This is a genomic window from Streptomyces sp. NPDC005402 (assembly GCF_040606575.1).
Classification (GTDB): Bacteria; Actinomycetota; Actinomycetes; order Streptomycetales; family Streptomycetaceae; genus Streptomyces.
Window position 1 is genome coordinate 171,869 of the sequence record NZ_JBEXFB010000002.1, and the last position, 114,727, is coordinate 286,595.

The following is a 114,727-nucleotide window of genomic DNA, read 5'->3' on the forward strand; positions in this document are numbered from 1 at the left end:
CTCGCCGGTCGCCGGCATCGCCGAGGACGAGATCATCGACGGCTCCTGGGCCATCGACGAGATCCACGAGCGGTACATCGGCAGCCACGAGTTCTCCAACCTGCCCCGCAAGTTCAAGACGGCGATCTCCGGCTCCCCGCTGCTCGACGTGGTGCACGAGATCAACGACATCGCGTTCGTCGGTGTCGAGCACCCCGAGCACGGCCCCGGCTTCGACCTGTGGGTCGGCGGCGGCCTGTCCACCAACCCGAAGCTCGGTGTCCGGCTCGGCGCCTGGGTGCCGCTGGACGAGGTGCCCGAGGTGTGGGCCGGTGTGGTGGGCATCTTCCGCGACTGGGGCTACCGCCGCCTGCGCACCCGCGCCCGTCTGAAGTTCCTCGTCGCCGACTGGGGCCCGGAGAAGTTCCGCCAGGTCCTGGAGGACGACTACCTCAAGCGCAAGCTGGTCGACGGCCCCGCGCCCGCCGAGCCCTCGGGCCGCTGGCGCGACCACGTCGGCGTGCACCGGCAGAAGGACGGCCTCTTCTACGTCGGCTTCGCCCCGCGCGTCGGCCGCGTCGACGGAGCCACGCTCACGAAGATCGCCGAGGTCGCGGAGGCGCACGGCTCGGGCCGGGTCAGGACCACCGTCGAACAGAAGATGATCATCCTCGATGTCGAGGAGGCTCAGGTCCAACCGCTCGTCGAGGCCCTGGAGGCGCTCGACCTCACCGCCAAGCCCTCCCCGTTCCGGCGCGGCACCATGGCCTGCACCGGCATCGAGTACTGCAAGCTCGCCATCGTCGAGACCAAGCAGCGCGGCTCCCAGCTGATCGACGAACTCGAGCGCCGCATCCCGGACTTCGACGAGCCGCTCACCATCAACCTCAACGGCTGCCCGAACGCCTGCGCCCGTATCCAGGTGGCGGACATCGGTCTCAAGGGCCAGCTGGTCCTCAACGACCGGGGCGAGCAGGTCGAGGGCTACCAGGTGCACCTGGGTGGCGCGCTCGGCCTGGAGGCCGGGTTCGGCCGCAAGGTGCGTGGCCTGAAGGTCACCTCCGAGGAGCTGCCCGACTACGTCGAGCGGGTCCTGAAGCGGTTCCAGGCCGAGCGCGAGGACGGCGAGCGCTTCGCCGCCTGGGCCTCGCGTGCCGCCGAGGAGGCCCTCTCATGAGCGAGCGGGCCGCCCCCTTCTACTGCCCCTACTGCGGCGACGAGGACCTCCGTCCCAGCGAAGCCCTGGAAGGCGCCCACGGCGCCTGGGAATGCGCGGCGTGCAACCGCGCATTCCAGTTGAAGTTCCTCGGGCTCCTCGCCCGGGGTCTTCAGCCCACCGACGCAGGGGGAGATCAGATATGACCGCGATTCAGGAAGAGCGCACAACCGACGATCTCAAGGCGCTCGCCGAGCAGGCGGGCCGTGATCTGGAGGACGCCTCCGCGCTGGAGATCCTCCAGTGGGCGGTCGACACCTTCGGCAAGCGCTTCTGCGTGACCTCGTCGATGGAGGACGCGGTGGTCTCCCACCTCGCCTCCCGGGTCCTCAAGGGCGTTGACGTCGTCTTCCTCGACACGGGCTACCACTTCGAGGAGACCATCGGCACCCGCGACGCGGTCGAGGCCGTGATGGACGTCAACGTCATCACGCTGTCGCCGACGCGGACGGTCGCCGAGCAGGACGCGGAGTTCGGCCCGAAGCTGCACGACCGCGACCCCGACCTGTGCTGCAGGATGCGCAAGGTCGAGCCGCTGGAGCGGGGCCTTGCGAACTACGTGGCCTGGGCGACCGGGCTGCGCCGCGACGAGTCCCCGACCCGGGCGAACACCCCGGTCGTCGGCTGGGACGAGAAGCGGCAGAAGGTCAAGATCTCCCCGATCGCCCGCTGGACCCAGGACGACGTGGACGCGTACGTCGCGGAGCACGGCGTGCTGACCAACCCGCTGCTGATGGACGGCTACGCGTCCGTCGGCTGCGCCCCCTGCACCCGCCGTGTCCTGGAGGGCGAGGACGCACGCGCCGGCCGCTGGGCCGGGCGCGGCAAGACCGAGTGCGGGCTGCACGGATGACGACATCTACCAAGGAGTTGCACGTGACGACCGGAGCCACCGTCTGGCTCACGGGTCTGCCGAGTGCCGGCAAGACCACCATCGCGTACGAGCTGGCCGGCCGGCTGCGCGAGGAGGGCCACCTCGTCGAGGTGCTCGACGGCGACGAGATCCGCGAGTTCATCTCCGCGGGCCTCGGCTTCAGCCGCGAGGACCGGCACACCAACGTGCAGCGCATCGGCTTCCTCGCCGAACTGCTCGCCCGCAACGGCGTCAAGGCGCTGGTCCCGGTCATCGCGCCCTACGCCGACAGCCGCGAGGCCGTCCGCAAGCGGCACCAGGAGAGCGGTGCCGCGTACCTGGAGATCCATGTGGCGACCCCGGTCGAGGTGTGCTCCGTACGCGATGTGAAGGGCCTGTACGCCAAGCAGGCCGCGGGTGAACTGTCCGGGCTGACCGGGGTCGACGACCCGTACGAGGAGCCCGAGACGCCCGATCTGCGGATCGAGTCGCAGAACCAGACCGTCCAGGAGTCCGCGGCCGCGGTCCACGCGCTGCTCACCGAGAGGGGACTGGCATGACGACGACTGTTGCCAAGGTGGAGGGGGACACGGAGGCTCCGTACGCCCTGTCCCACCTGGACGCCCTCGAGTCCGAGGCCGTGCACATCTTCCGTGAGGTGGCGGGTGAGTTCGAGCGGCCGGTGATCCTGTTCTCCGGCGGCAAGGATTCCATCGTCATGCTGCATCTGGCGCTGAAGGCGTTCGCTCCGGCGGCGGTTCCCTTCTCGCTGCTGCACGTGGACACGGGACACAACTTCCCCGAGGTGCTTGAGTACCGCGACCGTGTGGTCGCCGCACATGGGCTGCGCCTCCATGTGGCATCCGTACAGGACTACATCGACCGCGGTGTACTCAAGGAGCGTACGGACGGGACGCGTAACCCCCTTCAGACCCTGCCGCTGACGGAGAAGATCCAGGCGGAGAAGTTCGACGCGGTCTTCGGCGGTGGCCGCCGGGACGAGGAGAAGGCCCGCGCCAAGGAGCGGGTGTTCTCGCTGCGTGACGAGTTCTCGCAGTGGGACCCGCGCCGCCAGCGCCCCGAGCTGTGGAACCTGTACAACGGCCGCCACGCGCCCGGTGAGCACGTCCGGGTCTTCCCGCTGTCCAACTGGACCGAGCTGGACGTCTGGCAGTACATCGCCCGTGAGGGCATCGAGCTGCCCGAGATCTACTTCGCGCACGAGCGTGAGGTGTTCTCGCGCAGTGGCATGTGGCTGACGGCCGGTGAGTGGGGCGGGCCCAAGGACGGCGAGACCATCGAGAAGCGCCTGGTGCGCTACCGCACGGTCGGTGACATGTCCTGCACGGGTGCCGTGGACTCCGACGCGGTGACGCTGGAGCAGGTCATCACGGAGATCGCGGCTTCCCGGCTGACCGAGCGGGGTGCCACCCGCGCCGACGACAAGATGTCCGAGGCCGCGATGGAAGACCGCAAGCGCGAGGGGTACTTCTAAGCATGAGCACGACCACGGAACTCACCGAGACGACCCTTCTGCGGTTCGCGACCGCCGGTTCGGTCGACGACGGCAAGTCGACGCTCGTCGGCCGGCTGCTGCACGACTCCAAGTCGATCCTGACGGATCAGCTGGAGGCCGTGGAGCGCGCGTCGGCGAGCCGGGGCGCCGAGGGCCCCGACCTCGCACTGCTCACCGACGGTCTGCGGGCCGAGCGCGAGCAGGGCATCACCATCGACGTCGCCTACCGCTACTTCGCCACCCCGCGCCGCCGGTTCATCCTCGCCGACACCCCCGGCCACGTGCAGTACACCCGCAACATGGTGACGGGTGCCTCCACGGCCGAGCTGACGGTGATCCTCATCGACGCCCGCAACGGGGTCGTCGAACAGACCCGCCGGCACGCGGCCCTCGCGGCGCTGCTGCGGGTGCCGCACGTGGTGCTCGCCGTGAACAAGATGGACCTGGTCGAGTACAAGGAGAGCGTCTTCGCCGCGATCGCCGAGGAGTTCACGGCGTACGCGCTCGAACTGGGCGTCCCGGAGGTCACCGCGATCCCGATCTCGGCACTCGCCGGTGACAACGTGGTGGAGCCGTCCGCGAACATGGACTGGTACGGCGGCCCGACCGTCCTGGAGCACCTGGAGACGGTCCCGGTCACCCACGACCTGTCCCACTGCCACGCGCGGCTTCCCGTGCAGTACGTGATCCGGCCGCAGACCGCCGAGCACCCCGACTACCGAGGCTACGCCGGTCAGATCGCCGCCGGTTCCTTCCACGTCGGCGAGCAGATCACCGTGCTGCCCTCGGGCCGTTCCACGAAGATCGCCGGCATCGACCTGCTCGGTGAGCCGGTCGACGTGGCCTGGACGACCCAGTCGGTGACGATCCTCCTGGAGGACGACATCGACATCTCGCGCGGCGACCTGCTGGTCCCCAGCAAGGACGCCCCGCCGACCACCCAGGACATCGAGGCGACCGTCTGCCACGTGGCGGACGCCCCGCTGACCGTGGGCCACCGGGTGCTGCTCAAGCACGGCACCCGTACGGTCAAGGCGATCGTCAAGGACATCCCGTCCCGTCTCACGCTCGCCGACCTGTCCCTGCACCCGCACCCGGGACAGCTCGTCGCCAACGACATCGGCCGCGTGAAGATCCGTACCGCCGAGCCGCTGCCCGTCGACTCCTACTCGGACTCGCGGCGCACCGGTTCGTTCATTCTCATCGACCCGAACGACGGCACCACGCTCACCGCGGGCATGGTCGGCGAGTCGTTCGCGTCCCCGGAGCCCGTCAAGGACGAGTCCGAGGACGACGGGTGGGACTTCTGACATGAACTCCACCGACTACTTCTCCACGTTCGCGAAGGAGGGCGGCCGCGTAGGCAGCGGCGCGCTCGGCAGCGGGCAGGGCGGAGTCGCGCGATGTGTGCGCTGACGTACGCGCACCGCTCGCGCGCCCTCACCCCCCACCGCCGTAGACGCAGACCTGCCGACCTCCCGGCCACGACCTGAAAGACCGTGACCGCCGGGCCTCCGAGAGGAACACCTCCCGTGCCTGCTACACCAGTTCTTCGCCGCACCTTCGCGGTCATCGCCGCGCTCCCGCTGCTCACCCTCGCCGCCTGCGGTTACGGCTCCCAGGCGAAGGACACCGACACCGTCAAGGTCGCCGCCGGGGCCAAGAAGATCGACGGGCTCGACTCCGTCAAGATCGGTTACTTCGGCAACCTGACCCACGGCACCGCGCTCGTCGGGGTCAACAAGGGCTTCTTCCAGAAGGAGCTCGGGGCCACGAAGGCCTCGTACGCCACCTTCAACGCCGGCCCGTCCGAGATCGAGGCCCTCAACTCCAAGTCGATCGACATCGGCTGGATCGGCCCGTCCCCGGCGATCAACGGCTACACCAAGTCGGGCGGCAAGAGCCTGAAGATCATCGGCGGTTCGGCGTCCGGCGGTGTGAAGCTGGTCGTCAACCCGGACAAGATCAAGTCCCTGAAGGACGTCAAGGGCAAGAAGATCGCCACCCCGCAGCTCGGCAACACCCAGGACGTGGCGTTCCTCAACTGGATCGCCGACCAGGGCTGGAAGGTCGACGCGCAGAGCGGCAAGGGTGACGTCACCGTCGTCCGCACCGACAACAAGATCACGCCGGACGCCTACAAGTCCGGTTCCATCGACGGCGCCTGGGTGCCGGAGCCGACCGCGTCCAAGCTGGTCGCCGAGGGCGCCAAGGTGCTGCTCGACGAGTCGTCGCTGTGGCCGGACAAGAAGTTCGTGATCACGAACATCATCGTGCGCCAGGACTTCCTCAAGGAGCACCCGAAGGCGGTCGAGGCCGTCCTGAAGGCGTCGGTGGAAGCCAACAAGTGGATCAACGCCAATCCGGACGCGGCGAAGGCGGCGGCGAACAAGCAGCTGGAGGCGGACTCCGGCAAGGCGCTCAAGCCCGAGGTCCTGGACCCGGCCTGGACGTCGATCCAGTTCACCAGCGACCCGCTGGCCGCCACCCTCAACACCGAGGCGGAGCACGCGGTCAAGGCCGGTCTGCTGAAGAAGCCCGACCTGAACGGGATCTACGACCTCACGATCCTCAACAAGGTCCTCAAGGCCGACGGCGAGTCCCCGGTCGACGCCGCCGGTCTCGGCACCAGCTGACCCCGGTCCCCGAAGAGTTCCCAGGAGGTGACGACCATGGCCACGACCACGACACTCGCCAAGGCCGACGAGTCCGTCGAGTACGCCGCACGCCTTGAGCACGTCTCGAAGTCGTTCGCGGGACCGGGCGGACAGCAGCTCGTCCTGGACGACGTCAGCATCGATGTCGCGCCGGGCGAGTTCGTCACCCTCCTGGGGGCCTCGGGCTGCGGCAAGTCCACGCTGCTCAACCTGGTCGCTGGGCTGGACCAGCCCAGCACGGGCGGCATCACGACGGACGGCCGCCCCGCCCTGATGTTCCAGGAACACGCCCTCTTCCCGTGGCTGACCGCGGGCAAGAACATCGAACTCGCCCTGAAACTCCGGGGAGTTCCCAAGCCCGAGCGGCGCGCCAAGGCCGAGGAGCTGCTCGAACTGGTCCGGCTGAAGGGCGCGTACGGCAAGCGCGTGCACGAGCTGTCGGGCGGTATGCGCCAGCGTGTGGCCCTGGCCCGCGCGCTGGCTCAGGAGAGCAACCTGCTGCTGATGGACGAGCCGTTCGCGGCCCTCGACGCCATCACGCGGGACGTGCTGCACGACGAGATCACCCGGATCTGGGAGGAGACCGGACTCTCGGTCCTGTTCGTCACACACAACGTGCGCGAGGCGGTACGGCTCGCGCAGCGCGTGATCCTGCTGTCCTCCCGCCCCGGCCGGATCGCGCGCGAGTGGACGGTCGACATCCCGCAGCCGCGCCGCATCGAGGACGCACCCGTGGCCGAACTGGCCCGTGAGATCACCGAAGAACTGCGTGGGGAGATCCGCCGTCATGGCCAGCACTGACACGACACCGGCCCAGGACGCCGGGAGCGTAGAGGCGGGCCTCGACGCACTGGAGACCCAGGCCACCGGCCGCCCGACCTTCCGACAGACCCTGGTCAACAAGATCCTGCCGCCGGTCATCGCGCTCGCAGTGGTCCTGGTGGTCTGGGCACTGCTCTACCCGATCGTGGACGACCCGTCCAAGCTGCCCTCGCCGTCGGCCGTCGGCGCCACGTTCAAGGAGGCCTGGCTCCAGGGCGACCTGCTCGGCTACATCTGGACCAGCGTCTCGCGCGGTCTGCTGGGCTTCTTCTTCGCCCTGCTGATCGGCACCCCGCTGGGCCTGATCGTGGCCCGGGTGAAGTTCATCCGCGCGGCCATCGGCCCGATCCTGTCCGGCCTCCAGTCGCTGCCGTCGGTGGCGTGGGTGCCGCCGGCCGTGATCTGGCTGGGCCTGAACAACTCCATGATGTACGCGGTGATCCTGCTCGGCGCGGTCCCCTCCATCGCCAACGGCCTGGTGTCCGGCGTCGACCAGGTGCCGCCGCTGTTCCTGCGGGCCGGCCGCACGATGGGGGCGACCGGCGTCAAGGGCATCTGGCACGTCACCCTGCCGGCTGCGCTGCCCGGCTATGTGGCCGGTCTCAAGCAGGGCTGGGCGTTCTCCTGGCGCTCGCTGATGGCCGCGGAGATCATCGCCCAGTTCCCCGACCTGGGCGTGGGCCTCGGCCAGTTGCTGGAGAACGGCCGCACCAACAGCGACATGGCCATGGTGTTCGAGGCGATCCTGCTCATCCTGTTCGTCGGCATCGCGATCGACCTGCTGATCTTCAGCCCGCTGGAGCGGTGGGTGCTGCGCAGCCGCGGTCTGCTGGTGAGGGGCTGAGTCCCATGAAGCCCGTCCTCCTCGTCATCGCCCACGGCAGCCGCGATCCGCGGCACGCCGCGACGGTGCACGCTCTGGTACGCCGGGTGCGCTCGCTGCGCCCGGACGTACGGGTGGAGACGGGCTTCCTGGACTTCAACATCCCTTCCGCGCAAGGGGTGTTGGAGTCCCTGGCGGCGGAGGGCGTCCGTGATGTCGTGGCGCTGCCGCTGCTGTTGACGCGGGCGTTCCACGCCAAGGCGGACATCCCCGCGGTGCTGCGGGACGCGCCGCCGCAGCTGCGGATCCGGCAGGCCGAGGTGCTCGGCCCGTCGCCCCTGCTGCTGTCGGCGCTCGAACGACGGCTGTACGAGGCGGGGTTGACGCCCGCCGACAAGTCCTCGACCGGGGTCGTGCTGGCCTCGGCGGGGTCCACCGACCCGGAGGCGATCGCAGTGATCGCAGCAATCGCGCGGGAGTGGCGGCACACCGGTTGGTGCGCCGTGCGGCCTGCGTTCGCCTCCGCGGCCCTGCCCCGCACCGAGGACGCGGTGCGCGAACTCCGCGCGATGGGCTGCGCCAAGGTGGCCGTGGCGCCGTACGTCCTCGCCCCGGGGTTCCTGCCCGACCGCATCGCGCGAGGCGCGGCGCAGGCGGACGTCCTGGCCGAGGTGCTGGGTTCCGCGCCGGAGGTGGCGCGGGTGCTGCTGCGGCGGTACGACAGCGCGTCGGCGCGGGTGCTGCTGCCGGTCAGCGCGTGAGGCGGCGCTACTCGCCCGGTCGCTCCTTCCCTGCGGCCGCGACCGCCTCGTCGGCCAGCCGTACCAGCTCTGCCACCGGCATCGACCCGGCCTGTCTGCGTTCGCGGGCGTAGGTGTTGGCGAGCCGCTGGAGGAGGTCGTTCAGCGGGGCCGGTACGCCGTTCAGGCGGCCGAGGAGGGTGATCTCGCCGTTGAGGTAGTCGGCCTCGATGGTGCCGGTGCCGCGGGTGAGGGACTGCCAGGAGGAACCGCCGCCGCGCGGGGCGCCCGCCAGCGGCTGCAGAGTGACCTTGTCGCCGCGCAGCGCGCGCTGTTCCTCGCCGCTCGCGTACGCGATTCCGGCGGCGTCGAGGACGGCCATGCCCTCGGCCCGTACCCGGTCGACGAGGGCCAGGGCTTCCTCGCTCTCGACGGGACCGGTGACCGCCTCGACGGCGTTGGCGAGGTTGGCCAGCAGCTTGGCGTACTGCCAGCGGGCCAGGTCCGGCACGACCGGTGCCTCGAACCTCGACTTCTCCAGGTCGGCGGCGATCCGCCGGGCCGTCTCGTCCGTGCCGTGCGGGTACCCGCCCAGGTGCAGGATGCCGGTGAGCGGACTGCCCGCGGCGGAGACGACCCCGGGTTCGACGAAGGTCGCCGGCAGCCAGACGCAGACGCCGTACACGTGCCGGAAGCGGCGCAGGGCCACGCGCTGCCCCTCCACGCCGTTCTGCGCGCACAGCAGCGGCAGCCGCTCGGCCGCCGTGCCGCCGCCCTCGACCGGGGCCGGTCCCCAGGCGTCGAGGGCGCCTTCGGTGTCCTGGGTCTTCACAGCGAGGACGAGCACGTCGTCGGCGCGCAGGGGGCCGAGTCCGGCCGGCCCGTCCACGACCGGGAGCCGGTACGTGAACTCGCCGTCCGGCACTCTCAGCCGCAGTCCGCCGTCCCTGAGGGCCGCGTGGTGGGCGCCCCGCGCGGCCAGGACGACCTCGTGCCCGGCCCCCGCGAGCCGCCCGCCGACGGCCCCGCCGACCGCCCCTGCCCCGATGATGACGTAGCGCATGGGACGAGCCTCGCACACCGTCAGGCTGCGAACGGTGTCGCCTGGTGGAAGTAGAGCAGCCACCCGCTCGGTGTGAGCCGCCACAGCGAACTGCGGTGCGCGCGGCGGCCGTCGGACTCGGTGTCGAAGACGAGATGCACCAGGCCGGGCGCGAGCTCGACGCCCTTCATCCCCGACGCCACGATCGGGCCGGCCGCCTCCTCACCGGCCCCGGCGAGGGCGGCGATGATCGACGCCCGGTCCCAGTGCCGCCCGGACGCGCCGAACTCGTGGAACTCGGGGTGCAGCAGCGCGCCCACCAGCTCGGGCGAGGCGCGCACCTCGGGGTCGAGAAGCCGCAACTCCCGCTCCACGGCCGCCTCCACGGCGGGCCCCCGGTCACTCACTCGTCATCTCCACCAGCTTGACGACGGTGTTCCAGTTGCGGCTGGTGGCGATCACGCCCTTGTTCAGCCTCGGCCTGGACAGCTGCTCGGCGAGCTTGGAGCGGCCGAGGCCGTTCGGGGCGTACAGGTACAGGGCACGGTCACCGAGGCGGAACTCCTCCGGGAGGTGGGCCGACCGGTCGATCTCCGCGAAGCGGTCCGCGTCGACGGGGACGGAGAAGTAGGTGACGTGGAGCTGCTTGCCCTCCAACTCGGCGGCCGGGAAGGGACAGTTGTCGGCGATCGCCTTGAGGTAGGCGTGGTCGCGGACGATCACGTCCACCGTGAAGCCGAACCGCTTCTCGATCGCCTCCGTGAGCTCGGCGGCCAGGGAGTCCTCGTCGCCGTGGTCGGCGGTGAAGACGGCCTGGCCGCTCTGGAGATAGCTGCGGACACCGTCGTGGCCGAGGCCTTCCATCAGCGTGCGCAGGTCGGCCATGGGGACCTTCCTGCTGCCGCCGACGTTGATTCCGCGCAGCAGCGCCGCGTACGTGGTCGTCATTGGCTCACCCTAGAACGGGTCGACCCTGATCACCGCCCCGCACAGCCGCCCGCTAGATGTAAGGGTCACCCTCCTCCCCAGTGGGGAGGTTCCGGCATCCGAGGGGAGGAGTCGAAGGCGCCGCACTTCACCGAGCAGCACGACGAGACGTTCTTATCCACCCCATACCTTCGAAGCGAAAGGTGACGGCAGGGGGCTGTCACCGCTCACAAGGGGGCAATCCCGGCATGGGGAACGGAGACACAAGGGTGCGTGGCCTGGCCGCCCGGGCCGGCGGCTGGAGCGCACGGCACCGATGGGCTGCCGTCGGTATCTGGGTGCTGTTCGTCGTCCTGGCGATGGGACTCGGCTCGGCAGCGGGCCGGGTCGACGTCAAGGACAGCGACCAGCTCAAGGGGGAGACCCACACCGCCGCGAAGATCATCGAGGATGCCGGGATCGACGAGCCGGCCAGTGAAACGGTGCTGATCCAGGCCAGGGACGCCGGTGGCAAGGCGACCGACGCCGACTTCAGGGCGGCCGTCGCCGCGGTCGTGAAGGCGGTCGAGGGCACCGGCAAGGTCACCGACGTGACCTCGCCGTACGACACGAACACCATCTCGAAGGACGGCCGCAGCGCGCTCGTGCAGTTCGACATGCGCGGCGAGGCGGACACCGCCGGGGACCGGGTCGAGCCGGTGCTGAAGGCCGTCGAGGGGGTGCAGAAGGAGCACGGGTCGCTGCGGATCGAGGAGATCGGCGGCGCCAGCATGATGAAGACGTTCGACGACGCGTTCGGCGACGACTTCGAGAAGGCCGAGCTCTCCGCGGTGCCGGTGGCCCTCGGCATCCTGCTCATCGCGTTCGGTGCCGTGGTCGCGGCCCTGCTGCCGGTGCTGCTGGCCGTCACCGCGATCATGGCGACCATGGGCCTGATGGGCCTCGTCAGCCATGTCATGCCGATGAGCGACACCGCCAACTCGGTGATGCTGCTGGTCGGTCTGGCCGTGGGCGTCGACTACTGCCTGTTCTATCTGCGCCGTGAGCGCGAGGAGCGGCAGGCCGGTCGGGACGCCCAGACCGCTCTGCGGATCGCCGCCGCCACCAGTGGCCGCGCGATCATCGTCTCGGGTGTCACGGTGTGTGTGGCCATGGCGGGCATGCTGTTCACCGGGCTCGCCGAGTTCGAGGCGATGGGCCTGGCCTCGCTGATGGTCGTGGCGGTCGCCATGGTCGGTTCCGTGACCGTGCTGCCCGCGCTGCTGTCGCTGCTGGGCGGGCGGGTCGAGAAGGGCAAGATCCCCTTCCTGCACCCGGAGAGCCGGCTGCGCCGCAAGCGGGGCGGCAACCGGGAGAGCCGGTTCTGGACCGCCGTGCTGAAGGGCGTGCTCGCCAAGCCCGTCATCTCGGTCGTCGTCGCGGCCGGCGCGCTGCTCGCCATCGCGGCGCCCGCGCTCGGCATGAAGACCCAGAACCTCACCCTGGACCAGGAGTTCGGCGACTCGCTGCCGATCGTGCAGACGTACAACCGGGTCAACGACGCCTTCCCCGGCGGTTCCGAGCCGGCCGAGGTGGTCGTCAAGGCGGCCGACATCAACGCCCCCGAAGTCACCGGCGCGCTGGCCGACTTCAAGGCGAAGGCGATCTCCTCGGGCGCCTCGCGCGGCCCGGTCGAGATCAAGCTGCACGACGCGCAGAACCTCGCCTTCGTGTACGTCCCGCTGGTCGGCGGCTCGGACCTCGACAAGGCCGGCCGGAGCCTGGACAGGCTGCGCGACGAGGTACGTCCGGCCACACTCGGCAAGGTCGACGGTGTCGAGGCACCGATCACCGGACAGGTGGCCGGTTCCAAGGACTTCAACGACCAACTGGCCGGAGCGGTCGTCCCGGTGTTCGCGTTCGTCGTGGTCTTCGCCTTCGTGCTGATGCTGCTGTCGTTCCGCTCGCTGACGGTCGCGATCACCTCGATCGTGCTCAACCTGCTGTCGGTGGGCGCCGCCTACGGCATCCTCGTCGCGGTCTTCCAGCACGGCTGGGGCGCGTCGCTGGTGGGCGCGGAGGGCGTCGGCGCCATCATCACGTGGCTGCCGCTGTTCCTCTTCGTGATCCTGTTCGGCCTGTCGATGGACTACCACGTGTTCGTGGTCTCGCGGATCCGCGAGGCACGGCTGCGGGGTCGCAGCACGAAGGACGCGATCCAGCACGGGGTGGTCACCACGGCCGGTGTCGTCACCAGCGCCGCCGTCATCATGGTCGCCGTGTTCGCGATCTTCGGGACGCTGTCCATGCAGTCCATGAAGCAGATGGGCGTGGGCCTCGCGGCCGCGGTGCTCATCGACGCGACCATCATCCGGGGCGTGCTGCTGCCGGCGGTCATGGCGCTGCTCGGCGAGCGCAACTGGTACCTGCCGCAGTGGCTGAACGGGCTGCCCGACCTCACCCACGACGAAGCCGCGGACGCCGTGGCCGCACCCGCGGCGCGGGACGACGAAGGTGAGCCGCTGAGGGTCTGACCCCCTCTGCGTGAGGGCTGAACCCCCTTGTACTGAGGGCCCGTTGGTCACCGGGGAGCCAACGGGCCCTCACTCATGCGCGCAGTTCCGCCTCGATGAGATCGGCGGCCCTGCGCGTGCCGCCCTCCTGGGCCATCCCCGCCTGGACCTCCTTGAGCCTGCGGGCGACCTCGGGGTCGCCGAGGAGCGCGAGAGCCGCTTCTCGCAGGACCATCGCGGTCGCGTCCTCCGTGTCGATCCGGCGGGCGACCCCGAGGCCCTGGAGCATGTCGGCGTTGCCGAACTGGTCCACGGCCTGCGGTACGGCGATCATCGGCGTGGCGGTCGCCAGTCCCTCCTGGCTGCCGCCCGCGCCGGCGTGCGTGACGAACAGGTCGGCCTGCCTGAGCACCGCCAACTGCGGTACCCAGGAGCACACTTCGACGTTCTCCGGTACGGCGCCCAGCTCGGCCGGATCGACGTGCTTGCCGACCTGGAGCACGAGGTGCCAGCCGGGGAGGTCGCCGAAGGCCTTGAGGCATTCCTTGTAGAAGTCGGGCCGCTTGGTGAAGGAGGAGCCGAGGGAGACGAGCGCCACCTTCTCGGCCGCGGCCGGGCGCTGCCACTCCCCCTGGGAACTTCGGTCCCCCTGACAGGCGCCGACGAAGGTGTACACGCTCTCGTCGACGCGGTCGGCGTTCGGTTGAAGCGCCCTGGGGATCAGGACGAGGGAGCGGTCGGGACGGCCGACGAAGGGATCGGGGTGCAGGTCGATCCCGTTCTCCCGCAGCCAGTTCTGGAAACGGGCGTAGTAGGCCTGGCCCCGTTCGGTGCTCTTCGGCTCGGACCACAGGGGCTCGGCGACCTCCTCCTCGTAGCCCTGCCAGGCGACGAGATTCGGCGAGAGGGAGATCGCGGGGACGCCCCAGCGGTGGGCGAGGACGCGGGCCGGGTAGGCCGTGATGTCGTGCAGGACGAGGTCCGGTTCGTCACCGTCGTACGCCTCGGTCAGCTGCGGCAGTGCCTGGATCGCGTCGGCGAGGAAGAGCTCCACGTGGTCGAGCAGTTCGGTGCCCCAGGCCGCCGGGTCGTCGTCGGGTCCGGGCAGGGTCGAGTTCCACGGCTTCACCTCGGCACCGGTCTCGGCGACCTTATCGGCGAACAGGGGCGGCACGGCGTACGTGACCCGGTGCCCGCGCGCCACAAGCTCGCGCACCACCTCGAGGCTGGGGTTCACGTGGCCGTGCGCGGCGATGGAGAACATGGCGATGTGTGAGGGAGGGGTCATGACGCCGACCCTAAGCGAGACGATACGTCTCGTGCAATGTCTTTAGGATCGCGCGAAGCGCGAATGGGGGCGCGGGGAACTGCGCGACCAGCCCCCACGCCGCCGCAGACGACGGACAACACATCACGTCATGGCGCCAGCACCTCACTCAGGCGCAGCCACTGCTCGGGCGTCACCTCGCCGACGAGTACATGGCGGTCGAGCCGTGCGCGGTGAAAGCCCGCGTCCACCCGCCGCCGAGGGTGGGCCCGGCGCAGGGAGGCATACAGGCAGCCTCCGACACCGGAGAAACCGAGCTCCACCAGGTCCCGCCACCCCTGCAGAGCGACGGAGTCGAGCAGTGGGGTACGGCGCCGCTCCATCCGGAGGATCCCCGCGTCCACGCGCGGAACGGGCCGGAAACTGCGCCGCCCGACCCGCCCCAGCAGACGCCACTCGTACCGGGGCCAGTTCAGAACCGTCAGCAAGGTCCAACTGCCGTAGTCCCCCGTGCGTTTGCGGGCGTACTCCAGCTGCGTGAGAAGCGTCGCGTCGGTGAGCGCGGGAGCCCTCAGACACCAGTCGACGATCGCGGCCGTACGGGAGAACGGGACGTTCCCGACGACCGAGAAGGCCGTACGGGGCGGGCGGGCCGCGAGGAAGTCGGCGCCGATCACGTCGACTTGAGGCGTGCCGGAGAAGCGGGCGTCGAGGGCCGAAGCGAGCCGTTCGTCGATCTCGTAGGCGAGCAGCCTGCGGCAGCGCGGTGCGAGCAGTTCCGTCAAGGCGCCTTTGCCGGCGCCGACTTCGAGGACGAGCGGGGCTTCCGGGTGCGGTACGGCGACCTTCGCGAAGCGTGCGGCGGCCGCACGGTCGGCGAGGAAGTTCTGCGAGAGGGCGCGGGAAACACGCGAGGGGCGGGCCATGGCCTGCGGTCCTTGTCTTCCGGGTGCGGGAAAAGGGCAGACGAAGGCCCTGACCGGAAGACAGGAGAGTGGGTGCGGGACGAACCTGGCCGCGTGTGATCAGCGGCGGGCGTGGCTCCCCGGGCCGGTCAGGGCTCCGGGGCCACGCCGCATCCGTACGGAGTGCGTGAAGCCCCGGCCGAGACCGGAGAAACGGATCGCGTTGTTCGCTGCCACGGACGGAACGCTAGGGCGGCCCGGCCGGCAGGGACAACCGGTTTTTCAACGCTGGTAGCGGGCCAGCACCAGGTTCCCGTCCTCCTCCAGCCGTTCGCGCAGCTCACCGAGGCCGATCGCCCCGCTGTAGTACTCCTGGAAGGCGGGGGTGGCCACCTTGTCCTTCCACTCCGGGTAGCCCCGGACGGACTGCGCGGGGGCCGACCGAAGGTGTGAGGCGAGGGCGGTTCCCGTCGCCCAGCCGTCCTTCGCGGTGTGCAGGGCGGGGTCCTTCAGGGCCGCGGTTACGGTGGGCAGCATCCAGTCCCCCAGCGCCAGCCGGACCATGTTCTTCGGCCGGAGCAGGAAGTCGATGAACGCGGCGGCCTCCTTCTTGTGCGGGCTGTCCTCGGCGACGGACAGGGTCTGCGGGCTGACGCCCTGGGTGAGCCCGTCGGTACCGGCCGGGGCGGGCAGCACCTGCCACCGGAAGCCCTTCGGCGCCTGCTGCGCGATCTGCTGACGGTAGGAGAACCCGAGCGGGACCATCGCGTACTTGCCGCCGAAGAAGCCGGGCAGGGTGTCGGAGCCGCCGCTGCCGAGCGTGGTGGGCGAGGCGCTGTGATCGGTGTTCGCCTGGTCGCGGATGGTGCGGGGCACGGTCTCGTCGGCCTTCTCGAAACGAATAGTGACCTTTCCGTCGGCACCCCGGTGGAAGAGCTGTCCGGCCGCCGACAGCGACAGGTTGAGGGTCGCGGAGACGGGCTCCTTGAGCGGCCACGCCACGCCGTACGTGCCGTCGCCGCTGAGCTGTTCGGTGATCCGCCGGAACTCCGGCCAGCTCCAGGGGTGTTCGGGGGTCGGGATGCGCACGCCGGACTCCTTCATCCAGTCGGCGTTGGCGATGAGCACGCGGGGTTCCTGGAGGAAGGGCACGCCGTAGACACCGTCGCCGAAGGTGGCGGTCTCCCAACTCCGCTGCGGAATGTCCGTCTTGAGCCGCTGGGGCAGCAGGTCCTTGAGGTCCGCGAGATAGCCGCCGTAGGCGAAGTCCGCGAGGTCGTCGGAGGCGTCATGGATGATGTCGGGCGCCTCCCCGCCCTCGAAGGAGGTGAGCAGCTGGTCGTGGACGCTGTCCCAACTTCCCTGCACGTAATCGACCTTGACGTCCGGGTGGGTGGCGTTCCACTCCTTCACGAGTTCCTGGTTCGCCTCGACGGACTCCTCCTGCCACGCGAGGGACTGGAAGCGCAGGGTGATGCGACCGTCCTCGGACGTGCTCGTGCCGGTGCACCCGGCCAGGAGCAGGAGCAGGACTCCCACGAACCATCGTGCGCGCATCAGCTCTTCACCGCCCCGGCCAACATGCCTCCCGTGATCCACCGTTGGATGATCGCGAAGATGATCAGCGAAGGCAGGGTGGCGAGGAAGGCGGCCGCCGCCAGCGGGCCGAGGTCGGCGACGCCCTCCGCTCCGATGAAGTGCGTGAGGACGACCGGCAGGGTCTGTTTGTCCGCGGTCTTCAGCAGCACCAGGGCGAAGAAGAACTCGTTCCACGCGGTGATGAACGCGAACAGAGCCGTGGCCACGATCCCCGGCGCGAGCAGCGGCGCCGTCACCGACACCAGGGTCCTGAGGCGTCCGGCCCCGTCGACGGCCGCCGCCTCCTCCAGCTCGGTCGGCACGGCACGGACGTATCCGACGAGCATCCACAGCGCGAACGGCAGCGCCCACACGACGTACACCAGCACCAGTCCCGCAAGGGAGTTGATCAGCCGGAGGTTCTTCAGCACCAGGAACAGCGGGATGATCACCAGCACGAGCGGGAACGCCTGGCTGACCACCACCCAGCCCGTGGCGGCCTTCGCGAGCCGGGTGCGCCGGCGGGCCATGACGTAGGCGAGCGGGGTCGCGATCAGTACGGCGATCACGGCGGCGGCGGACGCGGCGAGCAGGGAGTTTCCGGCGGCGCGCAGCAGGGGCTGTTCGTCGAAGGCCTGACGGAAGTTGTCGAGGGTCGGGTCCCGGGGGATCCAGGTGGGGTGCAGACTGCCCAGTTCGCGCGGGGACTTGAAGGCGGTGGAGACCAGCCAGAGGAAGGGGAAGGCGAGGAAGACGAGATAGGCGAGGAGGGCGGCGTACTGGCCGACCCGGCCGGTGGTGCTGGTCCTCATGCCTCGTCACCTCCCTTCAGCCGGCCCACCAGGAAGAGGGCGAGGAGGACGGAGACGACGGCGACCATCACACAGCCCATGGCTGCCGCGTAGCCGAACTGGCCGTAACGGAAGGCCTCTTCGTAGGCGAAGAGCATCGGCAGGCGGGTGCGGCCGCCGGGTCCGCCGCTGGTCAGGACGTACACCAGGGCGAACGAGTTGAAGTTCCAGATGAGGTTGAGCGCGGTGATCGCGAGGGCGACCGGTCTGAGGGCGGGCCAGGTGACCGTGCGGAATCTTCGCCAGGCGCCCGCGCCGTCCATCGCGGCAGCCTCGTGGAGTTCCCGCGGGGTGTTCTGGAGGCCGGCGAGCAGGGTGACCGTCGTCTGGGGCATTCCGGCCCAGACGCCGACGACGATCACGGCGGGCAGGGCGGTGGACAGGCCACTGAGCCAGTCGCGGCCGTCGCCGAGGCCGAGGGAGCGGAGCGTCTCGTTGAGGACACCGGCGTCCGGGTTGTAGACGAGCCGCCACATGACGCCGACGACGACCTCGGGCATGGCCCAGGGGATGATCGCGAGGGCGCGGGCGAGCCAGCGCAGTCTGAGGTCCTGGTCGAGCAGGAGGGCGAGGCCGAGGGCCAGCAGGAACTGCGGGACGGTCACACCGACCGCCCACACCAGGCCGATCCGGAACGACTCCCAGAACAGCGTGTCGTGCAGCAGATCCTGGAAGTTGAGTCCGCCGATCCACTGGGTGGCCCGGGTCCGGCCCGACTGGGCGTCGGTGAAGGCCAGCGAGATCCCGTACAGCAGGGGCCCCACGCTCAGCACCAGGATGGGGATCAGCGCGGGCAGCACCAGGAACCAGGCCCCGCGGTCGGAAGGGCGACGGCCCCCCTCGGCGCGCGGTGCGCCCTGCGCCGACCGCTCCGTCGCGGTCACCAAGGTCACGTCATCGGCTCCTTCGCACGGCTCGTGACGATCCGGCCCTCCTGGCCTGGGCCTCCGTCATGGTCGTGAAGGGGGTATGCGCCGTCAAGGCAGCGTGCACACCGGCCCACCTGTGGGAATGCGAGACTGGCCGGGCGATGGCGTGAACTCGACGCCGTTCGCGGTGGCAATACACGGGCATGCACGACATGCCGGGACCGGGAGGCCGGACGATGGACGAGGCACGGGCGCGGGACGTACTGGCCGCGGCGGGAGTGTCGGCGGGCTCGGCACACCTGCTCGCCCTGGGCGAGAACGCCGTCTTCGCCGCCGGTGACCTGGTCGTCAAAGTGGGGCGCGACGCCGAGCTCCTGGACCGGGCGCGCCGCGAACTGGACATCGCGGTCTGGCTGGCGGAGGCGGGGGTGCCGGCGGTACGGGCGGCCGAGCCGAAGGCACGGTTGGTCGAGGGACATCCGGTGACGCTGTGGCACCGGCTCCCCGATGCCGTACGGCCCGCCGACCCGCGGGATTTGGCCGAACTGTTGCGGGTGGTGCACGCGCTGCCCTCGCCGTCCTTCGTCCTGCCTCCCCGGGAGCTGCTGGGGGGTGTCGAGCGGTGGCTACGGCTTGCGGGGGACGCGATCGACCCCGCCGACGCGGCGTATCTGCGGGAGCGGCGGGACGGCTTCGCGGCGGCCGCGGCTGCGGTGACCCCTCATCTGGAGCCGGGGCCGATCCATGGGGACGCGCTGCCCCGCAATGTTCATGTGGGGCCGGACGGGCCGGTTCTCGTCGATCTGGAGACGTTCTCCGCCGATCTGCGGGAGCACGATCTGGTGGTCATGGCTCTTTCCCGGGACCGGTACGGGGTGCCTGCCGAGGCCTATGACGCGTTCGTCTCCGCCTATGGGTGGGATGTGCGGGAGTGGGAGGGATGTTCGGTGCTTCGGGGGGCCCGGGAGACGGCCAGCTGTGCGTGGGTCGCGCAGCATGCGCCGTCGAATCCCAAGGCGTTGGCCGAGTTCGAACGGCGGGTGGCTTCGTTGCGGGACGGCGACGAGACGGTGCGGTGGTATGCGTTCTGACCGGTGAGCTGGAGCGGGCCTCTCCCCTGAGTCAGCCACCTGGTCCTTGGATGGTTCGTGCCGCCCGTCTCAGTTCCGCGAGAACGGTGCGGACCGCGCTCCGGGCCGTGCGCTCCGGGCGGTAGAGCGCGTCGATGTGGCGCCTTGCCCGGACGCCGCTCAGGGGTCTCAGTACCAGCGCCGGATGCCGGGGCATCGTCCAGCGGGGCATCAACGCCAGGCCGCCGCCCGCCGCCACCGCCTCCGCCGCCACCGCGAACTCATTGATGCGGTGGGCCAGATGCAGGCGGTGGCCCGCTGCCGCCGCGATCGCCTCGATGGTGGCCATGACCGGGAACCCGTCGTGGACGGTGATCCAGGGTTCGCCGGCCACGTCAGCCGGAGTCACCCGGCGCCTGGCCGCCAAGGGGTGATCCGTGGGCATGGCCACGTCCAGTGGTTCACGCAGGAGCGTGGTGGCCGTCACCGTGGGCGGCCAGGCGGGGGCATGGTCGAGGCGGTGGGCCAGGACGATGTCGTACTCGCGGGTGAGGCGGGGGAAGTCCTCCTGCGGGACGTCCTCGTCGGCCAGCCTCGGCACGGGGGCGCCGGGATCGGCGAGGGCGCGCAGCAGCAGCGGGAAGAAGGCGGCGCCCGCGCTGTGGAAGGCCGCCACCGAGACCTCGCCCCCGGGGCGGTCCACGAACTCCTCGACCGTGTGCCGCGCGCGGGCCAGCGCCGTCTCCACCTCGATGGCCGCGCCCGCCAGCGCCTGCCCGGCGTCCGTGAGCACCAGCCGCCTGCCGTCCCGCTCGGTCAGCGGCACCTTCACCGAACGCTGCAACAGCCTCAGCTGCTGCGAGATCGCCGACGGGGTCACAAGAAGCGCCTCCGCGACCGCGGTGACGCTGCCCAGTTCGCCGAGTTCCCGCAGGATCCGCAGCTGTCGTTCGTCCATCACGACAGTGTAGGAGTACTAAAAGATCGTTTAAGGAACTGGCTCTGGGCTTCAGAGACAGCTGGGTGCAGGGTGGGCGGGTGTCCGACGCCCGCCGTACCGACGTGGTACTCCTGCTGGTCGCGATCGTCTGGGGTTCGAGTTATCTCTCGGCCCAGACCGCGACGTCCGCTCTGCCTGTCCTGCTGGTGCTCTTCGCCCGCTACGCCCTGTCCGCCCTCGCTTGCCTGGGAGTCGTCGTCTCCCCCGGCCGAGGGCCGCGCCGATGGACCCGGGAGGAGCTGCGGGCGGGGATTCCTCTGGGCCTCACCCAGGCCGCCGTCCTGGTCGTCGAGACCTACGGTGTCGCCCACACCAGCGCCGCCAACGCCGGGCTCATCATCAGCCTGACCATCGTCCTCACCCCCCTCCTCGACCGCACCGGTCACCGGGGCGGTCTGCCGCCCGTGTTCTACGCCGCGGCCGGTGTCTGCGTCCTGGCCGTCGGCCTCCTCATGGCGGGCAACGGCTTCCACGCACCCCGCCTCGGCGACCTGCTGATGCTCGGCGCCGCGGTCGTCCGGGCCGGCCATGTCGCACTCGTCGGCCGGCTCACCGCCCGCCGGGCGATTCGGCCACTGCACCTCACCACCGTGCAGACCCTCGTCGGCACCGCCCTGTTCCTCCCCTTGGCCTCGCGCGACCTCCCGCTGCTGGCCCACGCGGACTCGGCAACCTGGACGCAGCTGCTCTACCTCGCCCTGTTCTGCAGTGTGTTCGCCTTTCTCGCCCAGACCTGGGCGGTGCAGCGCACCTCGGCCAGCCGGGCCAGTCTGCTGCTGGGCACCGAGCCGATCTGGGCCGCGGCGGCCGGAGTCGCCCTGGGCGGCGAGCACTTCACCGCACTGACCGGACTCGGAGCGGTCATGATGATCACCGGCACCTACTGGGGGCAGTCGGTGGAACGCGCCCACCGCGCGACTTCCCTCCCCCGCACCGAAGTTCACCCCATCGAAGAGGACACCCGATGCCCGGCGACGGCGCCCACGACACCTACCACCGTCTGATCTCCCTGCTCGACACCTCCTCCGTCGAGTACCGGCTCATCGACCACGAACCCGAGGGCACCACCGAGGCCGTGTGCGCGCTGCGCGGACACCCCTCCTCCGAGGCCGCGAAGTGCATCGTGCTGCGGGTCAAGGTGGACCGCCGGACCACCCGGCATGTCCTCGCGGTCGTCCCCGGCGACCGGCGCGTGGACCTGGACGCGATCCGGACGCTGTTCGCGGCGCGCTACGTCGGGTTCAGCGATGCGGAGACCGCCGAGCGGCTGGCCCGCGCGATCCCCGGCACGGTCCTGCCGTTCAGCTTCGATCCCGAGCTGGAGGTCGTCGCCGATCCGGATGTCGTGAAGCAGCCCCGGATGTACTTCAACGCCGCCCGGCTGGACCGGTCGCTGTGCATGTCGGGGGCCGACTACGGGCGGTTGGCCGGGCCCCGGGTGGAGCCGATCGCGAGCCCGCCGCTCTCGGATGCGCTGCCGGGGTGACGCCCGCTCACACCGTCTCGTCGGCAGGCTCGCGCAGCGGCCAGGTGCCGTCGATCACCGCCGCCGCGTCGCCCTTGCGGCGCAGGAAGTCCTGGAAGTCCGCCGCCCATTCCGCGTACCACTCGATCTGACGACGGTGCAGGTCCGCCGGGCCGAGGGCCGCGACCTTGGGGTGACGGTCGGCTATCGCGCAGGCCAGCCGGGCCGCGGCGAGGGCATCGGCACAGGCGTCGTGGGCGGCGTCGAGCGCGACACCGTACTCCGTGCAGACCGCTTCGAGGTTGCGCTTGCCGCGGCGGTAGCGGTCCACCGAGCGGTCGATGGTGTACGGATCGATGACCGGGGCCGGGTCGAGGCCACCCAGGCGCTCACGCAGGGACGGCAGGCCGTACCGGCGCAGTTCGGCGGAGAGGAGGCTCAGGTCGAAGGCGGCGTTGTAGGCGACGACCGGGACGCCCGTCTTCCAGTAGGTCGCGAGGACGTCCGCGATGGCGTCGGCGACCTGGTCGGCGGGGCGGCCCTCGGCGGCCGCCCGTTCGTTGCTGATGCCGTGCACCGCCACCGCGTCCGCCGGGATCTCCATGCCCGGGTCCGCCAGCCACTCCCGGCGCCCTATGGGCTGCCCGTCCCTGACCTCGATCACGGCCGCCGTGACGATGCGCGCCTCGCGCGGATCGGTGCCGGTGGTCTCCAGGTCGAAGCCGATCAGCAGCTCTCGGTGCCAGCCCATGGGCGGTCCCCCTTCTTGGTGGTGCTTTCCCCCAGTGGTCTCCACCTTCCCATGCGCCACTGACAATCAGAGGGCCGCGTTCCGCTTGGCGCCCTGCCCTGTGGGACGTTCAGGACACCGGTCGCGAATCCGCCCAGTTCGTCTCGAACTCCTCGCGGTAGGTCGGGAAGAGGCCGCTGTCGTCCACGTCTCCCGCCTTGACCACCCGGTTGCCGTTGCGCAGCACGAGGACCGGTGCCTCCATGCCCCGCGACCGGCGCAGATAGGACTGCACGACCGCAATGCCGTCCGAACCGTCGCCGTCCACGAGGTAGGCCGTGAAGCGCGGGGTGTCGTCGTAGACCTGGATCTCGAAGGCGCCCGGGTCGCGCAGTTTCGACCGCACCCGGCGCATGTGCAGGATGTTCATCTCGACGGCCCGGCTCAACTCGCCGCGCTTCATGCCCAGTTCCCGCTCGCGCCGCTTGACCGCGCTGGAGGCCGGGTTCAGGAAGAGCAGCCGCACCCGGCAACCGGCCTCGGCGAGGCGCACCAGACGGCGGCCGGAGAAGTTCTGCACGAGGAGGTTGAGGCCGATGCCGACGGCGTCGAGGCGACGGGCGCCGCCGAAGATGTCCTCGGCGGGAAACTGGCGCAGCAGCCGCACCCGGTCGGGGTGCACGGCGACCACGTCGGCGTACCGGTCGCCGACCAGGTCCTCCACCGCGTCGACGGGCAGCCGGCGTGCGGACGGCACGTCGCCGCCGGCGCCGAGTATCTCGAGGAGCTTGGCGGAGGCGCGCTCGGCCTGGCCGAGGACCGCCTCGGACAGGGCCCGGTTGCGGGAGACGACGTTGCGTGTCACCTCCAGCTCGTCCAGGGCCAGTTCGACATCCCGGCGGTCATCGAAGTAGGGCTCGAAGCACGGCCAGTGCTGCACCATCAGCTCGCGCAGCTGGGGCAGGGTGAGGAAGCTGAGGACGTTGTCGTCGGCGGGGTCGAGCAGATAGCCCTTGCGGCGGCTGACCTCGCGGACGGCGACCGCGCGCTGGACCCACTCCTGTCCGGCGGGTCCGGCGGCGGCGACCACCCAGTCGTCATGGCCGTGGACGGGTTCGTAGATGGGACGCAGAACAGCGGCCACGACGGCCCGCAGCCGCTGTTCGACGAGGTTCAGCCAGATGTAGGCCCGGCCCGCCCGCTGCGCACGCGTGCGTACCTCGCGCCAGGCGTCGGCGTCCCAGTCCAGCTCCGGCCCGATCGTCGCTCCCGCGTCCATCGGCCGTGCCAGGGACACCGTGCCGGGCGGGGCGTCTGCGGAGTTCCCCTCGTGACCCTCGTCACCAGGGGGCAACTCCAGCCCTCCCGAGCCCACCCGCGCACCGCCTTCCGCTCCCCCGAGCACTCCCCTTGCCAACGATCAAGGAAGGGTACTCCGGGAGCGGTCGGCGGTGCAGCCGGATGGACAGGGTCAATCTCAACTACCGAATTCCCAGTGCCCGTTCTGCCCGGCGAGCTCGGCCGGAGTGAGCGGGTTCATAGCCGTGACATCCCTGGGGGCGATGGAGAATCCCTGCCAGTGGACCGGCATGGGCTGCTGGTCCTCGTCCCGGGCGATGTGGTGGAAGCCGACGTTCATCCAGACCACCGGGTGGGTGAGGCTCTGGCCGTTGACCCACTTGTCGACGGACTTGCCCGCTCCGGCCCCGCAGTCACCGGTGTTGTTGCTGGCGAACTGCTCGCACGGGTTGTACTCGGTGAAGTACACGTCGTGCTTGGTGAAGGAGCGGCCCGGGTACTTGGTGCTCGGACCGGGGACGATCTCGTACGACCGCTGGTGCCAGTCCTTGTTCTTGCCGACCGCGCTGACCATGCGCCACCAGCGGTAGCTCTTGGAGTCGCCCGCGAGTTCCTTGGTGACCGGGGTGCGGGTGGTCTTGACGGTCGCGGTCTGCTGGCCCTGGGCGGCCGCGGTGACCGTGGAGTCGTACTGCTCGACCCGGTTCTTGGAAGAGCCGTCGAGGGCGAAGTCCAGGCGCCAGAAGGCGTTGTGGCTGTGGCTGGTGGCCTGGGCGCGGGGGCCCTTGCCGATGGGCCAGCCGCGGCCGTCGCCGGCGTCGTAGTCCTCGTAGGAGAGGCTGCCGGTCGCGCCGAGGTTCATGGAGATGGTGCCGTCGTCCTGGAAGCGCCACTCGGTCATGTACTCGTACCAGCCGACCTGGTTGACCGAGTAGACGAGCAGGTCCTTGCCCTGGGCCTGGTAGACCTTGTTCGCGCTGTCGCCCTGCATGCGGTAGGCGTGGCCGCGGGAACGGGTCGTGGTGCACAGGCCGTTGACGTTTTCGCGGTCCGGATCCCAGGAGTCCGGGACCTTGACGCTCTTGATGGTGCCGCCGGGGCACTCGCCCGGGTCCAGGTTCATCAGGCCCTGTGCGAAGCCGAAGCCCGTCAGGTCGTCGTACTCGACGCTGCCGTCGTCGTAGGGGACGTGGATCTGGCCGAGCCGGGCGCTGTTGAGGACCTTGATGGGCGCGGCCTCGCCCTTGGGCTGGTAGGAGATGTTCTCCAGGACCATCCCGGCCTTGCTGTCGTAGCGCCAGCACATCCGCCAGGTCGTGCCGCTGGAGAGCTTCTGCTCGATCTTGTAGGCGGCGCTGCACTCCGCCGCGGCCGCGGCGGCGGCCCCCGGCTGGGCGGCGGCCGGTCCCGCACCGGTCGTGACACCGGCGGCCAGCGCGGCCACGGACACGCCGAGGGCCGCGTGCCTGCGCGCGCGGCTGATTCTGTTGACACGCATGAAGAAATGACTCCCTTGCGGAAGGAGCAGGTGGGAAAACTGGACGGAGGGAGGGCGGATCAGCTCTCGAGCTTGGCGACCTTGCGGGCGCTCAGATCGATCACGAAGGCCCTGGCGTCGATCCATGGGCCGTTCTTCACCTTCGGGAACAGCCGCACGCAGCGGTGCTCGCCGCACTTGTCGAGCACGGCCGGCTGCCCGCCCGGGACGGCCCGGTACACGGCGCCGGTGAGCAGCAGCTGGTTCGGGTCGGTGAGTTCCTTGTCGGTGGCGTCCTTGTAGTCGGCCTTCAGGTCGGCGCCGAGCGGGTCGGCGATCAGAAGGCTCGCGGCCTCCGCGTACTCGGCGCTGCTCAGCGGCGGCTGGACGCCGTGCTGGGTGCCGGTCGCGACGACCTTGCCGCTGTCGAGGTCGACGGTCCTGGTGACGAGGGTGTCGTCCCGGTAGTCGTAGAACGTCACGTTCGCGCGCCGGGGCGCGTTCGGGTCGTCCAGTTCGCCGACCTTGGGGTCGGCGAGGTCCACGGTGAGGCGCTCGGGGCCGCGGTCGCCCTCGACGTCCTCACTCGCGTTCATCAGCTGCGGGTTCACAGCGAGCTGCTCGACCCGCTGGATCTCGTCGTCGGTGAGCGGGTCGCGGCCCTTGCCCTTCTCGCCCTCGGCGGCCGGCGCCTTTTCGACGACCCCGGGCGCGACGGCCCCGTCCGCGCCCGCGGCCTGTCCGGCCTGCGCCGCGGACTGTCCCGAGGCCGTTTTGCCGCCTCCCGTGTCGTCCGCCCCCGCGGTGCCCGGCAGGGTGATCCCGACCATCACGGCGGTCCCGGCCACCGCGATGGCCGCACCTGCCACCACCTTCCCGAGGTGGCGGTGCACTATCTTGCGCACATCTTCCCCCTACTCCCCGGGTACTCCGGGAGTACGTGTCTGCCCCAAATGGTTCGGCTCAGGACGATCCTGTGATCGCACTGTGCACCGGTCGATCGGTAAGAGGGACGTAAGTCATAGGTGGTTCCATCACTTTCGGGGACACTCGGGGCCAAGGCGCCACACGCGGCGCGGGAGAGCTGAAAGAGTCGTTTCATGCAGGTCTGGCCTGGAGAGGCGTATCCACTCGGTGCCACGTACGACGGCGCCGGTACCAATTTCGCGGTCTTCACGGAGGCCGCGGACCGAGTAGAGCTGTGTCTGCTGCACGACGACGGCTCGGAAACGGCGGTGGAACTGCGCGAGAGCGACGCGTTCGTGCGGCACGCGTATCTGCCCGGCGTGATGCCCGGACAGCGCTACGGCTTCCGCGCGCACGGCCCGTACGCACCTGAGCGCGGCCTGCGCTGCAATTCGTCGAAGCTGCTGCTCGACCCGTACGCGCGCGCGATCAGCGGTTCGATCCGCTGGGGCGAGGAGGTGTACGGCTACCACTTCGACTCGCCCGACAAGCGCAACGACCTCGACTCGGCGCCGCACACCATGACGTCGGTCGTGGTCAACCCCTACTTCGACTGGGGCGACGACCGGCGGCCGCGGATCGGGTACCACGAGACGGTGATCTACGAGGCGCATGTCAAGGGCCTCACCATGCGGCACCCGGGGCTGCCCGAGGAGCTGCGCGGCACCTACGCCGCGCTCGCGCACCCCGCGATCATCGAGCACCTGGTGGAGCTCGGGGTCACCACCCTGGAGCTGATGCCGGTCCACCAGTTCGTGAACGACCACCGCCTGGTCGACATGGGCCTGAACAATTACTGGGGCTACAACACGATCGGGTTCTTCGCCCCGCACAACGCGTACGCCTCCTGGGGCGACCGCGGCCAGCAGGTCCTGGAGTTCAAGTCGGCGGTCAGGGCGCTGCACGAGGCCGGGATCGAGGTCATCCTGGACGTCGTCTACAACCACACCGCCGAGGGCAACCACCTGGGCCCGACGCTGTCCTTCAAGGGGCTCGACAACCCGCAGTACTACCGCCTGACCGACGACCAGCGGTACTACATGGACACCACGGGCACCGGGAACTCCCTGCTCATGCGGTCCCCGCACGTACTACAGCTGATCATGGACTCACTGCGGTACTGGGTCACCGAGATGCACGTCGACGGCTTCCGCTTCGACCTCGCGGCGACCCTGGCGAGGCAGTTCCACGAGGTGGACCGGCTGTCGTCGTTCTTCGACCTGGTGCAGCAGGACCCGGTGGTCTCCCAGGTGAAGCTGATCGCCGAACCGTGGGACGTCGGCGAGGGCGGCTACCAGGTGGGAAACTTCCCGCCGCTGTGGACCGAGTGGAACGGCAAGTACCGCGACACCGTACGGGACCTGTGGCGGGGCGAGCCGCGCGCGCTGGCGGAGTTCGCGTCCCGGCTGACCGGTTCCTCGGACCTCTACCAGGACGACGGCCGGCGCCCGCTGGCCTCCATCAACTTCGTCACCTGCCACGACGGGTTCACCTTGCACGACCTCGTCTCGTACAACGACAAGCACAACGAGGCCAACGGCGAGGACAACCGGGACGGCGAGAGCCACAACCGGTCCTGGAACTGCGGGGCGGAGGGCGAGACCAACGATCCCGAGGTGCGGGAGCTGCGCGCCCGGCAGATGCGCAACTTCATCGCCACGCTGATGCTGTCCCAGGGCGTGCCGATGATCAGCCACGGCGACGAGGTCGCGCGCACCCAGCGCGGCAACAACAACGCCTACTGCCAGGACAGCGAGCTGGCCTGGGTGCGCTGGCCGGAGGAGGCCGGGGACGGGGCCGCGGGGATGGGCGCCGAGTTGCTGGCCTTCACGCGCGCGATGGTGTGGCTGCGCAAGGACCATCCGGTCTTCCGGCGCCGCCGCTTCTTCCACGGGCGGCCCGTGGAGGGCACCCACGACGAGCTGTCGGACATCGCCTGGTTCACCCCGCAGGGCAAGGAGATGACCCAGCGGGACTGGGACCGGGCGCAGGCCTCGGCGCTGACGGTGTTCCTCAACGGCAACGCGATCTCCGAGCCCGGCGCCCGCGGGGAGCGGATCACCGACGACTCGTTCCTGCTGATGTTCAACGCCTCGCCCAAGACGCTGGACTTCGTGGTGCCGGTCAACCACGGCCGGCAGTGGGAGGTCGTGGTCGACACCGGCCGCCCCGACGGGGTGCCGCCGGGCACGGGGGCGAAGGTGCAGGCCGGGGACCGGCTGACGCTGGTGGACCGCAGCATGGCGGTGTTGCAACGGCCTGTCTAGCGGGTTTGTTCGGCGGGGTCGGCGGTGCGTCCGGGGTACGAGGCCGGGGCGCCGTCGGCGTCGGGACGGGACCGTGCCGTCGTATCGCCGACGTCGGGACGGGACGGTAGCGTCGCGTCGTCTGCGGCCGGCGGCGGCGTCGGGCGTCGGCGTCGGGACGGCACCGTTCCGTCGTGCCCATGGGCACGTCGGAACGACGGGACGGTCGTCCCGACGTCCGCGTCCCACGCGCATGGCGCACGCGATGACACGAAAGGCCGCAGGGCGGGTACTTAGCTCTGCATGACACCTGAGCGACCCGACCCGTACGCGGTGCCGACGGCCACCTACCGGCTGCAGCTGCAGCCCGAGTTCCCGTTCGCGGCAGCGGCGGCGGCCGTGCCGTATCTGGCCTCGCTGGGCGTCTCGCACCTGCACCTGTCCCCCGTCCTGGAGTCCGTCCCCGGTTCGACGCACGGCTACGACGTCGTGGACCACGGGCGCGTGCGCGGGGAACTGGGCGGCGAGGACGGGCTGCGGGCACTGTCGCGCACCGCGCGGGAGCACGGGCTCGGCCTGGTGACGGACATCGTGCCGAACCACATGGCGATGGACCCGCGCCACAACCGCGCCCTGTGGGAGGTGCTGCGGGAGGGGCCTAAGTCCCCGTACGCGCGATGGTTCGACATCGACTGGGAGGCACAGGGCGGCCAGGTGCTGCTGCCGGTGCTGGGGCACCCGGTCGGCGCCGAGCTCGACAACCTCAGGGTGGACGGCGAGGTGCTGCGCTACTACGACCACGTGTTCCCGCTCCGCGAGGGCACCGGCGAACTCCCCCTGCCGCAGCTCCTGGACGCGCAGTGGTACCGGCCGGTGTGGTGGCGGCTGGCCCGTACGGAGCTCAACTACCGGCGTTTCTTCAGCATCTCGGAGCTGATCGGGGTGCGGGTGGAGGACCCGGAGGTGTTCGAGGCCACCCACTCCAAGATCCTCCAGCTGCTGCACGAGGGAGTGGTCGACGGGCTGCGCGTCGACCACCCCGACGGCCTCGCCGACCCCGACACCTATCTGCGACGGCTCCACGAGGCGACCGGCGGGCGCTGGACGGTCGTGGAGAAGATCCTGGCGGACGGGGAGCAGCTCCCCGCGGCCTGGCCCGTGGCGGGGACGACGGGCTACGACGCCCTCAGGCACATCGACGGGCTGTTCACGGACCCGGCGGGGTTCGGGGAACTCCTCGGCCAGTACCGGCGTTTCGCCGCCCCCCAGACCGACCGCGGCGGCGACTGGGCGGCGACGGCACGGCGGGCGGCGTACAAGGTGATCACGCACGAGCTGGCCGCCGAGACCGACCGGCTGACCCGGGTGGCGGCACGCGTGTGTGCCACGTCCCCGGAGCCCGCGCTGCGCGACCGCGCGCCCTGGGCGCTGCGCACCGCGCTCCAGGAACTGCTGGTGCGGATGGAGGTCTACCGGCCCTACGGCTCCTCGGACGCCGCCTCTGTCGTCACCGAGGAGGCCGCGGCCGAGGCCCGGCTCGCCTTCGTGATCCCCGAGGAGGCGGGCGCGGTCGACGTCGTACGGGATCTGGTGCTGGGGCGGGCCGGTGACGGGCCGGACCAGGTGGAGTTCCGGACCCGGTTCGCGCAGACGGCGTCGGCGCTGCGGGCCAAGTCCGTGGAGGACACGGCGTTCTACCGGTATGTGCCGCTGCTGTCGGCGACCGAGGTGGGCGGCAACCCCGGGAGCCCGGCCGTCTCGCCCGAGGAGTTCCACAGCTACTGCACGCGCGTGCAGCGCGACTGGCCGCTGACGGGAACCGTGGTGTCCACGCACGACACCAAGCGCAGTGCCGACGTGCGCGCGGCGCTGGCCGTGCTCACCGAGTGCCCGCGCTGGTGGGCGGACACGCTGGCCGAGGTGACCCGCACCGGCGACGGTGTACCGGACGCGCAGCTGGCGTGGGCGGCCTGGCAGGCGGTGTTCGGGCTCGGCCCCGCGGCCCCGGAGCGGGTGCGTGAGGCACTGCTGAAGCATGTGCGCGAGGCGGGGCTGTACACGAGCTGGACGGAGCAGGAACCGGCGTACGAGGAGGCGGTGGCGGAGTTCGTCACGGCCGGGCCGTGCGGGCCGCACGGCGAGCAGGTGGCCGCGTTGCGGAGCCGTCTGGCGCCGCACATCCGCGCGAACGAGCTGGGCACGGCCCTGGTGCAGCTGACGATGCCCGGGGTGCCCGACGTGTACCAGGGCACGGAGGACGAGTACCTGGCGCTGGTCGACCCGGACAACCGGCGGCCCGTGCCGTTCCCGCCGCAGGACTCCGGCGACAAGGGCGCGCTCACGGCCGGCGCGCTGCGGCTGCGCCGACGCCGGCCGGACGTCTTCGGCGACGCGGCGACGTACACGCCGCTGGCGGCGGAGGGGCCCTCGGCGGCGCACTGCCTGGCGTTCGCACGCTCCGGGGAGGTGGTCACCGCGGTGACCCGGCTGTCGCTGCGGCTGGCGGAGGCGGGCGGCTGGGGGGAGACGGTGCTGCCGTTGCCACCGGGCGTCTGGCGCGACGTACTGGTACCGGAGCGGGAGTTCTCCGGGCACGCGCGCGTGGCGGAGCTTCTGGGCGAGTCGCCGGTGGCGCTGCTGGAGCGGGTCGCCGCGGACTGACTAGGCGCGGGTGAGCGGGGCCGGTGCGGCCGCCTGCGGCCGGGTCCTGCGCAGGAGGTCCGCGAAGGCCTCGGCCGCGCCGGTGAGCGGCACGCGTGCGAAGACGGTCATGGAGCGCTTCCCGACCGGGTCGTGCGAGAGGACCATGCAGTCCTCGCCGACCGCCGAGCGGACGATGTGCGAGGGCGCCGCTAGGGGTGCGTCTGGTGGGACCGCGCGTGTCCGAGATGGTCGCCGAGAGTCAGCTCATCGTCGGCTGGTACGCCGAGCCCGCCGACGTGGCCCGGCATGTGCACCCGCATCCGACGCTGTCGGAGGCGGTCGGCGAGGCGTTCCTGACGCTGGCCGGGCGCGGACTGCACCAGCAGTGATGCCGGGCCGCTACCGCGGGCGCGGGGGCGCGGGCGACCTCGTTGGCACCCACGGCTCTGCCGGCTGACGGTAAATGCATCCGGGCGCCCCCTGGAGGCTCCCCCACGGCGTGCTTGACAGCTCAACCAGACCGTGGGGTACTGCGGATTGCGAGGCCGGTCGGACATATCGGGGGTGAGTCTGCTGCCGGAGCTGCGCTATCCCACGGTGACCGAACTGGTTTGGTCCGCGCGGACGTTGGCCGCACAGCGGCCCGGCGTCTGCCGACTGAGGCAGGTGGGTGTCTCGCGCGCGGGCAGGCCCCTGCATCTGCTGTCGATCGGCCACGCCCGGCGAGCCGTCCTGGTGGTCGCGGGCGCCCACTCCAACGAACCGACCGGCGGCCCCGCGGCCCTGGCGGTGGCCCGACGGGTGCTGGCCGAGCGGGCGTTGAGGAGGGGCACGTCCTGGCACTTCCTGCTGTGCGCGGATCCCGACGGGGCGAGCCTGCATGTCACCCCGGCGCCGCTCAGTCTCTTCGACTACCACCTCGGCTTCTTCCGGCCTGCCGGGGCGGAGCAGCCGGAGTGGGCACCCGCGATGCTGCCGCCCGACCGGCTGCCGCCCGAGACCCGCGCCCTGACCGGGGTGATCGACGAACTGCGGCCCTATGTCCAGGTGACCCTGCACGGCACCGATCTGGGCGGCAGCTGGGTGCAGTTGACGAAGGACGTGCCGGGCATCGCCGAGCCGTTCGCCAAGTCCGCGGCGGAGCTGCACATCCCGGTGGAGACCGGTGCCTCGGACGCGGCGGGCTGGCCGGCGTCCGGACCCGGGGTGCATGTGATGCCGGCGCCGGGCGCCGGGGCGGCGTACCCGAGCATGCCGGACGACGCGCGGCACAGCACCTGGTACCACGCGCACCGCTACGGCGGCCTGACCGCGGTGGTCGAGGTACCGATGTGGGCGAGCGACCTGGTGGACGATCCGGCGCCGCATCCGGCGCCGGCGGCGGCGATGCGGCGGCTGGCGGGTCGGCTGCTGCGCCAGTCGCGTGCGGTGGACCAGGTGCTGGCGGACGCGCTGCCGCGGCTGGAGGGCGCGGGCGGGCCGCTGCTGCGGGCCGCCACCTGGGGCCTGGAGCTGGTGCCGGGTCTGGCCGCGGACTGGATCCACACCCGGCCCGCCGACGACACGAGGGCGTACATCGGCAGTGTGGACGCGTTCTCCCGCCGGCTGCCGCTGCGGGCCGCTGCCATGCTGCTACGGGTCCTGCGGGAGGCCGACGACCGCGCGGCGCCGCGTCTCGAGCGGCTCGTCAAGGCGTGGAGCGATTCCTTCGCGGAACGTTTCGGTGCCCGCTGGGTGCCGTTGGAGCACCAGATCGAGCACCAGGCCCGCACGGTCGTGGCGGTGGCGTCGCACGCGCGCGAAGGGGCGGACTGAGCCGATGTCGCACCACGCGGGTGTGCGTCACCGCGCGCCCCGAGCCGCGTCCTCAGCTCTCCAGTGCGAAGACCGCCCCTGTCCGCGCCCGCATCACGCAGCCGTTCGAGAAGGTCTGCCGGTACTCGACCGGTCGGCCGTTCCACTCTCCGCGGGCCTGGGCGGTGACCGGCGCGTAGAGCATCGGGCAGTAGCCGTCCGCGGGCTCAAGGGCGTCGAGGTCGCCGCCGACGGAGTCCAGTTCGGCGCAGGCCTCGGCGGCACGGCCGTGGCCCTGGGGCGGGTCGCACAGCAGGAGGGTGCCGCGGGTGTCACTGGAGCGGCCGTCGCCCGTGGTCACCATGAGGTAGAGGTGGTCGGTCCCGGCGGAGGACCCGGCCGTCGCGGGGGCCGCGGCGGCCAGGAGCAGGACGGACGCAGCCGCCAGACCCACGTGTGCCGCTCGCCGTACCGTTGTCGTTGTCGCTGTGATCGTGGACGTCATTCCCGATGCATCGGCACGGCGGCCTCGGATCCCCACCCCGGCTCACCCGAACGGGAGCACGCGGGCGCGTGCCGCGCGGCGAGCTCGAAGGCGGCGAGCACGACCCGCGACTGGTACTCGATCTGGCGCGGGACCGGGATCCAGCGCGCCCCGCAGCCGTCGCGGTAGTCGGCGCACCAGACGTCGATGAGCCGGTCCAGTTCCGGCAGCGCGCCGGCCGGGTCGGCGCCCGCGCGGGTCACGAGCTGGTGCAGGAGCCCGGCCGTGCGCAGGGCGAGGCGCCGTCCGGCGATGCGCAGCGCGGCCAGGTGACCGGTGCTGAGCGGGGGCATGGGGCGGCCGCCGTCGGTGACGTCGGGGTCCCAGGCGTCGGCGAGTCCGGGGCAGACCAGTAAATAGTCCTCGACGGGGGCGAGCAGCCGTGCCGCGTCCGGGGCGGCCGAGACGTGCGGGCGGATCCGCGCCAGGACGTCCTCCAGGAGCCGCGCGTCCCGGCGCAGCGTGTGGCTGACGGTGCGCAGCACGGCGGCCGCGTCGGCGGGTGTGCTGCCGTCCTCGACGGCTGCCACGCCCCACATGGGCGCCTCGACGACGGCGGTCACGGTGCCGTGCCGGTGCGGGTGGTACCAGGTCGACTCGACCGCGGCCTCGGTGATGGCGGCGGCCAGGTCGCCGCGGCGGGGCGGTGGGATCCGGTAGACGGCGGGGCCGAGACACGGCCAGTAGAGGGTGTCGTACGGGCCGAGCTCGCGCGGGATGCGCAGCCGGGCCGCGGTGTGGGCGACGCGCCGGGCGAGGCCGGGCAGGTCGCGGGTGAGTTCGACGAAGCCGCCTCCGACGTCGACCCCGTGCAGGGAACACTGCAGGAAGGGCCGCAGTTCGTCCTGGAGGGCGAGGAGGGTACGGGTCTCCGGCAGTGCGGCGGCGTCCGCGCCGTCGGGCAGCCATTCCGGCTGTTCGCCGAAGCCGGGCCGGAAGAAGTTACGGAAGTAGCGGCCGAGGGAGTACGGGCCGCGCAGCCAGCCCTCGTTGCGGCGCAGGCCGTCGGGGTCGAGGCAGAGCAGCAGGTTCCAGGTGGCGTCGGCCTCGACGGTGAGCCGGGGGTCGGCCAGGGCGCGCTCGGCCAGCCTGAGGACGGTGCCACCACCCACGGGCTCATTGGCGTGCGGGCCGGCGACGACGAGGGCCTGACGGCTGCCGTGGCCGACGGAGAGCAGCCACAGGGGGTTGCCCGCGCGGGAGGTGCCGGCGCGGCGCAGTCGGGCGTCCGCGGGATGGCGGGCGACGAGCGCTGCGGCCCGCGCGCCGAGCTCGTCGACGGTCGGGTAGCGGAGGAGGGGCGGCAGGGCACACCTCCACAATGTGGTGCCGTCGGTTCACCTGGTGTGCAGGGTGTACGCACAGTCAGTCACGACTTGTGGGGTACGTCAACACCGCGCGACGGAAAGGGTTTTGGGCCGCGACCAGGCGTAAAGCCCAGGCCAGAGGTGAGGCTGGGCTCAGTTGACCGCGAGCCGGAAGGCCATCCGGCCGAACCCGACCTGATCACCTTCGCGGACGACGGCGGCGCCGATGACCCTTCGGCCGTTGACCGTGGTGCCGTTGGTGGAGCCGAGGTCGCGCAGGACCCACATGCCGCCCTGCCGGCTGAGTTCGGCGTGGACGCGGGAGACCGTCTCGTGGGTCAGCCGCAGGCCGTTCGCCGGGTCGCGGCCGATGCGCAGCGCGTGGCCGCTGCCGGGGTGCGGCAGCAGCAGCTTGGGCAGGCGCTCGGCCTGCCAGGCCCTGCGCAGCCGCACGGTGAAGCCGGAGACGGCCTCGACGGTGCCGAACACCAGCCGGGAGACGCGGCTCTCCTGGGGCAGGTCCGCGGTGAGCGCGGCGAGTTCGTCGGACCGGCGGGCGACGAGGGCCAGTTCCATGCGGCGCACGAACGTGTCGTGCGACAGGCGGCCCATGGCGACGCCGTCACGGAGCACCTTCAGCACCTTGTCGCGCTCAGCGTCGGACAGCCGCGCGGGGTACGTGTTGAACTCGAAGGACGACGTCACGTTGGTGATTGTCGGGCAGTGAACCCCGGGTGTCCAGAAAACGAGACAACGGCCGCCCCCCGCGCGTATCTGACGACACCTGCCGCAAAGGGGAGGGTTCCACAGCGGATTGATCTCGTTTGAAGCACCATGGACGGGCTACATCACGGTGAACAGACGAAGGGGAACCGTCCGTGCAGTTCGAGGTGTGGGCACCGCAGGCCGGCCGAGTGACGCTCCATTGCGAGGGCGCCACGCACGCGTTGGAGCGCGATCCGGAGCGCTCGGGATGGTGGTGGGGCGAGGCGGAGGCCGGGGACGGCACCCGGTACGGCTTCGCGCTGGACGACGGCCCCGTGCTGCCCGACCCGCGCTCGCGCCGTCAGCCGGACGGCCCGGACGGACTCAGCGCCGTCGTCGAGCACGAGCGGTACGCCTGGCGTACGCGGTGGGCGGGCCGTCCACTGCCGGGAGCGGTCCTCTACGAGCTGCACGTGGGCACGTACACGCCCGAGGGCACCCTGGACGCGGCCGCCGCCCGCCTGGACCATCTCGTCGAACTCGGCGTCACCCACGTCGAGTTGATGCCGCTGTGCCCCTTCCCGGGGCGGCACGGCTGGGGCTACGAGGGGGTCTCCCTGTGGGCGGTGCACGAGCCCTACGGCGGTCCCGAGGCCCTGAAGCGTTTCGTCGACCGGGCGCACGAGGTGGGCCTCGGTGTCGTCCTGGACGTGGTGCACAACCACCTCGGCCCCTCCGGCAACTACCTGCCCGTCTTCGGACCGTACTTCACGGACACGCACCACACGCCCTGGGGCTCCGCGGTCAACCTGGACGCCCCCGGCTCCGACGAGGTGCGCGCGTATCTGCTCGGCAGCGCGCTCTCCTGGCTGCGGGACTACCGGATCGACGGCCTGCGCCTGGACGCCGTGCACGCGCTGGCCGACACGCGCGCGTGCCACTTCCTGGAGGAGCTGTCGACAGCTGCCGACGCCCTCTCCACCGAACTGGAACGGCCGCTGTTCCTCATCGCCGAGTCCGACCTCAACGACCCACGGCTCATCACGCCGCGCGCGCAGGGCGGTCTCGGGCTGCACGCGCAGTGGAACGACGACTTCCATCACGCCCTGCACACCGCGCTGACCGGCGAGTCCCAGGGCTACTACGCGGACTTCGCCCGCGCACCCCTGGCCTCGCTCGCCAAGACCCTCACCGGCGGCTACTTCCACGACGGCACCTACTCCAGCTTCCGTGGCCGCAGCCACGGGCGTCCGCTGGACCGCACGCGCACGGCGGCGCACCGGCTGCTCGGCTACTCTCAGACCCACGACCAGGTCGGCAACCGCGCCCAGGGTGACCGGCTGGCGGCGTCCCTCTCCCCCGGCCTGGTGGCCTGTGCGGCGGCGCTCGTGCTGACCGCGCCCTTCACGCCCATGCTGTTCATGGGTGAGGAGTGGGCGGCGAGCACGCCCTGGCAGTTCTTCACGGATCACACCGATCCGGAGCTCGCGGAGGCCGTGCGGCGGGGCAGGCGGCGGGAGTTCGCCGAGCACGGCTGGGCGGAGGAGGACGTGCCCGACCCGCAGGACCCGGCGACCCGCGACCGCTCCTGCCTCGACTGGTCCGAGCTCGAACGCGAGCCGCACGCGCGGGTGCTCGCCTGGTACCGCCGGCTCCTCGCGCTGCGGCACGAGCAGCCGGACCTCACCGACCCCGACCTCGCCGACACCAAGGTCGCCTACGACGCGGACCAGCGCTGGCTCGCCTTCCGCCGCGGGGACGTCCGGGTGGCCGTGAACCTCGCGAAGTCGCCGGTGGCCATCCCTCTGGGCCCCCGCGAGGCCCGCGTCCTGGCGGCCTGGGAGCCGGTGGAGGCACCGGGCGCGGACGGGGTGCTGCATGTACCCGGGGAGTCCTGTGTGGTGCTGCTGCAGTCCTGACCTCACGGGGCTCCTCCCCTTCACGGGGTGACCGGCAGGGCGTATCTCCCCTGATGGCTGACGCGGGTCTGCAGGACACGACCGCGGACGACGATGAGCGCGAGACGGACGACGACCTCGCCGAAGGCCATGAGGACCAGGGCGGCGACCCACGCCTGCTCGCCGGTGAGGTCGTGGTCCACGGAGAAGCGGGCCACGTGCTCCGCGCCGGAGAGGCGGGAGGACCAGACCGCGAAGCCGAGGCGGAAGCCCATGCTGATCACCCACAGTGCCGCCGCGCCCAGGGTGGCCTTGACCCGTATGTGCCCGTCCGCGTACCGGACCCGGGTGATCAGGCCTCCGGCCAGACCGAAGGCGACACCGGTCCCGGCGAACGCGCCGATCAGCACGGGGTCGTTGCCGGCGGTGGGGATGTCGTGCAGGTAGGTGGCCGCCGCCCAGCCGATCAGTACCAGTGGCAGCAGGATCGTGCGAAGCGTCAGCTTCTCCTCCCGCAGCTGCCGGAAGACCACCAGGAGCAGCGCCAGGTCGATGAGCCAGTCGGAGATCGTCATGCCTCGACTATCCGGCTCCGGCACGGTCGCGCGCCTCGACCCGGGGGTGGAAGCAGGGTGGAAAAGTCCAGGTGGAGCCGCCTACAACTCCGCGTCGTCCGTCTCCTCGTCCCGCAGCTCGGTGACGCGTTCCAGGAGGATCGCCTCCCAGGCCCGCCGCAGCCGGGTACGCAGGAGGGGAAGGGGCTCGGCGGCGCGCCCGTCCAGGCCCGCGGCGAGGCGGATCACGGTGTCGCAGCGGGCGAGCCACAGTCCGCGCAGGCACGGGCGGGCGCCGTACCCGGCGAGCGTGGCGGCGCGGACGGCGGCGGGCGAGCCGACGGCCAGCGCGAGGCCCGCGATGTCCTCGGCGGGGTCGCCGACGACCGTGTCGGTCCAGTCGAGGACGCCCCGCACCCGGCCGTCGGCGCTGATCACGAGGTGGTCGCCGGTCAGGGCGTGGTGCACGAGGACCGCACTGCCGGGCTGCGCGGCGAGCTGGACCGCGGCCGGCGAGGTGAGCTGCTGGAGCCGGGCGGGGTCGAACTCGTCGGCCTTGCGCAGGAGTTCGGCGGCCCGGCCGGCTTCCCGGCGCAGCGCCTCCAGGGAGCGGGGGGCGACGCGTGGGACGCCGAGCGCCTCGGCCTGCCGTACCGGCACCTCGCGCAGCCCGGTGAGCAGGCCGGCCAGGTCGGCCTCGCCGACGGCGGACACGTCGTGCTCTTCCGCCGAGCCGCCGGGGACCTTGGTGTCGAGCGTGTAGGCCAGCCCGGGCGTCCACTCGCCCTGCGCCACGCTGGCAGGCACCGCGACCGGGACGTGCGGGCGGATCAGGTCGCGCAGCCGCAGTTCACGGCGTCTGCGCACGGAGGCCTCGCGGTCGCCGGCGAGGCGCAGGACATGGCGGGTGCCGACCCACCAGGTGAGGTGCCCGCCACCCTCGGCGACGGGCCGGACCTCGGGCCCGCCCGCGTCGGGTGGGCTGTCCTTGAGCAGGGAACGGACCAGTCGGCGGACCGTGTCCGCGGTGGGTGTCGGTGCCTGGGTCATGGTCGCGCCGTAGTCGCTCGGGGGTGGAGGGGCTCCTCGGGGGCTCGGTCAGTCCCGGTCAGTCCACTATGACCATCTCGCGGGTCGTGTCGTTGAGTCTGCGGCCGCCGTCCTCGGTGACCGTGACGATGTCCTCGATGCGTACCCCGAAACGGCCCGGCAGATAGACGCCGGGCTCCACGGAGAAGCACATGCCAGGGACCAGGGGCTGTTCCTCGCCCTCGATCATGTACGGCGGTTCGTGTGTGGTGACGCCGATGCCGTGGCCGGTGCGGTGGATGAAGTACTCGCCGTACCCGGCGTCGGCGATGACCGCGCGGGCGGCCCGGTCGACCTCCTGGCAGGGCACCCCGGGCCGTACCGCCCGGAAACCCGCCTCCTGCGCCGCGCGCACGAGGTCGTGCACCCGGCGCTCCTCGTCGGTGGGCTCGCCGACGTGGACCGTGCGGGAGGTGTCGGAGCCGTAGCCGTCCTTGAGGCCGCCGAAGTCGAGGACGACCATGTCACCGCGTTCGATGACCCGGTCCCCGACCTCGTGATGCGGGTTGGCGCCGTTCGGCCCCGAGGCGACGATGGTGAAGTCGACCTGGGAGTGGCCGAAGCGACGCAGCAGGTCGGCGAGGTCGGCGGCCACCTCCGACTCCCTGCGGCCGCCGAAGGGAACCTTCCGGATCTCCTCGAACGTTGCGTCTGCGGCCGCTCCCGCGGCCGCCAGCAGCTCCAGCTCCGCCGCGTCCTTGACGGCGCGGAGCATCGGCAGGGCCTCGGTGAGGGAGGCGTACGACGTGCCGGGCAGGGCCTTCTGGAGGCCCAGGAGGTGCATGGCCCAGGCGTTGTCGCTGACGCCGTACCGGCCGTCGGCGTCCAGGAGGGCGGCGGTGGCGGCGTAGGGGTCCTTGCCGTCGGTCCAGTCCCGCAGGGCCAGGGCGCTCGCGCCGGTGGCCTGGGCGGCGTCCGGGGCCTCCAGGGTGGGCACGACGAGGACGGGCTCCTGGCCGGGGGCGAGGACCAGCAGGGTGAGCCGTTCGGTGACGGCGGTGGGCGCGTAGCCGGTGAGCCACACCAGGTCCGGGCCCGGGGCCACGAGGAGTCCGGCGAGCCCGGCCTCGGCGGCCGACCGTGCCGCGCGCTCCATGCGGGCCTTGTAGTCGTCGGCGGCGAAGGGCGCTGCGGTGCCGGTCATCCGGGCCTCCCTGGGCGGTGATGGTCTTGGGCAGCATCCTGCCCGGACGGCGAGGGGCGCGCGAGCCGGTCGACACGTCTTTCGCACGGACCCGCCTTTCACACGGACCCGCGTTTCGCACCGACCGGACGGGGCGTCGGGCGTACGTCAGCTCTCCAGGGCCATGCGGACGCCGAGGAGCAGCAGGACGCCCCCGGAGACCTGCTCCAGCCGTCGGCGCACGCCCGCGCGGGACAGCACGGCCCGCAACCGGCCGACGAACCACACGTAGAGGCCGTAGTAACCGGTCTCGTAGACCGCCCAGAGTGCGGCGAGGCCGACCATGGCGGGCAGGTGCGGGGCGCCCTCGGGCACGAACTGCGGCAGGAAGGACATGGCGAAGACGGCCGCCTTGGGGTTGGCGAGGTTGAGCAGCAGTCCGGCGCGGTAGGCGGCCCAGCCGGTCCTGCCGGTGCTCTCCCAGCCGCTCTCGTCGGCGGCCCCCTTGGCGCGGCGCGCCTGCCGCAGCGCCTGGACGCCGAAGGCGACGAGCACGACGGCACCGACGATCCGCATCACGTCGTAGGCGATCTCGGAGGCCGTCAGCAGTGCGGTCAGGCCGAGCGCGGCGACGACGCCCCAGATGAACACGCCGGTCTCGTTGCCGAGCACGGTCAGGAAGCCGGAGCGCCTGCTGTGCAGCGACTGCTTGATGATCAGCACGGTGCTCGGGCCGGGTGACGCGGCGATGAGCGTGCAGGCTCCCAGGAAGGCGATGAGCGAGGTCGGCATGGGCTCATCGTGGCCTCGGCGGCCGGATCCGGACCAGTGGTTTTCCACCCCGACCGACGGAAGCGACTTGATCGGGACCACTGCTAATGCTTGGATCAATCAAAACCATTAGAGCAGGGGGGGTATGTCGTGCTTGTGCTCGCACACATCAGCGATCTGCATCTCGACGGGACCGCACGGGCGACGGAGCGCGCCGAGCGGGTACGTGACCGGCTGTGGCAGCTGCCCGGGCCGGTCGACGCCCTGCTGGTGACCGGCGACATCGCGGATCACGGCGCCGAGGCGGAGTACGAGGAGGCCGCGCGGATCCTGGGACTGCACGAGGGCGACCCGCCGTTCCCGGTACTCACCTGCCCCGGCAACCACGACAGCCGCGCCCCGTACCGCAAGGCCCTGCTGCGGCAGCCCGCGACCGACGGACCGGTGAACAGCGTGCGGGTCTTCGACGGCGGTGCGGTGCTGATGTGCGATTCGAGCATCCCCGGGAGCGACGAGGGGGCCCTGGACGAGGAGACGTACGACTGGATCGAGGCGACGCTCGACGAACTGGACGGGAGTCGTCCGGCCTTGCTGGCCTTCCATCATCCACCGGTGGCACTGCACCACCCGCTGCCCGACTCCTATCAGCTGGACGGGGCCGGGCGGCTGGCCGCGCTGTTGGAGCGGCGGCCCGAGATCGCCGGTCTGATCACCGGGCACGCGCACACGCCCGCGGCGACCGTGTTCGCCGGTCGGCCCCTGGTCGTCGGGCCCGGTGTGACCTGGACGCTGCGGCTGCCCTGGGAGGGCGAACAGATCGCGGACCGGGACGCGCCGGTCGGTCTGGCCTTTCATGTGCTGGACGACGAGGGACGGCTCACCACGCACTTCCGGGTGGTCACGTGAGCTCGGGCCCGAGCCTGCGGGTGACCCACCGGTACTGGGTGCGCGCCGTGGGCGGCCTCGCGGTCAGGTGACGACTCCCGGTACGGCCGTCAGCTGCTGGTAACCGCCGCCACGGTGGCGGACCGTCAGTACGACGGTGCGGCCGGCCCGGGCGTCCGCGACGGCGCGCGCGAGGTCGCCGGCCGTGTCGATGCGGGTCCGGCCGAAGGCGAGGAGTACGTCGCCGCGCACCAGGCCCGCCTGGTAGCCCGGGCCGGGGACGTGGACTCCGACCACCAGCGCGCCCGCCTTCTCGGCGTCCACGGCCTCCAGGCCGAGGGTCGCGACGGCGGGCGGGGGCGAGGGGGCGGTCGTCGGTGCCGCGGACGACGGGGACCGGCCCGGGTCTGCCGTGGCGGACGGGCCGCTCTGGTGTGCCCCTGCCTGCCGTTGGAGTTCGGCCAGTTTGCTCATGCCGATCACCGTGGCGCCGACCGTCCCGAGACCCACCCCCGACAGCACCAGGACGGCCGCGACGAGCAGGCCGAACAGCAGGGTCGTGAGCCGGTGTCCGCGGCGGCGCGCGGCGTGCGGGTGCCGGGTGGGCCCGGACTTCCTGCCGACGCCGGGTTCCTGACCGGGCATCGGCTTGGGGCGCAACGCAGTCTGTTCCATCGATCGCCTCCGGCTGGATCACCACCGGCTGGTTCCTACCCGGCGTATCGGTGCGCGACGAGCCACGAACGAGTGAGACTGACGGGAGGTCAGGAGCGGAAGCGGGGCACGCGGGTGACCGCCGCCGACCGTGGGCCGGGGGCAACAGGTCCTGGCCGTGTCGGGCGGCACGTCACGGGTCGCCACCCGCAAGGTCACGCCGGCCGCCGGGAGTGAGGTGCGGATTCGCGGTCCGAGTGCTGTGGGCGCAGGCGCGAGCCGTGGTGGAGCGGCGGCGCGCGCGGAGTGCGTCAGTCTGCGTGACTCACCCCGCACGCGGAGAACGTCAGCCGGTGTGGCCCTCGCCGTGGCCGCCGTGTGCCCCGCCGTGGTCGAACTTCAGGGCCTCCGGGGGCATCACGACGAAGGGCCGCATCATGCCCATGTCCTCGTGCTCCAGGAAATGGCAGTGGTACATGAAGCGGCCGTACGCCCCGTCGAACTTCCCCATGATGCGCAACATCTGGTTCCCCGGAACCCGGTAGACGTCCTTGTAGCCGAGTTCGTTGGGCGCCAGGGGAATCGTCCTGGACGGGTCGTAGGTGATCGGTGTGCGGGTGCCGCCGACCGTCGCGTCGAAGCCCGTCACCACGTACGGGTCCCGGCCCAGCGCCTGGAAGTCGGCCAGGTGGATGTGCATCGGGTGCTGGATGGGTGCGAGGTTGAGGAAGCTCCACTGTTCGTGGCTGCCTTCGGCGATGGTGAAGCCGAGGCCGTCGTTGAACGTCCGTGCCGTGCGCCGGTACGTCTTGGTGGTGCCGTCCGCGCCGGTGACCTGGATGATGCCGTCGGTCGGGAACTGGATGCCGCTCACGTCCGCGACCTCGGTCATCTCCCAGATTTCCGGATGGCCCCCGGAGCCCTTGGTGCCGGGCGGGGTGAGCACGATCAGACGGTGGCCGTGCGCGATGTCGTGCGTGTAGCGGCGGAAGGAGCCGGAGAGCATCTCGGGCAGCTCGAAGCTGTCCGACTCGCACTCCTCCTGGACCCGGAACTCCATGACCGCCGGGTAGCGCACCCCGCCCGCCGGGTCGGGCACACCCGCCGGCTGGTTCGGGCCCTTGTTGACCAGGCGGAGCGTGCGGCCCGCGAAGGCACGGAAGTCGACGAGCAGGTCGAAGCGCTCGGCGGGGGCCGCGGTCAGCGTGGGCAGCGCGCCGTCGAAGTCGATCGGCACCGGCCGCGGCAGCAGTCCGCCGTCGCTGCCGATCTGGTGGACGATCCCCGACACCGGGTTGTCGTCCTCGTCGAGGAGCACGAGGTCGTAGATGCGCGCGTTCGACGCGTTGACCAGCCGGAAGCGGTACCAGCCGGCCTCGACGTCGGCGTACGGCCAGATGCGGCCGTTGACGGTGGTGTACGGGCCCGCGAACGGGATGGTGACCGGCTTGCCCGTCTCCGGGTTCTTCTCCTGGACGATGAGCGTCTTGTGCAGCAGCCGTCCGTTGAGCCGCCCGTCCTCGTCGGTGTCGAGGTTGCGGTCGGCGAGCAGCAGCGGGATCTCCCGGTCGCCGCACGGCAGCCGGAGGGCGTCCTCCTCGTCGTCGCGGACGAGGTAGGTGCCGTAGAGGCCCGCCATCACGTTCCACCGGGTGATGTTCATGGCGTGGTCGTGGTACCACCACTGCACCGCCTGGTGGTCGTTCGGGTACTCGGAGAGCTGGGCGTCACCGAAGCCGACCGCGTTGTCCGCCCAGCCGTCGTTGCCGCCGCCCGTCTGCGCGCCGTGCAGGTGGGTCACCGACCAGGCGGGCAGGGCGGCGACGTCCTTGTTGAGCTCGGCGCCCTCACGGCCGGGCAGGGTGGGCGAGGCCGGCGGCAGCACCTCGACGGAGGTGACCGGGTACTCGCTGCCCTTCGGGATGCGGTTGGTCCAGGCGATACGGACGCGCTGTCCGCGCCGCACCTCGATGGTGGGGCCCGGCACCCGGCCGTCGTAGCCCCACATCAGGGTCGGCGGCAGCTGCGGGTGCAGGCGCACCCAGGTGGGGCGCAGGGCGATCTCCGTCTCGCGCAGCGCGTCACCGGAGGCGGGGCGCAGGACGGGCGGGACGGGCAGCGGTGCGACGTACGGCGTCAGCTCGCCCGGCGCCGCCGACTCCCCCTCCCGCGGGTTCTGGTCGCTCTCGGTGATCCTTTCGATGATCTCGGTCAAGGTCCGAACACCCCCGTGTGTTCTGTTGACTGTTCCCCGTACCTCGTCAGACTCCGGACACCCCCACGAAGTTCCCTGAATGCCCCATTCCGGACGGGAAAGTTCGGAAACCGCATACGGAACGGCAGATTCCGTTGTCAGTGGCGGCTGTTACGTTCAGTGACATGACCGCTCACGCCCTGGGACCTCACGACGAACCGGTTCGCCTGCACACGGCCCGCCCCGCCCCGCCGGACGCCACTCGCTCAGCCGCCGGGTCAGCCCGCCAGGGGAAGCGCCGGCGGCCGGTCCGGGAAGAAGCCGTGGGTCCGGCCGGCCAGGTGCTCGGCCTTGTAGCGGTCGACCGTGCGGTGCCAGTGCAGGATGCCCGCCATCCAGTGCTGGAGGTCGGTCACATAGCCCCGCATGATGTCGCGCGCCTCCTCGGAGAGCCCGAAGTCGTCGTAGACGACCGGTAGTTCATGTGCGGCGACATGCTCGAACTGCTGCATGCGCTGGGTCATCAGGTCGTGGACGACACGCAGCGCGGTCGGGTAGTCGATGCTGAAGAAGTTCTGCACGACAAGGATCGCGTTGTGGACCTCGCCCTCGTACTCGATCTCCTTCTGGTAGGAGAAGACGTCGTTGACCAGGCACGCGTAGTCGACGGCGGCGTTCTCCAAGGAGCGCACGGGTCCGCTGCGGTAGACCTCCGGCGGGACGGCGGGGCCGTGGCCCATCCGGCACATGCTCATGGTGAGGTCGGAGCCGAAGGTGGCGCGCCGCATCTCCAGGTAGTCGACCGGGTCGGGGACGCGGTGCTGGATCTGGTTGGCCAGCTCCCAGATCCAGCTCTCGGTCATCACGTTCACGGCGTCCTTGAGGGTGCTCCGTTGGTCGGGAGTCATCTCTGCGGTGGTGCGGGCCCACAGGTCGATCAGGCCGCGCTCCATGGCGTTGACGGGGACGACGGTCTGCTCGCCGTCCAGTGGCATGCAGTCCGACAGGCGCTGTGTGGTGAGCCGGGCGGCGGCGAGGTCGCGGCGGCCGCCGTAGACGAGGGGGTAGTAGTCGTCGCCGTAGGTCCCCCAGGCCAGCCAGTTGGAGCTCAGGTCCAGGGCCTCGGGGCTCGCGTCCGGGTCGATGCCCGCCGAGCACAGGGGAAGGTCGGCCGCGGCGAGCTTGTCCTCGTCCCAGACGCCCTCCTGGAGCATGCCCATGCGGTGCGCCCACTCGGCGAGGCGGGGGCGGGCGCCGGGCAGGTGCGGGCTGAGCTCGTTCCGGAACGGCATGTAGAAGTCGGGCAGCAGCGACGGGCCGACCTTCTGGAACGGCACATGCGTGTGGGCGCGCAGCCGCTCGGCGCCGGCCGCGGCGAGCAGCGCGCCGACGTCGGCGGCCGAGGTGCCGCGACCGGTCAGGGTCTGCCAGGGCGAGGTGGTGTCGGCGCGGGCGTTCATGTAGCGGCTGGAGCGCATGTGCCATTCGTGGCCGCCGGACTGCCAGTCCTGGAGTCCCTGGGTGTACCGGGCGACGGCGGTCACCTCGGCCGGGGTCAGACCGTTCTCCAGGGCGACCGCGGGGACCTCGGTGAGGGCGGTGTGCTCGAACTGGTGGAGGCGGGAGGTGAGGACGTCGTTGACGGTGTCTGCGGCCTCCTGGGTGGTGCAGCCGAAGAAGGTCTCCAGGACGAGGACGCCGTTGCTGAGTTCGCCCTCGTCCTCGACCTCGCGCTGGTAGGAGAACAGGTCGTTGCGCAGGTGGACGGCGTCGGAGAAGGTCTCCATCAGCACCCGAAGGGGTCGGGTGCCGGCGACGGACGACGGTACTTCGGCCGTCGCGTACTCCACCAGACCGGCCGACCAGGGGGCGCCGCCGACCTTGCGGCGCATCTCGATGTACTCGACGGGGTTGGCGATCCGCCCCTCGTTGATGTTCGACAGCTCCCACAGGGACTCGTTGAGCAGATGCTCGGTGGCGACGGCGAAGCGGCGGCGCCAGTCGGTGGACATCGACGGCACGGTCCGCGTCCACAGGTCGGCGAGGCCCGCCTCGACCGGGTTCTGCGGCTCGGGCATCGGGGTCGCCAGGTCCATCGGCATGAACAGGGGCAGCCGGTCGAGGTAGGCCTTGCCGCCGGCGCGGTCCTGAGTGCGCTTGAAGGTCTCCAGGAAGTGGTCGTCGAAGAAGAACACCCACACGTACCAGTCGGTGATGAGCGAGAGGGCGGGGCCGTCGCAGTCGGGGTGTGTGTAGGCGCAGAGCAGGCCGTAGTCGTGCGCGTCGAGGTCGGACTGCTCCCAGATTCCGGACCCCTCCAGCATGCCCATCTCGCGCGCCCACACGGTCGAGTGGGCTCGGGCCTCGTCGACGTGCGGGTTCAGCCGCGCGGGGTACGGCATGTAGAAGTGCGGGAGTTCGAAGGGCTGCTGCGTCATGAGCCGGGCCCTACCCAGGGCTCTGCGCGGGCATCCGCCGCAGCACACATGATCACACCATCGCGTGAATCCGGACAGAACTCGGGAGTTCTCGGCGGGACTTGTGGCCTTCAGGGCACCGGATGGTGTGGCGGGACGTTCAGGCGTTCTGAACGCCCCTGCCGTTCCCCAGGGTTGTCTTGGCGCCGTCCTGTTCGCCCTGGCCGCGGACCGCCCGTCCGACCTGTGCCCGTAGTGCGACGAACTCCGGCAGTCCCCGGGTGGCGATCTGGTCCCGGCGCCCGGGGAGCCGGACCGGCAGATCCAGGACGATCCTGGAGCCGGGGCCCGGGGAGAGGACGACGACGCGGTCGCCGACGTAGACGCTCTCGTCGATGTCGTGGGTGACGAACACGGTGGTCGTGCCGTCGGTGCGGTGGACCTCCAGGAACAGGTCCTCCAGGTCCTCGCGGGTCTGGGCGTCGAGGGAGCCGAAGGGCTCGTCCATGAGCAGGAGGGTGGGACGGCAGACCAGGGCGCGGGCGATGGCCACGCGCTGCTGCATACCGCCGGAGAGCTGCCAGGGGTGGCGGCGGGTGGCGCCGGACAGGCCGACGCTGTCGAGGATGCGGTCGGCCTCGGCACGCCGTTCGGACCGGGCCAGGCCGCGGCGCCGCAGTGGCAGGGCGACGTTGTCGCGGACCGTGAGCCAGGGGAAGAGGGAGCGGCCGTAGTCCTGGAAGACGACGGCCAGGCTGTCCGGGACGCCGGTGACCGGGGCGCCGTCGATGGTGATCGTGCCCTCGCGGGCGGGGAGCAGACCGGCGATGGTCCGCAGCAGGGTGGACTTGCCGCACCCGGACGGGCCTACGACGCAGAGGAGTTGGCCCGCGGGGACGGTGAGGGTGATGTCGTGCAGGACCTTGTGGTCGCCGTAGTGCTGGCCGACCGCGGAGAGGTGGAGCATGTGGTCGGTCCCCTGTTCGTGGGCGCCCGTCGCGTGACTGCTGTGCCTCATGTGACTTACGTGGCCCTCCCTCTGCCGATCAGCCGCTTCTCGACTGCCAGCAGACCGGTGTTGAGCAGATAGCCGAGGGCGCCGAGAAGGACCAGCGCCGCCCATACGGTGAGCAGGTCGGAGCGGGTCTGGGCCTCGGTGAGCGTGAAGCCGATGCCGTTGGCGGTGCCCGGCAGCAGTTCCGAGAACACCATGAGGATGAGGGAGAGCGAAAGGCTCAGGCGCAGCCCGGCAAAGATGCGGGGCAGGGCGGAGGGCAGGACGAGGAACCACAGGCGTTCGGCGGTGTTCAGGCGCAGGACCGCGGAGACGTCGAGGCGCAGCGGCTCGGTGTTGCGGACGCCGGCCGCGGTGTTGATCAGCACCGGCCAGACGGCGCTGAACGCGATCGAGGCGATCTGCATCGGGGTGCCGAAGGCGAAGACCACGACGAAGACGGGGACCAGGGCGGGAGGCGGAACGGCCCGGGCGAACTGGAGGACGGGGTTGACCAGCGCGTACGCCCGCCGCGAGCGGCCCAGCGCGACACCGAGCACGATCCCGGCGACGGCCGCCAGCGCGAACCCGGCGGCCATCCGGCCGAGGCTGGGCAGGATGTCGTCCACCGCGGCCGGGCTGAGGAAGAGGTGCCGGGCGGACCCGTCGAACCACAGCTCGTGGACGCGCCGCGCGATGCGGTCCGGGGGCGGGAAGTAGACGCTGCCGCGGGCCCGGGCGACCAACTCCCATACTCCGACGGCGAGTACGAGGACCAGCCAGCGCAGGAGGACGGGGTGGGCGGCAACGGTACGGGGGCGGGACGCGGGGGCGGGTGCGGGAGCCTTCGGCGACGGAGGTGACGGAGGTGAGTGAGGGCCGGGTGACTGGCGCGTCGGCGCCGAAGGCCGGTTGAGGTCGGGATCGGGTGCCTCCGGCGCCGAGGGCGGGTGTGAGCCGGGCGCGGACACCTTCGGCGACGGAGGCGAGTCAGGGCCCGATGACCGGCTCGTCAGCGGCGATGGCCGGTTGGGGTCGGGATCGAGTGCCTTCGGTGACGGAGGTGACGGAGGTGAGTGCGAGCCCGGTGACTGACGCGTCGGCGGCGAAGGCGGCCACGACCGAGACGCCTCCCCCTCCGACGACGCCAAGCCCGGCCCAGACACCTCCCCCTCCGACGGCGGCAGCGGGCACGCCCCCTCCTCTCCCCCGGGTTCGTCCGTCGCGCTCATCGGGTTGTCGTCCCTCGGCCCGCGGTTCCCCGATTTTCCGGTGTCCAGGGAAACAGCCGTCGCTCTCCCCACACCAACACGCCATTGATGACGAGCCCCAGGCTCCCCGCCCACACCACACCCGCCAGGACGTCCCTCGTTCCGTCCGTTGCCACACCCGCCTGGGCGATGAAGATGCCGAGGCCCTCGCCGAAGCCGGAGAGGATCTCCGTGGCGACGGCGAGGATGAGGGCGACCGCGGCGGAGATGCGGATGCCGGCGGCGATGAAGGGGGCGGTGGCGGGAAGTTCGGCACGCAGGAGGACCGTGAGGCGGCCGAAGCCGAAGGCGCGCAGGGTGTCCTTGGCGAGAGGTTCGGTCTCGCCCAGACCGTAGACGGTGTTGAAGAGGATCGGCCACACCGAGGCGTAGGTGATCAGCGCGACCTCGGTCTCGGTGCCGGAGCCGAGGAGCAGGGAGACCAGGGGGATCAGGGCGACGGACGGCAGGGGCCGCAGCAACTCCACGACGGCCCGGGTGGCCGCGTCGACGAGCGGCACGCTCCCGAGCAGCAGCCCGAGCGGTACGGCGATCACACAGGCGAGGCCGAGGCCCAGCGCCCAGGCGCGCAGGGTGACGCCGAGCCCGTCGAGGAAGACGGAGTCGCCCGCCAACTGGACTGCACGGGCGAGGACTTCGGAGGCCGGTGGCAGATAGCTGCGGCGGACCAGCCCGGCCCGGCTCACCGCCTCACACCCGAGGAACGCGAGCAGCACACCGAGGAGACCGAGCCACAGCTCCTGACGCACCCTCAGCCGACGCACGGACCACGTTCCTTCACACCACCCACCGGCCCCCGCTCCTTCACACCGCCACCCGCCCCCGCTCGTTCACACCTCGCACCGTCGACGCTCCTGCACACCTCTCACGACGACGCCCTGCCAACTCCCGCACGATCAAGACCCTTTCAACTCCCAGGCCCCCCAGCGAACCCTCAGCGCCCTCACCGACGAGCACAACCCCCTCACCGCACCAGCAACGTCGATGGATCGATCGGGGTCTTCAGCATCTTCCGTTTCTCCATCAGCGCGGTCAGCCGAGCGATCTGCGTCCCGTCCATCGTCGCCGGATACACCGGCAGGTCGATCTTCTGCGCCTGCGCCTTCGTGACCTTGGTGTACGTCGGCAGCACCGCACGCACCAGGGACGGATCCGCGTCGGCGAGCTTCACGGCCGCCTCAAGGGCCCGTTGGAACCGGGCGAGCGCGTCGGCGTTCTTCCCGGCGAACTTCTCCGTCGTGATGTAGCCGCTGAGCGGGATCGACCCGACGGGCGCGGACGACCCGTCCACCAGGACCCGCGCTCCCAACTCGTCCTGGATGGAGCTGTCGTAGGGTTCGACAACGTGCACGGCGTCGACCTGCCCCTTGTCCAGGGCGGCGCCCATCTGCGGGAAGGGGATCTGCCGGTAGACGGGCCGGCCGACGCCCTGTTCCGCCAGGATCTCGTTGAAGGTCAGCGACTGGACGTTGTTGAGGACGTTGACGGCGAGTTTCTTGCCCGCGAGATCGGCGAGAGTCTTGATGTCGGAGTCCTTCGGCACCAGCACGTCCATCATGCGCGGCGCCGCCCTGATCGCCTCGGCGACGATGCGGATGTCGAGGGTGCCCTGGTCCTGGGCCTGGAAGTAGGTCACGTAGTTCGCGCTCGCGACCATGTCGATCTGCCCCTTGGACAGGGCCGGCAGCGCCTGGAGGCTCTGCTGGATCTGCTGGATGCGGACGTCGAGGCCTTCCTTCTCGAACAGTCCGCGGTTCCGCGCGATGTACAGCATGGCGGAGTCGCTCAGGGGCAACGCGGCCACCCTGACCGTCATGCGGCCGCCGTCCGGGGACGAGGAGTCCCCGTCACCGCCGCAAGCGGTGAGCACCAGTGCGAGGGCGGCCGCAGCGGCGGCAGCCTTTCCGCTTCCCGCACGCCAAGGTCGAAACGCCAGTCCCCACGTCATCCGGGCATGATGACCGATCGATTGACATGATCACTACACCACGGTCAGCCGAAACGTCACCCCTCGGAGAAATGCGGGAGGATCTCCTGCGCGACCCAGCCGAGCGCGTCGGGCAGCGCCTCGGTGGCGACCGGCAGCCACAGCGAACAGGCGGTGAGCCCGCCGTCGGCCAGCTGTCCGAGCTCCTCGCGCACCTGCTCGGCGGACGACTTGGAACCGCCCAACGGGAGCCGCCCAGGCGGCTGTACGGCCGCCTCGAAGCCCGGGGGCACGAGCATCTGCCCCGCCGTCAGCTCCAACGGCGTGGCCGGATCCCGCCCCGCTTCCTCCCCGAGCTCAGCCAACCGGCCCCGCACCTCGGCGAGTCCGGCCGCGTCGAGCCCGGAGCCGTGCCACGCGTCGCCGTACCGCAGCGCCCGGCGCAGGGCCGCGTCGCTGTGGCCGCCGACCCACACGGGCGGCCCTCCAGGGGTGCGCGGCCGCACCCCGAGCCGTATCTCGCCCTCCCCGCGCCACAACTTCCGTACGACATCCAGCTGTTCGTCGGCGCGACGGCCCCGCCCGGCGAACGGCACCCCGGCCGCGTCGAACTCCGCGGTGTCCCACCCGGTGCCGACTCCGAGCGTGAACCGGCCGCCGGACAGCCGGTCGAGCGTGGCGGCCTGGTGGGCGACGACGACCGGGTTGTACAGGGGCAGGATCAGGACACTGGTCACCAGCCCGATCCGGGTGGTCGCCCCGGCCGCGGCCGACAGCAGGACCAGCGGGTCCGGAGTCACGCCCACCGCACTCGCCAGCAGATGGCTGCTCGCGATCAGGTGGTCGAAGCCCAACTCCTCAGCAGCACGGGCCGTTCCGAGGACGCCGTCGAGCTCGTCCTCGTGAGCGGGCCACAGACGGTGCGGTGCGACTCCCAGACGCATGCGGTGCGGCTCCCTTGAGATGAGGGGACAGAGGGTGGTGCACCTGGGCCAACAAGGCGACAGCCGCAGCTCATCCCTTGCCGCGCCACGTTCTTCACGCGCCTCGGGCGATCCCCGGGCAACTCGACTCCGCCGCCAGCGAGTTGCCGCGCCGACACCCGCCCGTCCTCACCTTCCGCCATACGGCCGTGCACGACACGGAACTCGCGGGGGCGGCACATCCGCGCGGGCGGCAAGGTGACCGTCCACCATGCCTCCGCCGACCGCCGGGGTACCCCCATCGCACGTCTCCAGCTGCGGTTACTCCAGCGGGAGGCACTGCGCGGGCTGCCCGCGCCGCGGGTCGCCGAGCCGGACGGACGTCTTGTGGCGAAATTCGTCGACGGGATCAAGTCCCCGCGCCGCCACGTGACATGAGAACCTGAAGACGGGAGAGGGGTTCGGACGTAGCCGTCGAGGTGTGTGCCGACAGGGGGTCCTCGATGTTCGGGGCAGAGTTGTTCACCCAGACCGCTGCTGCCGCCGCGGGCACGATGGTCGGGCTGATGACCACGGATGCCTGGCAGGCGGCCCGGCAGCGGATGGCGAGGTTCTTACGGCGGGAGGACGTCGAGCGGCTCGACCGGGCACGGGCGGCGCTCGACGCGGCACCGCCGGCCCGGCAGGAGATCATGCTGCGGGAGCAACGGCAGGAGTGGGACACCACCCTGCGCGGACTGCTGGCCCACAATCCCGACCTGTCCGGTCTGCTGGCCGAGTTCATCCAGGAGTTCTCCGGTTTCGCGCGCCCGGTCTTCATCCAGGTCCAGCAGGCCCAGGCCCCGCTGGAGCCCGCCCGCGCCCCGGGCGCGCTGACCGTCGCACCTCCCCTGGGCCGGCTGGACCGCCGGGTGCGTGGCCGTGAGTCGCTCCTGGACACGCTGAAACAGCTGGTGGGCAAGCCGACTTCGGGTGTGCAGGTACTGCACGGCATGGGCGGGAGCGGGAAGACGACGGTCGCCCTGGAGATCGCCGCCTACGCGGCCGCGCTGAACGTCGACGTGTGGTGGGTGACGGCGAAGAACCCTGCCACGCTGAGCGCCGGGATGCGCGAGGTGGTGGCCGCCCTTGGCACCCCCGCGGATCTCATCGACCGTGCCTGGTCGGGGCGTTCGAGCGCGACCGACCTGCTGTGGCGGCGGCTGTGTGACACCGCGAGCCCGTGGCTGCTGGTGGTGGACAACGCCGACGAGCCCGAACACCTGGCACCGTACGGCCGGTTGGCGGAGGGCCGGGGCTGGATCCGGCCCGCCGCGGAGCTGCCCGGCCTGGTGCTGATCACCAGCCGCGACAGCAGCCCGACGACCTGGGGGCCGTGGGCCACGCTGCACTCGGTCGACGCCCTGGAGGAGGACGACGCCACCGAGGTGCTCTGGGACCTCGCCGGGGAGCGGGCCGGTTCCCGTGAGGACGCCCGGCTGCTGACCCGGCGGCTCGGTGGGCTGCCGCTGGCGCTGCGCATCGCGGGCTCGCACCTCGCGGCCGCCTCGGCGTTCCCCGCCTGGCCGGGCACGACGACCGTGCGGACGTACGCCGACTACCGCGTGGCCCTCGACGAGCGCTTCACCGAACTCCTCGACGAACGGCCGCCCGGGAGACAGGGCAGCAACTACTCCGTCCCGGTGACCGGTACCTGGGAGCTGTCGCTGGACCTCCTGGAGCGGCGGGGCATCGCGCAGGCCCGGCCGCTGATGCGGCTGCTGTGCTGTCTGGGCGAGGCGCCGGTGCCGCTGGTCGGTCTGTTGCGCCCCGACCGGCTCGCGGACTCGTCGCTGCTGCCCGGTGTCACACCCCAGGAGCTGTACACCGCGCTCACCTCCCTGGCCGACTTCGGCCTGGTCGAGCTGCACACCCCGCCCGGCGGCGACGACCACACGCGCACCCTGCTGATGCACCCGCTCGTCCGGGACGCCGGCCGGCTCCAGCGGGACCTCGCCGAGCACATGAGGGAGTACGCGGCCGTCGTCGCCGACCTGGTCGTGTGCGCCACCGCCGAGCTCAGCGAGGACGACCCGCGCGACTGGCCGCGCTGGCGGCTGCTGCTCCCGCACTGCGACGCCCCGCTGCCCCTGATCGGCGACCCGTACGCGGCGGACGACGAGCTGGTGTCGAAGGCGCTGCGAGCAGCGGCGGCCGGGGCCAGGCATCTGATCCGGCGGGGCTGGCTGGACCGGGCGGAGGAGGTGCTCGGGGCATGTGAGCCGGTGGTGCTCGCCTGCGGTCCGCGTGACCCCGACGCGCTCGAAGTACGGTCCGCCGCCGCCCACTTGCTCCACCTGCGGGGCCGGCTGCCGGCGGCCGAGTCGCTGCTTCGTACGGTGCTGGAGGACACCCGGGCCCTGTTCGGCGACGCGGCAGGCGAGACCGCCGACGCCCGGTACGCGCTCGCGAACCTGCTGGGCGGCCGGGGCCGCCCGGTCGAGGCGGAGACCGAGTACCGCGCGGTCCACGCCACCCGCAGGGCCCTGCTGGGCGAACGCGACCCCCGGACCCTCGCGGCCCGCAAGGGCGTGGCCTGGATGGCCCGGTACCGGGGGCTGCTCGCGGAGGCCGAGGAGGAGTACCGCCTGCTCCTGGACGCCTACCGGGAGACACTCGGGGCGAACCACCCCGACACCCTGGTCACCCGGCACGAAATGGCCCAGGTGCTGCACGAGCGCGGCATGTTCCGGCAGGCCGAGCAGGAGCTGCGGGAGACGCTCCGGGTGTGCGCGGACGTACTGGGCGAGCGCCACCCGAGCACCCTCGCCGTGCGCCACGACCTCGCGGACGTCCTGCGCGACCGCGGCCTGCTCACGGAGGCCGAGCACGAGTTCCGTACGGTCCTGGGACTGCGCGCCGACGCCTACGGCGAGGACCACCCGGAAACCGTGGCCGCCCGGCACGGTCTGGCCACCGTGCTGCGCGACCGGGGCTGGCCCACCGACGCGGAGACCGAGTTCCGGGAAGTCTTCGAGGTCCAGCGCAGACTGCTCGGCGACATGCATCCGCACACCCTGGTGGTCCGGCACAACCTGGCCGACCTGCTGATGGAGCGGGGCCAACTGGAGGCGGCGGAGGCGGAGTTCAGGGAGGTGTACGCGGCACGCCGGGAGGTGCTCGGGGAACAGCACCTGCTCACCCTCTCGGTACGGCACGGCGCCGCGCACGTCCTGCACCTGCGCGGCCGTACCGAGCGGGCCGAGACCGAGTACCGCACGGTCCTCGCGGACTGCGTGGAGACCCTGGGCCCCCGGCACCCGGGCACGCTCGCGGTCCGCCACAACCTCGCCGACCTGCTCAAGGACCAGGGCCGACTCGCCGCGGCGGAACAGGAGTTCAGAGAGGTCTACGAGGCCCGGCGGACCGTACTCGGCGAACAGCACCTGCTCACCCTCTCGGTACGGCACGGCGCCGCGCACGTCCTGCATCTGCGCGGGCACGTCGAGCAGGCGGAGGCGGAGTACCGGACCGTGCTCGGGGACTGCGTGGAGACACTGGGCCCACGGCACCCCGGGACGCTGGCAGTCCGCCACAACCTCGCCGGACTGCTGTGCCTCAAGAACGAACTCACGGCGGCCGAGGCGGAGTTCACCGAAGTACGGGATGCCTGCCAGGAGGTGCTGGGGCTACGGCATCCACGGACGCTGGCCGCCCAGGAGGCCCTCGCCCGGCTGCGTTCCGAGGATCAGGCGCCCAGGGATCCCGACTCGGCGACGGCCGGCTCGTAGCCCGGGAAGACTGCCGGGATCTGCGCGAGGTCCCACAGGGCGAGCGTCTTGTCGTCGTAGAAGTCGTCGGAGTCGTCATCGCCGATGACCTGCAGCGGCTCGGGCAGACAGAAGGGGGCCAGCCGGAGGTTGATGGGCCGCCACCAGCCCGTGACGATGTCGGTGTTGGCGGCCGTCCGGGAGAAGGTCGTGGTGAGCAGATAGCGCGAGCCGCTCTCCCGGAAACGGGTCAGCGCCTCCACCACATGCTGGTAGGAGAAGTGCACGAGGGCGTCCCGGCACACGATCAGATCGACGCGTGGCACGGGCTGGGCGGTGAAGTCGAGCAGCTGGAACTCCCGCCCCGGGCCGGGGTGGTGGGCCCGGTTGGCCGCGACGAGTTCCGCGACGACGTCCCCGCCGAGGTAGGAGGCGCCGTGCAGGTCGACGTGCCGCATCCAGTTCAGATCGCCGCACGGCGCGTCCAGCACCGAGCGGACACCCAAGTCCCCGATGAGGGCGCCGAGTCGGGCGATCACCCGCTTCATGCGCTGCAGCTCGGAGCCCGGTCCTGAGCGGGTCTCGTCGGAGCCCCAGCGGTTGGTGCGGTAGATGTCCGTGAACACGTCGTGCAGGTCGGCCTCGTCACGGGCGTCCGTGACGTCGACATAGCGCCGTGCGTCCACGTCGTAGACGGGCTCCCCAGGATTGCTCAGGTACCGCGGGGTCAATGACGTCCTCTTTCGCTGCCCGTCGGCGGGACGTACGGCAGCCCACCGGTACAAGTCGGCAGCATAACGCTCCTCAGGGCCGGACCTGGATGAGCGCACGGGTCCCGCTGGTCCGCCAGCGACGGCCCTCCGCCTCGGTCAGCGCGGCCTCCGTACGCCCGTCGAGCCCGGTGATCACATCGGACTTCAGCGTGCGCAGGGCGGCGACCGGTCCCGGGAAGTACGCGGTCACGTCGGCGAACGGCGTGGTCGGCGCCCACCACCGGTCGCCCACCAGACGCCGGTAGTTGAGGTCTCCCTTCAGGACGGTGAGCGCGGCCCCGCCGAGCTCCGTACGAAGGTCGTCCGGCATGTCCGCGTAGGGCAGCGGAGCACAGGAGAACGCGTGCGCTCGAACATCGAGCCGCCCGTCGGCCATGGCGTCCCACAGCCGGCGCCCGTACGCCGCGGCCTCCCCCGGCGCCCGCACGAGCCGGCGCAGCGCGTCGACCACGTCGGCGGTGGTCGCGTCGGAGACGTAGTAGGGGTACGGCTTCACGTGCAGCACGGCCCGCTCGATACGGCCGTGTTCGAGGAGGTGGGCGAGGAGCAGCAGATCGGGGATGAGTTCACGCCCGGCGTTGTCGGCGATGAGGCAGAGGGTGCCGACGCCGCTCAGCAGCGACCGGAGCCGCTCGCTGTCGTCGGCGACCAGATCGGGTACGGCGTCCCGCCCCTCGGCCTCTCCGTCGGAGAGCCGGAACCCGAGGTCGGCCCGGTTCCCCCACAACGACCCGTGCAACAGGGCGGTCCCCTGCTCCTCGACCGGGAGGGCGGCGAGTCCGTCCAGCGCCGCCAGCTCTTCGTCGGTCTCGCGGGAATCGAGCTCGGCGAGCTTGGAGGGCCGGAACGGATCGATCCCGCGCCAGGGCCCGTCCCCGAAGTACCCCACGGCGTCGAGAAGCCGCCGGTAGAAGTAGCTCTCCGACCAGAGCCACGGCACATCGAACCAGGACTGTCCCACGTGGGCGTCGATCCCCCACTCGCCCCACGCCCCGCCCGGAAGCGGTTCGATCACACCTTTCGTGCAGGTGTCGAGCAGCGCGTCGAGCGCGCGGTGCTGCTCGGGCCCGTACGGAAACGCCTCCCGCACCTGCCCGATGATCGCGGGATGCCGCTCGGCCAGCACGCCGTGCGGAAAGGAAGCGGGGTCATTGCCGAGGATGACAGGGGCGCCGATGGACATGCGCCGACTGTAACCACGAACACGCTCACCCGCCGCTTCGAGCCTCCTGCTCCAGTTGACCGACCAGAGCCAGATAGCGCGCCCGTCGAGGAACCGGCACCAGCCCCCGGATCATCACGTGCCACATCTCCGCGAGCCGCCGCGGTTGCCGGCCCACCGGCTCCAGGTGCCGTCCCACCACCCGCGTCCCCACGAAGAAGCACACCAGCGAGTGCGCCACCGCGTCCACATCGGTGTCCGGATGGAGGTCGGACTCCTTGACCGCCCCCAACAGCTTCCCCGTGGCCATGTCCAGCCACTCCGTGAACGGATGCCGCAGCGGCGGCCGCACCTCGACTCCCCCCGTGGCGAGCCGGAGCCCGGCCCGGAGCACCGGCCCCTCGACGGACAGCCGCGCTATCCCGAAGGTGATGCGGACCAGTGCCTCCAGCGAGCTGTACCCGCGGGCGTCCACGTCTCCCGCCAGCTGCCGCGAGGCCCGCGACTGGATCTCCATGATCGCGTGCGCGAGGTCGTCCTTCGCCGCGAAGTGGAAGTACAGCGCGCCTTTGGTGACTTGGGCGTGCGCGACGATGTCGCTCAGACTGGTCGATTCATAGCCTCGACGGTCGAACAGATCGGCGGCGGCGGTGATGATCGTCGCTCGGGTCTGTTCAGCGCGTAACTGCCTCGGCATCGACTTGCACACTCCTAGAACGGAAAAGAACGGGTCATGCCGTTTGTTTCTGACTCCCTGTACACGATAACTCACCCTGCGGCGACACCCACCCGGCACTCGAAGACCACCGACTCCCCTTGCAGCGCGAAGACTTGTACGTCGGCGCCGGCCTCGTCGCTCACTTCCATCCAGACCGGTTCGTCTAGCTCCGCGTACTGGTGAAACGTGGCGCGGAACGACACCGCCGCCCGGCGCTCCTGCCCCCCATGGGCCCGTACGGTCTGGCGGGCGGCCTCCAGGAGGAGCATGCCGGGGATGTGGTCCAGGGGGTGATCGAAGAAAACAGGATGTGCGGTATCGACGCGGAGCCGCCAGCGGCCGGGGCGCACGGCGGGCGAGAGGAGGACGTCGGCGCCGAGGGCCCGGCCCACGGCGTCGGCGGGCAGCGGCCGCGGCAGCCGCAGGGCTCCCACGTCGGCGGTACGCCCTCCGCGCAGTCGGCGGTAGACGGACTCGTTCGTCCAGGTCACGGCGATACGGCCGGTCGCGACCTGTTCACCGCCCAGGCGTACGACGGCGTCGTAGCGGAGTGCGGCCGGGCGGCCGGCGCGGCGGCGGAGCTCTGCCACGGTGATGTCGATGACGGGTTCGGCGGGGACGGCCCCCACGGCCAGATGCTCCGGGCGGGTGTCGACATGGAGTTCCTGGAGGACGAACTGATGGCCGAGGGGGACCTCGTACGCCGCGTGGGCGAGCAGCGCCCCGCACTGGCGGACCGTTTCTGCAATCAACAGCGGCTCATACGCCGAGCGGTCCGGGGACACGTGTAACTGATGGGCGCGCGGCCACTGGGCGGTGATGGTGAACCGGTCGGGATCCGTCCTGGTCCAGCCCGTGAGGAGGATCTCCGCGACGGCCACGCGGTGCACGAACTCACGGGGTACGGTCGCCGTCAGGGGGCCGCCGCGCCAGTCGCCGACCGGGTGGCCGCCGACGGCCAGGGCCTGCGTGAACTGCCGTAACTCTGGCATGTCTCCCCCTCGTTCCTCCGAAGCTATGACGGACGGTGAGGTTGCCGTGCCGGTGAGCGATAGAGTACGAGGGATTCCGGTCTGTTTTCAATGTGACCTGATCGAGACCGGACGAAATCCGAACTCGGCGCATGGGAGGGGTTCTTATGGCGAGACAGGAGCGCGCCATCAGGACACGCAGGACGATCGTGGAGGCCGCGGGCGCCGTCTTCGACGAACACGGGTACGCCGCGAGCACCATCGCGATGGTGCTGGAGCGGGCCGACGTCACCAAAGGGGCCCTGTACTTCCACTTCCCCTCCAAGGAGTCCCTGGCCCAGGCGGTGCTCGACGAGCAGTTGTCGCTGGGCGCCGTACCGCCGCATCCGTGCAAGGTGCAGGAGATCGTCGACATGACGTTCGTCTTCGGGCAACGACTGCGGACCAACTCCCTGCTGAAGGGGAGCGTGCGGCTGACGGTGGACCAGTGCGCACCACCCGGTGTCGATCACACGGGGCCGTTCCGGCAGTGGAGCGAGCATCTGGTGGCGATGCTGCAAGCGGCCCGGGACCAGGGCGAGTTGCTGCCCACGGTCGAGCCGCAGGACACGGCGGATCTGCTGGTCGGGGCCTTCGCCGGGGTGCAGTTGATGTCACGGGCGCTGCACGGCCGGGAGGACCTCGGGCACCGGATCTCCGTGATGTGGGCCCATCTGCTGCCGAGCATCGTGGTGCCGGGGCTGCTGGTCGGCCTCGACAGCCGGCCCGACCGCGGGGCACGGGTGCTGGCGTCCGTCGGCAACGGTGAACTGGTGGGCGCCGAGGCGTGATGCGGCGCGGCACGCAAAGGTGGGCCGGCCGGTGCCCTGTCCGCACCGGCCGGCCCACCTGTTCGGGGACGTTCGCTCAGAAGGTGAGCTTCCAGCCGTTGACCGTGCCCGTGTCCTGCGCCGCCGTGTCCTGGACGCGGAGCTTCCAGGTGCCGTTGGCCGTCTCGGAGGAGGCGTTCACGGTGTAGGTGGCGGTGACGTTGTCGGCGGAGTCCGAGGAACTTGCCGCCTTCAGGCTGTACACCGTGCCGTCCGGGGCGACGAGACCGATCACCAGGTCACCGCGGTAGGTGTGGGTGATATCAACGCCGACCTGGAGGGCCGAGGGGGCGTTGCCGCTGCGGCCGCTGACCGTGATGGGGGACTCGATCGCGGAGCCGTTGTCCGGGATGGCGACGGCGGTGGTGCTGGAGAAGGTCGTCCCCGTCGTCGTACCGCCGCCGCTCACGGCCGCCACCGTCTTCGCCGCGTCGGCCAGGCCCGCGCCGCAGCCACCCGAGCAGGCGCCCGGCAGCGGACGGGCGTTGTTCTTGATCGCGGTCTCGATCTGCGCCGGGGTCAGCGAGGGGTTCGCCGACTTCACCAGCGCGACCAGGCCCGCGATGTGCGGGGTGGCCATGCTGGTGCCCTGGTAGTAGGCGTACGACTCCGAAGAGGCCGTCGAGGCACCGGAGTTGAGCGTGGACAGGATGCCGTTGGCGGTGCCGGTGCTGGTCTGGCCGCCGGGCGCCGAGATGTCCACGAGGGAGCCGTAGTTGGAGTACGAGGCCTTGGCACCCGAGCGGTTGGTCGCGGCGACCGAGATGATGTTGTTGCAGTTGCCCGGCGAGTGGCCGGAGACGTTCTCGTTGTCGTTGCCGGCGGCCACGGCGACGGTCGTACCGCGGCTGACGGCGTTGTTGATGGCGGTCTGGGTCGCCGAGGTGCAGGCACCGTCGCCGCCGAGGCTCATGTTGATGACCTTGGCGACATTGGTGTTGGCGGGCACGCCGGAGACGGTGCCGCCGGACGCCCAGGTGATGGCGTCGATGATGTCGGAGTCGTAGCCGCCGCATTTGCCGAGGACGCGCACCGGGGAGATCTTCGCGCCGTACGCGATGCCGGCGACGCCCTTGCTGTTGTTCGTGACCGCGGCGATGGTGCCGGCGACGTGCGTGCCGTGCCAGGAGGAGCTGGAGGCCGGGATGCCCGAGCCGCACTCGTTGGCGGCGTAGTAGTCGCCGGGGTCGGCCGGGTTGCTGTCGCGGCCGTCGCCGTCGACGGAGACCGCGGTGTCGGAGATGAAGTCGTAGCCGCCGACGATGTTCGCGGCGAGGTCGGAGTGAGCGACGTAGCCGGTGTCGATGACGGCAACGGTGACACCGCTACCGGTGGACTTGGCCCAGGCGCCCGGCACGTTCATGCCGGCCGTGGACTCGAACAGGTCCCACTGCTTGGCGTACTCGGTGTCGTTCGGGTCGGCCTGCGGCTTGTTGAGGCGGTCAGGTACGACGTAGGCGACCTGCGGGTCGGACTTGAACTCCGCCACCGCGTCGGCGACTTCGGCCTTGCTGGGGTCGGTTCCCAGGTCGACGAGGGCGGCCCCGGTGCCGAGTCTGCGCTGGAAGTCGGCGTCCTTGGCGGCGGCGTCGGCCTCGGCGGCCTTGTTCGAGGTGGCCTCGGCGGCGCCGGACTTGTAGCCGACGATGAGGCGCTCGGCCTGGATGCCCGGGGCGGCCTCGGTGAGCGCGGCCGGGACGGCGGCTTCCTGGACGGGGGTGTCCTGGGCGACGGCGACGGAGGCCGTACCGACGGAGAGGAGGGCCGCGGAGACGGCGGCGGCGGATATCAGCTTCCGCCGGAGCGAGGGGGAGGTACGCAAGGGCTTGCCTTTCGTGGCCGTGCTCCGGGCAGCGCGGAGCAGCAGTCGACATCGCTTCGTCGATGAAGCGGCGGGGGGTGAAGCCAGGAGCGCGGGGGCCGGCCAAGAGAGGGAAGCGTGACCCGTTCGGGGTTGCCTGTGGGTCAGCTGTGGTCGAACGATAGGCAAAGAGCAGGTCATGCGGATACAGGGGAAACCCTTGATCAGGCCGAGAACCCACCCTCTGCGGTGGCCGGTTGACCGAGAGTGGCCGCTTTGCCCGCGTCTGCTCGGAGGCGAACGAGCCGGTGCGCCGGTGAACGCGTGAGGCCTGTGTCCCGTACTGCACGGAAGCCCGTCGTTCCCGCGCCGCACGAGGAGGCGTTCCGGATGGCCCGGATGCCCTGGACAACCGCCCGCCCCACGAGTGCGGCGCTCGCCGCCCTGACCCCGTTCCTGCTGACCGTGTTCGCCGCGGCGCCCGCGCAGGCCCACGGCGCCCCCACGGATCCGGTCAGCCGGGTCTTCGCCTGCTCGCCCGACGGCGGTTCCACGGGCACGGCGGCATGCCGCGCCGCCGTGGCCGCCAACGGCTCGCCCTTCACGGCGTGGGACAACCTGAGGGTCGCGAACGTGAACGGCCGGGACCGGCAAACCATCCCCGACGGCAAGCTGTGCAGCGGCGGCCTGCCCGCCTACCAGGGCCTCGACCTGGCCCGCTCCGACTGGCCCGCCACGCGCCTGTCCCCCGGCGCCACGCTGACCATGAAGTACGTCTCGACGATCCCGCACACCGGCACGTTCCGGATGTACCTCACCGAGCCCGGCTACGACCCGTCGAAGCCTCTGAAGTGGTCCGACCTTCCGGAGCAGCCGTTCGCTCAGGTGAAGGACCCGGCGCTGACGGACGGCGCGTACCGGATCAGGATGACGCTGCCGAAGGACCGGACGGGTCGGCAGGTGCTGTACACGATCTGGCAGAACAGCAGTACGGCGGACACGTACTACTCGTGCTCGGACGTGGTGTTCCCGGCACCGGCCGAGGACAGCGGTGCGGGGGCGGGTGCCGCCGCCTCCCCGGCCCCGTCGAAGACCCCGAAGAAGGAGCCCGCGAGGAGTCCGGCGCCGACCACCGCGGCCGCCGTCGCCTCACCGACGCCTTCCGTGGCCCGTTCGGCGGCCGGTGCCGTCCGCGACGCCACTCCGGTGGCTGCCGACGCCGATCCCGGTTCGGGTCCCTCCGCGCCCATGCTGGCGGGCGGCGCCGCCGGAGTGCTGGTGCTCACCGGGGGCGCCGCCCTGGCGCTTCGTCTGCGCCGACGCTGAACTACGCGGCTACGGAGTTCAGTTGACGTAGACCGGCTGGCCGTCCGCGGTCACCGGGCTGTACTTCGCGGTCCAGAAACCGCTGGCGGGGCACAGCGAGGAACCGGACGTCCGGCTGAACTGCTGGTTGGCGAACTTGATGCTGTTGTCGGTGTTGTCGGCCGTGCCGGACAGGCCGGCCGCCGCCTGGTAGACACAGCTGACGCTGCCCAGCAGGGTGCGCAGCACGACGGTGGTCTGGATGGCGGAACCGCTCGCCGGGGTCACGGAGACGGAACCGTCGGAGGACACGTCGGTGGTGTACGCCAGGTTGTTCACCGTGATGCTGGTGACGCCGAGGACGCCGACCACGTTGGAGGTGCAGCCACTGAAGGTCTGCCCGGTCAGGGACTCGGTGGCGGTGCCCGGCGCGGTGGGGTTGCTGCCGACCGTGGCGCTGAACGTGGACGCCGTGCAGGTGATCCCGCTGGTGCCCGTCGAGCTGGAGTAGAGGGTCGCGGTGGTGCCACTGGCCAGCGACGCGCTGATGGCCGTGCCCTCGGCCACGGGGGCGCCGCCGACCGAACCGGTGGTGAGGACCGCGACGTCGTCCGCCGCGGCGGGGGCGGAGGCGGCCACGGCCACGGGGAGCGCGAAGGCGGCGGCAGCGGCGGTGAGGGAGAGCAGAGAACGCATACGCATGCGGGGTTGCCTCTTTCCTGAGGTGAGGGTGGGTGTGGGGGGCGCGGACGCACGTCGGCGTCCGCCGTTGCCGACCCGTCACGCCTTCTCCGTACGTGACGGACCGGCAACGGCATCAGGCCGGTGACCGGCCGGACGCCCCATGGGGGAGGGCTCCGGCCGGGCCGGGCGAGAGATGGCGAGCCCGGTACGGCCCAGGGGGGAAACGGCCGATTCGGGTGCCGTGGAGGGACGGACTCGGGCGGTGCAGAGCCCGTGATGGACAGATCGTCCGGGAACGCGGGCAGGTGCCGCCCGACGGCTCGGATCCGGCGCCACGGATCTGGGGAAGCCAGGGAGAGTTGTAGACCTCATCATCCGTCAACGTCAAGGTGCAACAGGGGAGTTGATCATCGATCGACGGGTTTTTATCACCGTCGGAGGAGTTGTCGATCACGGGTGGCACATAATCGACACCCTTTACTCACAACTTGCTTGACCCGCAGCCGTAACCGCCGGTAACTTCCGTGGCATTACTGCGGAGTACGGGAAAGCCCTTGCAGCCGCCGGGGGTTGGAAGGACACGTGCACCGCAGCCACCGTCCGCGCCAGGACACCAGCCACTGAAGCCGCACATCCGCACGTGAGCATCACTTGCGTTGACTATGCCCCTGGGAGCAGCACATGGCCTCGTCCGTCGGCACCACATCCGAGTCCCCCGAAAGCGGTTCCGCACCCGAAGCCCCCGGCAGCACCGCGAGACGCGGGCGGGTCCGGGGCCGCCGGGCCGCCATCATGGCCGTGCCGGCCGTCGTGATCACCGCGGGTCTGGCGATCATGACCGCCGAGGGCGCTCTGGGTGTCCAGTTCGCCATCTCCGGCATGCCCTTCACGGTCACCGCGGAAAGCCTCGACGGCACCGGGTTCGAGCAGTTCGGCGGCCTCGACAACATGGCGGACAACAGCCCGAACGCCGGCGACAGCGGCGGGCAGGTGCTGGTCGTGACCTCCGCCATCAAGGACGCGACCCTCTCCAAGCTGTGCCAGAGCGTCGACCTGGGCGGCACCAACCTGAAGATCGAGGCGGGCAACGGGAAGGACAAGGTCCAGGCGACCGACCTGACCACGGACTCGACCGAGATGTCCGGTAACGCCGCCTTCCGCAACATCGAGATCGGCAACGACGCCAGCACCCTCACCAAGGCGGGCGTGAAGGGCCCCCTCGGCGTCTTCAGCCAGCAGGCCGACCACGTGTACATCGACACCCTGCGCCAGACCAACTACGCCACCACGGCAGGCGTGTTCAAGCTGCCCGGCCTCAAGCTCAGCTTCAGCAGCAAGGCCTGCTGATGGAGGGTCAGGAGCCGGTGAGCGGGCACGCGGCGGGCGGACAGCAACCCGTGCCCGAGCAGGACGCGTTCACCCGCTGGGTCTACGGACGCCCCTTCTTCGGCGGTCTGTGGCTCACCCTGGGCGGGGCATGGATCCTGCTCACCATGAAGGCCTCGGTGAAGGTCGTCCTGCACGTCGGGATGCAGGGAGTGGCGGGCTACCTCCTGCCGACCCTGATGGTGCTGCTGGGGCTGCTGATCCTCTTCAGCCCCGACCAGCGCCTCTTCTACTCGGTCACCGGCGTCCTGATCTCCATGGGTACCTGGGTCACCTCGAACCTGGGCGGCTTCATGGTCGGCCTGCTGCTGGGGGTCGTGGGAAGCATCCTGACCTTCGGCTGGCTGCCCGACCAGGAGGCGCGGGTCAGCCGCCGCGAGCGGCGCGGGCCGACATGGCAGGAGCCGCAGGACGGGCCGGCGGGCGACACGGGACAGGGCGGTACCGACACGCACATGGCTCGGGCCGTGACAGCCGCCGGCACACCGAGGACCGCCCAGTAACCCGGACGTGCGGCCCGCTCCCGCAGCCGGCTCCCGCATCCGCCTTCCCCTCCCGGGCCCCCGACCGCGCAGGCACGCCCGTCACACACCGGGCAGCCTGCGCGGTTCGACGCGTTCCTCGACCGCCGTGTCGCCGTCGCGCGTGACGACGTAGGCACCCTTTCCGGGCACCTCGGTCACGGCCTCGACGAGTTCCGTGCCGCGATAGACCAGTCCGACACCGTCGTCCGTGCAGTGGGTGACGGGCAGGGTGCCGTCCGCGACGAGCCGGTGGACCAGCGGGCGGCGGCCCGGGTCGCTGTCGTAGTGCACCCCGTTGCCGTACGGCAGCAGGCCCAAGGAGTCGGTGAGCGGGCGGAGTTCGGGGCCGTACGAGTCGGTGGTGCCGCCCTCGAACCAGCACAGGGAGCCCGCGCTGACCCCGCTGAGCACCACGCCGGACTCCCAGGCCCCGCGCATGATCCGGTCGAGGCCGTGCACCCGCCACACGGCGAGCAGGTTCGCCACCGAGCCGCCCATCACCCACACCACGTCCTGCTCCAGGACGGTGCCCTCGACGTCCTCCAGGTTGGGCATGGGGAACAGCTGGAGCGGCGTGAGGTCGAAGCCGGCCACCCGTGCCGCCTCGTGCATGCGCGCCGTGAAGTGCTCGGCGTCCCCGATGGCCGTGCCGACGTACATCACGCGCGGCCTGCGGCCATGGACGCCCGAGAGGTCGACGGCATGGTGCACCAGCGCGTGGAACGACACCATGGTGCGACCGCCGGTGCGGTGTCCTCCGGAGGTGGCGACGATCGTCGGTTCTGGGGGCATTCACGTGATCGTAGTCAGCGGGCCATCGGGAACGGGGCGCGGTGGCATGCCCGACGGCCTCGACCGCGGTCCGATCCACGCCCCGCACGTCGAGGGCGGGTGCCGTCCGGCCGGATCGAGGTCATGGGCTGGGCGTCCAGCCGTGACGCGGACCATGAACGCAAGCCCGCCGCCCGCCGACTCCTCATACACCCTGGCGTGAAGATCATTACGATGCGGAACCGAGAAGTCACTACAAGGGGCTGATCACTTGACTACCGGCGGTCACACGCGGTTGGCTCCTGGCCAGTGAAAGTTCAATCGGCCGACGCGCCCGCGTACCGGCCGCACTTTCGCGTTCCGCCTGCCAGGCCGCACAGCGAGGTGCCGCAAGCCATGAACACTCCTCCCCCACCTCGGACTTCCTTCAGATCCCTGCGCGTGGCGGCCCTCGCCTCCGTCGCCCTCCTGCTGCTCGCCGGCTGCTCCGGCGCCGGCGACGACTCCCGGCTCGACACGGGCACGGGCGTGGCGAAGGGGTCGGGCGCCACCGGGCTGAAGATCGCCCTGATCACCCACGGCGGTGAGGGGGACGCCTTCTGGGAGCTCGTGCAGAAGGGGGCCGAGGCCGCCGCCGCGAAGGATGGTGTCGAGCTGACGTACGCCAACGACTCCGATCCGACGGGCCAGGCCCGGTTGGTGCGCGACGCGATCAGTGACCGGGTCGACGGCATCGCCGTGACCCTGGCCAAACCGGCTGCGATGAAGACCCCGGTGGCCGCGGCGCGGGCGGCCGGCATCCCGGTGGTGGGCCTCAACTCCGGGATCGACGCATGGAAGTCGCAGGGGCTCCTCGAGTACTTCGGCCAGGACGAGATCGTGGCCGGCGCGGCCGTCGGGGAAAAGCTGAACGGCCTGAAGGCCAAGCACGCGCTGTGCGTCATCCACGAGCGGGGCAATGTCGCCCTGGAGGCACGCTGCGCCGGCGTGAAGAAGACGTTCGGCGGCGAGACCGAGAACCTGTACGTGGAGGGCACCGACCCCGAGGCCGTGGACACCGTCCTCACGGCCAGGCTGCGTCAGAACCCCGGCATCGACGAGGTCGTCACGCTCGGCGCGCAGTTCGCGCTGGATGCCGTGGACTCGGTGAAGGCCGCCGGGAGCAGCGCCGAGGTCGCCACCTTCGACCTCAACAACGACCTGGCCAAGGCGATCCGCGCCGGTAACGTGCAGTTCGCGGTGGACCAGCAGCCGTATCTGCAGGGCTACCTCGCCGTGGACTCGCTGTGGCTGTACAGGACCAACGGCAACGTCAGCGGGGGCGGGGTGGCTCCCGTGCTCACCGGGCCCGCGTTCGTCACCCGGACGAACGTCGCCACGGTCGCGAAGTTCGCCGCCGCAGGCACGCGGTGACCACCCTTCCCGACAACCGCTTCCCCAGGAACAGCCCACCCCGCTCTCACTGACCGCCCAAGGACGACCATGCCCGACCGGAAAGGCGCCCGGCGCCGCCTCGGCTCCATACGTCTCTCCCTCATCATGCTGGCGCTGGTGCCGAGCGTCACGCTCGCCGCGATGTGGGGCGTGACGACCACGCAGTTGTTCGCGGAAGGGCTACGGCTGCGCTCGCAGACCGAGCTGAGCAGGTCGACCGGCGCGATGGGCACCGAAACCACGCTCGCGCTGCAGGGAGAACGGGCGGTGTCCGCCGCCTGGCTGGCCAAGGTGCCGGGTTCCCGGGCCGCCCTGGACGAGAAGCGGGCGGCCACGGACGCGGCGGTCGCCGAGCTCGTGCGGCAGTCCGAGGAGATCCAGCGGGCGCCCTCGCGCATCGCCGACCAGCTGTACTCGGTCCTCGGCTCGGTGGGCAGCCTGGAGTACTACCGCGACCAGGTGGACCACCCCACCGACATCACCGCCGAGCAGGCCCTCGACCAGTACACGTCGATCGTCGACGACCAGATCCACGCCTTCCAGCAGCTCTCGCAGGTCGACGACGGCGACCTCACCTCGCAGGCCGGGCCGCTCGTCGCCCTCGAACACGCGGCGGAGCTGACCTCTCAGGAGAATGTGGCGCTCACCCTGGCCTGGCCGTCCGGGCATCTCGACGAGAAGGCCTGGGAGCAGTTCGTCCAGTTGGTGAACACGCGCCGGTGGCTCGTCGAGGACCAGATCGTGCCCGCGCTGAGCGGTGCGGCGAAGACACAGACCCAGCAGATCCTGGCGAGCGAGGACTGGCGGACCCTGACGGCGGTCGAGGACCAGGTCCTCGCCGCGCGGCCGGCCGTCGGCACGGGGCGGGTGGCGCTGCCGGACGCGGGGAAGCGGTGGGCGGCCGCGATGGAGAAGGTCTCCGTCCGCTACACCGGCCTGATCCGGCAGCAGACCTCGGGGCTGCTGACCCGGAGCGCGGACAAGGCGCACGAGCAACTCCTGACGGCGGCCTCGCTCAGCGCGGGCGGACTGATCGCGCTGCTGATCTGCCTCGTCATGTCGTGGCGGATCACCCGCTCGCTGTCCCGGCGGCTGCGCGGCCTGCGGGAGGCCACGCTGGGCCTTGCCCAGGAGCGGCTGCCGGACGTGGTCGCCCGGCTGGAGCGGGGCGAGACGGTCGACGTGGACCGGGCCGCACCGGAGTTGGACTACGGCTCGGACGAACTGGGGCAGGTGGCCAAGGCGTTCAACACGGCACAGCGGACCGCCGTGGTGACCGCCGTCGAACTCGCCGACACCCGGCGGGGGTTCCAGAAGGTGATCCTCGGGATCGCCCGGCAGAGCCAGAACCTGGTCAACCTCCAGCTCAGTCGGCTGGACACGCTGGAGCGCGAGCACCAGGACCCGGACGTCCTGTCGGGGCTGTACGAACTCGACTCCACGGCCAGCCAGTTGCGGCGGTACGAGGAGAACCTGGTCATCATCAGCGGCGGCCGGCCGCGACGCAGCTGGACCGAGCCGGTCGCCCTGATCGACATCCTGCGCAGCGCGGTGGGTGAGGTCGCCGAGTACCAGCGGGTGGAGGTGCACACCGAGGAGGAGGTCTGCCTGGCCCCGCCCGCGGTCGCGGACGTGATCCACCTCCTGGCCGAACTGATCGAGAACGCCACGCTGTACTCCCCCGCGCCGAGTCCCGTCTCGGTACGGGCCGGGCTGGTCGCCAAGGGTCTTGCCGTCGAGGTCGAGGACCGGGGCCTCGGCATGTCGGAGGACGAGTACGCCGCCGTCAACGCCCACCTGGCCGAGGCCCCCAAGTTCGACGTGGTCGCGCTCGCCGACGACCTCCGCCTCGGCATGTTCGTCATCGCCCGCCTCGCCAACCGGCACGGCATCCAGGTCACCCTGCGCTCCTCGCCGTACGGCGGAACGACGGCGATCGTCCTGATCCCGCACGAGATCGTCGTACGGGAGGAGGGCGAGCCGGAGAGCCGGGGAGGGGTGACGGCAGCGCTGACCGCAGGAGCGAAGGCCGCTGTGAGCGCGGGGTCGACGGCCGACGGGACGGATCCGGCGGGGGCCGGGACGGAACGTCCGGCCGACTCGGCCCAGTCGGCCGAGTCGGCGGACGCCCCGCGCTCGGGGGGCCCGGCAGGCGCCCCGCATTCCGGAGACCCGGCGGACCCCGCGGACGTCCCGGGATCTGCGGACCCGGCCGGGCTCGGAGGTGTGCGGGGCACGGACTCGGCTGCCGGGGCGGTGTCCGACCGGGCGGGGGCCCGACCGCTCCCCACGCCGCAGGACACGCCCGCCCCCCGCCCCGACGGCCTCACCCCGCTCCCCCGGCGGGTCCCGCAGACCAGCCTCGCCGTCGAGCTGCGTGAGGAGGCCTCGACCACCTGCCCGGAAGAGGACACCGATGAGTTCACCGCGGACCGCGCGGCCTCCTCGCTCGCCGGATTCCAGCGCGGCACGCTCCGCGCCCGGGACGAGGACGACCTCCTCGACACCCCACAGGACCCGACGGCGCCGCCCGCCCCGCTACCGAAGAAGGCGACCGCTGACCCGACCGACCCGCTGGACACCCCCCAGCACGTGACAACAGCCGACACGCACGGTCTGCCCGGCGCGGCCACCGCCCCCGCCGACGACCCCTTCGGCCTCCACGAAGCCCCCGCCGGGAGCCGCGCGCCGCAGGACCCGCCCCCCGCCGCCGCACCGGAGACAGCGACCGCTGACGGAACCGACCCGCTCCACACCCCCGAGCACGTGACCGTCCCGGACACGCACGGTCCACCTGGCGCGGCCACGGACCCCGCCCCGCAGGACCCGCCCGTCGCCGCCCGTACTCCGCACACCGATCGCTCATGAAGGACACGCCATGACACGCCCCACCCCCGCCACGCACACCCAGCTGGACCAGCTGCTCACCGGACTCGTGGAGCGGGTCGCCGACGTGACGCAGGCTGTCGTGCTCTCCGAGGACGGGCTGGTCGTCAGCAAGTCCACCGGGTTCCTGCGCGACGACGCCGAGCGGCTGGCGGCGACCGCGTCCGGTCTGATGAGCCTGAGCAAGGGCGTCAGCATGGACTTCCGGGGCGGCCCGGTGCGCCAGGCGCTCATCGAGATGGCCAACAGTTTCCTGATCCTCACCTCCGCGGGGCCCGGCGCGCACCTCGTCGTCCTCACCGGGCCGAACGCCGACGTCGGCGTGGTGGCGTACCAGATGAACATGCTGGTGAAGAAGATCGGCGAGCACCTCAGCGCGGCACCACGGGCCGGCATCGGCCCCACCGGCGGGTGAGGTGACCGACAGTGACGCGTCCGGCCGGCTGGTGCGACCATTCGCCCTGACCGGTGGACGGACCCGGCCCAGCCGCGCCGACTTCACCCTCATCACGACGGTGACCGCGGTGGATCCGCCACCGGACGGGGCCCCGCGCCCGCAGGCCGAGCAGACCCGCATCCTGCGCCGGTGCGCCCGCCCGGTCGCCGTGGCGGAGCTGGCCGCGCTGCTCGACCTCCCGGTCAGCGTGGTCGTGATCATGCTGTGCGACCTGCTGGAGGCGGGCCTGATCACCGCGCACCCGCCGCGACCCGTCTCGCCCCGCACCCCGGACCTGGACCTGTTGCAGAAAGTGAGGGAAGGCCTTGGCCGGCTCTGACACGCTCCCCACCCAGACAGCCGGTACTCCCGCCGCACCCGACACCGTCAAGATCCTCATCGCCGGGGGCTTCGGCGTCGGCAAGACCACCATGGTCGGCTCGGTCAGCGAGATCACCCCGCTGCGCACGGAGGAACCCCTCACCGTCGCGGGCCTGGGCGTCGACGACCTCGCCGGGATCGAGGAGAAGCGGGCCACCACCGTGGCCATGGACTTCGGCCGGATCACCATCAACGACGAACTGGTGCTCTACCTCTTCGGCACCCCGGGCCAGCAACGGTTCTGGTTCATGTGGAACGACCTCGCCGTAGGCGCCCTGGGAGCGGTCGTCCTCATCGACGTCCGCCGCCCGGAGTCGAGCTTCGCCGCCGTGGACTTCTTCGAACGCCGGCGCATTCCCTTCGTCGTCGCCGTGAACGGCTTCGAGGGCCGGCACCCGTACCCGGCCGAGGACATCAGGGAGTCCCTCGCCCTCCCTGAGGACGTCCCGGTGGTGCTGTGCGACGCCCGGCGACGCGAGTCGTCCCGGGACGTGCTGATCGCTCTCCTGGACCTGCTGATCGCCGCGGCCGTCGACTAGCGGCGCTCAGCCGTCTGTCAGCGGCGCCCAGCCGTCGATCAGCGGCGCTCACTCGTCCGGCCCGGTCAACTCCGTCTCCGGGGCTGTGATCAGTCGGGCCGTCAGGCCGGGTTCGGGCATCTCGCGGTCGAAGGGAAACATCGGCCGGCGGATACGCCGGTGGCCTAGGCGCGGCAGATCCTGGTGTGGACGGCGGACGGACCCGGGAGCGAGGGCGTAGAAGACCGCCAGGCTGGACGGGTCCTCGAACTCCGGTCGGTCCGGCACCCAGTACGGACGGGCGCTCCTCGTCACAGCAGGGCTTCTGAACGTCACCACCGTCGTGATAGGCGGTGGCGGCAGCGCGCACCTGGCCGCTCCTCGAACCGTCGATCCTGCGCACCCTGACCGCCGAACCGCCGGTCGGCGGGCACCCGGTACGGGTGCTCCCCGCACGGCTCGGCGAAGACGCGGTGGCGGTGGCGTGGGAGCGGCGGCGCGGGGGGAACGGGGGACGTGTCCTTCGGGTCCGGGGAGTGCGGGGGGAGACTCACGCCTCCCCGGGACACGTCCCCGGACTCACCCCGTCCGACGGGAAGCGGGTCAGCCGAGCCCGTTGGTCTTCAGCCACGCCTTCGCCACGTCCAGCGGGTCCTTGCTCTCCAGCTGGACCTGGGCGTCCATGTCGAGGAGCGCCTTGGTGTCCAGCTTGGCCGAGACCGCGTTCAGGGCGGCCACGCCGTCCTTGGTGAGACCGGACTTGTAGACCAGCGGGGTCACGTTCGCGAAGCCGAAGAGGTTCTTCGGGTCCTGGAGGACGACGAACTTCTCCTTGGTGATGGTCGGGTCGGTCGTGAAGACGTCCGCGGCCTGCACGGTGTTCTTCTTCAGCGCCGCCTGGGTCAGCGGACCGCCCGCGTCGAGGGCCTTGAAGGACTTGAACTTCAGGCCGTACTGGGACTCGAGCCCGAGCAGGCCCTGCTGCCGGGTCTGGAACTCCGGCGAGCCGCCGATGACCAGGTTCGGGGCGATGTCCTTGAGGTCGGCGAGGGTGGACTCGGCGGTCAGGCTGTACTTCTTCGCGGTGTCCGCGTTGACCGTGACCGAGTCCTTGTTCTCCGCCGGCGCCGAGTCGAGCAGCGTCAGCTTGGAGTCGAGCTTGGCCTTGGTCGCGGCGTCCACGGCCTCCACCGACTCCTGCTTCGCGTCCTTGTCCAGGTAGGCGAGCAGCGAGCCGTTGTACTCCGGCAGAACGGTGATGGAGCCGTTCTTCAGCAGGCCGTACGTGGTCTCGCGGCTGCCGATGTTGGGCTTGTAGGTGACCTCGACGCCCTTGGCCTTCAGGGCCTCGCCGTAGATGTCGGCGAGCAGGATGCTCTCGGCGAAGTTGTTCGAGCCGACGACGACGGTGTCGCCGCTGCCGGCGCCTCCCGAGTCCTCGCTCAGCGGGTCGGACTTGCTGTCGGAGGACCCGCATCCCGCCAGCAGGACCGTGGCGGCGGCGAGCGCGACGGCGGCCACGCCGGGGTTCTTCCTGATGGACCTGCGGTGTACGGCGGTAGAAGTCACGATTCCCGTTCCGGAACTCAGGGGGTGCAAGGTGGGCCAGGGCCTTCGAGGAGGGAAGCCCTTGCACTGATCCAATCCAGCCTGTTCTCGCTCAGTCAAGACCGGCCTGGTCACAATTGGCGTCGACCCGTGGTCGGTTGTGAAGGAAGCGCGAAACCGGCACGCGGGGCCCGGCACGGGTTGTAACGGATTCTTGACTCAGGGCGGCAACAAGCGCTGTCCGAAGAGGCTGTAGTCTCGCCGAAGTTGGCGCCGGTCACACAGGCGTGCAGGAGCCACTCAGGTGTCCCTACGCACCGTCCCGTAGCGATCAGAATCGGTCAGAAGCGCTCTCGCGCATCGGCCGAGACACCCACGAAGGAGGGCTGGTGTCCACGAACGAGGTGGACGCGTCCCCCCGGTCGGCACCGCCGCCGTACCGGGACGGCGTACGCGGCAACCGGGGCCTGCGGGACTTCGCCGAGCGCTGGCCGTTCCGGCGCAAGCTGAACATCCTGGTGGGTGTACCCCTCGCGGTGGTCGCCGTGCTGCTGGCCTATCTCTTCGCCGACCAGGTCGGCCAGTCCAAGGACGCGTCGGACGCGGCCCAGCTGGTCCGGGACAGCGCTCAAGTGGCCAAGCTCGTAGGGCAGTTGGAGGCCGAGCACCAGCAGGCCGTGCTGCTCTCCGTGCGCCACCAGTCGAGCTGGGACGGCGCCACCCCCTCGCGGTCCGCCTACCGCGAGGCCCAGATCCGCGTGAACAACCAGGTCGAGAAGGTCCACGCGGTCTTCGGCGACCGGTTGCCCGAGGAGGAGGCCCAGGCCCTTCGCGAGGTCAACGGGCTCGAGGACCTGCGCAACACCATCGAGAGGGCCTACCTGCCCGCCGACAACATCGACCCGGCCTACAGCGACGCCGCCAAGGGCCTGATCGACGGCCTCGGGCTCGACCGCGACCCGGCCCTCGCCGCCACCTTCACCGGCAACCTGCTCGACTCGCTGCTGCGCGCCGACGCCGCGCACGGTTCCTTCGAGACCGGCGTCTTCTCCGCGACGACCGGCGACTCCAACGCCCTCATCGAGCTGATCGGCGCGATCGGCTCCTACGACGAGTACACCCACCAGGTCGAGCGCTTCGGCCGGTTCGCCACGGCGGAGCAGACCGAGGAACTCGGCGACATCGAGCACAACACCGCCCAGGCGACGATCGCCCGGCAGTACGCCGAGCTCCAGATCGACCCCGGCGCGCTCCAGGCGGAGTCCCCGGCCGAGATCAAGAACGCCTTCCAGACGGCGCTCGACTCCTACCCGGACTACCGCGCCCAGGCCCGGACCCGGCTGAAGACCACCACCTCGCTCATCGATCAGATCGCCGACCGCGCCGACACCGCCTCCCGGGACGCGCGCTCGAACGCGGCCTGGCTGCTCGGCTCGGCCCTGCTCGGCTTCGTGCTCTGGCTCGCCTTCTCGGTCGCCGTACGGCGCTCGGTGGTGCGCCCGGTGCAGGCGCTCACCGGTGCCGCCAAGCAGGTCGCCGAGGTGGCGGGCCGTGAGCTCGCCCGGGTGGCCGACGACGACACCGAGGACACCGGGACGCCGCGGCTCCAGGAGATGCCGGTCACCGCGAAGGACGAGATCGGCGACCTCGCCGAGGTGTTCAACCAGGTGCAGACCACGTCACTCGCGCTCCTCGAACGCCAGGTGCTCAGCCGCCGCAACGTCGCCGAGATGTTCGGCAACGTCGGCCGCCGGGTCAGCAACCTGACCACGCGGCAGCTGGCGCTGATCGACGCGGTCGAACGCGGCGAGACCGACCCGGCGCTCCTGGAGCGCCTCTACAGCATCGACCACATCGCGGTCCGGCTGCGCCGCAACGCCGACAGCCTGATGCTGCTCGCCGGCATCCGCGAGACCGGTCTCGGCTCCGGGCCGCTCGCCCTCACCAACGTGGTCCGGGCCGCGCTCGGCCAGATCGAGGGTTTCCAGCGGGTCTCCCTCCAGGTCGGCACGGAGGTGATGGTCGAGCCGGACATCATCGGCGACCTGACCCTGATGGTGGCCGAACTCGTCGAGAACGCCGTGTCCTTCTCCCCCGCCGGCAGCCCCGTCGAGGTGATCGTCAAGGACAGCCACGAGGGTGCGCTGATCGTGATCTCCGACCACGGTCTCGGCATGAGCGCCGAGCGCCTGGAGGAGGAGAACGCCCGCCTCATCCGCCGCGAACGCCTCGACCTCGTCCCGACCAAGGTGCTCGGCCTGTTCGTGGTAGGCACACTGGCGCGCCGCTGGGAGGTGAGCGTGGTCCTCTCCCGCACCCCGGGCGGCGGCGTGACGGCCGAGGTGACCATCCCCTCCTCCCTCCTGCTGGCGATGAGCCCGATGGCGGTCGCCACGGCAACGGCCGGCGCGAACTCCGGCGCGGTCCCGGCCCCCGCCCCGGCAACCCGCCCGGCACCCGCCTGGGCCTCGGACACCGGTCCGGACCCGACACCGGCCCCGGGTCCGGACCGAGCGACAGGTCCTACGGCCGTACGGCCCAAGTCCGGCCAGGAGGCAGCCGCGGTCCCGACGGCCCGGAGTACCCCGGCCACCGAGCCCGGCGTCACGGGAACCGCTTCCGGCGACGGCGATCCCGCCCCCCTCCCTCGCCGGATCCCCCACCGCGACACGGCACCCTCCTCTCCCGCACCCCCGTTCATCCCGAAGGCCCGCACCGGTGACGCACCCGAGTCCGGCGACGGCGGCGACGGCTCCCGCCCGCTGCGCCGCCGCGTCCGCGGTGCCACCCTGCGGACCACCGTCGGTGCCGACGCCGTACAGAAGACGGCTCCGCCCCCGCCGGCCGACGCCGAGGCCGTACGGGACGCGCTCGACGAGTTCGAGGCGGCCGTGGAGCGCGCCCACCGGGACAGCGAGACCGGCAGCCACACCAGACCGGCGTTCGTCGACGACAAGGCCGACGTGGAAACCCACCAGGCCGCATCCAGCCCCCCGCACGATCAGAACCACTCCCCGGAAGGAGCGGAGCAGTGAGCACGTCCACAGGTGACACGCCTACGGAAGGCACCACGCCCGCCGACCTGCAGGCCGCCGCAGCCGACTTCACCTGGCTGCTGAACCGTTTCGCGACGGAGACGGCGGGCGTCGTCGACGCCATCGCCGTGTCCTCGGACGGGCTGCTCATCGCCGTGTCGGAGCTGCGCGAGCACGCGGACTCCGAGCGCCTCGCCGCGATCGTGTCCGGCATCACGAGCCTGGCCGCCGGAGCCTCCGGCAACTACGGCCTCGGCGGCCTCAACAAGGTCATCATCGACCTGGAGGGCGGCCATGTGCTGGTCTCCGCGATCGGCAGCGGCGCCGTCCTCGGCGTCGTCACCGACAAGGAGGCCAAGCTCGGCAACATCGCGTACGAGATGACGCTGTTCGCGAACCGCGCCGGTGCCGCGCTCAGCCCCCAGCTCGTACTCGAACTGAAGAACAGCGTCGGCGCCGCGTCGAAGCGCTGACCGAGGAGGAAGCGCAGTCATGGCGGACGGCAGTACGCCTCCGAACCCGGAGCCGGGCGGCCACGTGCCCGCGGTACGGCCGTTCCTCGTCACCGCCGGCCGGGTGGCACCCGATCCGTCCGGCCGGACGATGCCCGTCGAGACCCAGGTGGTGGCCACCGCCGAGGGACTCGCCGTGCTCGACCGGCTCGCCTTCGAACAGCACGACATCGTCGCCGCGTGCCGGATCCCGCAGTCCATCGCGGAGATCGCGGCCCGGCTGCGGCTGCACCTGAACGTGGTCAGGATCCTCGCCGAGGACCTGCGCACGGCGGGGCAGCTGACGGTGCACGTGCCCGACACCGACGTCACTCACGACGCGTCCGTCCTGCGCAGGCTCATCGACGGCCTGCGTGCCATCCCCGACTCCCGAGGGGTACTCCGTGACACCGACTGAACCGGCCACCCGGCCCTCGGCCGCGCCCTCCGCCGCCGTACGACCGCCGCTGCCGGTCAAAATGGTGATCGCGGGCGGCTTCGGGGTGGGCAAGACCACCGCGGTCGGCTCGATCTCCGAGATCGAGCCGCTGACCACCGAGGCAGCCATCACCGAGGTCGCCGCCGGGGTGGACGACCTCAGCCACACCCCGCGCAAGACCACGACGACGGTCGCGATGGACTTCGGCTGCATCACCGTCGACCCGACCCTGAAGCTGTACCTGTTCGGCACGCCGGGCCAGGAGCGCTTCGGCTTCATGTGGGACGACATCGTCGAGGGCGCGCTCGGCGGACTGGTCATCGTCGACACCCGCCGTCTCGACGACTGCTATGCCGCGGTCGACTACTTCGAGCACAAGCAGATCCCGTTCGCCGTCGCCGTCAACGCCTTCGACGGCAGGGTCGAGCACACCCTGGACGAGGTCCGCTGGGCCCTCGACGTCAACGACCGGGTCCCGGTGATCGTCTTCGACGCCAGGGAGCGCGGTTCGGTACGGGACGCGCTGCTGGTCGTACTGGAACAGGCGCTGGCCCGCACGCAGGCTTGACGGGGCCGGGGGGGGATCGGAACTCCCCCGGCCCTTCGCCTAGTTGCTCCTGAGCACCCCGCGCGACACGGTGAGCCGGGTGATCCCCCAGAACAGCGCGAGCGTGACGAGCGCCATCAACGCCACCAGTGCGGCCCCGCCCACCACCTTCTCGTAGTTGCGCTGATACAGCCCGTCCACGATGTACCGGCCGAGCCCGCCCAAGGAGACGTACGCGGCGATCGTGGCCGTCGACACGATCTGGATGGCCGCCGACCGCAGCCCGCCGAGGATCAGCGGAAGGGCGACCGGCAGTTCGACCCGGAAAAGCACCTCCACCTCGTGCATGCCCATTCCCCGGGCCGCGTCCACCGGGGCGGGATCCACCGATCGCATCGCCTCGTAGGTGGTGACCAGGATCGGCGGTACGGCGAGCACGACCAGCGGGATCATCACGTTGATCAGCCCGAACCCCAGCGACAGGGTCATCAGCACCAGCAGACCGAAGGTGGGCAGAGCCCGCCCGGCGACGGCGATGAAGGCCAACGCGTTGCCGCCCCGGCCGAAGTGCCCGGTGACGAGCCCCACGGGCAGCCCGATCGCCGCGGCGATGGCGAGGGCCTCCAAGGTGTACTGGACGTGCTCCCCCAGCCTCGTGGGAATGCCGTCGTAGCCCTGCCAGTGTGCGCTGTCGCTGAAGAAGGCGTTGATGAAGTTCAGGATGTTCACCGGGCGGCGACCTCCGGTTCGGGCCGGTCCGTGCGCCGCGCACGCGCGCCGCTCGGCATCCACGGCGTCAGAAGCAGTCGTACGACGACCAGCAGCCCGTCGGCGAGGATCGCGAGGACCGCCATGGTCACCACGGCGTTCACGGCGAGTTCGGGCCGGTTGTAGATGTTCGCGTCGTTGATGAGGTTGCCGAGCGCTCCCTGGTTGCCGATGAGCGCGCCGACGCTGACGAGGGAGATGCTCGACACGGTCGCCACCCGCAGCCCGGCGATGATGGCGGGCACGGCGATCGGCAACTGGACCTGGACGTAACGGCGTACCGGGCCGAAGCCCATGGCCGTCGCGGCCGCGAGGGTCTCCTGCGGCACCGAGCGGACGCCGTCGACGATCGCCGGGACCAGGATGACGAGCGTGTAGACGGTGAGCGGGATCATCACCGTGAGTTCGGTCTGGCCGGTGTAGTCGATGAGGATGACGAAGAAGGCCAGCGACGGGATCGCGTACAGCACGGTCGTCACCCACAGCACGGGCGGGTACAGCCACCGGAAGCGCACGCACAGCTGGGACAGCGGCAGGGCGATCAGCAGCCCGGCGAGGACCGGCAGCAGGGCTTCCCTGAGGTGCAGCCCGATCAGCCCGAGCCAGCTGTGCTGGAGGTCGCTCGGAATGTCGAAGAAGCCGCTCATGGAGTGACCTTGGCGTCCGAACGGCCCTCGGCGTGTGCCCCGCGGATCGCCTCGCCGATGGCCTGCTGGGAGACCACCCCGGCCACCCGCCCGTCGGCGTCGACACCGACGGCCCACCCGGTGGGCGAGAGCACGGCACAGTCCAGCGCGGCCCGCAGCGAGTCGGTACCGGCGACGAACGGCCGCCCGTACGGCAGCAGTCGAGCCGTGTCGACACCGCCCGCGGTCAGGTCCCCCGGCTCGGTCCAGCCGAGGGGCCTGCCGTCCACGTCCGTGACGAGGAGGTAGGGCGCGTCGGCCGTGCCGCGGGCGGCGATCTGCTCGGCGGTGGCGTCGGCCGCGACGACCGGGCCGGTGAGCAGCCGCAGTCCCGCGGAGGGGAAGAAGGAGAGCCGCCGGATGCCCCGGTCGGTGCCGAGGAAGTCCTCGACGAACGCGTCGGCGGGGCTGGAGAGCAGCTCGGCGGGCGGCGCGTACTGGGCGAGCTTGCCGCCGGTCCGCATCACGGCGACCATCGTGCCGATCTTGACGGCCTCGTCGATGTCATGGGTGACGAAGACGATGGTCTTGCCCAACTCGTCCTGGATGCGCAGGAGTTCGTCCTGGAGGCCCTTGCGGACGACGGGGTCGACGGCCGAGAAGGGCTCGTCCATCAGCAGCACCGGCGGATCGGCGGCGAGCGCCCGCGCCACGCCGACGCGCTGCTGCTGTCCGCCGGACAGCTGGTAGGGGTAGCGCTTGGCGAGGGAGCCGTCGAGCCCGACCCGCTCCATCAGCTCCCGGGCCCGGGCCCGCGCCTTCTCCTTGCCCCAGCCCAAGAGCCGGGGCACGGTGGCGATGTTGTCGACGATCGTGCGGTGCTGGAAGAGCCCGGCGTTCTGGATGACGTAACCCATGGACCGGCGCAGCGTGTTGACCGGCTGCTGGCGGCTGTCCTTGCCGTCGATCAGGATGGTCCCCTCGCTGGGCTCGACCATCCGGTTGATCATGCGCAGGGTCGTCGTCTTGCCGCAGCCCGAGGGACCGACGAGGACCGTGATCGAACGGTCGGGAATCTCCAACGAGAGCCGGTCGACCGCCACCGTGCCGTCCGGGTACCGCTTGGTGACTGAATCTATCCGTATCAAAGCGCCGAATACCCTTCGGGTCTGGCAGAGGTGGTCCGTATTCGGCCGGTCCAGCAGGCCGTCCGGCAGAGTCTAGACCGCTTGTGTTGCAGGCATTCGAACGGCGTCCCGACCTCCGGTCCTTGGCATACCGGGCGAAACGGGTGCGGGCGTCCTGTGAGTTCCCTGATCCTCATCGGTCGTTCAGCGAAGCCACAGGAGTCGCCCGGCACGGGGCCCGAGGGTCATCACCACCACCGCTCGCAGACCTGGAGCACGTGCCATGACGACCCTCGCCCCACCGCCCTCGTTCCTGTCCGGTCAGGCGGCCGCGGATCCGTCGTTGACGGCCGGGAAGCCGGGCGTGCGCAGCACCCGTCGTTCCGCGTCCACCGCGAACACCTCGCAGCCGACGAGGGAGGCCGCCCAGTCGACGCCCTCGGGGCCCATTGCGAAGGCCGCCGTGGCGACCGAGTCGGCCTCCGTCAGCGTCGCCGCCACGACCGTGAGGCTGAGCAGACCCGTCGCCGGGCGGCCGGTGCGGGCGTCGAGGATGTGGTCGCCGCGCTCGTAGCGGGCGGAGGTGGCCACCGCGCCGTCGGTGAGCGACAGCACCGTGCACAGCTTGTCGGCGTGTTCGGGGTGCCGTACGCCCACCCGCCAGGGGCCGCCCGCGGTGACCACGTCACCGCCGGCGTTGAGGACGAACCGGGTCGCGCCGGCCGCTGTCAGCAACTCCGCCGCCCGCTGCACCGACCAGCCCTTGACCACCGCGCAGGGGTCGAGACGGCGACCGGGCAGCCGTACGTCGAAGGCGCCGCCGGTGGCGACCCGGTAGTGCTCGCACAGGTCGAGGATCTCGCGCAGGTCCGCGCTCAGGCCGGCGGCGGACAGCTCGCCCCGGTCGTAGCGCGACACCTCGCTGTCCTCCTTGAACGGACTGAACCGGGCGTCCACCTCGCGCAGCCACGCGAAGACCGCGTCCGCCGCGGACTCGGGGAGGTGCTCGTCGTCGACCCGGAGCGAGACGGGGAAGCCCATGACGTGTTCGACGCGGTGCATCGGAATGATCAGCCCTTCGCGTCTATCGCGGCCTGGAGGGACTCCTTGTAGGCGTCACTGGTGATGGTCGCTCCGGACACCGTGTCGATGTCCGCGCTCTGCGCCTCCAGGGTCTCCGCGACCAGCTTCGGCACGGCGGCCTCGGTCTGCGGGTGGTTCGGCTGCTGGAGCATCCTCACCGCGGTGATCTTCGTACCGACGAAGGTCGCCTGGACCTGCACGGGGCCCTTCTCCGTGCTGAGGGCCGAACCGTCAACGGTCCGGGAAGACGCCTCGGAAGCGGACGCCGAGGGCGGGGCCGACGCCGTCTTCGCGTTGTCGTCGATCGTGGCCTGGAGGGACTTTTTGTACGCCTCACTGGTGATCGTCGCACCGGACACCGTGTCGATGTCCGCGCTCTGCGCCTCCAGGGTCTCCGCGACCAGCTTCGGCACGGCGGCCTCGGTCTGCGGGTGATCGGGCTGCTGGAGCATCTTCACGGTGGTGATCTTCGTACCGTCGAAGGTGACCTGGAGCTGGACCAGGCCCTTCTCGGTGTCGATCGTCGAGCTCGTGACGACGTTCGTACCGGAAGCGCCGGATGCCCCGGAAGACGACGAAGAGGAAGAGGGCGCCGGCGTGGTGGCCTGGACGGTGGAGGAGTCGGCCGACGGCTGGTAGAGCCACACGGGGACCAGGCCCGCGATGCTCAGGACGACGACAGGGATGGCTCGTTTCACGGTCAGTTCCTCATCCCGCCAGGCTGAAGCGCTCGAAGTGGATCTGCGGCTTGGGCACGTCCAGCTCGCGCAGGCTGCCCAGGACCGCGTTCATCATCGGGGGCGGTCCGCACAGGAAGACGTCCCGGTCGGCGATGTCGGGCACGAGACGCGCCAGTTCGGAAGCCGCCAGCCTGTCGGGCACCGGCGGGCCGGTGACCAGGTGGAGTTCGGCGCCCTTGGTGAGCGCGAGGTCGCGCAGCTCGTCGTAGAGGACGGCGTCCCGGTCGGAGCCGACCCGGTAGATGACGACGGTGTGGCCGTGCACCTCCTCCAGGAGGGCCCGGATGGGGGTGACGCCGACGCCCCCGGCGATCAGGACCGACTCGGCGCGGGTGCGGTGCAGGGCGGTGAAGGCGCCGTAGGGGCCCTCGGCGAAGACGCGGGTGCCGACCTTGACGTGCCGCAGGGCGGCGCTGCCCTCGCCGACCGCCTTGGCGGTCAGGCGCAGGGTCCGGCCGTCGGGGGCGGCGGACAGCGAGAAGGGGTTGGCCTGCCACCAGCGGTCGGCGGTCAGGAACCGCCACAGGAAGAACTGTCCGGCGCGGGCGGGCAGTTGGTCGAGGTCCTTGCCGCTGATGTAGATCGAGACGACGTTGTCGCTCTCGGGGACGACGGCCGTGACCCGGAACTGGTGGCGCCAGTTGCGCCACAGCGGGAGCACCGCGCGGCCCAGGACGACCGAGCCGAGGGCCACACCCCAGACGCCGTACCAATAGGCGGTGGCGGCGGACGAGGACGTGAAGGTGGTGCCGACGGAGACCTGGTGGGTGAAGGCCAGCACCACGGCGACGTAGGTGTACAGGTGGATGAAGTGCCAGGTCTCGTAGGCGAGGCGGCGCCGGGCGTAGCGGGCCGAGACCGCGCCGATCACGAGGATCAGGAAGAACGCGACGACGGCGCGGAGCACGCCCTCGGTGGTCTCGGCGAGGTCGACGATCTCGCCGATGGGGCCGACGTCCGTCCCCTGGGCGTAGCCGAAGGAGATGAAGACGACGTGGGCGAGGAGCGTCCACAGGAGGCCGAAGCCGGTCCAGCGGTGCCACGAGGTGAGCCGGTCCATGCCGATGCGGCGGTCGAGCCAGGGCAGACGGGCCACCAGGACCAGCTGGAAGGCCATCACGAGCGCGGCGTACAGACCGGTGAGGCGGCCGAGCACGATGAGCGCGTTGGAGGCGAAGCCCGCCTGGGCGAAGAACCAGGCGACCACGGCCGCGTTGGCGGCCAGCACGGCGTAGAGCCCGGTGCGGGCCACCACCCTGGGGCGTTTGATCGCCGTGGGGGGCGCAGGGGGCGATTGGACGGTCGTCACGGGTCGTAGCTCCTTGGTCGGGGCCTCTGGATAACCGGGTGGACAATCGAGCTTCTCCGGCCGGAGCTGTCGATCAGCTGTCGTACAACTTTCAAGAGCTTATCGATGTGTGTGCGGGCCCCACCCCGCTCTGGCTTTCCGGGCGCTGTGCAGCACTATGAGCGGGTGGAAAAAGTACGACTCCTCGTCGTGGACGACGACCCGCCGATCGCCGATCTCGTGGCGACGGTCGCCCGCTACGAGGGCTGGGAGGCGGTCACCGCCAACTCCGGTGAGGAGGCGCTCAGCCGCGCCGCCGAGTTCCGTCCGGACATCGTGGTGCTCGACCTGATGCTGCCCGACCTCGACGGCTTCGGTGTCCTGGACCGCCTGCGGCGCTCGGGCACGATGGTGCCCGTGGTGTTCCTCACAGCCCGGGACGCGGTCGCCGACCGGGTCGCGGGGCTGACCCGGGGCGGGGACGACTACCTGGTCAAGCCGTTCGCGGTGGAGGAGCTGATGGCCCGGCTGCGGACCGTGCTGCGGCGCAGCGCCGGGCCCGGCTTCCAGCGCTCGGTGCTGCGGGTCGCGGACCTCACGATGGACGAGGACACCCGCGAGGTGCGGCGCGGCGACAAACTGCTCACGCTCACCCCGACCGAGTACGAAGTGCTCCGGTACCTGATGCGCAAGTCGCCGACCGTGCTCACCAAGGCGCAGATCCTCGACCACGTGTGGGAGTACGGCTTCGGCGGCCGCTCCAACGTCGTCGAGCTGGTCGTCAGCCGGCTGCGCCGCAAGCTGGACGACACGGGCGAACCACTGATCCACACCGTGCGGGGCTTCGGGTACGTCATCCGGCAGGCGGCGGAATGAGGTCGTTGTCCGGCCGGGTGCGGTCGGCGTACCGGCGGATGCGGCTCGGTACCCGCCTCGCGCTGGGGCTCGGGGCACTGGCCCTCGTGGTGTTCGCGGTCGTGGGCACCGCGCTGACCACGTACATGCGGGACTATCTCTCGGCCCAGCTCGACACCCAGCTGGCGCAGGCCCAGATCGCCCAGTCCAAGAGCATCGCGGACTACGGCACGCTCTCGGGCAAGAAGTACTACAGCTGGTTCTACGCCGTGTACGACGTCTCCGACGGCTCCCCCGAGCTCCGCAAGCCCGAGGACCCCGGTGACCTGCCGCAGGACGTCGACGACTTCACCGCCCTGGCCGGGGCGCAGACCGCTGCGCACACCGAACTCCTGAGCACCACGCACCTCAGCGGCGTCGGCGACTACCGGCTGCGCGCCTGCGAGGTCGAGCCGGGGGTGGTCCTGGTCAGCGCAGCGCCGTTGGAGGACATCGACGACACCGTACGGCGGCTGATCACCGTCCAGGTGATCGCGTTCGGGCTGGCCCTGCTGGCGCTCGTGGTGGTCGGCCGCAAGCTGCTGCGGCGCGGTCTGAAGCCGCTGAGCGACATGGCGTCCACCGCGCACGGCATCGCCCTGCACGACCTCACCGAGACGGCGTCCCGGCTGCCGCTGCGCGCCGACAAGCGGGGCGGCGGTCCGGAGGTCGAGGAGCTGCGGACGGCGTTCAACACCATGCTGGAGCACATCGACGACTCGCTCGCGGTCCGCGCGGAGGCCGAGCAGCGGCTGCGCCGGTTCGTCGCGGACGCCTCGCACGAGCTGCGCACGCCTTTGATGTCGGTACGGGGCTACGCGGACCTCTTCCAGTACGCGGCCGCCAACGCCCCCGAGGAACGCGACAAGCACCTGGCGAGGCTGCGCGCCGAGGCCGCCCGGATGGGGTTCCTCCTGGACGACCTGCTGCTGCTCGCGCGCCTTGACGCGGCGGAGGTGGAGACCCCGCTCAGGCCCGTCGAGGTGGATCTGGTGGAACTGGTGGAGCACGCGGCCGACGCCTTCCGCGCGAGCCACCCGGACCATCCGCTGTCCTTCGAGGAGGGCCCGCAGGCACTGAAGCTGCGCCTCGACCCGCAACGCGTCCGCCAGGTCCTCGACAACCTCCTCACCAACGCGGCCGTGCACACCCCGGCGGGCACGGAGGTGTCGGTCGGCGCGCGGGTGCGGGACGGGCAGGCCCAGGTGCGCATCGCGGACGCGGGCCCCGGTGTCCCGCCCGCCGACCAGGAGCGGGTCTTCGACCGCTTCTACCGCGTCGACAAGGCCCGCAGCCGGGACCGGGGCGGCAGCGGACTGGGCCTCGCGGTGGCGAGCTCCCTGGTCCGGGCGCACGGCGGCACGATCGAGCTCCGCAGCGAGCCCGGCTCGACGGTCTTCACGGTGTCGCTCCCGCTGAGTCTTACGAAGCCGTGACGTGCGAGCGCGGCACGGCCGTCCGGGCCGGTCGCGCCCCTAGCGTGAGGGCATGCGCGTACTGGTCACCGGCGGTGCCGGTTTCATCGGGTCACAGATCGTCGAGGCGCTCCTGGCACACGGCCACGAGCCCCTCCTGTACGACGTCCGGGCCGACCCGGCGTCCGACGTACGCGATCCCGACGCCGTCCGCCGCGCCCTGACCGGAGTGGACGCGGTGTGCCATCAGGCCGCGATGGTCGGGCTGGGCGTGGACTTCGCGGACGCCCCCGACTACGTCTCCCACAACGACCTCGGTACGGCGGTCCTGCTCGCCGCGATGGCCGAACTCGGGGTGCGGCGGCTGGTGCTCGCCGGGTCGATGGTGGTGTACGGCGAGGGCCGCTACACCTGCGCCCGGCACGGGGCCGTACGGCCGGGTCCACGTGCCGTCACCGACCTGGACGCGGGGCGCTTCGAACCGCCGTGCCCGCGGTGCGGCGCGGACCTCTCGCCCGGTCTCGTCGGCGAGGACGCGCCGGTCGACCCGCGGAACGTGTACGCCACGACCAAGCTCACCCAGGAGCACCTGGCGGCGTCCTGGGCGCGGGCCACGGGCGGTTCGGCGGTGGCGTTGCGCTACCACAACGTGTACGGGCCGGGCATGCCCCGCGACACCCCGTACGCCGGCGTCGCCTCCTTCTTCCGCTCCGCGCTCGCCCGCGGCGAGGCCCCGCGCGTCTTCGAGGACGGCGGTCAGCGCCGGGACTTCGTCCACGTACGGGACGTGGCGGCGGCCAACGTGGCGGCGCTGGAGGCGAGTTCACCCACGGGCGCGCTCACCTCGTACAACACGGGCAGCGGCGAGCCGCACACGGTCGGCGAGATGGCCCACGCGCTGGCCGAGGCGTACGGCGGTCCCGAACCGGTGGTCACCGGGGAGTACCGCCTCGGGGACGTACGGCACATCACGGCGGACTCGGCGCGGCTGCGGGCGGAGCTGGGGTGGAAGGCGAAGGTCGGATTCACCGAGGGGATGCGGGAGTTCGCGGGCGCCGGGATGCGGGACGCGTAAGCCCACTTGGACCGGTGGTGCCGCCCGTGAAAGAAAGCGGCCGCGGGCGGTACCACCCTTTTTTTCTCGCAGGCGGCCTGTTCAGAGGGCCGCCGTCGGCAGCACCACCTCGAAGCGGCAGCCGCCGGGCACATTGCGTACGGTGGCCCGGCCCGCGTGGGCCTCCACGATGCCCCGGACGATCGCGAGGCCGAGTCCCGCCCCGGCGGGGGGTGTTCGGGCGTGCGTGCCGCGCCAGCCGGTGTCGAAGACGCGGGGCAGGTCCTCCTCGGGGATGCCTCCGCAGCCGTCCGTGACGGACACGACGACACCCTCGGCACGACGCTCGGCGGCCACCGCGACCGTGCCGTCGGCGGGGGTGCGGCGGATGGCGTTGACGAGGAGGTTGCCCAACACACGGCTCATCTCCTTGCCGTCCACCTCGACCGGCACGGCCGCCACGCGGTCGCCGACCAGCCGTACGCCGTGCTCGCGGGCCAGTGGGTCGGCGCCCGCCAGCGCGTCCGAGACGAGGTCGTACAGGGAGATCCGGCTCGGGCTCAGCGCCAGCGCCCCCGCGTGGATACGGGACAGTTCGAAGAGGTCGCCGACCATGTCGTTGAGGCGTTCGACCTCGGTGCGGATCTGCCTCAGATAGCGGGCGGGGTCGGCGGCGACGCCGTCCTCCAGGGCCTCGGACATCGCGCGCAGCCCGGCGAGCGGGGTGCGCAGGTCGTGGGAGATCCAGGCGACGAGTTCACGCCGGGAGGACTCCAGGGCGCGTTCGCGCTCCCGGGACTCGGCGAGTTTGGCGCTGGTGGCCTCCAACTCGCGGCTGAGGTCGTTGAGTTCGGCGGTGGTGGGGCCGCCGGGCGAGGTGAAGTCGCCGCCGTCGCCGAAGGAGCGGGCGGCGAGCGCGAGGGCCCGGCTGCGGGCGCTGACCCAGCGGCCGAGCAGCAGGGCGGTGGCCAGCGAGACCACGGCGGCCATCAGGACGACGGTCGTGACGACCCTCAGGTCGTGCCCGGACAGGAACATGGCCTGCGCGACCGCGAGGGTCCCGGCCAGCATCGCGGTGACACCGACGGCGGCGACCACGGTGAGGTGCAGGGAGAGCGAGCGGCGCCGGATCAGCAGCAGCACCCAGGCGCCGAGGAGACCGGCGGCGACGGCGCCGAGGAAGGCGTAGAGGGCGATGAGGAGGGTGTCGCGCACGGGTCACACCTCCGTCGGTGAGCCGTCGAAGCGGTAGCCGACGCCCCATACGGTCTGGATCAGTCGGGGCCGGGCCGGGTCGTCCTCGACCTTGCCGCGGAGCCGCCGCACATGGACGGTGACGGTCGACAGGTCACCGAAGTCCCAGCCCCACACCTCGCGCATCAGGTCCTCGCGGCTGAAGACCCGGCCGGGATGGAGCAGGAAAAAGGCGAGGAGGTCGAACTCCCGGATGGTGAGGGCGAGTTCGGTGCCGTTCTTGAGGGCGCGGCGGGCCGCCGGGTCCAGCGAGAGACCGGCGGCGCCCAGGTGGCCGGCCTGCTGGGCGGGCCGGGAGCGGCGCAGCACGGACTCGACGCGCAGGACCAGTTCGCGGGGGCTGAAGGGCTTGGTGACGTAGTCGTCGGCGCCGACCTCCAGGCCCAGGATGCGGTCGTCCTCGTCGCCGCGGGCGGTGAGCATGATGACCGGGACGGGCCCGCGGCCCCGCATCCGGCGGCACACCTCCAGGCCGTCCATGCCGGGCAGCATCAGGTCGAGGACGACGAGGTCCGGGCGGTGGGCTGCGGCGCGGGCGAGTGCGTCGGGGCCGTCGGCGGCCCGGTCGACCAGGTATCCGGCCCGGTCCAGGTAGCCGGAGACCACCTCGGCGACGGTGGGGTCGTCGTCGACGACGAGGACCCGGGGCCGGGTCTGTGCGTACTGCTGCTGCTCCATGCCGCCAGCCTCGCACCGCGCGCGCGAATGTGCCGCCGACGGCCGCCGACGTCCTTGTTTCGTAAGGAGCCGGTGTCCGGTTTGCCCGGTTCACATTCGTAGGGTGAAAGCTGTGACGACCCCCTCAGTGAACGAACCCGCGGCGTCCGTCGACGTCGTGCTGCCCTGTCTGGACGAGGCCGGGGCCCTGCCATGGGTGCTGGAACGCATCCCGCCCGGCTGGCGCGCGCTCGTCGTCGACAACGGCTCCACGGACGGCTCCGCCCGCATCGCCCACGCCCTCGGCGCGACCGTGGTCCGCGAGGAGCGGCGCGGTTTCGGCGCCGCCTGCCATGCGGGGCTGACCGCCGCCACCGCCGACATCGTGTGCTTCTGCGACTGCGACGCCTCGCTGGACCCCTCGGACCTGGTGCCGTTCGTGGACGAGGTGCTGGCAGGCGAGGCGGACCTCGTGCTCGGCCGGCGTCGCCCGCAGGCCCGCGGTGCCTGGCCGCCGCACGCCCGGGCGGGCAACCTCGCGCTGGTCCGGCTGCTGCGCCGCCGCACCGGGCTGCGGCTGCACGACCTGGGGCCGCTGCGGGCCGCCCGGCGCGAGCCGCTGCTCGCCCTCGGCCTCACGGACCGGCGCAGCGGCTACCCCCTGCAGATGGTGGTGCGGGCGGCCGACGCGGGCTGGCGGATCGCCGAGCACGACGTGCCGTACCACCCGCGCACCGGCGCCTCCAAGGTGACGGGCACCTGGCGGGGCACCTGGCAGGCGGTGCGGGACATGAGCCACGTCCTGAACGAGGCGGAGGTGCGCGCGTGACCACGCTGCTCGTCATCGCCAAGGAGCCGAGGCCGGGGCGGGTGAAGACCCGGCTCACCCCGCCGTTCACTCCCACGGAGGCTGCCGCGCTGGCCGAGGCATCCCTCGCGGACACCCTCGACGTCGTGGCCCGCACCCCGGCCCGGCGCCGCGTCCTGGTCCTGGAGGGCGCACCCGGCCCCTGGCTGCCACCGGGATTCGAGGTCGTACGGCAGTGCGCGGGTGGTCTCGACGAACGGCTGGCCGCGGCCTTCGCGGGCTGCGACGGCCCGGCCCTGCTCATCGGCATGGACACGCCCCAGGTGACTCCGGAGCTGCTCACGGTGGACTTCGCCGACTGCGACGCGTACTTCGGGCCCGCCGAGGACGGCGGCTTCTGGGCACTGGGTCTGGCGGAACCGGACCCGTCCCGGCTGCGCGGAGTCCCCATGTCGACGCCCCACACCGGCGCGGCCCAGCGCGCCCGGCTGACCGGACTGCGGGTGCGGGAGCTGCCGCCGCTGCGGGACGTGGACACCGCGTCCGACGCGGAACTGGTCGCGCGGGCGGCGCCGGGCGGACGGTTCGCGGCGCAGCTGGCACGGCTCACGGAGGTGGTGCGGTGAGGGGGCCGCGGGCCGGCGTCGCGACACGGCCCACCACGGACACGGCACCCGTGCGGCCGGACGGCGAGACGGGGGCCGCCGGGCCCGAGGCGGGCGAACCTCTCCCACGCGGCGATGCCGACAGCCCACGGCCGGGGACGGACGGGATCGGGCACCAGCGGAACACCGGTCCGACCACCACACGGCGCGAGCCCCGCCGACCCACCTCGGGCGCGGACGCCGGGGTCGACAGGCATGCGACGGACGGCACCCGCGACGACGGCACCTGGTCCGCCGACCCCTACACCCGGGCCCTCCGCACCGGCCGGGGGCCTCTCTACCTGCGTCGCTCCGACGGATGGCTGCTCCCGCTCGAACTGGAGCGTTGGTGCGCCGCCGCGGATGCCGCGGACCTGGAGGTGCTGCGGCGCTGCGAGGGTGCGGTGCTGGACGTCGGCTGCGGTCCGGGGCGGCTCGTCGCCGCGCTCGGGGCCCGTGGCCGGCGGGTCCTCGGCATCGACGTGAGCGAGGCGGCCGTCGCGCGGACCGTCGCGCTCGGCGGGCAGGCCCTGCTGAGGTCCGTCTTCGAGTCCCTGCCCGGCGAGGGCCGTTGGGGCACCGCGCTGCTGATCGACGGCAACGTCGGCATCGGCGGCGACCCACCGGCCCTGCTCGACCGGACGGCGCGACTCCTCAAGCCCGGCGGCCTGTTGATCGCCGAGACGGTCACCGGCCCGGACCTCGACGAGCGGGTCCAGGTGCATGTCACCGACGCCCGTGGCGCCGTCGGGAGCCCGTTCCCGTGGGCCCGGCTCGGCACCCCCGCCCTGCTGCGGCACGCGGCCCGCACCGGCTGGACGCCCGTGGATCAGTGGACGGCGGGCGGCCGTTCCTTCGTCGCCCTGCGCCGCCGTACGACGAGGACGACGGCCGAACCGCCGAAGAGCGCGGCCGTCACCAGCAGCCAGCGGGCGAGGAAGCCGTCCGGGGACAGGCCGGTCGCCGAGGCGTAGCGGTCCGCGACCTGCCCGCTGATCAGCGGGAACCACACGAGCAGGAGCAGCAGGGAGAGGGCGGCGGGGACCCGGACGTACAGGACGTGCCGCCCCGCCGTCCTCACCAGCGCCCGGTCCGCCGCCGCGTACAGCGGCAGCAGCACCAGGTCATGGAGAACGGCCGCGCCCACGAACCACAGCGCGACCCCGAACAGGTCCCCCGCCAGCAGCCGCACCCCCGCATAACCGGCGAGGGCGAACGAGCAGACGAGCAGCAGGAGTTGGAGAGGGCTGCCGAGAGGGATCCGCATCACAGGTCTCCGAAGGTCAGCCGCGCCACCCACTTGGTGTTGAGCACACCGGGCGCCGCGGGCACGATGATCCGGGCCGGGTGGCCGTGGTCGGGGGTCAGGTCCTCGCCGTTGACGAACAGGGCGAGCAGGGACCGCGGGTCGGCGACCTGGTTGGCGCGCAGGGCGGCCCGCCGGAAGGCGCCGTGCCGTTGCAGCGACTCCACGAAGAGGTCCGGCGGATCGTCCTCGTACCCGACGAGCGCCGCGAGGTCCCGCAGCCGCACCCCGCGCCACCACTGGTCGGAGGTCGACCAGCCCTCCACACAGGCGATGGGCAACGCGGAGCTGTGCAACGGGAGGTGGAGGAGATCGGCGCGAGCGAGGCGAACGGTACGGCCGTCACGGCCCGTGACGACCAGCCGCCACGCCTCCTCACCCGTCTCCGCCGGGTCGATCCCCGCGTACGCGGCGGTCTTGTTGATCTGGAAGCCGCCCGGCCCGGCCCCGGGCTCGGCGCCGCCGTGCGGGGCGAGGAGGGCGGTCCGGCGCAGGACGCCGTCGAAGTTCTGCCCGGCCGTGGTGACGAACAGCAGCAGCGACCCGCCGCCGACGAACCAGAGCGCCCCGCGCCGCGACACCGTCGGCTCGACCGGGTCCGGTGACACCGACCCGGTCCGCTCCTCCCGTGGTTCCGGACGTTCCCGGAGTCGGCGGAGATTGCGGAGCGCGAGCGGCGTCTTCAGCACGGCATGGGCGACGAACGCGGTGAAGAACACCCACGCCCCGTAGAAGTGCAGCGGGTAGAAGGAGCCCGGGAAGACGTAGTCCAGCTGGACGTTGAGCACCCCGGTCACGAACTCGAACAGGGCACCGCCGACCAGCAGCAGCAGCGAGAGCCGCTCCAGGGCGTGCGCGAGCGAGCGCGCGGGCGGCAGCGTGAACAGCTTCGGCACCACCGACCACAGCTTGGCCAGCAGGACGGGGATCAGGGTGATGCCGAGGGTGACGTGGACACCCTGGTTCAGGCGGTACAGCCAGTGCGGGTCGGTCGGCCAGGAGAAGAGGTAGAAGCCGAGGATTCCCTTGTCCGGGGTCTTGTCGTTCACCGGCGACAGACCCGGGTTGTAGGCGGCGTACGACAGCAGGCCCGTCACGAACAGCAGCGTGATGCCGCCGAGGAGCACGACCCCGAGGACCGAGGTGAGCCAGGGGCCGCGCAGCGGGCTGCGCCAGAAGGAAGGTGCGAAGGGAGACCGTGCCATGCCCAGACGGTAGGCCCGCGCCACCTTGGAAACCGGCCCGCGAACCATGACGAAAGTCTGACGTCGTCGCATGTCAGCCGTCCGGAGGCGATCGTGCGGCCTAGCGTCGTCCGGGTGAACCGGGACCTCCTTCGTGACCTGTACGCGGCCGTGTGCGCCGCGCTGCTCGTGTCGGCCGCCGTACTGGTCGGCAGGGCGATCCAGCACCGGAACGGCTCCCTGCACGTCGACTGGCCGCCCCTGCTGGCGAGTTGGGATCCACATGTGGGCCCCGGCACCCCGGCCGCGGTGATCGTCGCGGCCCTCGTGGTGGCGTACGGCCCCTCGCTCGCCGCGCGGCTCACCTGGCGCCCGCTGCTGCTCGCCGTCTGGGGCGCGGGCATGGCCTGGACCTGGTCCCTGGCCCTCGTGGACGGCTGGCACCGGGGTGTCGCCGAGCAGCTCACCACCAGGAACGAGTATCTGCGGGCCGTCGGTCACTTCCACGACATCCCGGCGGCGCTGCGGGACTTCACCCGGCACATCCTGATCGACTCGCCGGACAACTGGGGCGCCCATGTCGCCGGGCATCCCCCGGGCGCGACCCTCACCTTCGTCCTGCTCGACCGGGTCGGGCTCGGCGGCGGGGGCTGGGCGGGGACCTGGTGCATCACCGTCGGCACGACCGCGGCGGTGGCGGTCCTGGTCGCCGTACGGGCCCTTGCCGACGAGTCGCTCGCCCGCCGCGCCGCGCCCTTCCTGGTCCTGGCCCCGGCCGCGGTCTGGGTGGGCACGTCGGCCGACGGGTACTTCGCGGCGGTGGCCGCGTGGGCGGTGGCCCTGCTCGCCCTCGCGGTGCGGGGGCCGCGGCCGACGCTGTACGGCCTCTGCTCGGGGCTGCTGTTCGGGCTGACCGTCTATCTGTCGTACGGCCTCACACTCATGGCCGTCGTCGCGGGGGCGGTGCTGCTGCTGGGCCGGGGCTCCTCCCGTCGGCCCCTGGTGTTCGCCCTGGCCGGTTTCGTGGTCGTGCCGGCCCTGTTCACCGTGGCGGGGTTCGACTGGTGGGAGGCGTACCGGCTGCTGGTGACGCGGTACCACCAGGGCGCGGGCGGGGTGCGGCCGTACGGGTACTGGGTGTGGGCGAACCTCGCGTGCACGGTGCTGATCGTGGGGCCGGCGACGGTGGCGGGGGTGCGGAGGGCTGTCCTTCGGCTGCGGCACGGCGGGGGCCGGTCGCGCGGATCCCCGCGCCCCTGGAGCCAGTGGTCGGACCGTGGCGATCTCCGGCTCTGCCTGCTGGTGCTCAGTGCTCTCCTCGCCCTTCTCCTCGCCGACCTGTCCGGGATGAGCAAGGCGGAGACCGAGCGGATCTGGCTGCCGTTCGCCGCGTGGCTGCTGCCCGCGTGCGCCTTTGTGACGGGGGCGCGGGGCTGGCTGGTCGGGCAGGCCGTACTGGCGCTGCTCCTCAACCATCTGTTGCTCACGGGGTGGTGAGGGCCCGTCGGGGCCGGCCGTGCACGGCCGGCCCCGTCGGGAGGGGACGCGTCAGCAGGTGGCCACGCCGTCCAGCCAGGCCGGGCCCTTGATGTAGATGTTGGTCAGCCACGAGCCGTCGGTCAGCTTCGACCAGGCGTCGTTGGTGTAGCCGTCGGCCGTCACCTCCTGGGCGTGCTTCTGGCAGACCACGTTGACCGTGGTCGGCTGGGCGAAGTAGTCGACCACGCCGGCGTTGACGTTGGGCTCGCTGTGGGTGCGCACTCCGGTGCCCCAGGTCTGGAACGCCTTGCTGCCGCCGGAGGGCGGCGGGGTGCTGCTGCCGCCGCAGTCCGGGATGCCGGGCAGCCAGGCCGGGCCCTTGATGTAGATGTTGGTCACCCACGAGCCGTCGGCGAGCTTCGCCCAGGCGTCGTTGGTGTAGCCCTCGGCGGTCACCGTCTCCGCGTGCTGCTGGCACTGGACGGACACCTGGGTCGGTCCGGCGAAGGTGTCGACCACGGCGGAGCCCACGCTCGGCGACCGGTGCGTACGCACGCCGGTGCCCCAGGTCTCGAAGACCGTGCCCCCGTCGGCGGGCGGCGGGACGGGGGTGCCGGAGCCGTTGACGCGGATCGCGCCCGCGTAGTCGCCGCCGGTGCGCACGGACGTGACCCTGATGTGGGTGCCCGACTCGTAGGCCTCGACCATCTGTCCGCCGCCCAGGTACATGGCGACGTGGTGGATGTGGCCGTTGCCCCAGAACATCAGGTCACCCGGCAGCAGCGGGGCGGTGCCCTGCCCGGCGGAGAACCGGGCGGAGGCCTGCGAGCTGTGGAACTGGTCGTCGGCCGTGCCGTTGAGCAGGTCCTTGCCGGTCGCCCGGTAGTAGGCGTACCGCATCAGGCCCGAGCAGTCGAAGCCCTTGCGCTCGCCGTCGTGGAGGCTGTCCGGGTCGGAGCCGTCGTAGAAGCCGTAGCTGGCACCGGGCGTGGCCGCGTGGCCGCCGCCCCAGCTGTACCAGACGCCGATCTGCGAACAGGCCGCGTCGACGGCGGCCTGCGCGGTGGCCGAGGCGCCGGGCGCGAGGACACCGCAGGTGGCGTCCGCGGCGGCCGGGGCGGCGTGCGCCGGGGCGGAGAAGAACGCGGTGAGCGCCAGCGCCGAGGCGCCCAGGATCGCGCCGCTGGTCCGACGGCGCGTGCTGATGGTGTTCAAGGACTCTTCCTTCGTCGAGGAGGCGTCAGCGTGATGGCCGTGACGCCGGTGGGAGACGCGGTGGGAAAACCGGGTGGCACACCCCACCCCCGTGGAGGTGTGCCACCCGGGTCAGCGGTGGAGGGCGGCGCGCATCTTGGCGAGGCCGCGCAGGCGGTTGCGCTGGACCGTGCCGCGGTGGGCGCCGAGGCGTTCCCCGGCCGTGTCGTGGGTGAGTCCCTCCAGGTCCACGAGGATCACCGCGGCGGCCTCCTTCTCGGAGAGCATGCCGAGCAGCGCGATCGCCGTGGCGGAGGCCTCGTAGGAGTCGAGTCCGCCGTCCCAGCCGGCTTCCGGCAGCTGGTCCGTGGTGCGCTCGCGACGGGAGGGGTGCTGCCAGGAGTCCCGCAGCAGGTTGAGGGCGACGGCGCAGGTGTAGGCGTACGGGTGCTGCTGCCGTGTCAGGCTCTGGGAGCGGGCCCGCCGGGAGAGCCGCAGATAGGTCTCCTGGAGCAGGTCGTCGGCGTCGTGCGGATTGCCCGTCAGCGCGAGCAGCCGTCTGCGCAGACGTGGCATGTCGGCCGTGAAGGACGCGTCGAAGTCCCCCGGGCTCATCCGGTTGTCGGCGTCGCGCGGTGGTGGTGGACAGGTGGCCTGGCTGTGGTGCATTTCTTTCCCCCTTGCGGTGATTCCTCGCGGTGATTCCTCGCGGCGGTCGCTCGTGCGCCGTCCCGCTCCGGTGGTCAGGCCGGAGGGCGGGGCGGGTCGGCGGGGCCGTAGCGGGCGGCCGGTACGCGGCGCAGCAGGGCCCAGTACCGGTCGCCGTACGACCAGTGCCACCACTCGGTCGGGTAGTTGACGAACCCGGTCGCGGTGAGCACATGGCCCAGCAGGGCCCGGTACTCCCGCGCCTGTGCGCCGATGCCGGGCGCGTCGGTGCGGCAGGCGCCCGCGCTCTCCTCCGGGGTGGCGTTGACCTCGGTGCCGAGCGGCAGTTCGCGGCCCGTGTGGTCGCACAGGGTGAGGTCGACCGCACCGCCGCTGACGTGCGGGGCGACCTCCGGCGGCGAGATGTACGCGCTCGCCAGCTCACGGATCCGCTCGGGAGCCGCGTCCGGGTGAGCCTGCCGCATGGTCGCCGCGTACTGCTCGAAATACCGGCGCTGGAGGTCGGGCGGCCGGTACCCCTCCACCACCAGCAACCGGATCCCCGGGGGCAGCAGCCGCTGCGCCCGCACGAGCCGCCGCAGCGCGCCGGCCCTGAGATGGGCGTAGCTCCCCGCGTCGTCGGCCTGCCGGGAGTCGACGAGCAACTGCCCGTCCTCCCGCAGGTCGACGAGCGGTTCCCCGCACTCGTCGTGCGTCACCGCGGCAACCCTGGGGTCCGCGAGCGTGATGATGTCTGTCACGGGAAGAGCGTCTCGGGGTCCTCTGCAATTGCTCTGCAGATCGCCTGCAAGCGCCGGCCCGGGGCTTCTGCAGCGACCTCACGGCACCCGCGTCCCCGCTACGCCGCCCGGTCCCACGTCTCGGCTACGCCCGGTCCCGCGCCTCCCGCGCCCCCGACTCCCGGAACACGCGCATCGCCTCGGCACGGGCCCCGGCGGCCGCGTCCACCTCCCCGGCTGCCTCCCGGACCACCGCCAGATCCCACAGCGTCCGCGCCCGCCACAGCGGAAGCCGCAACGCCTCCCAGAGCGACAGGGCCCGCTCCAACGGGTCCCGTGCGCTCCCGGCGTCACCGGCGGCCAGATGCCACTCCCCCAGCGTCCGCAGCACCAGTGCCTCGCCGAACCGGTCCTGCCGCTCCCGGGCCAGCTCCAGACACCGCCCGAGCCGTTCGCGCGAGGCGTCCAGGAGGCCGAGGCGCAGCTCCACCTTCGCCAGCGACTGTTCCGTGTACATCACGCCGAAGGTGTCGTGGAGGCCGGCGAAGGCCCGCAGCACGCCCCGCAGCAGCCGCTCGGCGTCCGCGTACTCCCCTTCCGCCCGGTGGCACAGGGCCACCGCGCGCAGGACCAGCGCCTCGCCGTGCCGGTCGTCCTCCGCCCGGTACAGCTCCAGGGCCTGCGCGAAGGCCTCGCGGGCGGCGGGGTCGTCGCCCTGTTCCCGGTACACGTAGCCGAGGCCGTAGAAGACCCGGGCCCGGGCGCCGCGGTCGTCGAGTCGCGCGTACCCCTCCAGCGCCCGGCCGAGCAGCTCCAGCGCCTCGGGATAGCACGCCTGTTCGCGCCGGGCGGTGGCCATGCCGAGCAGGGCCTGGGCCGCCCCCGGTACGTCGTCATGGGCCTTGAACAGCCGCAGGGCGTCCCGGAAATAGGCGTAGGACTCCTCGAACTCGTCCTGTTCGTAGCGCAGTTGACCGAGACCGGTGAGCAGCCACGCCTCGCCCTCGCCGTCCCCGCTGCGCCGCACCGCCGCCATGGCCGCGGTGTGTGAGCGGGACCAGGCGTCGAACTGGTTGTACAGCGCGACCGAGCTGGCGATCAGCGCGCCGGCCAGGTCCCGGGCGGCGCGGTCCATGCCGTGGTCGGCGCAGTACTCCACCGCCGCCAGCAGTCCGGCCTGTTCGGCGGCGAACCAGGCCGCGGGCCGCCCGAGGAGCTCCTCCTCGGCCTGCGGATCGAGCGGGTCGACGGGCCGTACCGCGGCCGGTTCGGGGAAGTACCGTGCCGTGCCGCCGGGGCCCCGCGCGGCGGCCTTCTCGGCCAGCCCCAGCCAGCACTCCACAAGGCGCCGCACGGCCGCCGTCCGCTCCTCGGCGCTCTCCTCCGACAGACAGCGCTCGCGGGCGTGTTCACGGGCCAGGTCGTGGATGCGGTAGCGGCCGCGACCCGTGGCGTCGACGCCGATCACGTCGATGAAGTGGCAGTCCACCAGCCGCTCGACGGCCTCCTCGGCCTCCTCGGTGCCGATGTCGAGCAGCGGCGCGGCGATCCAGGCCGCGAAGTCGGGCAGGTCGAGCAGGGCCAGCCGGCGCAGGGCACGCCGTTCCTGCGGATCGAGGTCGGCGTAACCCAGTTCCAGGCTGGTGCGCAACTCCAGGTCTCCGGCGCGCAGTTCGTTGAGCCGCAGCCGCTCGTCCCGCAGGCGGGCGGCGAGCCGGCCGGGCACCCAGTGCGGCCGGGCCGCGAGCCGTGCCCCGGCGATGCGCACGGCGAGCGGCAGCCGCCCGCACAGGGCGACGATCTCGGCGGTCTGTTCCGGCTCCGCGCGGATGCGGTCCGCTCCGGCGACCCGTCCGAGGAGTTCCAGGGCCTCCTCCTCGTCCGGGACGGTCAGATCGAGGTGGGCCGCGCCTTCCAGGGCCACCAGCCGACGCCGGCTCGTGACGAGCACCGCGGAGCCGGGACCGGGCGGCAGCAGGGGCCGTACGTGCGCCTCCCCGGCGGCGTTGTCGAGGATCAGCAGAATGCGGCGGTGCCCGGTGTACGTGCGGTACAGCCCGGTCAGTTCCTCGACGGAGCTCGGCAGTGCCGCCGGTTCGGCGCCCATGGCCCGCAGCAGCCGGGCGAGGGCGTCGGCGGGTTGCAGCGGGGCGGTGTCGGCGGCCCGCAGGTCCACGAACAGGCGGCCGTCGGGGAAGAGTTCGGCGGTGCGATGGCCTACGTGGACGGCGAGCGCGGTCTTGCCCGTTCCGGAGCGTCCGGAGATCACCCCGATCGGCGGGGCGGTGCGGCCGGGGTCGTCGACCCGGCCCAGCAGGGAGACGGCCCAGTCGATCTGGTCCGACCGGCCGACGAAGTCGGCTATGTCCGGGGGGAGATGGGACGGGGCGGGTCTCGGGGCCGACGTACCCGGTCCGGTGCCCGGCGCCGCCGTACGACCCGTGCCGCGCTGCCGGTCCTGCCTGGTGGCGGCGGCCTGCCGGGCCGGGGGGCGGGAGCCGGCGTCCGGCGGTGCGGGGTCGCGGGGGCGGGAGCCGGTGCCCAGCAGTGCGGGGTCGTTGGTGAGGACGGCCTTGTGCAGGGCCCGCAGTTCCGGTCCGGCGTCGATGCCCAGCTCCTCGCGCAGCACCTCGCGGCCCTCCTGGTAGGTGCGCAGGGCGTCGGAGACGCGTCCGGTGCGGAACAGGGCGGTCATCAGCTGGCCGCGCGGCCGTTCCCTGAGGGGGTGGGCGGCGACGTGTGCGAGCAGGGGCGCGATCGTGCGGTCCGGGCGGCCGAGCTCCAGCTGGAGGCCGAAGGACTCCTCCTGGGCGACCAGCCGCAGTTCGGCCAGCCGGCCCGCCTCGATCCGGGCGAACGACTGGCCGAGCCCTTCGAGGGCGTCCTGCCCGCGCCACAGCCCGAGGGCCTCGGAGAGCAGCTCGGCGGCCTCGTCCGCGCGGCCCCGGGCGGCCTCGGCCCGGCCGGAGATGAGCAGTTCCTCGAAGCGGCGGGCGTCGACCTGGGAGGCGTCGAGATCGGCGACGTACCCCGGTGGCCGGGTACGGATCACCTCCGCCTCCCCGACGCGGGCCAGGGCGCGGCGTACCGCGGAGACATGGGTGGCGACGAGGGCGCTGGCGGTGGCGGGCGCCTGCTCGTCCCAGACGCAGTCCACGAGCCGTTCCGTGGAGAGCACCTCGCCCAGGTGGACGACGAGTGCGGACAGGACCGCGAGAGGTCTGACCCCGCCGAGCGGAGCCCGTCGGTTCCCCTCCCACACCTCCACCGGACCCAGTAGACGTACCTGGAGCATGGTCCCCCGATCGCCACACCGCCCACACCACGGATACGTGTTCGACGATATCGACGGGGGGTGTCCACGGACGACGGGAACGGGGCGGACCTGGCCGGATCGAGCTGGTGGGCGACCGTGCTGGGCCCCTCGGAGGGGCCTGCCACCCGGCGTTCAAGAGCCTTCCTCCTGGCTTCCCCCCGGACGGCGGTTGGCCGGATTTCGACGGTACACAGAGACACCCCTCACCTGAGGGACGGCTGGGCCCGGCCGCTCGTATGAGGGCCCCCCGAGATTTCTCGTGTCGAAGATTCCCGCACGTCCCGTGTCACCCGCGGTTCTGACCCCCGGCAGGCCTCCGGCAGGCGCCCGGCAAGCCTCCGGCAGGCAGAGAAGACGGATCGCGGACCGTCCTCGTATGACCCCCGGCACAGGAAAAGAATCAGCGGTCCGGGGGTCATACGGACGTGCCCTCCGGGGCGTCAACGGCACGTAAGAGCAACCCAGTTCGACTTCGCCCCGGGAGCATGCCGATGAAGCGCGCCGACGCCCCACGCCGGACGGTGGTACCGAGTGGACGCAGCACACGACGCGCGCCCGCCGCGGTGGGCGTGATCGTCGCGCTGGCCTCGCTCGTGCTGACCGGTTGCACGGCGGACACCGACGCGGCCCACCGCACCACGCCGGCCGCGAGGGCCGAGTCCGCCCAGGCCGGCCAGAAGCTCACGTACGCCCAGGACCTGCGGATCTCCGACGCCGAGCAGCACCTCATCACGGTCTGCATGAGGAAGAAGGGTTTCCGCTTCTGGGAGGAAAAGCCGCTGAGCCTGGAGGACAGTCGGCCGGTCGGCTACGTCCAGGACGACATCGGCTGGGCACGCAGGCACGGCTACGGCAGCCGGATCGCGGCGCAGGAGGACCGCGCCCGCCTGCGCAACCCCAACATCGCCTACCGCAAGTCCCTTTCCCGCTCACGCCAGAAGGCCTTCGACATCGCGATGGACGGCGGCCGGGAAGCCGTGGTGCTGAAGTCGCCGACGCCGTCCGGCGGCACGATCTCCAAGCAGTCCGGCGGCTGCGCCGGCCAGGCCGAGAAGATGCTGTACGCCGATCCGGCGGCGTGGTTCCGGTCCGACGTGAGCGTCAGAAACCTGCGCCCCCTGTACGTGGACAAGCTGCTGCGCGACAAGGAGTTCACGAGCGCGGTGAGCGCCTGGTCGCACTGCATGAACAAGGCGGGCCACCCCTTCCCCGACCCCGACGCGGCACGCCAGTCCACGCGTGAGCACAGCGCGGAGCAGACCCGGGCCGAGGAGGCCAGGACCTTCGCGAACGAGACCCGGATCGCGGTGGCCGACGCCACCTGCGCCCGCGCCGTCTCCCTGCGGGCGATCGGCGAGCGGCGGGAGGCCCACTACGTCGGCGAACTGGCCGGAAAGTACGGCCACGCCCTCGACGCCCACCTGCGGATGCAGCGGTACGCCCTGGCCGTCGCCGAGCGCACCGTCCCGGCCCGCACCTGATCCGGGACGCACCGCCCCTGACATCCGTGACCCCGTGTCACGGACGGAACCCGCGACGACGCTCGCGGATCGTCACCCCACCCACCCACGCCTCCCACGAGGCGCAAGCAGAACAGGAATCCCGTCATGCGCAAGCTGACCGTCTCCCTCGCCACCCTGGGCCTCGCGGCCCTCGGCATCGCCATCCCGGCCACCGCCCACGCGGGCCCCGGCTGCAACGCCAACTGGAACGCGCACGGCCGCGACGGCAACGTCCGCGCCTGGGACGGCACCGACTGCGGCGGCGAACTCCTCGGCGTCACCCCCACCCGCGACCCCGAGTGGGGCGACAACCTCGGCCCCTTCCAGGGCAACGACGTGAACCGCGCCTCGTCCGTCATGAACAGCGGTTTCGTCGGCGGCAAGGACGTCGTGGCCTTCTACTGGCGCGCGGATTACAACGACACCTCGTACGGCTGCCTCCTGCCGGGCGAGAAGTACGTGGACGACCTCAGCCGGAACCACTACACCAACAACGTGAACATGAACAACTCCATCGAGTCGCACACCTGGGTGGCTTCGACCGCCTGCGCCCCGGGCTCCTTCATCAGCTGAAGCCCCCTGTCGCGACCGTAGTTCCCCTGACCGCCCCGGCATCCCGAAAGGATGCCGGGGCGGCCGGTTTCCGGCACCTGCGCCGCACCCCGTGTCGCCCACCCGCCCGCGCTCCTTCGACTGCCGGACATTTGAACGTCACACCGAGCGGGAACGTTTCCCTCGTCCCCTCTGCATCGCCTTGCCTCCGCCATGCCCCGTGTCCCGCACGGGGCATGACGCGAAAGGACGACGTGCGCCGTGTCCCTGCTTCCGCTCGAAGGTCCCCCGGGGCCGCTCCCCGCCGCCGCCCCCGCCCCGCTCCCGACCGGCACCCCGGCTCACGCTCCCGCCGGTTCCCGCCGCTCGCTGACGCGTCTGACCCGCCACCTGCTCACCGTGCTCCCCCTCCTGCTCATCGGCATATGGGCGGCCCTGGACCGGCGTGCCCTGTACGACGGCACCGCGCGGCTGGCCTCGGCCGATCCCGGCTGGCTGCTCGTCGGGCTGTGCTACACCTGCCTGGGCTGGATCTCCGCCTCCGTCGTACGGCAGGGCGCGCTGCCCGAGCGGCTGCCGTCGGGGCTTCTGGTGGCCTCGCAGTTCGCCGCCGGCGCCGCCAACCACGTGCTGCCGGCGAGCCTCGGCGCCCACGCCGTGACCCTGCGCTTCCTCCAGGGACAGGGCATCCCGCTGGCCCGCGCCACCGCCTCGCTCGCCCTGTACACGCTGGTCAGGCCGATCGCCAAGACGCTCGTCCTGGTCGGCTTCCTGGTCGCGCTGCCCGGATTGCTGCGGCTCGGCGATCTCGTCCCGGACCGGCGCATGCTGTTCCTGCCCCTGGTGGCCGCGGGACTCGGACTCGGCGGCACGCTGCTGCTGTTGACCCTGGTCCGCCCGCTGCGCCGCCCGGCGGCCACGTTCGTGCGCACCGCCCTGACCGACGCCCGCCGTCTGCACACCATGCCCAGCCGGATCCTCGCCCTGTGGGGCGGCGCGGCCGCCGCACCGCTGCTCCAGGCGAGCGTGATCCACGCGGTCGGCGCCTCGCTCGGGGTGACGCTGTCCTGGGCGCAGGTCGCGTTCGCGTACCTCGTCGCGAGCAGCGCGGTCGGGTCGGTGCCCGCGCCCGGCGGCGTCGGCCCGGTGGACGCGGCCATGGTCTTCACCCTCGCCGTCTACGGCGTCCCGGTGAGCGTCGGCACGGCGACCCTCATCGGCTACCGCGTCCTGACGGTGTGGCTGCCGCTGCTGCCCGGGGTGCTGTGCATGTCGGCCCTCGTGCACCGGAAGGTTCTTTGAACGTTCGCCCCATTGAATGCTTCATTCAACATCCATAGCCTTTCAAGGTGGATTCATTCATCAGTCTCAGACGTACGGCCGTCGCCCTGCTCCTGACCCTCGGCCTCGCGGCCCCGGCGGCACCCGCCACTGCCGAGGCCCGGCAGCCCGCTCCCCAGGTCTGGCCGACTCCGCAGAGCATGAGTGCCGGAAGCGGCCGGATCCCCGTCCCCCGCCGGGTCGTCGAGGTCGTCGGCCCCCACACCGACCCGTCCGCGAGACGGGTCGTCAAGGCGGCCCTCAGAGCCGCCGGCGCCGACCGCATCACCACGGTCGGCGCCGGCGACCGGCCGCCCGCGGCCGGCCTGACCGTCTACCTCGGCGGGCCGGGCGAGAACACCGCGACCGCCCGGACGCTGAAGCAGCTCCACGCCGCCTCCCCGTCCGGCCTCGCCTCCGGCGGCTACGTCCTGGCCGCCGGCCGCAGCCACGGCCGGGCCCTCCTGGCCCTCTCCGGCGCCGACCCCACCGGCACCTTCTACGCCGCCCAGACCCTGCGCCAACTCCTCGACGGCAAGCGCGAGTTGCCCGTGGTCAAGATCCGCGACTGACCCGCCGCCGCCCTCCGCGGAGTCATCGAGGGCTTCTACGGCACCCCCTGGACGCAGGCCGAGCGGCTCGCCCAGCTCGACTTCTACGGCCGTACCAAGCAGAACGTCTACGTCTACTCCCCCAAGGACGACGACTACCTGCGCGCCCGCTGGCGGGACGAGTACCCGGCGGCCGAACTCGCCCGGCTCACAGAACTCGTCGACCGGGCCGCCACGAACCACGTCCGCTTCACCTACGCCCTCTCCCCCGGCCTCTCCGTCTGCTACTCCGCCGGCGCCGATGTCAAAGCGCTCACCGCCAAGTTCGACTCGCTGTACGCCATCGGCGTCCGCTCCTTCGCGATCCCGCTGGACGACATCAGCTACACGAAGTGGAACTGCTCCGAGGACGAGCGGGAGTTCGGCACGGGCGGCGGTGCGGCGGGTGCCGCGCAGGCCCATCTCCTGAACACCGTCTGGAAGGACTTCTCCGCCACGCACACGGGGCTCCAGCCCCTGGAGATGGTCCCCACCGAGTACTCCGACCTGGCCGACTCGCCGTACAAGAAGGCCCTGAGGGAGCGGCTCGACCCGTCCGTGGTCGTCGAGTGGACCGGCGTCGGCGTCATCGCGCCCACGATCACCACCGACCAGGTCAAGCAGGCCCGCGAGGTCTACGGCCATCCGATCCTCATCTGGGACAACTACCCGGTCAACGACTACGTCACCAGCCGCCTCCTCCTCGGCCCCTACACGGGCCGGGAACCGGGCGTGGCGAGCGCGGCCACCGGCGTGACCGCCAACCCGATGGTCCAGGGCGAGGCGAGCCGGATCGCCCTGTTCACCTCGGCCGCCTATCTGTGGAACCCGAACGCCTACGACCCGCACAAGGCGTTCCTCGCCTCGGTCCGGGACCTCGCCGGGCCCGAGTCGGCCAAGTGGCTGCGGATCTTCGCCGAGAACAACTACTCCTCCCAGCTGGACACCACCGAGTCCCCCACCCTCACCCGGCTGATCACCGCCTTCCGCGAGGCCTACGAGCACAACAGCGGCCTCGACCGAGCGGCAGCCGCGCTGACGTCCTACTTCACCGACATGGCCGCCACCCCCGCCCAGCTGCGCGCCCGGCTCGACAACCCCGGCTTCCTCGACGAGACCTCCGCCTGGCTCGACAAACTCGGCAGCTACGGCCGCGCGGGCGGGACGGCCGTGGAACTGCTGCTGGCCCACAAGGCCGGTGACACGGACGCGGTGTCGGCGTACTGGAAGCAACTCCAGCAGGAGCGGAAGGCGTTGGACGCCGTCCCGCAGCAGGTCTCGCCGGGCGTGATGGACCAGTTCCTCTACACGACGATGCTGGAGAACGCCCCTGACCCCGGCGTCGACGCCTCCTTCTCCCCCGCCGCCCTCTCCCTGAAGCCCGGCGCCTCCGCGACCGTCACCCTCGACTTCTCCGACGCGCGGGCCAGAACCGTCAGTTGGAGGCTTGACGTGCCCGACGGCGTCACGGCCACACCCTCCGAGGGCACGGCCACGACCCCGGACACCAAGGTCACCGTCACCCTCACCGGGAAGACGGAGGGCGTCCACTCCCTCGTGGTGTCGGGCACCGGCATCCTGGACCGCGCGCTCCCGGTGCAGGTGAGCGACGGCACCGGCACACCGCGCGCCCTGACCGCCAACTTCAGTGGCGCTTCGGTGAGTTCCGTCGACCTCTCCACCGGGACGACCAAGAACATCTCCGTCGGCAGCAATCCCGGCGAGGTGGTGGTGAGCGGGGACGGCCGTACCGCGTACACGGCCGACCAGGGTTCGAACTCGGTCAGCGTGATCGACGTGGCGAGCGGCACGGTCACCGCCACGGTCGCCGTCGGCAAGGTCCCCGCCGGTCTCGCGCTCACCCCGGACGGCGGCACCCTCTGGGTCGCCAACTACACCGACGGCACAGTGCAGTCGGTCGACACCGGCACGCTGACGACCGGTACGCCGATCCCAGTCGGCGACGGCCCCGAGAACATGGCGATCACACCCGACGGCAGAACCCTGTACGTGGCGAACATCCACGACAACACGGTCAGCCCCGTCGACCTCACCACCGGCAAGGCAGGTACGGCGATCCGGGTCGGCCCGAGCCCCTTCAACGTCGTGGCCGCACCCGACGGAAGGACGGTCTACGTCTCCAACTCCGGCGGCTCGACCGTGACCCCGATCGACACGGCGACGAACGCCACCGAACCGACCCTCCTGGTCACGGGACAGGCCTACGGCCTCGGGCTCTCTCCGGACGGCCGCACCCTCTGGGTCAGCCCCAGCAACGGCGACACCATCACCCCGGTGGACACGGTCACCGGCGCACCAGGCCGCACGGTCAAGGTGGGCAGGTCAGCCTTCGATGTGGCCCTGGACTGGAACGGCAGCACGGCCTACGCGACGACGGCCGACGGCAACGCCCTGGTCCCGGTGGACACCGGAACGGGCAGCACCGGCGCCCCCTGCACAACAGGCGCCTATCCACTGGCGGTTGCCCTGACTCCGGTACCTGTCGGGTAAGGGCTCTCACACAGGGGCGCGGGGAACTGCGCGACCAGCCCCCACCGGCCGCAAGTTCCCCGCGATCCCGCGACCCCCGAGAAACCTACGTCGCCGTACGCCGAACCCGCCCCGCGTACCGCTTCTCCAACTCCAGGTTCCCCTCAAACCCACCGGGCACATTGGCGGAGACATACACCGGCGGCCGCTCACCCGAGGCGAGCAACAGACCCGAAGCCTCGGCCACCGCCATCTGCACCAGCATCACCCCGGTCAGAGTGGACAGCGCCCCCACCGCCCCACCTCCCGGCAGCGACAGCAACGCGTCCCCGACCGGCGCCGCGTTGTCCAGCACCACATCCGCCAGGTCCACGAGCTTCTTCCCGCTCTCGTGCCCCGCGGGCACCGCGCCCGTGTGCGTGAGGGAGGTGATCGCGAGGACCTTGTGTCCCCGCGACTTCGCGTGCAGCGCCATCTCCACGATGACGTTGTTGACACCGGAGTTGGAGATGATCACGAAGAGATCCTGAACCTGGGGAGCGGCAAGGTCGTACAGACGGACCGCCACTCCCGGCTCACGCTCCAGAAGCGGGTCGTCGAGCACGCTGGGCGCGTCACCGCCGTAGAGGACCAGGTCGGACATCTGGAGCCGGTTCGTGGGCACCAGCCCGCCCGCGCGGCCCGCGACCTCCAGGACCATCGCCTGGGAGTGACCGGTACCGAAGGCCTGGATCACCCCGTCGGCGCGGATGCAGTCGGCGATCAGCCCGGCGGCACGGCGCACGTCCTCGCGGGCGGACTCGGTGACGTGACGGAGGACGTCCAGGCTCTGTTCGGCGAAGCGCTGGGCGCTGACGGACTCGACGGACACGCGACACTCCCCACTGATGGATTGAACCACCATACAACCACCCAGCAGTGAATCAACAAACCACAATGCGGTCCTGGTATTCAATCAGAGGCGCTAAGGGTGGCTGATACCTTCTTTCCATGCCTCCGACCGACGTCACCACACTGATCCGCACCGAGCTGCCCCGGCTGGCCGGTTCCCTGCGGAAGGTCGGCGAGCTGATCCTGGAGGATCCGGCCGCCGTCACCCACTGCTCCGCCGCCGAGCTGGGCCGCCGCACCGGAACCTCGCAGGCCACGGTGACCCGGTTCTGCCGGGCCATCGGACTCGACTCCTACCAGCACCTGCTGATCGAGCTGGCCCAGGAACGCGGACGCGGCGAGGTCTCCGACTGGGGCTCCGCCGAGATCGGTCCCGACATCTCCCCGGACGACAGCCTGGAGCGGGTCGTCCAGGTGGTCGGCAGCGCGGATCTGCGCGCGATCCAGCAGACGATCGAGCGCGTCGACCTCGACGCCCTGGAGCGCGCGGCCCAGGCGCTGGCCAAGGCCCGCCGGATCGACGTCTACGGCGTCGGCGGCAGCGGCGCGGTCGCCCAGGAGACCGAGACCCGGCTGTTCCGTATCGGCTGCCAGGTGCGCGGCTGGACCGAGGTGCACGGCGCGGCCACCTCCGCGGCCCTGCTCACCCCGGCCGACGTGGCCATCGGCATCTCCCACTCGGGCGCCACCCGCGAGACCCTCGAACCCTTCGAGATGGCCAAGGAGCGGGGTGCGACCACCATCGCCATCACCACCGACCCGCGCTCCCCGCTGGCCAAGGCCGCCGACATCCGGCTCATCTCCGCCACCTCGGAGACCAGTTTCCGCACCGGCAGCATCGGCGGCCGACACTCCGTCCTGATGATCGTCGACTGTCTCTACGTCCGGGTCGGCCAGGTCGCCTACCAGCGGGCGAGTTCCTCCCTCGCGCTCACCGACCACATCACCCCGCAGCATGCGGTGAAGGCCCGCCGCACGCGGTGACCGTGACCGATCATGCATGGATGAACCACCGAGATAACACAAAGATGGTTGTTTGAATCATCCCCTCGATGCCAGGATGGGGCTCCCCCGAGTCATCTCGTAGGAGCCCCATGCGTGTCACCTCAGTTGAGTCGACCGAGCTGTTCGTCGGTACACCCGAGCAACCGCTCCAGGTGGTGGCGGCCGGGATCGAGCACGTGCCGGGCCGCTCGGTCCACGTGACGGTCGAGGGGCGCGGCGGCATCGGGGAGACCGTCGTCACCGTCGGCGAGGACGGCACCGTACGCGCCGAGATACCCGTGACCGGCACCGGCGGACCGATCACGGTCACCGCGGCCGACGGGGACGAGACCGCGAGCGGCACCGGCGAGTTCACGGTCGCCGAGCCCGGCTGGACCATGTTCATGGTCAGCCACTTCCACTACGACCCCGTCTGGTGGAACACCCAGGGCGCCTACACCGAGACCTGGGACGTGGCCGACAGCCCGGCCACGACCGGCCTGCCCGCCCGCACCTTCGACTCGCGCGGCCAGTCCGGGATGAGCCTGGTCCGGGCGCACTCCGACCTGGCCCGGCGCGACCCGGCGTACACCTTCGTGCTCGCCGAGGTCGACTACCTCAAGCCGTACTGGAACGCCTTCCCCGAAGAGCGCGGCTTCCTGCGTGAGCTGATCCGCACCGGCCGCGTCGAGATCATGGGCGGCACCTACAACGAGCCGAACACCAACCTCACCGGCGCCGAGGCGACCGTACGCAACGCCCTGTACGGCGACGGATACCAGCGTGCGATCCTCGGGGCGTCCCCGGAGACCGCCTGGCAGCTGGACGCGTTCGGGCACGACCCGCAGTTCCCCGGGCTGATGGCCGACGCCGGGGTGACCTCCAGCTCCTGGGCGCGCGGACCCTTCCACCAGTGGGGCCCCACGCTGTCCGTGTTCGGCGAGGAGCCGCGGGATCCGCGACGGATGCAGTTCCCGGCCGAGTTCGACTGGATCGCCCCCTCGGGGCGCGGCATCCTCACCGCGTACATGGTCAACCACTACGGCGCCGGCTGGCGGATCGACAACGCGCCGACGCTGCCCGAGGCGGAGGCGGAGGCGTTCAAGCTGTTCCAGGGGCTCAAGAAGGTCGCCCTCACCCGCAACGTGCTGCTCCCGGTCGGCGGGGACTACGCGCCGCCGTGCCGCTGGGTGATGGACATCCACCGGGACTGGAACGCCCGTTACGTCTGGCCGCGGTTCGTCTCCGGCATCCCGCGGGACTTCTTCGCCGCCGTGCGCGCGGAGCTGGACGCCGAGGGCCGCAAAGCCTCGCCGCAGACCCGGGACATGAACCCCGTCTACACCGGCAAGGACGTCTCCTACATCGACACCAAGCAGGCCCAGCGGTACGGCGAGACCCTGCTCGCCGACGCGGAGGCCTGGGCGACGCTCGCCTCGCTCGTCACCGGGCACGCCTACCCGGACGCGGCCCTCGACAAGGCCTGGCGGCAGCTCGTCTACGGCGCCCACCACGACGCCATCACCGGTTCCGAGTCGGACCAGGTGTACATCGACCTGCTCACCGGCTGGCGGGAGCTCGTCGACCTGGCCGAGACCGTGCACGCCGACGCGACGAAGGCGCTGGCCGACCGGGTGGAGCCGGGCACCGGACCCGATCTGGTGGTCTTCAACTCCGCGACCTGGCAACGGCGGGACGTGCTCACCGTCGACGACCCGGGCCTGGTACCGGTCGGCGACGACTTCCAGCCGCTGCCCGCCGTCCGCGAGCAGGACGGCCGGCTCCGGGTCGTCGTGCCGGAGGTGCCGGGCATGGGTCTCAAGGCCCTGCCCCTCGCGGCCGGTTCCGTCCCGGAGTGGACGCCGGGCGAGGGCACGACCATCCGCAACGAGTTCTACGAGGTGACGGTCGACCCCGCGCGGGGCGGCGCCGTGAGCGGGCTGCGCGCGCTCACGGAGGACGGCCGGAATCTGCTGCCCACCGGTGACATCGGCAACGAACTCGTCGTCCAGGAGGAGTTCCCGAGGCACCCCCGCTTCGGCGAGGGGCCGTGGCACCTCACCCCGACCGGCACGACCGCCGCCCGCAGCGGCGACGTACCGGCACAGATCGAGGTCGAGCACTCCCCGGCCGGTTCGCGGATCACCGTCCGCGCCGACCTCGGCCTCTTCACCTACACACAGCGCCTGACCCTGTGGCGGGGCATCGACCGACTCGACGTCTCCACCACCATCGACGGCTACGACGGCGCCGACCGCCTCATCCGGGTCCGCTGGCCCTCCGACGTACGGGGCGGGCTGCCCGTGCACGAGGTCGCGGACGCGGTGATCGGGCGCGGGTTCGGGTTCGTCGAGGTGGACAGCGAGCAGTTCCCGTGGACGCTGGACAACCCGGCCCACACCTGGTTCGGGCTGGGGTCCACGGCACGGGTCGCGCTCAAGGACGACTCGGGGGCCCTGCTCGGCCAACGGGCCTTCGGAGTCGCCGAGTTGGTGTACGCCGACTGGGACGAGGCCGGTGAGCTGGGCGCCCCGCTCGCGGCGGCCCTCGTCCGCGCGGGCGTCACCGCCACCTCGACCATCGCGGGCGGCCCCCGCTACGGCGACCTCGAGGTCGACTCCAACCTCCCCGACATCCGGATCGCCGTCGGCGGGCCCGAGCGCAACTCCCTGGTCGCCGAGGCGCTCGCCATGGACCCGGCCGCCGACCGCGAGGTGCGCCGACAGGTCGCCGAACGGGGCGTGGCGGCCGTCTGGGTCGCACCGCGCGCCTCCCTGCGCGAGGAGTGGGTGCCCGGCGCCGACCTGCGCGACCTGGAGCGGCTGCCGTTGCTGGTGATCGCGGGTGCGGACCCGTCCGGGGACGCGAAGGCGGTCGACGCGCTGATCACCGACCTGGACGACTTCACCGTCACGGCCACGGCGGCGGGCGGCGGCGAGGCGCTCCCACCGGGTGACGCCTGGGACGGACGCGGATTCGCCGTCCTGAACCGCGGCACGCCCGGCTGCGTGGTCACGACCTCCGGCGACCTCTATGTGTCCCTGATGCGCTCCTGCACCGGCTGGCCCTCCGGTATCTGGGTCGACCCGCCCCGCCGCACGACTCCCGACGGCTCCGGCTTCCAGCTCCAGCGCTGGTCGCACACCTTCGAGTACGCGGTCGTCGCGGGCCAGGGCGACTGGCGGGACCTCCGACTGCCCGCCCGCGGCCATGAGTTCAACCACCCGCTCACTGCCCGGGTACGCGGCGAGGGAGAACGGCCGCTGCTGCCCCGCACGACCTCCCTGCTGGAGGTGGAGCCGGCCCGCGAGGTGCTCCTCGACGCCCTCAAGCCGCTCGGCTCCCCGCTGGCCAGGGGCAGCGCGGCGCCGGTGGATCCGGCGCGCGGGGTCGTGGTCCGGGTGCACGAGGTGAACGGACGGCCGGTGCGGGCGCGGGTGCGCGGGCCGGTCGCCTGGACCGAGGGCGCCCGCGCGGACGTACTGGAGAGGCCCGGGGAGTCCCTGTTCCCGGACGCCGAGGGCGCACTGGAGGCCGGGCTCACCGGCTTCGAGGTGGCCACCGTCCTGGCCACGCCCCCTCAGGCGCCGGAGCCCGCCACCGACCCCGGCGTCGCCGCCCATGAGCCCGCGCAGCCCGTCCATACCCGGTACTGGCTCCACAACTCCGGCCCGGCCCCGCGCGGCAACATGCCCGTGTCCGTCTACGTCTCCCCCACCGCCCTCACGGCCACCGGCCCCGTCACCGCGACCGTCCGGGTCGGTTCCGAACTCACCGACACCTCGGCGAACGGCACGGTGGTCCTCGAGGTACCGCCCGGCTGGTCCGCCGAGCCCGCCGAACTGCCGTACGTGCTCGGCCCCGGCGGGTTCTCGCTGGCCGAGGTGACGGTGACGCCGCCGCCGGACGCCGAGCCGGGACGGCACTGGCTCACGGCCAGGCTGTCGTACGGCGGACAGACCTACGAGGACGTCGTCGGCCTCGACGTGCCGGGCGGTCCGCCCGCCGGGCAGGGGCTGACGTGCGAGCTGGACGCCGACCGGGTCACCGTGCGCAGGGGTGGGCGGGCTCAGGTTCCGGTGAGCCTGCGGAACACCACGCGGGGCCCGGTCGGCGGACAGCTGTGGGCGGTGTCGTCCTGGGGCACGTGGCCGGGCGTCGGCCCGGGGCTCCAGGGCTTCACGGTGCCCGGCGGCGAGCAGCGGCAGACGGTGATCGAGGTGGACGGCTCGGCGATCCCACCGGGCGCGTACTGGCTGCTGGCGAAGGTCGCGTGGAACGGCCACGTGGCGTACACGAGGGCCGTGGCGCTGGAGGTGACGGAGTGACGGAACACGCGGCACTGATAGACGGCGACCCGATCCCGACAGAACGGGTGAACTCCTTTCTGGGAGCGCCCCATAGGGGCGCGGGGAACGGCGCGACCGGCCACGACAGGCCCGCACCCGCCCGACGGCAGACGGAACCCCCCTCCGTCGCGAGACAACGCCGCCGCTGGGCCACACAAGTGATCGTCACCGACGAACTCGCCCGAAGGGCCTGCGCCGACCGGGGCCTGAGGGTGCCGGAAGAGGTGTCACCCGCCTCCGCCCTGGCCGTCACCGAGACAGACGTGGCAGACCTCGGCAGCATCGTCGCCGCGGCGCTCGCCCACTCCCCCGCCACCCGCACCCTCCTGGCCGCCCTGGAAGCCGAACAGACGGTCCCGGAGACCGCCGTACGGGACTACTACGACCGCAACCAGGACCGGTTCCTCACCCCGGAGGCGCTGAGGCGAGGCGTCACCCCCTTCGACGGAGCGGCCCCAGCGGACCTGCTGCCGTACGACGAGGTCCGCGAGGGCATCGCGCGCGAGCTCCGCACAGCAGCCGGGCGCCAGGCGTTCTTCGGTTGGCTGGACCAGGCGAGGAGCGCTGTCGTGTACTCCCACGGGCACGAACACCCCGGAGACCCGTCCCACCCGGACCACGAACACCGCCACTGATCTCGCACGGAACCTAAACGCAACACGGGAAACCATTGACCTCCGATGAATTCTGGTCCACCTTTTCATCAATCGGAGTCGGAGTTGGTTCATTGAACCAGCCGTGGAGGGCATCACATGAGCGCAAAGAGACTGACCCGCACCCTGACCTGTATCGCCGTCCTGTCGCTGACGGCCGCGGGCTGCGGCCTGTCCGGCGGCGGATCCGACAGCGGTGACAGCACCGCCGGCGGCTGCAAGGTCGACAAGGGCAACGTCGGGTCGGGCAAGCTCACCGG

At 71.6% G+C, this 114,727-nt stretch carries 100 protein-coding genes and 5 pseudogenes (2 of these 105 cut by a window edge); 52 read left to right on the plus strand and 53 right to left on the minus strand.

Annotation, left to right across the window (positions count from 1 at the left end; genetic code table 11):
* From ABZT02_RS03930 to ABZT02_RS03975, 10 genes are all read left to right on the plus strand, one after another.
* Nucleotides 1–1,156: the 3' portion of a nitrite/sulfite reductase gene (locus ABZT02_RS03930; protein WP_356013941.1), read on the plus strand. Its footprint begins 542 nt before the window's first position; the window shows 1,156 of its 1,698 coding nt (coding positions 543–1,698); its start codon lies beyond the left edge, outside the window; it ends in the stop codon at nt 1,154–1,156.
* Nucleotides 1,153–1,341, plus strand: coding sequence for a hypothetical protein (locus ABZT02_RS03935; protein ID WP_356013943.1), 189 nt, complete (start codon nt 1,153–1,155; stop codon nt 1,339–1,341). The genes ABZT02_RS03930 and ABZT02_RS03935 overlap by 4 nt, the downstream gene beginning before the upstream one ends.
* A complete protein-coding gene (locus tag ABZT02_RS03940) occupies nt 1,338–2,048 on the plus strand; it encodes a phosphoadenylyl-sulfate reductase (RefSeq protein ID WP_356013945.1) in 711 nt (236 codons plus the stop codon). The genes ABZT02_RS03935 and ABZT02_RS03940 overlap by 4 nt, the downstream gene beginning before the upstream one ends.
* Complete coding sequence (gene cysC / locus ABZT02_RS03945; protein WP_356013947.1) at nt 2,045–2,608, plus strand: adenylyl-sulfate kinase; 564 nt, start codon at nt 2,045–2,047, stop codon at nt 2,606–2,608. Before ABZT02_RS03940 ends, cysC begins: the two co-directional genes overlap by 4 nt.
* Nucleotides 2,605–3,543: a sulfate adenylyltransferase subunit CysD gene (gene cysD / locus ABZT02_RS03950; protein WP_356013948.1), complete on the plus strand. Its 939-nt coding sequence runs from the start codon at nt 2,605–2,607 to the stop codon at nt 3,541–3,543. Before cysC ends, cysD begins: the two co-directional genes overlap by 4 nt.
* 2 nt (nt 3,544–3,545) lie before the next feature.
* Nucleotides 3,546–4,874: a GTP-binding protein gene (locus ABZT02_RS03955; protein WP_356013950.1), complete on the plus strand. Its 1,329-nt coding sequence runs from the start codon at nt 3,546–3,548 to the stop codon at nt 4,872–4,874.
* Nucleotides 4,875–5,096: 222 nt separating this feature from the next.
* Nucleotides 5,097–6,200: an aliphatic sulfonate ABC transporter substrate-binding protein gene (locus ABZT02_RS03960; protein WP_356013952.1), complete on the plus strand. Its 1,104-nt coding sequence runs from the start codon at nt 5,097–5,099 to the stop codon at nt 6,198–6,200.
* A 36-nt stretch (nt 6,201–6,236) separates the two neighbouring features.
* Nucleotides 6,237–7,022, plus strand: coding sequence for an ABC transporter ATP-binding protein (locus tag ABZT02_RS03965; RefSeq protein WP_356013954.1), 786 nt, complete (start codon nt 6,237–6,239; stop codon nt 7,020–7,022).
* Nucleotides 7,009–7,887, plus strand: coding sequence for an ABC transporter permease (locus tag ABZT02_RS03970; RefSeq protein ID WP_356013956.1), 879 nt, complete (start codon nt 7,009–7,011; stop codon nt 7,885–7,887). The genes ABZT02_RS03965 and ABZT02_RS03970 overlap by 14 nt, the downstream gene beginning before the upstream one ends.
* A gap of 5 nt (nt 7,888–7,892) precedes the next feature.
* Complete coding sequence (locus ABZT02_RS03975) at nt 7,893–8,627, plus strand: sirohydrochlorin chelatase (protein WP_356013957.1); 735 nt, start codon at nt 7,893–7,895, stop codon at nt 8,625–8,627.
* Nucleotides 8,628–8,634: 7 nt separating this feature from the next.
* Here the strand turns inward: ABZT02_RS03975 and ABZT02_RS03980 are convergent, their stop codons facing one another.
* From ABZT02_RS03980 to ABZT02_RS03990, 3 genes are read right to left on the minus strand one after another with little or no spacing between them, the layout of a single operon-like run.
* Nucleotides 8,635–9,669: a 2-dehydropantoate 2-reductase N-terminal domain-containing protein gene (locus tag ABZT02_RS03980; RefSeq protein WP_356013959.1), complete on the minus strand. Its 1,035-nt coding sequence runs from the start codon at nt 9,667–9,669 to the stop codon at nt 8,635–8,637.
* Nucleotides 9,670–9,689: 20 nt separating this feature from the next.
* Complete coding sequence (locus ABZT02_RS03985) at nt 9,690–10,055, minus strand: nuclear transport factor 2 family protein (protein ID WP_356013961.1); 366 nt, start codon at nt 10,053–10,055, stop codon at nt 9,690–9,692.
* Nucleotides 10,048–10,596 (minus strand): DUF1697 domain-containing protein, encoded by a 549-nt coding sequence (locus tag ABZT02_RS03990; RefSeq protein ID WP_356013962.1) that lies wholly within the window; start codon nt 10,594–10,596, stop codon nt 10,048–10,050. Before ABZT02_RS03990 ends, ABZT02_RS03985 begins: the two co-directional genes overlap by 8 nt.
* Before the next feature lie 227 nt (nt 10,597–10,823).
* On the opposite strand from ABZT02_RS03990, the gene ABZT02_RS03995 reads away from it, so the two are divergent.
* On the plus strand, nt 10,824–13,088 hold the full coding sequence (locus ABZT02_RS03995) for an MMPL family transporter (RefSeq protein WP_356013964.1): 2,265 nt from the start codon (nt 10,824–10,826) through the stop codon (nt 13,086–13,088).
* A 73-nt stretch (nt 13,089–13,161) separates the two neighbouring features.
* Here the strand turns inward: ABZT02_RS03995 and mgt are convergent.
* The 5 genes and pseudogenes from mgt to ABZT02_RS04020 all read right to left on the minus strand — a co-directional run bounded on the left by mgt (nt 13,162) and on the right by ABZT02_RS04020 (nt 18,561).
* Nucleotides 13,162–14,404 (minus strand): annotated as a pseudogene (mgt, locus tag ABZT02_RS04000) (macrolide-inactivating glycosyltransferase).
* A gap of 79 nt (nt 14,405–14,483) precedes the next feature.
* Nucleotides 14,484–15,260 (minus strand): ErmE/ErmH/ErmO/ErmR family 23S rRNA (adenine(2058)-N(6))-methyltransferase, encoded by a 777-nt coding sequence (gene erm / locus ABZT02_RS04005; RefSeq protein WP_356013966.1) that lies wholly within the window; start codon nt 15,258–15,260, stop codon nt 14,484–14,486.
* A 261-nt stretch (nt 15,261–15,521) separates the two neighbouring features.
* A complete protein-coding gene (locus ABZT02_RS04010; RefSeq protein WP_356013968.1) occupies nt 15,522–16,796 on the minus strand; it encodes a sugar ABC transporter substrate-binding protein in 1,275 nt (424 codons plus the stop codon).
* Nucleotides 16,796–17,629, minus strand: a complete 834-nt coding sequence (locus tag ABZT02_RS04015) for a carbohydrate ABC transporter permease (protein ID WP_356013969.1) — start codon at nt 17,627–17,629, stop codon at nt 16,796–16,798. Before ABZT02_RS04015 ends, ABZT02_RS04010 begins: the two co-directional genes overlap by 1 nt.
* Nucleotides 17,626–18,561: a sugar ABC transporter permease gene (locus tag ABZT02_RS04020; RefSeq protein WP_356013971.1), complete on the minus strand. Its 936-nt coding sequence runs from the start codon at nt 18,559–18,561 to the stop codon at nt 17,626–17,628. The genes ABZT02_RS04015 and ABZT02_RS04020 overlap by 4 nt, the downstream gene beginning before the upstream one ends.
* Before the next feature lie 212 nt (nt 18,562–18,773).
* On the opposite strand from ABZT02_RS04020, the gene ABZT02_RS04025 reads away from it, so the two are divergent.
* Nucleotides 18,774–19,628, plus strand: coding sequence for an aminoglycoside phosphotransferase family protein (locus ABZT02_RS04025; protein WP_356013973.1), 855 nt, complete (start codon nt 18,774–18,776; stop codon nt 19,626–19,628).
* A gap of 31 nt (nt 19,629–19,659) precedes the next feature.
* On the opposite strand, the gene ABZT02_RS04030 is transcribed toward ABZT02_RS04025, so the two are convergent.
* Nucleotides 19,660–20,565 carry a LysR family transcriptional regulator gene (locus ABZT02_RS04030; RefSeq protein WP_356013974.1) on the minus strand — a complete coding sequence of 302 codons (906 nt, stop codon included), beginning with the start codon at nt 20,563–20,565 and terminating at the stop codon, nt 19,660–19,662.
* An 80-nt stretch (nt 20,566–20,645) separates the two neighbouring features.
* Between ABZT02_RS04030 and ABZT02_RS04035 the strand changes: the two genes are divergently transcribed.
* Both ABZT02_RS04035 and ABZT02_RS04040 read left to right on the plus strand, forming a co-directional pair.
* Nucleotides 20,646–21,611: a DMT family transporter gene (locus ABZT02_RS04035; RefSeq protein ID WP_356013976.1), complete on the plus strand. Its 966-nt coding sequence runs from the start codon at nt 20,646–20,648 to the stop codon at nt 21,609–21,611.
* Nucleotides 21,572–22,093, plus strand: a complete 522-nt coding sequence (locus ABZT02_RS04040) for a YbaK/EbsC family protein (RefSeq protein WP_356013978.1) — start codon at nt 21,572–21,574, stop codon at nt 22,091–22,093. Before ABZT02_RS04035 ends, ABZT02_RS04040 begins: the two co-directional genes overlap by 40 nt.
* A gap of 7 nt (nt 22,094–22,100) precedes the next feature.
* Here the strand turns inward: ABZT02_RS04040 and ABZT02_RS04045 are convergent, their stop codons facing one another.
* From ABZT02_RS04045 to ABZT02_RS04060, 4 genes are all read right to left on the minus strand, one after another.
* The gene (locus tag ABZT02_RS04045) at nt 22,101–22,823 is read right to left on the minus strand and encodes a 3'-5' exonuclease (RefSeq protein ID WP_356013979.1); all 723 of its coding nucleotides are present in this window, start codon (nt 22,821–22,823) and stop codon (nt 22,101–22,103) included.
* Between the two features lie 109 nt (nt 22,824–22,932).
* Entirely contained in the window at nt 22,933–24,207 is a 1,275-nt protein-coding gene (locus tag ABZT02_RS04050) for an SAV2148 family HEPN domain-containing protein (protein WP_356014576.1), read from the minus strand.
* 72 nt (nt 24,208–24,279) lie between these two features.
* A complete protein-coding gene (locus ABZT02_RS04055) occupies nt 24,280–25,599 on the minus strand; it encodes a copper amine oxidase (protein ID WP_356013981.1) in 1,320 nt (439 codons plus the stop codon).
* Nucleotides 25,600–25,658: 59 nt separating this feature from the next.
* A complete protein-coding gene (locus tag ABZT02_RS04060; protein WP_356013983.1) occupies nt 25,659–26,483 on the minus strand; it encodes a Tat pathway signal sequence domain protein in 825 nt (274 codons plus the stop codon).
* Between the two features lie 195 nt (nt 26,484–26,678).
* Here ABZT02_RS04060 and glgX point away from each other — a divergent pair, with 195 nt between their 5' ends.
* Nucleotides 26,679–28,811: a glycogen debranching protein GlgX gene (gene glgX / locus ABZT02_RS04065; protein WP_356013984.1), complete on the plus strand. Its 2,133-nt coding sequence runs from the start codon at nt 26,679–26,681 to the stop codon at nt 28,809–28,811.
* A gap of 282 nt (nt 28,812–29,093) precedes the next feature.
* The gene (treY, locus tag ABZT02_RS04070) at nt 29,094–31,451 is read left to right on the plus strand and encodes a malto-oligosyltrehalose synthase (RefSeq protein ID WP_356013985.1); all 2,358 of its coding nucleotides are present in this window, start codon (nt 29,094–29,096) and stop codon (nt 31,449–31,451) included.
* On the opposite strand, the pseudogene ABZT02_RS04075 reads toward treY, so the two are convergent.
* Nucleotides 31,452–31,643, minus strand: a pseudogene (locus tag ABZT02_RS04075) (LysR family transcriptional regulator); the annotation flags it as partial. It lies immediately after the preceding gene.
* On the opposite strand from ABZT02_RS04075, the pseudogene ABZT02_RS04080 reads away from it, so the two are divergent.
* Nucleotides 31,643–31,822, plus strand: a pseudogene (locus ABZT02_RS04080) (dihydrolipoyl dehydrogenase); the annotation flags it as partial. The pseudogenes ABZT02_RS04075 and ABZT02_RS04080 sit on opposite strands and share 1 nt — an antisense overlap.
* Nucleotides 31,823–31,997: 175 nt before the next feature.
* Entirely contained in the window at nt 31,998–33,248 is a 1,251-nt protein-coding gene (locus tag ABZT02_RS04085; protein WP_356013987.1) for a M14 family zinc carboxypeptidase, read from the plus strand.
* 52 nt (nt 33,249–33,300) lie between these two features.
* Here the strand turns inward: ABZT02_RS04085 and ABZT02_RS04090 are convergent, their stop codons facing one another.
* The 3 genes from ABZT02_RS04090 to ABZT02_RS04100 all read right to left on the minus strand — a co-directional run bounded on the left by ABZT02_RS04090 (nt 33,301) and on the right by ABZT02_RS04100 (nt 35,783).
* Nucleotides 33,301–33,732 carry an SSI family serine proteinase inhibitor gene (locus tag ABZT02_RS04090; protein WP_356013989.1) on the minus strand — a complete coding sequence of 144 codons (432 nt, stop codon included), beginning with the start codon at nt 33,730–33,732 and terminating at the stop codon, nt 33,301–33,303.
* Nucleotides 33,729–35,093, minus strand: coding sequence for a M14 family zinc carboxypeptidase (locus ABZT02_RS04095; protein ID WP_356013991.1), 1,365 nt, complete (start codon nt 35,091–35,093; stop codon nt 33,729–33,731). Before ABZT02_RS04095 ends, ABZT02_RS04090 begins: the two co-directional genes overlap by 4 nt.
* Nucleotides 35,094–35,231: 138 nt before the next feature.
* A complete protein-coding gene (locus ABZT02_RS04100; protein ID WP_356013993.1) occupies nt 35,232–35,783 on the minus strand; it encodes a DUF1707 and FHA domain-containing protein in 552 nt (183 codons plus the stop codon).
* 173 nt (nt 35,784–35,956) lie between these two features.
* Between ABZT02_RS04100 and treZ the strand changes: the two genes are divergently transcribed.
* Nucleotides 35,957–37,702: a malto-oligosyltrehalose trehalohydrolase gene (gene treZ / locus ABZT02_RS04105; RefSeq protein ID WP_356013995.1), complete on the plus strand. Its 1,746-nt coding sequence runs from the start codon at nt 35,957–35,959 to the stop codon at nt 37,700–37,702.
* Between the two features lie 20 nt (nt 37,703–37,722).
* On the opposite strand, the gene ABZT02_RS04110 is transcribed toward treZ, so the two are convergent.
* The 4 genes from ABZT02_RS04110 to ABZT02_RS04125 all read right to left on the minus strand — a co-directional run bounded on the left by ABZT02_RS04110 (nt 37,723) and on the right by ABZT02_RS04125 (nt 41,239).
* Entirely contained in the window at nt 37,723–38,256 is a 534-nt protein-coding gene (locus ABZT02_RS04110) for a hypothetical protein (protein ID WP_356013997.1), read from the minus strand.
* 81 nt (nt 38,257–38,337) lie between these two features.
* Entirely contained in the window at nt 38,338–39,285 is a 948-nt protein-coding gene (locus tag ABZT02_RS04115; RefSeq protein ID WP_356013999.1) for an aminoglycoside phosphotransferase family protein, read from the minus strand.
* A 58-nt stretch (nt 39,286–39,343) separates the two neighbouring features.
* Nucleotides 39,344–40,468 carry an aminopeptidase P family protein gene (locus ABZT02_RS04120; protein ID WP_356014001.1) on the minus strand — a complete coding sequence of 375 codons (1,125 nt, stop codon included), beginning with the start codon at nt 40,466–40,468 and terminating at the stop codon, nt 39,344–39,346.
* Nucleotides 40,469–40,615: 147 nt separating this feature from the next.
* Nucleotides 40,616–41,239, minus strand: coding sequence for a LysE family translocator (locus ABZT02_RS04125; RefSeq protein WP_356014002.1), 624 nt, complete (start codon nt 41,237–41,239; stop codon nt 40,616–40,618).
* 129 nt (nt 41,240–41,368) lie between these two features.
* Here ABZT02_RS04125 and ABZT02_RS04130 point away from each other — a divergent pair, with 129 nt between their 5' ends.
* On the plus strand, nt 41,369–42,124 hold the full coding sequence (locus ABZT02_RS04130; protein ID WP_356014004.1) for a metallophosphoesterase: 756 nt from the start codon (nt 41,369–41,371) through the stop codon (nt 42,122–42,124).
* Between the two features lie 63 nt (nt 42,125–42,187).
* On the opposite strand, the gene ABZT02_RS04135 is transcribed toward ABZT02_RS04130, so the two are convergent.
* The 8 genes from ABZT02_RS04135 to ABZT02_RS04170 form a co-directional block, all read right to left on the minus strand.
* Complete coding sequence (locus ABZT02_RS04135) at nt 42,188–42,778, minus strand: PDZ domain-containing protein (RefSeq protein WP_356014005.1); 591 nt, start codon at nt 42,776–42,778, stop codon at nt 42,188–42,190.
* Between the two features lie 325 nt (nt 42,779–43,103).
* A complete protein-coding gene (phsA, locus tag ABZT02_RS04140) occupies nt 43,104–44,972 on the minus strand; it encodes an O-aminophenol oxidase PhsA (RefSeq protein ID WP_356014006.1) in 1,869 nt (622 codons plus the stop codon).
* A gap of 257 nt (nt 44,973–45,229) precedes the next feature.
* Nucleotides 45,230–47,389, minus strand: coding sequence for a germacradienol/geosmin synthase Cyc2 (cyc2, locus tag ABZT02_RS04145; protein ID WP_356014008.1), 2,160 nt, complete (start codon nt 47,387–47,389; stop codon nt 45,230–45,232).
* 139 nt (nt 47,390–47,528) lie between these two features.
* The gene (locus ABZT02_RS04150; RefSeq protein ID WP_356014578.1) at nt 47,529–48,335 is read right to left on the minus strand and encodes an ABC transporter ATP-binding protein; all 807 of its coding nucleotides are present in this window, start codon (nt 48,333–48,335) and stop codon (nt 47,529–47,531) included.
* Nucleotides 48,336–48,391: 56 nt separating this feature from the next.
* Nucleotides 48,392–49,108: an ABC transporter permease subunit gene (locus ABZT02_RS04155; RefSeq protein WP_356014010.1), complete on the minus strand. Its 717-nt coding sequence runs from the start codon at nt 49,106–49,108 to the stop codon at nt 48,392–48,394.
* A gap of 482 nt (nt 49,109–49,590) precedes the next feature.
* On the minus strand, nt 49,591–50,397 hold the full coding sequence (locus ABZT02_RS04160; RefSeq protein WP_356014012.1) for an ABC transporter permease subunit: 807 nt from the start codon (nt 50,395–50,397) through the stop codon (nt 49,591–49,593).
* 200 nt (nt 50,398–50,597) lie between these two features.
* Complete coding sequence (locus ABZT02_RS04165) at nt 50,598–51,581, minus strand: ABC transporter substrate-binding protein (RefSeq protein ID WP_356014013.1); 984 nt, start codon at nt 51,579–51,581, stop codon at nt 50,598–50,600.
* 56 nt (nt 51,582–51,637) lie between these two features.
* The gene (locus ABZT02_RS04170) at nt 51,638–52,504 is read right to left on the minus strand and encodes a TIGR03619 family F420-dependent LLM class oxidoreductase (protein WP_356014015.1); all 867 of its coding nucleotides are present in this window, start codon (nt 52,502–52,504) and stop codon (nt 51,638–51,640) included.
* A 237-nt stretch (nt 52,505–52,741) separates the two neighbouring features.
* Here ABZT02_RS04170 and ABZT02_RS04175 point away from each other — a divergent pair, with 237 nt between their 5' ends.
* Both ABZT02_RS04175 and fxsT read left to right on the plus strand, forming a co-directional pair.
* Nucleotides 52,742–52,921: a hypothetical protein gene (locus ABZT02_RS04175; protein WP_356014017.1), complete on the plus strand. Its 180-nt coding sequence runs from the start codon at nt 52,742–52,744 to the stop codon at nt 52,919–52,921.
* A 65-nt stretch (nt 52,922–52,986) separates the two neighbouring features.
* Nucleotides 52,987–56,253 carry an FxSxx-COOH system tetratricopeptide repeat protein gene (gene fxsT, locus ABZT02_RS04180; protein ID WP_356014018.1) on the plus strand — a complete coding sequence of 1,089 codons (3,267 nt, stop codon included), beginning with the start codon at nt 52,987–52,989 and terminating at the stop codon, nt 56,251–56,253.
* On the opposite strand, the gene ABZT02_RS04185 is transcribed toward fxsT, so the two are convergent.
* The 4 genes from ABZT02_RS04185 to ABZT02_RS04200 all read right to left on the minus strand — a co-directional run bounded on the left by ABZT02_RS04185 (nt 56,211) and on the right by ABZT02_RS04200 (nt 59,877).
* Nucleotides 56,211–56,963, minus strand: a complete 753-nt coding sequence (locus tag ABZT02_RS04185; protein WP_356014020.1) for a class I SAM-dependent methyltransferase — start codon at nt 56,961–56,963, stop codon at nt 56,211–56,213. The two genes, fxsT and ABZT02_RS04185, sit on opposite strands and share 43 nt — an antisense overlap.
* 73 nt (nt 56,964–57,036) lie before the next feature.
* Nucleotides 57,037–58,188, minus strand: coding sequence for a damage-control phosphatase ARMT1 family protein (locus ABZT02_RS04190; RefSeq protein WP_356014022.1), 1,152 nt, complete (start codon nt 58,186–58,188; stop codon nt 57,037–57,039).
* 25 nt (nt 58,189–58,213) lie between these two features.
* Complete coding sequence (locus ABZT02_RS04195) at nt 58,214–58,864, minus strand: ScbR family autoregulator-binding transcription factor (protein WP_356014023.1); 651 nt, start codon at nt 58,862–58,864, stop codon at nt 58,214–58,216.
* Nucleotides 58,865–58,935: 71 nt separating this feature from the next.
* Nucleotides 58,936–59,877 carry a ScbA/BarX family gamma-butyrolactone biosynthesis protein gene (locus ABZT02_RS04200; RefSeq protein WP_356014025.1) on the minus strand — a complete coding sequence of 314 codons (942 nt, stop codon included), beginning with the start codon at nt 59,875–59,877 and terminating at the stop codon, nt 58,936–58,938.
* 146 nt (nt 59,878–60,023) lie between these two features.
* Here ABZT02_RS04200 and ABZT02_RS04205 point away from each other — a divergent pair, with 146 nt between their 5' ends.
* Nucleotides 60,024–60,686 carry a ScbR family autoregulator-binding transcription factor gene (locus tag ABZT02_RS04205; RefSeq protein ID WP_356014026.1) on the plus strand — a complete coding sequence of 221 codons (663 nt, stop codon included), beginning with the start codon at nt 60,024–60,026 and terminating at the stop codon, nt 60,684–60,686.
* 76 nt (nt 60,687–60,762) lie between these two features.
* Here ABZT02_RS04205 and ABZT02_RS04210 read toward each other — a convergent pair whose 3' ends face one another.
* Complete coding sequence (locus tag ABZT02_RS04210; RefSeq protein ID WP_356014028.1) at nt 60,763–62,547, minus strand: S8 family serine peptidase; 1,785 nt, start codon at nt 62,545–62,547, stop codon at nt 60,763–60,765.
* Nucleotides 62,548–62,916: 369 nt separating this feature from the next.
* On the opposite strand from ABZT02_RS04210, the gene ABZT02_RS04215 reads away from it, so the two are divergent.
* Nucleotides 62,917–63,852: a lytic polysaccharide monooxygenase gene (locus ABZT02_RS04215; RefSeq protein WP_356014030.1), complete on the plus strand. Its 936-nt coding sequence runs from the start codon at nt 62,917–62,919 to the stop codon at nt 63,850–63,852.
* An 18-nt stretch (nt 63,853–63,870) separates the two neighbouring features.
* Here the strand turns inward: ABZT02_RS04215 and ABZT02_RS04220 are convergent, their stop codons facing one another.
* Nucleotides 63,871–64,533: a Tat pathway signal sequence domain protein gene (locus tag ABZT02_RS04220; RefSeq protein ID WP_356014031.1), complete on the minus strand. Its 663-nt coding sequence runs from the start codon at nt 64,531–64,533 to the stop codon at nt 63,871–63,873.
* Nucleotides 64,534–65,196: 663 nt separating this feature from the next.
* Here ABZT02_RS04220 and ABZT02_RS04225 point away from each other — a divergent pair.
* The gene (locus ABZT02_RS04225) at nt 65,197–65,862 is read left to right on the plus strand and encodes a DUF6230 family protein (RefSeq protein WP_356014033.1); all 666 of its coding nucleotides are present in this window, start codon (nt 65,197–65,199) and stop codon (nt 65,860–65,862) included.
* Nucleotides 65,862–66,404, plus strand: a complete 543-nt coding sequence (locus tag ABZT02_RS04230; protein ID WP_356014035.1) for a DUF6114 domain-containing protein — start codon at nt 65,862–65,864, stop codon at nt 66,402–66,404. The genes ABZT02_RS04225 and ABZT02_RS04230 overlap by 1 nt, the downstream gene beginning before the upstream one ends.
* 81 nt (nt 66,405–66,485) lie before the next feature.
* Here ABZT02_RS04230 and ABZT02_RS04235 read toward each other — a convergent pair whose 3' ends face one another.
* Nucleotides 66,486–67,217: a peptidase E gene (locus ABZT02_RS04235; RefSeq protein ID WP_356014037.1), complete on the minus strand. Its 732-nt coding sequence runs from the start codon at nt 67,215–67,217 to the stop codon at nt 66,486–66,488.
* A 375-nt stretch (nt 67,218–67,592) separates the two neighbouring features.
* Here ABZT02_RS04235 and ABZT02_RS04240 point away from each other — a divergent pair, with 375 nt between their 5' ends.
* From ABZT02_RS04240 to ABZT02_RS04260, 5 genes are all read left to right on the plus strand, one after another.
* Entirely contained in the window at nt 67,593–68,609 is a 1,017-nt protein-coding gene (locus tag ABZT02_RS04240) for a sugar ABC transporter substrate-binding protein (protein ID WP_356014038.1), read from the plus strand.
* Between the two features lie 69 nt (nt 68,610–68,678).
* A complete protein-coding gene (locus ABZT02_RS04245; protein ID WP_356014040.1) occupies nt 68,679–71,498 on the plus strand; it encodes a nitrate- and nitrite sensing domain-containing protein in 2,820 nt (939 codons plus the stop codon).
* A 10-nt stretch (nt 71,499–71,508) separates the two neighbouring features.
* Complete coding sequence (locus ABZT02_RS04250; RefSeq protein ID WP_030313681.1) at nt 71,509–71,931, plus strand: roadblock/LC7 domain-containing protein; 423 nt, start codon at nt 71,509–71,511, stop codon at nt 71,929–71,931.
* A gap of 1 nt (nt 71,932) precedes the next feature.
* A complete protein-coding gene (locus ABZT02_RS04255) occupies nt 71,933–72,292 on the plus strand; it encodes a DUF742 domain-containing protein (RefSeq protein WP_356014041.1) in 360 nt (119 codons plus the stop codon).
* On the plus strand, nt 72,279–72,872 hold the full coding sequence (locus tag ABZT02_RS04260) for an ATP/GTP-binding protein (RefSeq protein ID WP_356014043.1): 594 nt from the start codon (nt 72,279–72,281) through the stop codon (nt 72,870–72,872). Before ABZT02_RS04255 ends, ABZT02_RS04260 begins: the two co-directional genes overlap by 14 nt.
* A 48-nt stretch (nt 72,873–72,920) precedes the next feature.
* On the opposite strand, the gene ABZT02_RS04265 is transcribed toward ABZT02_RS04260, so the two are convergent.
* A complete protein-coding gene (locus ABZT02_RS04265; RefSeq protein ID WP_356014620.1) occupies nt 72,921–73,166 on the minus strand; it encodes a hypothetical protein in 246 nt (81 codons plus the stop codon).
* Here ABZT02_RS04265 and ABZT02_RS04270 point away from each other — a divergent pair.
* Nucleotides 73,150–73,333, plus strand: a pseudogene (locus ABZT02_RS04270) (ROK family protein); the annotation flags it as partial. The gene ABZT02_RS04265 and the pseudogene ABZT02_RS04270 sit on opposite strands and share 17 nt — an antisense overlap.
* Before the next feature lie 121 nt (nt 73,334–73,454).
* Here ABZT02_RS04270 and ABZT02_RS04275 read toward each other — a convergent pair.
* A complete protein-coding gene (locus tag ABZT02_RS04275) occupies nt 73,455–74,420 on the minus strand; it encodes an ABC transporter substrate-binding protein (protein ID WP_356014045.1) in 966 nt (321 codons plus the stop codon).
* Nucleotides 74,421–74,788: 368 nt separating this feature from the next.
* On the opposite strand from ABZT02_RS04275, the gene ABZT02_RS04280 reads away from it, so the two are divergent.
* From ABZT02_RS04280 to ABZT02_RS04295, 4 genes are read left to right on the plus strand one after another with little or no spacing between them, the layout of a single operon-like run.
* Nucleotides 74,789–77,434 (plus strand): ATP-binding protein, encoded by a 2,646-nt coding sequence (locus ABZT02_RS04280; RefSeq protein ID WP_356014047.1) that lies wholly within the window; start codon nt 74,789–74,791, stop codon nt 77,432–77,434.
* On the plus strand, nt 77,431–77,907 hold the full coding sequence (locus ABZT02_RS04285; protein ID WP_356014048.1) for a roadblock/LC7 domain-containing protein: 477 nt from the start codon (nt 77,431–77,433) through the stop codon (nt 77,905–77,907). Before ABZT02_RS04280 ends, ABZT02_RS04285 begins: the two co-directional genes overlap by 4 nt.
* A 19-nt stretch (nt 77,908–77,926) precedes the next feature.
* Nucleotides 77,927–78,343: a DUF742 domain-containing protein gene (locus tag ABZT02_RS04290; RefSeq protein ID WP_356014050.1), complete on the plus strand. Its 417-nt coding sequence runs from the start codon at nt 77,927–77,929 to the stop codon at nt 78,341–78,343.
* Complete coding sequence (locus ABZT02_RS04295; RefSeq protein ID WP_356014051.1) at nt 78,330–78,932, plus strand: ATP/GTP-binding protein; 603 nt, start codon at nt 78,330–78,332, stop codon at nt 78,930–78,932. Before ABZT02_RS04290 ends, ABZT02_RS04295 begins: the two co-directional genes overlap by 14 nt.
* Nucleotides 78,933–78,971: 39 nt before the next feature.
* Here the strand turns inward: ABZT02_RS04295 and ABZT02_RS04300 are convergent, their stop codons facing one another.
* The 6 genes from ABZT02_RS04300 to ABZT02_RS04325 all read right to left on the minus strand — a co-directional run bounded on the left by ABZT02_RS04300 (nt 78,972) and on the right by ABZT02_RS04325 (nt 84,564).
* Nucleotides 78,972–79,640: an ABC transporter permease gene (locus ABZT02_RS04300; RefSeq protein ID WP_356014052.1), complete on the minus strand. Its 669-nt coding sequence runs from the start codon at nt 79,638–79,640 to the stop codon at nt 78,972–78,974.
* Nucleotides 79,637–80,326 (minus strand): ABC transporter permease subunit, encoded by a 690-nt coding sequence (locus ABZT02_RS04305; protein ID WP_356014054.1) that lies wholly within the window; start codon nt 80,324–80,326, stop codon nt 79,637–79,639. The genes ABZT02_RS04300 and ABZT02_RS04305 overlap by 4 nt, the downstream gene beginning before the upstream one ends.
* On the minus strand, nt 80,323–81,453 hold the full coding sequence (locus ABZT02_RS04310) for an ABC transporter ATP-binding protein (RefSeq protein ID WP_356014056.1): 1,131 nt from the start codon (nt 81,451–81,453) through the stop codon (nt 80,323–80,325). The genes ABZT02_RS04305 and ABZT02_RS04310 overlap by 4 nt, the downstream gene beginning before the upstream one ends.
* A gap of 300 nt (nt 81,454–81,753) precedes the next feature.
* Nucleotides 81,754–82,494, minus strand: coding sequence for an FAD:protein FMN transferase (locus tag ABZT02_RS04315; protein ID WP_356014058.1), 741 nt, complete (start codon nt 82,492–82,494; stop codon nt 81,754–81,756).
* 8 nt (nt 82,495–82,502) lie between these two features.
* On the minus strand, nt 82,503–83,213 hold the full coding sequence (locus ABZT02_RS04320) for an FMN-binding protein (protein ID WP_356014060.1): 711 nt from the start codon (nt 83,211–83,213) through the stop codon (nt 82,503–82,505).
* Between the two features lie 10 nt (nt 83,214–83,223).
* Nucleotides 83,224–84,564 carry a ferredoxin reductase family protein gene (locus ABZT02_RS04325; protein ID WP_356014062.1) on the minus strand — a complete coding sequence of 447 codons (1,341 nt, stop codon included), beginning with the start codon at nt 84,562–84,564 and terminating at the stop codon, nt 83,224–83,226.
* Nucleotides 84,565–84,729: 165 nt separating this feature from the next.
* On the opposite strand from ABZT02_RS04325, the gene ABZT02_RS04330 reads away from it, so the two are divergent.
* From ABZT02_RS04330 to ABZT02_RS04340, 3 genes are read left to right on the plus strand one after another with little or no spacing between them, the layout of a single operon-like run.
* Nucleotides 84,730–85,419 carry a response regulator transcription factor gene (locus ABZT02_RS04330; RefSeq protein WP_329268591.1) on the plus strand — a complete coding sequence of 230 codons (690 nt, stop codon included), beginning with the start codon at nt 84,730–84,732 and terminating at the stop codon, nt 85,417–85,419.
* Nucleotides 85,420–85,424: 5 nt separating this feature from the next.
* The gene (locus ABZT02_RS04335) at nt 85,425–86,873 is read left to right on the plus strand and encodes a HAMP domain-containing sensor histidine kinase (RefSeq protein WP_356014580.1); all 1,449 of its coding nucleotides are present in this window, start codon (nt 85,425–85,427) and stop codon (nt 86,871–86,873) included.
* A 52-nt stretch (nt 86,874–86,925) separates the two neighbouring features.
* Nucleotides 86,926–87,927, plus strand: coding sequence for an NAD-dependent epimerase/dehydratase family protein (locus ABZT02_RS04340; protein ID WP_356014063.1), 1,002 nt, complete (start codon nt 86,926–86,928; stop codon nt 87,925–87,927).
* Between the two features lie 81 nt (nt 87,928–88,008).
* Here ABZT02_RS04340 and ABZT02_RS04345 read toward each other — a convergent pair whose 3' ends face one another.
* Nucleotides 88,009–89,121 carry a HAMP domain-containing sensor histidine kinase gene (locus ABZT02_RS04345; RefSeq protein ID WP_356014065.1) on the minus strand — a complete coding sequence of 371 codons (1,113 nt, stop codon included), beginning with the start codon at nt 89,119–89,121 and terminating at the stop codon, nt 88,009–88,011.
* A gap of 3 nt (nt 89,122–89,124) precedes the next feature.
* The gene (locus ABZT02_RS04350) at nt 89,125–89,838 is read right to left on the minus strand and encodes a response regulator transcription factor (RefSeq protein WP_356014067.1); all 714 of its coding nucleotides are present in this window, start codon (nt 89,836–89,838) and stop codon (nt 89,125–89,127) included.
* Between the two features lie 103 nt (nt 89,839–89,941).
* Between ABZT02_RS04350 and ABZT02_RS04355 the strand changes: the two genes are divergently transcribed.
* The 3 genes and pseudogenes from ABZT02_RS04355 to ABZT02_RS04365 form a co-directional block, all read left to right on the plus strand.
* Nucleotides 89,942–90,646 carry a glycosyltransferase family 2 protein gene (locus ABZT02_RS04355; RefSeq protein WP_356014069.1) on the plus strand — a complete coding sequence of 235 codons (705 nt, stop codon included), beginning with the start codon at nt 89,942–89,944 and terminating at the stop codon, nt 90,644–90,646.
* Nucleotides 90,643–91,251 carry a DUF2064 domain-containing protein gene (locus tag ABZT02_RS04360; RefSeq protein WP_356014071.1) on the plus strand — a complete coding sequence of 203 codons (609 nt, stop codon included), beginning with the start codon at nt 90,643–90,645 and terminating at the stop codon, nt 91,249–91,251. Before ABZT02_RS04355 ends, ABZT02_RS04360 begins: the two co-directional genes overlap by 4 nt.
* A 422-nt stretch (nt 91,252–91,673) precedes the next feature.
* Nucleotides 91,674–91,916 (plus strand): annotated as a pseudogene (locus ABZT02_RS04365) (methyltransferase domain-containing protein); the annotation flags it as partial.
* Between the two features lie 182 nt (nt 91,917–92,098).
* Here the strand turns inward: ABZT02_RS04365 and ABZT02_RS04370 are convergent.
* Together ABZT02_RS04370 and ABZT02_RS04375 are read right to left on the minus strand one after the other, a co-directional pair.
* Nucleotides 92,099–92,536, minus strand: a complete 438-nt coding sequence (locus tag ABZT02_RS04370) for a hypothetical protein (protein WP_356014073.1) — start codon at nt 92,534–92,536, stop codon at nt 92,099–92,101.
* On the minus strand, nt 92,536–93,780 hold the full coding sequence (locus tag ABZT02_RS04375; RefSeq protein WP_356014074.1) for a molybdopterin-dependent oxidoreductase: 1,245 nt from the start codon (nt 93,778–93,780) through the stop codon (nt 92,536–92,538). Before ABZT02_RS04375 ends, ABZT02_RS04370 begins: the two co-directional genes overlap by 1 nt.
* A 114-nt stretch (nt 93,781–93,894) precedes the next feature.
* Here ABZT02_RS04375 and ABZT02_RS04380 point away from each other — a divergent pair, with 114 nt between their 5' ends.
* Nucleotides 93,895–95,256, plus strand: a complete 1,362-nt coding sequence (locus tag ABZT02_RS04380; protein WP_356014076.1) for a hypothetical protein — start codon at nt 93,895–93,897, stop codon at nt 95,254–95,256.
* Between the two features lie 51 nt (nt 95,257–95,307).
* Here ABZT02_RS04380 and ABZT02_RS04385 read toward each other — a convergent pair whose 3' ends face one another.
* The 4 genes from ABZT02_RS04385 to ABZT02_RS04400 form a co-directional block, all read right to left on the minus strand.
* Nucleotides 95,308–96,453, minus strand: coding sequence for an NlpC/P60 family protein (locus ABZT02_RS04385; RefSeq protein WP_356014078.1), 1,146 nt, complete (start codon nt 96,451–96,453; stop codon nt 95,308–95,310).
* 111 nt (nt 96,454–96,564) lie between these two features.
* A complete protein-coding gene (locus ABZT02_RS04390) occupies nt 96,565–97,101 on the minus strand; it encodes an RNA polymerase sigma factor (RefSeq protein WP_356014079.1) in 537 nt (178 codons plus the stop codon).
* 74 nt (nt 97,102–97,175) lie between these two features.
* Nucleotides 97,176–97,841 carry a M15 family metallopeptidase gene (locus ABZT02_RS04395; protein ID WP_356014081.1) on the minus strand — a complete coding sequence of 222 codons (666 nt, stop codon included), beginning with the start codon at nt 97,839–97,841 and terminating at the stop codon, nt 97,176–97,178.
* Between the two features lie 124 nt (nt 97,842–97,965).
* Nucleotides 97,966–101,115: a BTAD domain-containing putative transcriptional regulator gene (locus ABZT02_RS04400; protein WP_356014083.1), complete on the minus strand. Its 3,150-nt coding sequence runs from the start codon at nt 101,113–101,115 to the stop codon at nt 97,966–97,968.
* Between the two features lie 512 nt (nt 101,116–101,627).
* On the opposite strand from ABZT02_RS04400, the gene ABZT02_RS04405 reads away from it, so the two are divergent.
* From ABZT02_RS04405 to ABZT02_RS04425, 5 genes are all read left to right on the plus strand, one after another.
* Nucleotides 101,628–102,617 (plus strand): hypothetical protein, encoded by a 990-nt coding sequence (locus tag ABZT02_RS04405; protein WP_356014085.1) that lies wholly within the window; start codon nt 101,628–101,630, stop codon nt 102,615–102,617.
* A 126-nt stretch (nt 102,618–102,743) separates the two neighbouring features.
* Nucleotides 102,744–103,211: a hypothetical protein gene (locus ABZT02_RS04410; RefSeq protein WP_356014087.1), complete on the plus strand. Its 468-nt coding sequence runs from the start codon at nt 102,744–102,746 to the stop codon at nt 103,209–103,211.
* Nucleotides 103,212–103,451: 240 nt separating this feature from the next.
* On the plus strand, nt 103,452–104,492 hold the full coding sequence (locus ABZT02_RS04415) for a lysylphosphatidylglycerol synthase transmembrane domain-containing protein (protein WP_356014089.1): 1,041 nt from the start codon (nt 103,452–103,454) through the stop codon (nt 104,490–104,492).
* A gap of 47 nt (nt 104,493–104,539) precedes the next feature.
* Nucleotides 104,540–105,082, plus strand: coding sequence for a glycoside hydrolase family 20 zincin-like fold domain-containing protein (locus ABZT02_RS04420; protein WP_356014091.1), 543 nt, complete (start codon nt 104,540–104,542; stop codon nt 105,080–105,082).
* Between the two features lie 24 nt (nt 105,083–105,106).
* On the plus strand, nt 105,107–107,611 hold the full coding sequence (locus ABZT02_RS04425) for a beta-N-acetylglucosaminidase domain-containing protein (protein WP_356014581.1): 2,505 nt from the start codon (nt 105,107–105,109) through the stop codon (nt 107,609–107,611).
* Nucleotides 107,612–107,696: 85 nt separating this feature from the next.
* Here the strand turns inward: ABZT02_RS04425 and ABZT02_RS04430 are convergent, their stop codons facing one another.
* Nucleotides 107,697–108,461, minus strand: coding sequence for an SIS domain-containing protein (locus tag ABZT02_RS04430; RefSeq protein ID WP_356014093.1), 765 nt, complete (start codon nt 108,459–108,461; stop codon nt 107,697–107,699).
* A gap of 119 nt (nt 108,462–108,580) precedes the next feature.
* Here ABZT02_RS04430 and ABZT02_RS04435 point away from each other — a divergent pair, with 119 nt between their 5' ends.
* The 4 genes from ABZT02_RS04435 to ABZT02_RS04450 all read left to right on the plus strand — a co-directional run.
* Nucleotides 108,581–109,465, plus strand: a complete 885-nt coding sequence (locus ABZT02_RS04435) for a MurR/RpiR family transcriptional regulator (RefSeq protein ID WP_356014095.1) — start codon at nt 108,581–108,583, stop codon at nt 109,463–109,465.
* Nucleotides 109,466–109,575: 110 nt separating this feature from the next.
* The gene (locus tag ABZT02_RS04440) at nt 109,576–113,793 is read left to right on the plus strand and encodes an NEW3 domain-containing protein (RefSeq protein WP_356014097.1); all 4,218 of its coding nucleotides are present in this window, start codon (nt 109,576–109,578) and stop codon (nt 113,791–113,793) included.
* Nucleotides 113,790–114,449, plus strand: coding sequence for a peptidyl-prolyl cis-trans isomerase (locus ABZT02_RS04445; protein WP_356014099.1), 660 nt, complete (start codon nt 113,790–113,792; stop codon nt 114,447–114,449). Before ABZT02_RS04440 ends, ABZT02_RS04445 begins: the two co-directional genes overlap by 4 nt.
* A 117-nt stretch (nt 114,450–114,566) precedes the next feature.
* On the plus strand, nt 114,567–114,727 hold the start of the coding sequence (locus ABZT02_RS04450) for an extracellular solute-binding protein (RefSeq protein ID WP_356014101.1). The gene runs 1,213 nt beyond the window's last position; the window shows 161 of its 1,374 coding nt (coding positions 1–161); it begins with the start codon at nt 114,567–114,569; its stop codon lies off the right edge, out of view.

Bases quoted from the DNA above. Each gene is read 5' to 3' on its own strand.
- ABZT02_RS04405 (WP_356014085.1), top strand. From the start codon at position 101,628: ATGAAGCGCGCCGACGCCCCACGCCGGACGGTGGTACCGAGTGGACGC.
- ABZT02_RS03995 (WP_356013964.1), top strand. From the start codon at position 10,824: ATGGGGAACGGAGACACAAGGGTGCGTGGCCTGGCCGCCCGGGCCGGC.
- ABZT02_RS04165 (WP_356014013.1), bottom strand. From the start codon at position 51,581: ATGACGTGGGGACTGGCGTTTCGACCTTGGCGTGCGGGAAGCGGAAAG.
- ABZT02_RS04090 (WP_356013989.1), bottom strand. From the start codon at position 33,732: ATGACGTCCACGATCACAGCGACAACGACAACGGTACGGCGAGCGGCA.
- fxsT (WP_356014018.1), top strand. From the start codon at position 52,987: ATGTTCGGGGCAGAGTTGTTCACCCAGACCGCTGCTGCCGCCGCGGGC.
- ABZT02_RS04045 (WP_356013979.1), bottom strand. From the start codon at position 22,823: ATGGGCTGGCACCGAGAGCTGCTGATCGGCTTCGACCTGGAGACCACC.
- ABZT02_RS04375 (WP_356014074.1), bottom strand. From the start codon at position 93,780: ATGGCACGGTCTCCCTTCGCACCTTCCTTCTGGCGCAGCCCGCTGCGC.
- ABZT02_RS03955 (WP_356013950.1), top strand. From the start codon at position 3,546: ATGAGCACGACCACGGAACTCACCGAGACGACCCTTCTGCGGTTCGCG.
- ABZT02_RS03970 (WP_356013956.1), top strand. From the start codon at position 7,009: ATGGCCAGCACTGACACGACACCGGCCCAGGACGCCGGGAGCGTAGAG.
- ABZT02_RS04120 (WP_356014001.1), bottom strand. From the start codon at position 40,468: ATGACCGGCACCGCAGCGCCCTTCGCCGCCGACGACTACAAGGCCCGC.
- ABZT02_RS04435 (WP_356014095.1), top strand. From the start codon at position 108,581: ATGCCTCCGACCGACGTCACCACACTGATCCGCACCGAGCTGCCCCGG.
- cyc2 (WP_356014008.1), bottom strand. From the start codon at position 47,389: ATGACGCAGCAGCCCTTCGAACTCCCGCACTTCTACATGCCGTACCCC.
- ABZT02_RS04055 (WP_356013981.1), bottom strand. From the start codon at position 25,599: ATGCGTGTCAACAGAATCAGCCGCGCGCGCAGGCACGCGGCCCTCGGC.
- ABZT02_RS04025 (WP_356013973.1), top strand. From the start codon at position 18,774: ATGGACGAGGCACGGGCGCGGGACGTACTGGCCGCGGCGGGAGTGTCG.
- ABZT02_RS04010 (WP_356013968.1), bottom strand. From the start codon at position 16,796: ATGCGCGCACGATGGTTCGTGGGAGTCCTGCTCCTGCTCCTGGCCGGG.
- ABZT02_RS04250 (WP_030313681.1), top strand. From the start codon at position 71,509: ATGACACGCCCCACCCCCGCCACGCACACCCAGCTGGACCAGCTGCTC.
- ABZT02_RS04135 (WP_356014005.1), bottom strand. From the start codon at position 42,778: ATGGAACAGACTGCGTTGCGCCCCAAGCCGATGCCCGGTCAGGAACCC.
- ABZT02_RS04195 (WP_356014023.1), bottom strand. From the start codon at position 58,864: ATGCCGAGGCAGTTACGCGCTGAACAGACCCGAGCGACGATCATCACC.
- ABZT02_RS04200 (WP_356014025.1), bottom strand. From the start codon at position 59,877: ATGCCAGAGTTACGGCAGTTCACGCAGGCCCTGGCCGTCGGCGGCCAC.
- ABZT02_RS03935 (WP_356013943.1), top strand. From the start codon at position 1,153: ATGAGCGAGCGGGCCGCCCCCTTCTACTGCCCCTACTGCGGCGACGAG.
- ABZT02_RS04110 (WP_356013997.1), bottom strand. From the start codon at position 38,256: ATGACGATCTCCGACTGGCTCATCGACCTGGCGCTGCTCCTGGTGGTC.
- ABZT02_RS04370 (WP_356014073.1), bottom strand. From the start codon at position 92,536: ATGCGGATCCCTCTCGGCAGCCCTCTCCAACTCCTGCTGCTCGTCTGC.
- ABZT02_RS04235 (WP_356014037.1), bottom strand. From the start codon at position 67,217: ATGCCCCCAGAACCGACGATCGTCGCCACCTCCGGAGGACACCGCACC.
- ABZT02_RS04230 (WP_356014035.1), top strand. From the start codon at position 65,862: ATGGAGGGTCAGGAGCCGGTGAGCGGGCACGCGGCGGGCGGACAGCAA.
- ABZT02_RS04150 (WP_356014578.1), bottom strand. From the start codon at position 48,335: ATGCTCCACCTCTCCGCGGTCGGCCAGCACTACGGCGACCACAAGGTC.
- ABZT02_RS04400 (WP_356014083.1), bottom strand. From the start codon at position 101,115: ATGCTCCAGGTACGTCTACTGGGTCCGGTGGAGGTGTGGGAGGGGAAC.
- treY (WP_356013985.1), top strand. From the start codon at position 29,094: ATGACACCTGAGCGACCCGACCCGTACGCGGTGCCGACGGCCACCTAC.
- ABZT02_RS04220 (WP_356014031.1), bottom strand. From the start codon at position 64,533: ATGCGTATGCGTTCTCTGCTCTCCCTCACCGCCGCTGCCGCCGCCTTC.
- ABZT02_RS04015 (WP_356013969.1), bottom strand. From the start codon at position 17,629: ATGAGGACCAGCACCACCGGCCGGGTCGGCCAGTACGCCGCCCTCCTC.
- ABZT02_RS04390 (WP_356014079.1), bottom strand. From the start codon at position 97,101: ATGCACCACAGCCAGGCCACCTGTCCACCACCACCGCGCGACGCCGAC.
- ABZT02_RS03965 (WP_356013954.1), top strand. From the start codon at position 6,237: ATGGCCACGACCACGACACTCGCCAAGGCCGACGAGTCCGTCGAGTAC.
- ABZT02_RS03980 (WP_356013959.1), bottom strand. From the start codon at position 9,669: ATGCGCTACGTCATCATCGGGGCAGGGGCGGTCGGCGGGGCCGTCGGC.
- ABZT02_RS03975 (WP_356013957.1), top strand. From the start codon at position 7,893: ATGAAGCCCGTCCTCCTCGTCATCGCCCACGGCAGCCGCGATCCGCGG.
- ABZT02_RS04030 (WP_356013974.1), bottom strand. From the start codon at position 20,565: ATGGACGAACGACAGCTGCGGATCCTGCGGGAACTCGGCGAACTGGGC.
- ABZT02_RS04245 (WP_356014040.1), top strand. From the start codon at position 68,679: ATGCCCGACCGGAAAGGCGCCCGGCGCCGCCTCGGCTCCATACGTCTC.
- ABZT02_RS04240 (WP_356014038.1), top strand. From the start codon at position 67,593: ATGAACACTCCTCCCCCACCTCGGACTTCCTTCAGATCCCTGCGCGTG.
- ABZT02_RS04225 (WP_356014033.1), top strand. From the start codon at position 65,197: ATGGCCTCGTCCGTCGGCACCACATCCGAGTCCCCCGAAAGCGGTTCC.
- ABZT02_RS04350 (WP_356014067.1), bottom strand. From the start codon at position 89,838: ATGGAGCAGCAGCAGTACGCACAGACCCGGCCCCGGGTCCTCGTCGTC.
- ABZT02_RS04290 (WP_356014050.1), top strand. From the start codon at position 77,927: ATGGCGGACGGCAGTACGCCTCCGAACCCGGAGCCGGGCGGCCACGTG.
- glgX (WP_356013984.1), top strand. From the start codon at position 26,679: ATGCAGGTCTGGCCTGGAGAGGCGTATCCACTCGGTGCCACGTACGAC.
- ABZT02_RS04340 (WP_356014063.1), top strand. From the start codon at position 86,926: ATGCGCGTACTGGTCACCGGCGGTGCCGGTTTCATCGGGTCACAGATC.
- ABZT02_RS04215 (WP_356014030.1), top strand. From the start codon at position 62,917: ATGGCCCGGATGCCCTGGACAACCGCCCGCCCCACGAGTGCGGCGCTC.
- ABZT02_RS04115 (WP_356013999.1), bottom strand. From the start codon at position 39,285: ATGACCCAGGCACCGACACCCACCGCGGACACGGTCCGCCGACTGGTC.
- cysC (WP_356013947.1), top strand. From the start codon at position 2,045: ATGACGACATCTACCAAGGAGTTGCACGTGACGACCGGAGCCACCGTC.
- ABZT02_RS03990 (WP_356013962.1), bottom strand. From the start codon at position 10,596: ATGACGACCACGTACGCGGCGCTGCTGCGCGGAATCAACGTCGGCGGC.
- ABZT02_RS04315 (WP_356014058.1), bottom strand. From the start codon at position 82,494: ATGCACCGCGTCGAACACGTCATGGGCTTCCCCGTCTCGCTCCGGGTC.
- ABZT02_RS04305 (WP_356014054.1), bottom strand. From the start codon at position 80,326: ATGAGCGGCTTCTTCGACATTCCGAGCGACCTCCAGCACAGCTGGCTC.
- ABZT02_RS04170 (WP_356014015.1), bottom strand. From the start codon at position 52,504: ATGCGTCTGGGAGTCGCACCGCACCGTCTGTGGCCCGCTCACGAGGAC.
- cysD (WP_356013948.1), top strand. From the start codon at position 2,605: ATGACGACGACTGTTGCCAAGGTGGAGGGGGACACGGAGGCTCCGTAC.
- ABZT02_RS04410 (WP_356014087.1), top strand. From the start codon at position 102,744: ATGCGCAAGCTGACCGTCTCCCTCGCCACCCTGGGCCTCGCGGCCCTC.
- ABZT02_RS04205 (WP_356014026.1), top strand. From the start codon at position 60,024: ATGGCGAGACAGGAGCGCGCCATCAGGACACGCAGGACGATCGTGGAG.
- ABZT02_RS04125 (WP_356014002.1), bottom strand. From the start codon at position 41,239: ATGCCGACCTCGCTCATCGCCTTCCTGGGAGCCTGCACGCTCATCGCC.
- ABZT02_RS03940 (WP_356013945.1), top strand. From the start codon at position 1,338: ATGACCGCGATTCAGGAAGAGCGCACAACCGACGATCTCAAGGCGCTC.
- ABZT02_RS04190 (WP_356014022.1), bottom strand. From the start codon at position 58,188: ATGTCCATCGGCGCCCCTGTCATCCTCGGCAATGACCCCGCTTCCTTT.
- ABZT02_RS04040 (WP_356013978.1), top strand. From the start codon at position 21,572: ATGCCCGGCGACGGCGCCCACGACACCTACCACCGTCTGATCTCCCTG.
- ABZT02_RS04440 (WP_356014097.1), top strand. From the start codon at position 109,576: ATGCGTGTCACCTCAGTTGAGTCGACCGAGCTGTTCGTCGGTACACCC.
- erm (WP_356013966.1), bottom strand. From the start codon at position 15,260: ATGGCCCGCCCCTCGCGTGTTTCCCGCGCCCTCTCGCAGAACTTCCTC.